General features: G+C 66.3%; 112 protein-coding genes, 1 tRNA gene and 4 pseudogenes (2 of these 117 cut by a window edge). 37 read left to right on the top strand and 80 right to left on the bottom strand.

What is annotated here, in order from left to right; all coding sequences use genetic code 11:
* Both SRAA_RS07810 and SRAA_RS07815 read left to right on the top strand, forming a co-directional pair.
* Nucleotides 1–204 carry the 3' portion of an ATP-binding protein gene (locus SRAA_RS07810; protein ID WP_144318737.1) on the top strand. Its footprint begins 1518 nt before the window's first position, so the window shows 204 of its 1722 coding nt (coding positions 1519–1722); its start codon lies beyond the left edge, outside the window; it ends in the stop codon at nucleotides 202–204.
* Nucleotides 205–231: 27 nt separating this feature from the next.
* Nucleotides 232–1842, top strand: coding sequence for a sigma-54-dependent transcriptional regulator (locus tag SRAA_RS07815; protein ID WP_045531917.1), 1611 nt, complete (start codon nucleotides 232–234; stop codon nucleotides 1840–1842).
* 36 nt (nucleotides 1843–1878) lie between these two features.
* Here SRAA_RS07815 and SRAA_RS07820 read toward each other — a convergent pair whose 3' ends face one another.
* From SRAA_RS07820 to SRAA_RS07880, 13 genes and pseudogenes are all read right to left on the bottom strand, one after another.
* Nucleotides 1879–2667: an energy transducer TonB gene (locus tag SRAA_RS07820; RefSeq protein WP_045531919.1), complete on the bottom strand. Its 789-nt coding sequence runs from the start codon at nucleotides 2665–2667 to the stop codon at nucleotides 1879–1881.
* A 38-nt stretch (nucleotides 2668–2705) separates the two neighbouring features.
* A complete protein-coding gene (locus SRAA_RS07825) occupies nucleotides 2706–3194 on the bottom strand; it encodes a biopolymer transporter ExbD (RefSeq protein WP_045531921.1) in 489 nt (162 codons plus the stop codon).
* A 22-nt stretch (nucleotides 3195–3216) separates the two neighbouring features.
* On the bottom strand, nucleotides 3217–3957 hold the full coding sequence (gene tolQ, locus SRAA_RS07830; RefSeq protein ID WP_045531923.1) for a protein TolQ: 741 nt from the start codon (nucleotides 3955–3957) through the stop codon (nucleotides 3217–3219).
* On the bottom strand, nucleotides 3954–4430 hold the full coding sequence (locus SRAA_RS07835) for a tol-pal system-associated acyl-CoA thioesterase (protein WP_045531925.1): 477 nt from the start codon (nucleotides 4428–4430) through the stop codon (nucleotides 3954–3956). Before SRAA_RS07835 ends, tolQ begins: the two co-directional genes overlap by 4 nt.
* Before the next feature lie 13 nt (nucleotides 4431–4443).
* Nucleotides 4444–4947, bottom strand: a pseudogene (gene nusB / locus SRAA_RS07840) (transcription antitermination factor NusB); the annotation flags it as partial.
* Nucleotides 4948–4988: 41 nt separating this feature from the next.
* Nucleotides 4989–5492 (bottom strand): 6,7-dimethyl-8-ribityllumazine synthase, encoded by a 504-nt coding sequence (gene ribH, locus SRAA_RS07845; protein WP_082039977.1) that lies wholly within the window; start codon nucleotides 5490–5492, stop codon nucleotides 4989–4991.
* Nucleotide 5493: 1 nt separating this feature from the next.
* Nucleotides 5494–6627 carry a bifunctional 3,4-dihydroxy-2-butanone-4-phosphate synthase/GTP cyclohydrolase II gene (ribBA, locus tag SRAA_RS07850; protein WP_045531929.1) on the bottom strand — a complete coding sequence of 378 codons (1134 nt, stop codon included), beginning with the start codon at nucleotides 6625–6627 and terminating at the stop codon, nucleotides 5494–5496.
* On the bottom strand, nucleotides 6624–7244 hold the full coding sequence (locus SRAA_RS07855; protein WP_045531931.1) for a riboflavin synthase: 621 nt from the start codon (nucleotides 7242–7244) through the stop codon (nucleotides 6624–6626). Before SRAA_RS07855 ends, ribBA begins: the two co-directional genes overlap by 4 nt.
* 6 nt (nucleotides 7245–7250) lie before the next feature.
* Nucleotides 7251–7700: a transcriptional regulator NrdR gene (gene nrdR, locus SRAA_RS07860; protein ID WP_045531933.1), complete on the bottom strand. Its 450-nt coding sequence runs from the start codon at nucleotides 7698–7700 to the stop codon at nucleotides 7251–7253.
* A gap of 57 nt (nucleotides 7701–7757) precedes the next feature.
* A complete protein-coding gene (gene glyA, locus SRAA_RS07865; protein ID WP_045533544.1) occupies nucleotides 7758–9002 on the bottom strand; it encodes a serine hydroxymethyltransferase in 1245 nt (414 codons plus the stop codon).
* 254 nt (nucleotides 9003–9256) lie between these two features.
* Entirely contained in the window at nucleotides 9257–10258 is a 1002-nt protein-coding gene (locus tag SRAA_RS07870; RefSeq protein ID WP_144318738.1) for a lytic transglycosylase domain-containing protein, read from the bottom strand.
* Between the two features lie 633 nt (nucleotides 10259–10891).
* Complete coding sequence (locus SRAA_RS07875) at nucleotides 10892–11326, bottom strand: DUF1841 family protein (RefSeq protein WP_045531935.1); 435 nt, start codon at nucleotides 11324–11326, stop codon at nucleotides 10892–10894.
* A gap of 43 nt (nucleotides 11327–11369) precedes the next feature.
* Nucleotides 11370–12008 (bottom strand): trimeric intracellular cation channel family protein, encoded by a 639-nt coding sequence (locus SRAA_RS07880; RefSeq protein ID WP_029462289.1) that lies wholly within the window; start codon nucleotides 12006–12008, stop codon nucleotides 11370–11372.
* Nucleotides 12009–12059: 51 nt separating this feature from the next.
* Here SRAA_RS07880 and SRAA_RS07885 point away from each other — a divergent pair, with 51 nt between their 5' ends.
* Entirely contained in the window at nucleotides 12060–12677 is a 618-nt protein-coding gene (locus tag SRAA_RS07885) for a ParA family protein (RefSeq protein WP_029462290.1), read from the top strand.
* 13 nt (nucleotides 12678–12690) lie between these two features.
* Here the strand turns inward: SRAA_RS07885 and SRAA_RS07890 are convergent, their stop codons facing one another.
* Genes SRAA_RS07890 through SRAA_RS07910 form a run of 5 tightly spaced genes read right to left on the bottom strand, consistent with a single transcriptional unit; the run spans nucleotide 12691 to nucleotide 17390 of the window.
* A complete protein-coding gene (locus SRAA_RS07890) occupies nucleotides 12691–13179 on the bottom strand; it encodes a tRNA (cytidine(34)-2'-O)-methyltransferase (protein ID WP_045533548.1) in 489 nt (162 codons plus the stop codon).
* Between the two features lie 35 nt (nucleotides 13180–13214).
* Nucleotides 13215–13967, bottom strand: coding sequence for a ComF family protein (locus SRAA_RS07895; RefSeq protein WP_045476274.1), 753 nt, complete (start codon nucleotides 13965–13967; stop codon nucleotides 13215–13217).
* A gap of 54 nt (nucleotides 13968–14021) precedes the next feature.
* The gene (ilvC, locus tag SRAA_RS07900; RefSeq protein WP_029462293.1) at nucleotides 14022–15038 is read right to left on the bottom strand and encodes a ketol-acid reductoisomerase; all 1017 of its coding nucleotides are present in this window, start codon (nucleotides 15036–15038) and stop codon (nucleotides 14022–14024) included.
* Between the two features lie 58 nt (nucleotides 15039–15096).
* Nucleotides 15097–15588, bottom strand: coding sequence for an acetolactate synthase small subunit (gene ilvN / locus SRAA_RS07905; RefSeq protein ID WP_029462294.1), 492 nt, complete (start codon nucleotides 15586–15588; stop codon nucleotides 15097–15099).
* A 23-nt stretch (nucleotides 15589–15611) separates the two neighbouring features.
* Nucleotides 15612–17390, bottom strand: coding sequence for an acetolactate synthase 3 catalytic subunit (locus tag SRAA_RS07910; protein ID WP_045531937.1), 1779 nt, complete (start codon nucleotides 17388–17390; stop codon nucleotides 15612–15614).
* Between the two features lie 243 nt (nucleotides 17391–17633).
* Between SRAA_RS07910 and SRAA_RS07915 the strand changes: the two genes are divergently transcribed.
* The 3 genes from SRAA_RS07915 (at nucleotide 17634) to SRAA_RS07925 (ending at nucleotide 19264) form a co-directional block, all read left to right on the top strand.
* The gene (locus tag SRAA_RS07915) at nucleotides 17634–18179 is read left to right on the top strand and encodes an RDD family protein (protein ID WP_045531939.1); all 546 of its coding nucleotides are present in this window, start codon (nucleotides 17634–17636) and stop codon (nucleotides 18177–18179) included.
* Nucleotides 18180–18182: 3 nt separating this feature from the next.
* Nucleotides 18183–18593 (top strand): diacylglycerol kinase, encoded by a 411-nt coding sequence (locus SRAA_RS07920; RefSeq protein WP_045531941.1) that lies wholly within the window; start codon nucleotides 18183–18185, stop codon nucleotides 18591–18593.
* Nucleotides 18594–18655: 62 nt separating this feature from the next.
* Nucleotides 18656–19264, top strand: a complete 609-nt coding sequence (locus tag SRAA_RS07925) for an LOG family protein (protein ID WP_045531943.1) — start codon at nucleotides 18656–18658, stop codon at nucleotides 19262–19264.
* Nucleotides 19265–19292: 28 nt separating this feature from the next.
* On the opposite strand, the gene SRAA_RS07930 is transcribed toward SRAA_RS07925, so the two are convergent.
* Nucleotides 19293–19631 (bottom strand): P-II family nitrogen regulator, encoded by a 339-nt coding sequence (locus tag SRAA_RS07930; RefSeq protein ID WP_034110509.1) that lies wholly within the window; start codon nucleotides 19629–19631, stop codon nucleotides 19293–19295.
* Nucleotides 19632–19681: 50 nt separating this feature from the next.
* Between SRAA_RS07930 and SRAA_RS07935 the strand changes: the two genes are divergently transcribed.
* From SRAA_RS07935 to SRAA_RS12860, 5 genes are all read left to right on the top strand, one after another.
* Nucleotides 19682–20398 (top strand): ABC transporter ATP-binding protein, encoded by a 717-nt coding sequence (locus tag SRAA_RS07935; RefSeq protein ID WP_045531945.1) that lies wholly within the window; start codon nucleotides 19682–19684, stop codon nucleotides 20396–20398.
* Nucleotides 20395–22749 (top strand): ABC transporter permease, encoded by a 2355-nt coding sequence (locus SRAA_RS07940; protein WP_045531947.1) that lies wholly within the window; start codon nucleotides 20395–20397, stop codon nucleotides 22747–22749. Before SRAA_RS07935 ends, SRAA_RS07940 begins: the two co-directional genes overlap by 4 nt.
* Nucleotides 22750–22751: 2 nt before the next feature.
* Nucleotides 22752–23993 (top strand): efflux RND transporter periplasmic adaptor subunit, encoded by a 1242-nt coding sequence (locus SRAA_RS07945; protein WP_045531949.1) that lies wholly within the window; start codon nucleotides 22752–22754, stop codon nucleotides 23991–23993.
* A gap of 248 nt (nucleotides 23994–24241) precedes the next feature.
* Nucleotides 24242–24469, top strand: a complete 228-nt coding sequence (locus SRAA_RS07950; RefSeq protein ID WP_045531951.1) for an addiction module protein — start codon at nucleotides 24242–24244, stop codon at nucleotides 24467–24469.
* Nucleotides 24466–24759, top strand: a complete 294-nt coding sequence (locus SRAA_RS12860; protein ID WP_082039979.1) for a type II toxin-antitoxin system RelE/ParE family toxin — start codon at nucleotides 24466–24468, stop codon at nucleotides 24757–24759. Before SRAA_RS07950 ends, SRAA_RS12860 begins: the two co-directional genes overlap by 4 nt.
* A gap of 20 nt (nucleotides 24760–24779) precedes the next feature.
* Here the strand turns inward: SRAA_RS12860 and SRAA_RS07955 are convergent, their stop codons facing one another.
* Together SRAA_RS07955 and ppa are read right to left on the bottom strand one after the other, a co-directional pair.
* The gene (locus SRAA_RS07955) at nucleotides 24780–26513 is read right to left on the bottom strand and encodes an NAD+ synthase (RefSeq protein ID WP_420834914.1); all 1734 of its coding nucleotides are present in this window, start codon (nucleotides 26511–26513) and stop codon (nucleotides 24780–24782) included.
* 39 nt (nucleotides 26514–26552) lie between these two features.
* Nucleotides 26553–27095 (bottom strand): inorganic diphosphatase, encoded by a 543-nt coding sequence (gene ppa / locus SRAA_RS07960; protein ID WP_045531953.1) that lies wholly within the window; start codon nucleotides 27093–27095, stop codon nucleotides 26553–26555.
* 157 nt (nucleotides 27096–27252) lie between these two features.
* Between ppa and moaA the strand changes: the two genes are divergently transcribed.
* Complete coding sequence (gene moaA / locus SRAA_RS07965) at nucleotides 27253–28410, top strand: GTP 3',8-cyclase MoaA (protein ID WP_045531955.1); 1158 nt, start codon at nucleotides 27253–27255, stop codon at nucleotides 28408–28410.
* A 95-nt stretch (nucleotides 28411–28505) separates the two neighbouring features.
* Here moaA and SRAA_RS07970 read toward each other — a convergent pair.
* Together SRAA_RS07970 and SRAA_RS07975 are read right to left on the bottom strand one after the other, a co-directional pair.
* Nucleotides 28506–28922 (bottom strand): annotated as a pseudogene (locus tag SRAA_RS07970) (PIN domain-containing protein); the annotation flags it as partial.
* Nucleotides 28919–29176: a FitA-like ribbon-helix-helix domain-containing protein gene (locus SRAA_RS07975; RefSeq protein WP_045531957.1), complete on the bottom strand. Its 258-nt coding sequence runs from the start codon at nucleotides 29174–29176 to the stop codon at nucleotides 28919–28921. The pseudogene SRAA_RS07970 and the gene SRAA_RS07975, both read right to left, overlap by 4 nt.
* 178 nt (nucleotides 29177–29354) lie before the next feature.
* On the opposite strand from SRAA_RS07975, the gene SRAA_RS07980 reads away from it, so the two are divergent.
* Complete coding sequence (locus SRAA_RS07980; protein WP_045531959.1) at nucleotides 29355–30506, top strand: iron-containing alcohol dehydrogenase; 1152 nt, start codon at nucleotides 29355–29357, stop codon at nucleotides 30504–30506.
* 9 nt (nucleotides 30507–30515) lie between these two features.
* Here the strand turns inward: SRAA_RS07980 and SRAA_RS07985 are convergent, their stop codons facing one another.
* The 7 genes from SRAA_RS07985 to SRAA_RS08015 form a co-directional block, all read right to left on the bottom strand.
* Nucleotides 30516–31586 (bottom strand): patatin-like phospholipase family protein, encoded by a 1071-nt coding sequence (locus tag SRAA_RS07985; protein WP_045533554.1) that lies wholly within the window; start codon nucleotides 31584–31586, stop codon nucleotides 30516–30518.
* Nucleotides 31587–31594: 8 nt separating this feature from the next.
* On the bottom strand, nucleotides 31595–32407 hold the full coding sequence (locus SRAA_RS07990; protein ID WP_045531961.1) for an HDOD domain-containing protein: 813 nt from the start codon (nucleotides 32405–32407) through the stop codon (nucleotides 31595–31597).
* Nucleotides 32408–32414: 7 nt separating this feature from the next.
* Nucleotides 32415–33242 (bottom strand): HDOD domain-containing protein, encoded by an 828-nt coding sequence (locus SRAA_RS07995; RefSeq protein ID WP_045531962.1) that lies wholly within the window; start codon nucleotides 33240–33242, stop codon nucleotides 32415–32417.
* 80 nt (nucleotides 33243–33322) lie between these two features.
* A complete protein-coding gene (locus SRAA_RS08000) occupies nucleotides 33323–34228 on the bottom strand; it encodes an SDR family oxidoreductase (RefSeq protein ID WP_045531964.1) in 906 nt (301 codons plus the stop codon).
* 19 nt (nucleotides 34229–34247) lie between these two features.
* Nucleotides 34248–35264: an NADP-dependent oxidoreductase gene (locus tag SRAA_RS08005; RefSeq protein WP_045531966.1), complete on the bottom strand. Its 1017-nt coding sequence runs from the start codon at nucleotides 35262–35264 to the stop codon at nucleotides 34248–34250.
* A 74-nt stretch (nucleotides 35265–35338) separates the two neighbouring features.
* Nucleotides 35339–36130, bottom strand: coding sequence for an SDR family oxidoreductase (locus SRAA_RS08010; protein ID WP_045531968.1), 792 nt, complete (start codon nucleotides 36128–36130; stop codon nucleotides 35339–35341).
* Nucleotides 36131–36178: 48 nt separating this feature from the next.
* On the bottom strand, nucleotides 36179–37504 hold the full coding sequence (locus tag SRAA_RS08015) for a hemolysin family protein (RefSeq protein WP_045531970.1): 1326 nt from the start codon (nucleotides 37502–37504) through the stop codon (nucleotides 36179–36181).
* Nucleotides 37505–37515: 11 nt separating this feature from the next.
* Between SRAA_RS08015 and SRAA_RS08020 the strand changes: the two genes are divergently transcribed.
* Nucleotides 37516–38355 carry a symmetrical bis(5'-nucleosyl)-tetraphosphatase gene (locus SRAA_RS08020; protein WP_045531973.1) on the top strand — a complete coding sequence of 280 codons (840 nt, stop codon included), beginning with the start codon at nucleotides 37516–37518 and terminating at the stop codon, nucleotides 38353–38355.
* Between the two features lie 12 nt (nucleotides 38356–38367).
* Here the strand turns inward: SRAA_RS08020 and SRAA_RS08025 are convergent, their stop codons facing one another.
* Nucleotides 38368–39849, bottom strand: coding sequence for a DEAD/DEAH box helicase (locus SRAA_RS08025; protein ID WP_045531975.1), 1482 nt, complete (start codon nucleotides 39847–39849; stop codon nucleotides 38368–38370).
* Nucleotides 39850–39948: 99 nt separating this feature from the next.
* On the bottom strand, nucleotides 39949–41106 hold the full coding sequence (locus SRAA_RS08030; RefSeq protein WP_082039981.1) for a fatty acid desaturase: 1158 nt from the start codon (nucleotides 41104–41106) through the stop codon (nucleotides 39949–39951).
* A 219-nt stretch (nucleotides 41107–41325) separates the two neighbouring features.
* Here SRAA_RS08030 and rpsT point away from each other — a divergent pair, with 219 nt between their 5' ends.
* The gene (gene rpsT / locus SRAA_RS08035) at nucleotides 41326–41628 is read left to right on the top strand and encodes a 30S ribosomal protein S20 (protein ID WP_045531977.1); all 303 of its coding nucleotides are present in this window, start codon (nucleotides 41326–41328) and stop codon (nucleotides 41626–41628) included.
* 157 nt (nucleotides 41629–41785) lie between these two features.
* Here rpsT and SRAA_RS08040 read toward each other — a convergent pair whose 3' ends face one another.
* Nucleotides 41786–42130 (bottom strand): DUF3579 domain-containing protein, encoded by a 345-nt coding sequence (locus tag SRAA_RS08040; RefSeq protein WP_045531979.1) that lies wholly within the window; start codon nucleotides 42128–42130, stop codon nucleotides 41786–41788.
* Nucleotides 42131–42388: 258 nt separating this feature from the next.
* Here SRAA_RS08040 and SRAA_RS08045 point away from each other — a divergent pair, with 258 nt between their 5' ends.
* The 4 genes from SRAA_RS08045 to grxD all read left to right on the top strand — a co-directional run bounded on the left by SRAA_RS08045 (nucleotide 42389) and on the right by grxD (nucleotide 46340).
* Complete coding sequence (locus SRAA_RS08045; RefSeq protein ID WP_045531981.1) at nucleotides 42389–43600, top strand: aspartate aminotransferase family protein; 1212 nt, start codon at nucleotides 42389–42391, stop codon at nucleotides 43598–43600.
* Between the two features lie 46 nt (nucleotides 43601–43646).
* Nucleotides 43647–44609, top strand: coding sequence for an ornithine carbamoyltransferase (gene argF / locus SRAA_RS08050; RefSeq protein ID WP_045531983.1), 963 nt, complete (start codon nucleotides 43647–43649; stop codon nucleotides 44607–44609).
* A 49-nt stretch (nucleotides 44610–44658) separates the two neighbouring features.
* On the top strand, nucleotides 44659–45906 hold the full coding sequence (locus SRAA_RS08055; RefSeq protein ID WP_045531985.1) for a BaiN/RdsA family NAD(P)/FAD-dependent oxidoreductase: 1248 nt from the start codon (nucleotides 44659–44661) through the stop codon (nucleotides 45904–45906).
* A 107-nt stretch (nucleotides 45907–46013) separates the two neighbouring features.
* Nucleotides 46014–46340 carry a Grx4 family monothiol glutaredoxin gene (grxD, locus tag SRAA_RS08060; protein ID WP_045531987.1) on the top strand — a complete coding sequence of 109 codons (327 nt, stop codon included), beginning with the start codon at nucleotides 46014–46016 and terminating at the stop codon, nucleotides 46338–46340.
* A 15-nt stretch (nucleotides 46341–46355) separates the two neighbouring features.
* Here the strand turns inward: grxD and SRAA_RS08065 are convergent, their stop codons facing one another.
* Both SRAA_RS08065 and SRAA_RS08070 read right to left on the bottom strand, forming a co-directional pair.
* The gene (locus SRAA_RS08065) at nucleotides 46356–46985 is read right to left on the bottom strand and encodes a lytic transglycosylase domain-containing protein (protein ID WP_171820232.1); all 630 of its coding nucleotides are present in this window, start codon (nucleotides 46983–46985) and stop codon (nucleotides 46356–46358) included.
* Nucleotides 46986–47000: 15 nt separating this feature from the next.
* Nucleotides 47001–48746, bottom strand: a complete 1746-nt coding sequence (locus SRAA_RS08070; RefSeq protein ID WP_045531989.1) for a proline--tRNA ligase — start codon at nucleotides 48744–48746, stop codon at nucleotides 47001–47003.
* Nucleotides 48747–48939: 193 nt separating this feature from the next.
* On the opposite strand from SRAA_RS08070, the gene SRAA_RS08075 reads away from it, so the two are divergent.
* Nucleotides 48940–49584, top strand: a complete 645-nt coding sequence (locus SRAA_RS08075; protein WP_045531991.1) for an RNA pyrophosphohydrolase — start codon at nucleotides 48940–48942, stop codon at nucleotides 49582–49584.
* Nucleotides 49585–49694: 110 nt separating this feature from the next.
* A complete protein-coding gene (locus SRAA_RS08080; RefSeq protein ID WP_171820233.1) occupies nucleotides 49695–50195 on the top strand; it encodes a CNP1-like family protein in 501 nt (166 codons plus the stop codon).
* Between the two features lie 18 nt (nucleotides 50196–50213).
* On the opposite strand, the gene proB is transcribed toward SRAA_RS08080, so the two are convergent.
* From proB to SRAA_RS08145, 13 genes are all read right to left on the bottom strand, one after another.
* Nucleotides 50214–51392: a glutamate 5-kinase gene (gene proB, locus SRAA_RS08085; RefSeq protein WP_045531993.1), complete on the bottom strand. Its 1179-nt coding sequence runs from the start codon at nucleotides 51390–51392 to the stop codon at nucleotides 50214–50216.
* A gap of 71 nt (nucleotides 51393–51463) precedes the next feature.
* Nucleotides 51464–52534 carry an Obg family GTPase CgtA gene (gene cgtA, locus SRAA_RS08090; protein WP_045531994.1) on the bottom strand — a complete coding sequence of 357 codons (1071 nt, stop codon included), beginning with the start codon at nucleotides 52532–52534 and terminating at the stop codon, nucleotides 51464–51466.
* Nucleotides 52535–52646: 112 nt separating this feature from the next.
* Nucleotides 52647–52922: a 50S ribosomal protein L27 gene (rpmA, locus tag SRAA_RS08095; RefSeq protein ID WP_045531996.1), complete on the bottom strand. Its 276-nt coding sequence runs from the start codon at nucleotides 52920–52922 to the stop codon at nucleotides 52647–52649.
* Between the two features lie 13 nt (nucleotides 52923–52935).
* On the bottom strand, nucleotides 52936–53247 hold the full coding sequence (rplU, locus tag SRAA_RS08100) for a 50S ribosomal protein L21 (protein ID WP_029462341.1): 312 nt from the start codon (nucleotides 53245–53247) through the stop codon (nucleotides 52936–52938).
* 72 nt (nucleotides 53248–53319) lie between these two features.
* Nucleotides 53320–53395: transfer RNA gene (locus SRAA_RS08105), tRNA-Thr, on the bottom strand.
* A 14-nt stretch (nucleotides 53396–53409) separates the two neighbouring features.
* On the bottom strand, nucleotides 53410–53901 hold the full coding sequence (locus SRAA_RS08110; RefSeq protein WP_045531998.1) for a ClpXP protease specificity-enhancing factor: 492 nt from the start codon (nucleotides 53899–53901) through the stop codon (nucleotides 53410–53412).
* Between the two features lie 13 nt (nucleotides 53902–53914).
* Complete coding sequence (locus SRAA_RS08115) at nucleotides 53915–54526, bottom strand: glutathione S-transferase N-terminal domain-containing protein (RefSeq protein WP_045532000.1); 612 nt, start codon at nucleotides 54524–54526, stop codon at nucleotides 53915–53917.
* Nucleotides 54527–54644: 118 nt separating this feature from the next.
* Nucleotides 54645–55397 carry a cytochrome c1 gene (locus SRAA_RS08120; protein WP_045532002.1) on the bottom strand — a complete coding sequence of 251 codons (753 nt, stop codon included), beginning with the start codon at nucleotides 55395–55397 and terminating at the stop codon, nucleotides 54645–54647.
* A 29-nt stretch (nucleotides 55398–55426) separates the two neighbouring features.
* Entirely contained in the window at nucleotides 55427–56851 is a 1425-nt protein-coding gene (locus SRAA_RS08125) for a cytochrome b (protein WP_045532004.1), read from the bottom strand.
* A 21-nt stretch (nucleotides 56852–56872) separates the two neighbouring features.
* Complete coding sequence (gene petA / locus SRAA_RS08130) at nucleotides 56873–57469, bottom strand: ubiquinol-cytochrome c reductase iron-sulfur subunit (RefSeq protein ID WP_045532005.1); 597 nt, start codon at nucleotides 57467–57469, stop codon at nucleotides 56873–56875.
* A gap of 134 nt (nucleotides 57470–57603) precedes the next feature.
* The gene (gene pdxA, locus SRAA_RS08135) at nucleotides 57604–58620 is read right to left on the bottom strand and encodes a 4-hydroxythreonine-4-phosphate dehydrogenase PdxA (RefSeq protein ID WP_045532008.1); all 1017 of its coding nucleotides are present in this window, start codon (nucleotides 58618–58620) and stop codon (nucleotides 57604–57606) included.
* Nucleotides 58621–58795: 175 nt separating this feature from the next.
* A complete protein-coding gene (locus tag SRAA_RS08140; RefSeq protein WP_045532010.1) occupies nucleotides 58796–59602 on the bottom strand; it encodes a Nif3-like dinuclear metal center hexameric protein in 807 nt (268 codons plus the stop codon).
* Nucleotides 59603–59689: 87 nt separating this feature from the next.
* Entirely contained in the window at nucleotides 59690–59887 is a 198-nt protein-coding gene (locus tag SRAA_RS08145; protein ID WP_045532012.1) for a DUF3149 domain-containing protein, read from the bottom strand.
* Nucleotides 59888–59995: 108 nt separating this feature from the next.
* On the opposite strand from SRAA_RS08145, the gene SRAA_RS08150 reads away from it, so the two are divergent.
* On the top strand, nucleotides 59996–61147 hold the full coding sequence (locus SRAA_RS08150; protein WP_045532014.1) for a S1C family serine protease: 1152 nt from the start codon (nucleotides 59996–59998) through the stop codon (nucleotides 61145–61147).
* Between the two features lie 37 nt (nucleotides 61148–61184).
* Here SRAA_RS08150 and tatC read toward each other — a convergent pair whose 3' ends face one another.
* The 7 genes and pseudogenes from tatC to hisI form a co-directional block, all read right to left on the bottom strand.
* On the bottom strand, nucleotides 61185–61976 hold the full coding sequence (gene tatC / locus SRAA_RS08155) for a twin-arginine translocase subunit TatC (protein WP_045532016.1): 792 nt from the start codon (nucleotides 61974–61976) through the stop codon (nucleotides 61185–61187).
* Between the two features lie 23 nt (nucleotides 61977–61999).
* Nucleotides 62000–62515, bottom strand: coding sequence for a Sec-independent protein translocase protein TatB (gene tatB, locus SRAA_RS08160; protein WP_045532018.1), 516 nt, complete (start codon nucleotides 62513–62515; stop codon nucleotides 62000–62002).
* A gap of 68 nt (nucleotides 62516–62583) precedes the next feature.
* Nucleotides 62584–62835: a Sec-independent protein translocase subunit TatA gene (gene tatA / locus SRAA_RS08165; protein WP_045532020.1), complete on the bottom strand. Its 252-nt coding sequence runs from the start codon at nucleotides 62833–62835 to the stop codon at nucleotides 62584–62586.
* A gap of 167 nt (nucleotides 62836–63002) precedes the next feature.
* Nucleotides 63003–63362, bottom strand: coding sequence for a histidine triad nucleotide-binding protein (locus SRAA_RS08170; RefSeq protein WP_045532022.1), 360 nt, complete (start codon nucleotides 63360–63362; stop codon nucleotides 63003–63005).
* A gap of 32 nt (nucleotides 63363–63394) precedes the next feature.
* Nucleotides 63395–63775, bottom strand: coding sequence for a DUF4870 family protein (locus SRAA_RS08175; RefSeq protein ID WP_231849275.1), 381 nt, complete (start codon nucleotides 63773–63775; stop codon nucleotides 63395–63397).
* Between the two features lie 68 nt (nucleotides 63776–63843).
* Nucleotides 63844–64263, bottom strand: a pseudogene (locus SRAA_RS08180) (phosphoribosyl-ATP diphosphatase); the annotation flags it as partial.
* Nucleotides 64264–64307: 44 nt separating this feature from the next.
* The gene (gene hisI, locus SRAA_RS08185) at nucleotides 64308–64739 is read right to left on the bottom strand and encodes a phosphoribosyl-AMP cyclohydrolase (RefSeq protein WP_045532024.1); all 432 of its coding nucleotides are present in this window, start codon (nucleotides 64737–64739) and stop codon (nucleotides 64308–64310) included.
* Between the two features lie 328 nt (nucleotides 64740–65067).
* Between hisI and SRAA_RS08190 the strand changes: the two genes are divergently transcribed.
* The 3 genes from SRAA_RS08190 to SRAA_RS08200 all read left to right on the top strand — a co-directional run bounded on the left by SRAA_RS08190 (nucleotide 65068) and on the right by SRAA_RS08200 (nucleotide 69797).
* A complete protein-coding gene (locus SRAA_RS08190) occupies nucleotides 65068–67959 on the top strand; it encodes a ribonucleoside-diphosphate reductase subunit alpha (RefSeq protein ID WP_082039985.1) in 2892 nt (963 codons plus the stop codon).
* 103 nt (nucleotides 67960–68062) lie between these two features.
* Nucleotides 68063–69199, top strand: a complete 1137-nt coding sequence (locus tag SRAA_RS08195) for a ribonucleotide-diphosphate reductase subunit beta (protein ID WP_045532025.1) — start codon at nucleotides 68063–68065, stop codon at nucleotides 69197–69199.
* Nucleotides 69200–69284: 85 nt separating this feature from the next.
* Nucleotides 69285–69797, top strand: a complete 513-nt coding sequence (locus SRAA_RS08200; RefSeq protein ID WP_045532027.1) for a hypothetical protein — start codon at nucleotides 69285–69287, stop codon at nucleotides 69795–69797.
* Nucleotides 69798–69817: 20 nt separating this feature from the next.
* On the opposite strand, the gene SRAA_RS08205 is transcribed toward SRAA_RS08200, so the two are convergent.
* From SRAA_RS08205 to accB, 5 genes are all read right to left on the bottom strand, one after another.
* Entirely contained in the window at nucleotides 69818–70705 is an 888-nt protein-coding gene (locus SRAA_RS08205) for a carbohydrate kinase family protein (protein ID WP_045532029.1), read from the bottom strand.
* 18 nt (nucleotides 70706–70723) lie between these two features.
* Nucleotides 70724–71713: a DUF3426 domain-containing protein gene (locus tag SRAA_RS08210; protein WP_045532031.1), complete on the bottom strand. Its 990-nt coding sequence runs from the start codon at nucleotides 71711–71713 to the stop codon at nucleotides 70724–70726.
* 25 nt (nucleotides 71714–71738) lie between these two features.
* On the bottom strand, nucleotides 71739–72623 hold the full coding sequence (gene prmA, locus SRAA_RS08215) for a 50S ribosomal protein L11 methyltransferase (RefSeq protein ID WP_045533565.1): 885 nt from the start codon (nucleotides 72621–72623) through the stop codon (nucleotides 71739–71741).
* Between the two features lie 112 nt (nucleotides 72624–72735).
* Nucleotides 72736–74085, bottom strand: coding sequence for an acetyl-CoA carboxylase biotin carboxylase subunit (gene accC, locus SRAA_RS08220; protein WP_045532033.1), 1350 nt, complete (start codon nucleotides 74083–74085; stop codon nucleotides 72736–72738).
* A gap of 13 nt (nucleotides 74086–74098) precedes the next feature.
* The gene (gene accB, locus SRAA_RS08225) at nucleotides 74099–74572 is read right to left on the bottom strand and encodes an acetyl-CoA carboxylase biotin carboxyl carrier protein (protein WP_045532034.1); all 474 of its coding nucleotides are present in this window, start codon (nucleotides 74570–74572) and stop codon (nucleotides 74099–74101) included.
* 155 nt (nucleotides 74573–74727) lie between these two features.
* On the opposite strand from accB, the gene pilB reads away from it, so the two are divergent.
* From pilB to SRAA_RS08265, 8 genes are all read left to right on the top strand, one after another.
* A complete protein-coding gene (gene pilB, locus SRAA_RS08230) occupies nucleotides 74728–76458 on the top strand; it encodes a type IV-A pilus assembly ATPase PilB (protein WP_045532035.1) in 1731 nt (576 codons plus the stop codon).
* Between the two features lie 41 nt (nucleotides 76459–76499).
* A complete protein-coding gene (locus tag SRAA_RS08235; protein WP_045533567.1) occupies nucleotides 76500–77717 on the top strand; it encodes a type II secretion system F family protein in 1218 nt (405 codons plus the stop codon).
* Nucleotides 77718–77883: 166 nt separating this feature from the next.
* On the top strand, nucleotides 77884–78066 hold the full coding sequence (gene hemP / locus SRAA_RS12310) for a hemin uptake protein HemP (RefSeq protein ID WP_144318741.1): 183 nt from the start codon (nucleotides 77884–77886) through the stop codon (nucleotides 78064–78066).
* Nucleotides 78067–78222: 156 nt separating this feature from the next.
* Nucleotides 78223–80532 (top strand): TonB-dependent hemoglobin/transferrin/lactoferrin family receptor, encoded by a 2310-nt coding sequence (locus SRAA_RS08245; RefSeq protein ID WP_045532040.1) that lies wholly within the window; start codon nucleotides 78223–78225, stop codon nucleotides 80530–80532.
* Between the two features lie 16 nt (nucleotides 80533–80548).
* A complete protein-coding gene (locus SRAA_RS08250) occupies nucleotides 80549–81628 on the top strand; it encodes a hemin-degrading factor (RefSeq protein ID WP_045533569.1) in 1080 nt (359 codons plus the stop codon).
* Entirely contained in the window at nucleotides 81625–82548 is a 924-nt protein-coding gene (locus tag SRAA_RS08255; protein WP_045532042.1) for a heme/hemin ABC transporter substrate-binding protein, read from the top strand. The genes SRAA_RS08250 and SRAA_RS08255 overlap by 4 nt, the downstream gene beginning before the upstream one ends.
* Nucleotides 82545–83624 (top strand): FecCD family ABC transporter permease, encoded by a 1080-nt coding sequence (locus tag SRAA_RS08260; RefSeq protein ID WP_045532043.1) that lies wholly within the window; start codon nucleotides 82545–82547, stop codon nucleotides 83622–83624. Before SRAA_RS08255 ends, SRAA_RS08260 begins: the two co-directional genes overlap by 4 nt.
* A complete protein-coding gene (locus tag SRAA_RS08265; protein ID WP_045532045.1) occupies nucleotides 83621–84421 on the top strand; it encodes a heme ABC transporter ATP-binding protein in 801 nt (266 codons plus the stop codon). The genes SRAA_RS08260 and SRAA_RS08265 overlap by 4 nt, the downstream gene beginning before the upstream one ends.
* Before the next feature lie 19 nt (nucleotides 84422–84440).
* On the opposite strand, the gene SRAA_RS08270 is transcribed toward SRAA_RS08265, so the two are convergent.
* From SRAA_RS08270 to SRAA_RS08290, 5 genes are all read right to left on the bottom strand, one after another.
* Nucleotides 84441–85784 carry a branched-chain amino acid ABC transporter permease gene (locus SRAA_RS08270; protein ID WP_045532047.1) on the bottom strand — a complete coding sequence of 448 codons (1344 nt, stop codon included), beginning with the start codon at nucleotides 85782–85784 and terminating at the stop codon, nucleotides 84441–84443.
* Nucleotides 85781–86794, bottom strand: a complete 1014-nt coding sequence (locus SRAA_RS08275) for a branched-chain amino acid ABC transporter permease (RefSeq protein WP_045532049.1) — start codon at nucleotides 86792–86794, stop codon at nucleotides 85781–85783. The genes SRAA_RS08270 and SRAA_RS08275 overlap by 4 nt, the downstream gene beginning before the upstream one ends.
* Nucleotides 86795–86800: 6 nt before the next feature.
* On the bottom strand, nucleotides 86801–87505 hold the full coding sequence (locus SRAA_RS08280) for an ABC transporter ATP-binding protein (RefSeq protein ID WP_029462375.1): 705 nt from the start codon (nucleotides 87503–87505) through the stop codon (nucleotides 86801–86803).
* Complete coding sequence (locus SRAA_RS08285) at nucleotides 87502–88284, bottom strand: ABC transporter ATP-binding protein (RefSeq protein ID WP_045532051.1); 783 nt, start codon at nucleotides 88282–88284, stop codon at nucleotides 87502–87504. Before SRAA_RS08285 ends, SRAA_RS08280 begins: the two co-directional genes overlap by 4 nt.
* Before the next feature lie 103 nt (nucleotides 88285–88387).
* Nucleotides 88388–89497: an ABC transporter substrate-binding protein gene (locus tag SRAA_RS08290; protein WP_082039986.1), complete on the bottom strand. Its 1110-nt coding sequence runs from the start codon at nucleotides 89495–89497 to the stop codon at nucleotides 88388–88390.
* A 366-nt stretch (nucleotides 89498–89863) separates the two neighbouring features.
* Between SRAA_RS08290 and SRAA_RS08295 the strand changes: the two genes are divergently transcribed.
* Entirely contained in the window at nucleotides 89864–91552 is a 1689-nt protein-coding gene (locus SRAA_RS08295; RefSeq protein ID WP_045476296.1) for a response regulator, read from the top strand.
* A 32-nt stretch (nucleotides 91553–91584) separates the two neighbouring features.
* Here SRAA_RS08295 and SRAA_RS08300 read toward each other — a convergent pair whose 3' ends face one another.
* Genes SRAA_RS08300 through SRAA_RS08325 form a run of 6 tightly spaced genes read right to left on the bottom strand, consistent with a single transcriptional unit; the run spans nucleotide 91585 to nucleotide 96483 of the window.
* Nucleotides 91585–92412 (bottom strand): lysophospholipid acyltransferase family protein, encoded by an 828-nt coding sequence (locus tag SRAA_RS08300; RefSeq protein WP_052369100.1) that lies wholly within the window; start codon nucleotides 92410–92412, stop codon nucleotides 91585–91587.
* Between the two features lie 22 nt (nucleotides 92413–92434).
* A complete protein-coding gene (locus SRAA_RS08305) occupies nucleotides 92435–93775 on the bottom strand; it encodes a dihydroorotase (RefSeq protein ID WP_045532053.1) in 1341 nt (446 codons plus the stop codon).
* Nucleotides 93776–93795: 20 nt separating this feature from the next.
* Nucleotides 93796–94749 carry an aspartate carbamoyltransferase catalytic subunit gene (locus SRAA_RS08310; protein ID WP_045532055.1) on the bottom strand — a complete coding sequence of 318 codons (954 nt, stop codon included), beginning with the start codon at nucleotides 94747–94749 and terminating at the stop codon, nucleotides 93796–93798.
* Nucleotides 94746–95318 (bottom strand): bifunctional pyr operon transcriptional regulator/uracil phosphoribosyltransferase PyrR, encoded by a 573-nt coding sequence (gene pyrR, locus SRAA_RS08315; RefSeq protein WP_082039987.1) that lies wholly within the window; start codon nucleotides 95316–95318, stop codon nucleotides 94746–94748. Before pyrR ends, SRAA_RS08310 begins: the two co-directional genes overlap by 4 nt.
* Nucleotides 95315–95758 carry a Holliday junction resolvase RuvX gene (ruvX, locus tag SRAA_RS08320; RefSeq protein ID WP_045532057.1) on the bottom strand — a complete coding sequence of 148 codons (444 nt, stop codon included), beginning with the start codon at nucleotides 95756–95758 and terminating at the stop codon, nucleotides 95315–95317. The genes pyrR and ruvX overlap by 4 nt, the downstream gene beginning before the upstream one ends.
* Nucleotides 95755–96483 carry a YqgE/AlgH family protein gene (locus SRAA_RS08325; RefSeq protein WP_029462384.1) on the bottom strand — a complete coding sequence of 243 codons (729 nt, stop codon included), beginning with the start codon at nucleotides 96481–96483 and terminating at the stop codon, nucleotides 95755–95757. Before SRAA_RS08325 ends, ruvX begins: the two co-directional genes overlap by 4 nt.
* Before the next feature lie 24 nt (nucleotides 96484–96507).
* Here SRAA_RS08325 and SRAA_RS08330 point away from each other — a divergent pair, with 24 nt between their 5' ends.
* Entirely contained in the window at nucleotides 96508–98019 is a 1512-nt protein-coding gene (locus SRAA_RS08330; RefSeq protein WP_045532059.1) for a cryptochrome/photolyase family protein, read from the top strand.
* Here the strand turns inward: SRAA_RS08330 and SRAA_RS12065 are convergent.
* The 6 genes and pseudogenes from SRAA_RS12065 to SRAA_RS08360 form a co-directional block, all read right to left on the bottom strand.
* Nucleotides 97980–103205 (bottom strand): hybrid sensor histidine kinase/response regulator, encoded by a 5226-nt coding sequence (locus SRAA_RS12065; RefSeq protein ID WP_052467528.1) that lies wholly within the window; start codon nucleotides 103203–103205, stop codon nucleotides 97980–97982. The genes SRAA_RS08330 and SRAA_RS12065 overlap by 40 nt on opposite strands.
* 14 nt (nucleotides 103206–103219) lie before the next feature.
* Nucleotides 103220–104248 (bottom strand): annotated as a pseudogene (locus tag SRAA_RS08340) (methyl-accepting chemotaxis protein); the annotation flags it as partial.
* A gap of 386 nt (nucleotides 104249–104634) precedes the next feature.
* A complete protein-coding gene (locus SRAA_RS08345) occupies nucleotides 104635–105216 on the bottom strand; it encodes a chemotaxis protein CheW (RefSeq protein WP_052467529.1) in 582 nt (193 codons plus the stop codon).
* 21 nt (nucleotides 105217–105237) lie between these two features.
* Nucleotides 105238–105600, bottom strand: coding sequence for a response regulator (locus SRAA_RS08350; RefSeq protein ID WP_045532061.1), 363 nt, complete (start codon nucleotides 105598–105600; stop codon nucleotides 105238–105240).
* 16 nt (nucleotides 105601–105616) lie between these two features.
* Entirely contained in the window at nucleotides 105617–106018 is a 402-nt protein-coding gene (locus tag SRAA_RS08355) for a response regulator (protein ID WP_045532063.1), read from the bottom strand.
* 59 nt (nucleotides 106019–106077) lie between these two features.
* Nucleotides 106078–106251 carry a rubredoxin gene (locus tag SRAA_RS08360; RefSeq protein WP_029462391.1) on the bottom strand — a complete coding sequence of 58 codons (174 nt, stop codon included), beginning with the start codon at nucleotides 106249–106251 and terminating at the stop codon, nucleotides 106078–106080.
* 91 nt (nucleotides 106252–106342) lie between these two features.
* On the opposite strand from SRAA_RS08360, the gene thiD reads away from it, so the two are divergent.
* Nucleotides 106343–107293: a bifunctional hydroxymethylpyrimidine kinase/phosphomethylpyrimidine kinase gene (thiD, locus tag SRAA_RS08365; protein ID WP_045532065.1), complete on the top strand. Its 951-nt coding sequence runs from the start codon at nucleotides 106343–106345 to the stop codon at nucleotides 107291–107293.
* An 18-nt stretch (nucleotides 107294–107311) separates the two neighbouring features.
* On the top strand, nucleotides 107312–108619 hold the full coding sequence (gene hemL / locus SRAA_RS08370) for a glutamate-1-semialdehyde 2,1-aminomutase (RefSeq protein ID WP_045532067.1): 1308 nt from the start codon (nucleotides 107312–107314) through the stop codon (nucleotides 108617–108619).
* Between the two features lie 39 nt (nucleotides 108620–108658).
* Here the strand turns inward: hemL and SRAA_RS08375 are convergent, their stop codons facing one another.
* The 3 genes from SRAA_RS08375 to trhP all read right to left on the bottom strand — a co-directional run.
* Complete coding sequence (locus SRAA_RS08375; RefSeq protein ID WP_045532069.1) at nucleotides 108659–108988, bottom strand: type II toxin-antitoxin system RelE family toxin; 330 nt, start codon at nucleotides 108986–108988, stop codon at nucleotides 108659–108661.
* Complete coding sequence (locus SRAA_RS08380; protein WP_029462395.1) at nucleotides 108975–109226, bottom strand: type II toxin-antitoxin system prevent-host-death family antitoxin; 252 nt, start codon at nucleotides 109224–109226, stop codon at nucleotides 108975–108977. Before SRAA_RS08380 ends, SRAA_RS08375 begins: the two co-directional genes overlap by 14 nt.
* Nucleotides 109227–109292: 66 nt before the next feature.
* Nucleotides 109293–110098: the 3' portion of a prephenate-dependent tRNA uridine(34) hydroxylase TrhP gene (trhP, locus tag SRAA_RS08385; protein ID WP_045532071.1), read on the bottom strand. Its footprint extends 574 nt past the window's final position; only the last 806 of its 1380 coding nucleotides appear in the window; its start codon lies off the right edge, out of view; its stop codon occupies nucleotides 109293–109295.

Here is a 110098-nt window from a genome sequence, read left to right on the forward strand (position 1 = left end):
TTTGAGCCCTTCAACTCATCCCACAGCCGCTCCAGCGGACTCGGTCTGTACCTCGCGCGTCAACTGTGCCAAGTCTATCGGGCGCAGCTCGACTACCAGCAGCAGACCCGGCAAGGCAGCAACGGCCACTGCTTCGTGCTGCGCTGGAACGTGCGCCAAAATCCCAACGAGGGACGGCTGCCCCAGCTCGACTTCACCTTGTAAGCGCCCGCCACAACCCGACCCCTTGCCATGTCCGCTGCTGCCCCCACCCCCTCGCGCCTGCTCGTGGTCGACGACGAACCCGATTTGCTCACGCTCTATGAGCTGACGCTGCGAAAAAGCGGGCATCAAGTGGCCGCCGCCAGCGATCTGGCGCAGGCGCGCGCCCTGCTGGCCACGCAGCGCTTCGACGCCCTGATCACCGACATGCGCCTGCCCGACGGTTTGGGGCTGGAGCTGGTGCGCGAACTGACCCAGGCTGGCCGGTCCGAAAAAACCATCGTGGTGACCGCCTACGGATCAGCCAACAACGCCGTCGAAGCCCTCAAAGCCGGCGCCTTTGACTACCTCACCAAACCCGTGGCCCCGGCGCAACTGCGCGCGGCAGTGGCCAATGCGCTGCAAGCCGCCCGGCCGCCTTGCAGCGCGGCGCAGACCAACCCGGTCAAACCCACAGCCGCGGGGGCCGGGCTGGACCGGGGTGAGGAATTGGAACGTGTGACTGACGAACCCCGGCGCAACACAGTCACGGCCCTAGGCCCGATGGCGGGGGCCGGGCTGGGCCGGGGTGAGGAATCGGAACGTGTGACTGACGAACCCCGGCCCAGCCCGGCCCCCGCCACCGCCACCGGCGCGCTGCAACAACTGGTGGGCCGCAGCCCCGCCATGTGCGCGCTGCGCGAGCGCGTGTTGCGGGTCGCGCGCAGCATGGCCCCGGTGCTGGTGCTGGGCGAATCAGGCACCGGCAAGGAACTGGTGGCGCGCGCCCTGCACCACTGCAGCCACCGCAGCGACGGCCCCTTTGTTGCCGTCAACTGCGGCGCCATCCCCGATACCCTGCTTGAAGCCGAGTTCTTTGGCGTGCGCAAAGGCGCTTACACCGGCGCCAGCGCGCACCGCGAAGGTTACTTTCAGGCCGCGCGTGGGGGTACCCTGTTTCTGGACGAGATCGGCGATTTGCCGCATCCGATGCAGGTCAAGCTGTTGCGGGCGGTGCAAGAGCGGCGCGTGCGCAGCCTCGGCGCCACCGACGACGAAGCAACCGATGTGCGGCTGATCAGCGCCACCCACATCGACCTCGAACGGGCGGTGGCTGCGGGGCGCTTTCGGCAAGATTTGTATTACCGCCTGAACGTGATCGACCTGCACCTGCCCCCCTTGCGCGAACGCCTCGAAGACCTGACTGAACTCGCGCAATCCTTGCTGCAACGTCTGAGCGAGCGCAACGGCAACCCCGAGCCACCCGTGCTCAGCCCCGCCGCGCTGGCCCGCTTGGCCCAGCATCCCTTCCCCGGCAATGTGCGCGAACTGGAAAACCTGCTCGAACGCGCGCTCGCCCTGCACCACGGCCCCGTGCTCGACGCCGAAGCGGTCTGGACGCCGCCGCCCGCAGCGCAGCGCGCCTTGCCCGAGGCCAGCAACGGCCATGCGGCGGATTTCAGCCCCACCCAGCCGCCTGCAGACGGCTGGCCTGCCCCAGCCCCCGATGAGCACGCCCCCACCCGGGAGCAACTGCTGGCTTGGCTCAACCTGCACCGCTGGAACCAGTCGCGTGCCGCACGCCAGCTCGGCTGGACGCTGGCCAAACTGCGCTACTGGATGCAGCGCCACGGCCTGACCGATGCGGCGGCCCACCACTGAAGCCGCGCCCCATGCCGACTTAAAAAGCGGCGCCGCTCAGTCTTGCGGCCTGAACCCTAGGATGAGGACGCTGGGAACCCGGCCGTCGGTGTCGCGCGGCAAGCGCCCGGTGCGCTCGATCGCCCGCAGCACCGCCGCATCCCAGCCGGCATGGCCGCTCGATTGCAGCAAGCGGGTGCTCAGGATCGTGCCATCGGGCAGCGCACGCAGCTCGACCTCGGCGCGCGGGTTGGCGCCCAACACCTCGGTAAACACGATGTTGGGCCGGATCGCAGCCGCCAAGCGACTGGCGTAGCCGGGAGATGGACTGGCAGCGGGCGCAGCGGCCACTGGGCTGGCCGCCGCAGTGGCCGCCGCGCGGCCCATGATGCGCTCGATGTTGCGCTGGTGCTCGGCCTCGCGCTGGGCCTCTTGCTCACGCCGTTCGCGTTCGGCCAGCTGAGCTTGGCGTTGCTCGATCCGTTCGCGCTCGCGCTGCTGCTCGATGGCGATGGTCGCAGCGGGAGCGGGCGTGGGCGTCTGAACTCGGGCCGCAGGCGGTGCAGGCGTGGGCGGGCGAACCACGGGCGGCGCTGGCGGAGGTGGCGCTGGCGGTGCAGGGGGCACAGGCGCCGGTACCGGTGTGGGTGCTGGGGGTGCCTGCGCGGCCTGCGGCAATTGCGCCCACAGCTCGGCCTGCACCACCTGCATGGCGGGCTCGCGCTGCCAGTTCACGCTGGCGCTCAAGGCCAGCACCAGCAGCGCGTGTATCCCCAGCGCCAGCGCCAAAGGCAGGCGCCAATGGCCCGGGGCGGGAGGGTTGAGGTCGGGTGGGGTTGGGTGCATCCCGCGCTGCCAGGCTGTGCTCAGGGGGGCGGTGGTGTTCAGGGCGTGGCTTCTTGCACCGCCAAGCCGATGCGCGCCACCCCGGCGCGCTGCAGCGCGTCCATGGCATCGATCACCGCTTCGTAGCGCACGCTGCGGTCGGCGCTGATGAGCACCGGCACGGCGCCAGGTGCGGGGGCCTCAAGGGCTGCGGCACCCGGAGCGGTACCTGGGGCTGCAGCGGGCGCAGCCGCTTGCAAGGCCAGCACCCGCGCCGGCAGTTGCTCCAGCGCAACGGGTTGCGCCGGGCCGGCGGCGGCGCTGTCGCGCAGCTCGATTTGGCCCTGGGCGTCGATCACGATGTGGATGAAGCGCTCGGGCTGGCGCGCCGCCTGGCCCACGCTGGGCAGCTCGATTTGGCCCGGCACGATCAGGGTGGCGGTGACCATGAAGATGATCAGCAGCACCAGCATCACGTCGATGAAGGGCACCATATTGATCTGGCTCATGGTGCGGCGGCCTCGGCCACGGGATGCGACGGCGGGCATGGCGCTCTGTGCTCCGTGCGCCTTAGCGCGGGCCTGCCGTGGCAGTGGACATCGATGCGCCGCTGGCACCCGGAGCGCCGGGCTGACCCAGTGCGGCCACGTTGCGCTGCAGGATATTGGAGAACTCGTCGATGAAGCTCTCCATGCGGTTGGCGGCGCGGTCGATGTCGTGCGCAAAGCGGTTGTAGGCCACCACGGCCGGGATAGCAGCAAACAGGCTGATGGCGGTGGCCACCAGCGCTTCGGCGATGCCGGGTGCCACCACCGCCAGCGTGACCTGCGCCATGGCGCCAATGCCGGTGAAGGCGTGCATGATGCCCCAAACCGTGCCGAACAGCCCAACGTAGGGCGCCACCGAGCCGACCGAGCCCAAGAAAGACATATTCGCTTCCAGCGCATCGACCTCGCGCTGCAGGCTGGCGCGCATGGCGCGCCGGGCCCCGTCGAGCAGCGCGTCGGGCTGGGTCACGCGGCGGTCGCGCAGCTTGTGGAATTCGCGCATGCCGCTGGCAAAAATGCGCTCGGTCGGGCTGGCCTCGGGGGCGCGCTGCAGCGCCGCTTGGTAGAGCTCGTTGAGCTGGCCACCAGACCAGAAATCGCGCTCGAATTCGTCGCTCAGGCGCTGCACGCGACGCAGCAGCAAGCCTTTGCGAAAAATCGCGGCCCAGCTCAGGATCGAGGCCAAGATGAGCAGCAGCACCACCGCCTGCACCACCCAAGTGGCTTCGAGCATGAGTTGGATGACGGAAAATTCCGGTTTCATGATTGATTCAGCAAATGAACGAGGGCCGGCGGCAGGCGCAGCGGGCGCAGGGTGGCGGCATCGACCCAGCCGATGCGGATGCTGGCATCGCACAGCAGCTCGGCGACGGCGGGCTCTAGGGCCTCCGCGGCACGGGCCGCTGCAGCGCCCGGGTCTGCTAGGCTGCTATGCGGCGGCAACAGGCGCGCCTTCTGTTGCAGTGTCATGGAAGCGCGCCCAAGTTCCGTGACGCGCGCGCTCACTTGCAACAAATCGTCGAGCCGCGCCGGGCGGTGGTAGCGCAGCGCAGTTTCGGTCACCACAAACAGGCCGCCGGTCTGCTCGCGCAGGCGCTGCTGCTCCAGCCCCAAGCTGCGCAGCCATTCGGTGCGCGCGCGCTCAAAGAACTTGAGGTAGTTGGCGTAAAAAACGATGCCACCGGCGTCGGTGTCTTCCCAATAGACGCGCACCGGCCAGCGAAAGGTTTGTGACATGGTGGCGGTCGATTCAAGGGTGCGGCGCTTCGGGTGCGCTGGCACTGGGAGCGTGGGCCGGGCGGGCCGGGCGGTTGGCGGCGTCGCGCTGCACCTCGGCGTTGCGCCACTGCGGGGCCAGTTGGTTGAGCACGCCGTTGACGTATTTGTGGCCGTCGGTGCCGCCAAACGATTTGGCCAGCTCGATGCACTCGTTGAGCACCACGCGCCAGGGCACGTCGAGGCAGTGCTGCAGCTCGTAGGCCCCGATCCACAGCACCGCGTGCTCGATCGGTGACAGCTCCACCAGCGGCCGGTCGAGCAGCGGGGCCAGCGCGGCATCCAGCTCTTGGGCACTGGCAATGCAGCCGTGCAGCAGCGCGTCGTAGTGGGCGCTGTCGGCCTTGTGAAAGCCGCTCAGTTCGCGCGTGAACAAGTCGATCTCGGCAGCGGCGTTGCGCCCGACCAAATGCTGGTAAAGCGCCTGCACGGCGAACTCGCGCGAGCGGGTGCGCGCCGATTTGTCGGCCGCCTTGCGCGGTTTCGGGACCAAGGCCGGGTTGGCTTGGGTGGGCTCGTTCATGCGCGCCCCTGGCTTTGCAACAGGCGCGCCATTTCCACCGCCACCCGCGCCGCATCGAGGCCTTTTTCGAGCTGGCGCGCTTGCGCCTGCTCTAGGTTTTCGGTGCTCAGCACGGCATTGGCCAGCGCGATGCGGCAATCGAGCATGACCCGGCTGATGCCGGCGGCCGATTCGTTGCAGACCAGCTCGAAGTGGTAGGTTTCGCCGCGGATCACGCAGCCCAGCGCCACCAGCGCATCGAAGCGCTTGCTGGCGGCCAGCGCCTGCAGCGCCAGCGGCAGCTCCAGCGCGCCGGGCACTTGCAGGTGCTCGATCTGCCCGGCCGCCACGCCCAGGCGCAGCAGCTCCGCGCGGCAGTGCTGCGCAAGCGCATCGGTCACGCCCTGGTTGAAACGCGCCTGCACCAGCGCCACGCGCAAGCCGCTGCCATCGAGCGCGGCCCCATACCCGGGCACACTTGCGGCCACATTCCCGGCCCAGCCCTTGTCGGCAGCTTGCATCTCAATGTCCTTTGTTCAAAAAACCCGTCACTTCCAGCCCGTAGCCGGTCATGCTCGGCATGCGCCGGGCGGTGCCCAGCAAGCGCATTTTGTGTACCCCGCAGTGACGCAAAATTTGCGCCCCGATGCCATAGGTGCGCAAATCCAGCCCGCTGCGGCCGCGTTCCGGGGCTTGGGCGGCGCGCGCCGTGCCCTCGAACTGCGCCAGCAACTGCTCGGCGCTCTCGCCGCAGTTGAGAAGCACCACCACGCCGCGCCCTTGTTGGTCCATGTGGCGCAGGCTGGCCTCCAGCGACCACGAGTGCATGGCGCGCCCGACTTCGAGCGCATCGAGCACACTCAGCGGCTCGTGCACGCGCACGCAAACTTCGTCTTCGGGTGCCCAAGTGCCCTTGACCAGCGCCAGGTGCAGCGCCGGGCTGGTCTGGTCGCGAAAGGCGTGCGCGGTGAATGCGCCGCTGGCGGTGAGCAGGCTGCGGCTGCCCAGGTGCTGCACCAGGCTTTCGGTGCGGCTGCGGTGCTCGATCAGGTCGGCGATGGTGCCGATCTTGAGCCCGTGTACGGCGGCAAAGCGCTGCAGATCGGGCAGGCGCGCCATGCTGCCGTCGTCGTTCATGATCTCGCAGATCACCGCCGCCGGGCTGCAGCCGGCCAGTGTGGCGAGGTCGCAACCGGCCTCGGTGTGGCCAGCGCGCAGCAGCACCCCGCCCTCGACCGCTTGCAGCGGAAAAATATGACCCGGCTGCACCAGATCGGCGGCGCGGGCCTCGGGGGCCACGGCGGCTTGCACGGTGCGGGCGCGGTCGGCGGCCGAAATGCCGGTGGTCACGCCCTCGGCGGCCTCGATCGAGACCGTAAACGCCGTTCCCATCTTGGTGCCGTTGCGCGCCACCATCGGCGGCAGTTGCAGCCGCTCGCAGCGCGCGCGCGTGAGCGTGAGGCAGATCAGGCCACGGCCAAAGCGCGCCATGAAGTTGATCGCTTCGGGCGTGACGTGGTCGGCGGCCAGCACCAGGTCGCCCTCGTTTTCGCGGTCTTCTTCATCGACCAAAATCACCATGCGGCCAGCGCGCAGTTCGGCAACGATTTCGGAGACGGGTGCAATGGCAACCGGTTCGGGGCAAGGTGTGTTCATGGGGCGGTGGGGAGCATGCGCTCTACGTAGCGCGCAATCAGGTCGATTTCGAGGTTGAGCGGCTGGCCCGCTTGCAACCGGCCCAGCGTGGTGTGCGTGAGGGTGTGCCCGATCAGGTTGATGCGGCATTCGCAGCCCTCGGGGCGATCACACACCGCGTTCACGGTCAGGCTCACGCCGTTGACGGTGATGGAGCCCTTGGTGGCCAAATACTTGCCCAGCGCCGCCGGGGCCAGCAGGTGCAGCGCCCAGCTCTCGCCCACTGGGGCAAAGTGCAACACGCGCCCGACTGCATCCACGTGCCCGGTGACGATGTGGCCGCCGAGCCGATCTTGGGCGCGCAAGGCTTGCTCCAAATTCACCTCGCCCAGGCCATCGAGCCCGGTGGTGTGCGCCAGCGATTCGGCCGAGACTTCGACCGTGAACTCGTTGGCCGCCAGATCGAGCGCCGTCACCGTCATGCAAGCGCCGTTGAGGGCGATGCTGTCGCCCAAGGCCACCCCGGCCAAGTAGCCCGGTGGGGTTTGGATGAGCAAGCGCTTGCCGTGCTGCGCCGAAGAGCCAAGCGGATGGACAGCGGTGATGCGCCCCACCCCGGTGATGATGCCGGTGAACATAGGCCGCTATTGTCGCACTTCATCGACCAGGGTTTTGAACTCGTCGATGTCCTGGAAGCTGCGATAGACGCTGGCAAAGCGGATGTAGGCCACGTGGTCGATTTTTTTCAGCTCGCGCATCACCATTTCGCCCAGCCGCTGCGAGGCCACCTCGCGCTGCCCGAGTTGCAGCAGCGCTTCTTCGATGCGCTCGATGGCGGCGTCGATCTGTTGCGTGCTCACCGGGCGCTTGCGCAGCGCCAGCGCAAAACTGGCGCGCAGCTTGGCGGCCTCGTAGTCGATGCGGCGCCCGTCTTTTTTCACCACCTGCGGCAGCGCCAGCTCGGGCCGCTCGTAGGTGGTGAAGCGCTTGTCGCAGGCCGGGCAGCGGCGGCGCCGGCGCACGTGCTGCCCGTCTTCGGCCACCCGGGTTTCGGCCACCTGGGTGTCCGGGTGGGCGCAAAAGGGGCACTTCATGGCGCGCAGGCGCCACAGCTTGCGCCGGGGCCGCAGGCAGGCGCAGCCGCAAGCCGCTCAACCATAGACCGGAAAACGTGTGGTCAGGGCGTGTACCTGGGCGCGCACCGCTTCGAGCCGGGCTTCGTCGCGCGGGTGATCGAGCACGTCGGCGACCAGGTTGGCGGTCAGGCGCGCTTCTTCGTCCTTGAAGCCGCGCGTGGTCAGGGCGGGGGTGCCGATGCGCACGCCGCTGGTGACCATGGGTTTTTCGGGGTCGTTGGGGATGGCGTTTTTGTTGATCGTCATGTGGGCCCGGCCCAGCACCGCCTCGGCCTCTTTGCCGGTGATGCCCTTGGCGCGCAGGTCCACCAGCATCACATGGCTCTCGGTGCGCCCGCTGACGATGCGCAGGCCGCGCTCGGTCAGGGTTTGCGCCATGATCTGGGCGTTGCGCAACACCTGCTGCTGATACAGCTTGAACTCGGGTTGCAGCGCCTCTTTGAAGGCCACCGCCTTGGCGGCGATCACGTGCATCAGCGGGCCGCCTTGCAGGCCAGGGAAGATGGCGCTGTTGATGGCTTTCTCAAACTCGGCCTTCATCAGGATGATGCCGCCGCGCGGGCCGCGCAGGCTCTTGTGGGTGGTGGAAGTGACCACATCGGCGTAGGGCACGGGGTTCGGATAGACCCCGGCGGCGATCAGCCCGGCGTAGTGCGCCATGTCCACCATGAAAATCGCGCCCACTTCTTTGGCGATGCGGGCAAAGCGCTCGAAGTCGATGCGCAGGCTGTAGGCTGAGGCGCCGGCGATGATCAGCTTGGGCCGGTGCGCGCGCGCCTTGGCCTCCATGGCCTCGTAGTCGATGGCTTCATCGGCATTCAGGCCGTAAGAGATGGCGTTGAACCACTTGCCGCTCATGTTGAGCGCCATGCCGTGCGTGAGGTGCCCGCCTTCGGCCAGACTCATGCCCAAAATGGTGTCGCCGGGCTTGAGGAAGGCCAGAAACACGGCCTCGTTGGCCGAAGCGCCGCAGTGCGGCTGCACGTTGGCGGCGTCGGCGCCAAAAAGCTGCTTGACGCGGTCGATGGCGAGCTGCTCGGCCACGTCCACGTGTTCGCAGCCGCCGTAGTAGCGCTTGCCCGGATAGCCTTCGGCGTATTTGTTGGTGAGCTGCGTGCCTTGGGCCGCCAGCACCGCGGGCGAGGCGTAGTTTTCGCTGGCAATGAGCTCGATGTGCTGCTCTTGGCGCGCGTGTTCGGCTTGGATGGCGGCCCAGATTTCAGGGTCGGATTGTTCGATCAGGTGGCGGCGGTCGTACATGCAGGCAGTCCTTGGGTTCGGTCGGTGGAGGCTAAGGAATCGGACCCTTGGCGGGCCAAGGGCTGCCCAGGCGAACGGCTGAGAACGGCCCTGGATGGGCCGCCGTGCGCTCCCCCGTGGTGAAAGTTTCCACGTCAGCCCCCCCATGGGGTGATGCGCGCTGACGCGAACGCCGCCCACCGGTGCAGGTGCGAAGCGGCTAAACACAGCCAGCGCAGCGGGCCTATCGCCAGTTGCGCACAGGCCGAATTTTATCAGGCGGCCGGGTAAGGGGTGCCCGGGTAGGGTGTATCCAGCCGCTGCACGGGCTCGGGGCTGGGGCTGACCGGAGGCGCCTTGGCGGCCTGCTCGGCGGCTGGAATCGGAGGGTGCTCCATGCTGGCCGGGGCCACCGCATCGGACTCCCGAGCGGGCGCTTGCATTTGCGCGGCTTCGCTGACGGCGGGCGGGTTGCTCGCGCTGGCCGTGCTCAAGCCGGTGCGGCGCTGTGGCGCGTTGAAGCCGACGTTCTGACCGGCGGCCACGCGGTGCAAGCGGTCGCGCTCCGAGAGCACGCGGTCGATGTACCAGCGCCCGTCGGTGCTCACCGCCCCCACGTAGAGGCGCAAGCCGCCTTCGATGGAGCCGGAGCGGCGGATGGTGTCGCGCAGAATCATGGCCCCCACGCGCAGGTTGGTGAGCGGGTCGAACACCGCCATGTTGCCGCCAAAATCTTCCAGCTTGGCGCTGTGCACGCGCGTCATGACCTGCATCAGGCCCTGCGCGCCCACCGGGCTGGCGGCAAAGGGGTTGAAGCGCGACTCCATCGCCATCACGGCCAAAATCAGCTTGGGGTCGAGGTCGAGCTGCTTGCCCACCACAAAGGCTTCGGCCACCAGCGCGCTCATGGGCTCTTTGGCGACGCGGTACTTGCGGCTGAGCCAATTGGCCACCCGCTCTTGCTCATCGGGCAGCGCCTGCGGGTCGGACACCGTCACGCGGTCGATGGCCTGTGGGTCGACGGCCACCCCGAAGGCCGACATTTGGCGCTCCAGCAACCAAGCCAAGGCGCGGCTCTCGATGCCATCGCGCAACTGCGGCTGGGTGGCCAGCGCGAATGCCGCCAAGGCCAGCAACAGGCCCAGCAGCACCAGGCTGCCACGCGTCAGGCGCAGCAAAGGCCGCGCCAGCGCAGCCGCCGCCCAAGGTGTCCAAACGGACCCAGCCGACACAGCAGCGCCAGAGCCCGGAACGGGAGAAAGAGAGATGGCGTTCATGGTTTTCCTCATGGGGGCACACCGGCGCAGACCCATCGTCATTGCCAGTTCAGCCCCGATGGTTGGGCCGAGGGCGGGCTGCACAGGCCAGCGCTCGGACGGATCTGGTGCGGTCGCCCGAAGCGACTCAAGGGAAAACACCAGGCTGAAGATGCGCGGATGGTAGGGGCCTCAAAATACCTTGTCAAGCCTTAAAAACCAATACTTCAAAATTTATAGCTATAAACAGAAGCCTGCCAAGGGGGCGGCACAGGCTTTGCGGGAGGAAACAGGCACCCGATGACATACAAAAAAATTCATCGACAAAATTTTCGTCATAGTTTTATTTTTCTAGCCACCCACCGCCAGAGCCGCTAAAGTGGGGCTGTCTGTTTCGGCGCTTTGATCTAACCAGCCGGAGCCGACCACTGCCCGCGCCGGGGTTTTCCTCGGCGCCCGGCATTTGAAACGCAAGCAATCCCTTGCTTGCGACGCGGTGTGACGACAACACTCCGCCGCGTCACCGGGCCCGAAGTCCCTTCGGCCCAACGGCCTCAGTGGGTGCAGCCCGCTGGGGCCGTTTCGTTTGCTGCTGCTGTGCCAACCCTGCCTAGGTCGGCTCTGGCGTGGGCCATGCCTTGCCCATCCACGCAATCAGTCGGCTGTGGCGCGGCGGCGCACCTGATCTAGGTAGGCGGCCCCGTCGGGCGGGGTGCCGCTGCGCTGGCTTTCCCAGATCATGCGCCCCAGGCACTCCATCACCTCATGCTGCGCCGCGTGCACGCTGCCCCGGCGCGCCGTCAGCAGCTCGACTGCCTGCCGGATGCCGGGCGGTTGGTCGATCGAGCACTGCTCGCTGATGCTCAGGTGCATCGAAAGGTGCAAAAAGGGGTTGTCGCGCTGCGGCTCTGGCACGCCCATGGCTTGCAGGGCCGCGTCCAGATCGGCCAGATCGGCGTGGTATTCGGGGTGGCGCTCGATCCACTGCCCGGCCAGCACCTCGATCGGTTCCATCGCGGCTGGCTGGCCCAGCTTGGCATAGACGCCACAGAAAAATCGGCGCACATCGGCTTGTGAGGGTTCAAACATGGCCCGATTGTGGCCTCTGCGCGCCTTGGACGCTGCGCCGCCCTCAGATTTTCCAGGCCGGCACCACCCAATTGCGCCACAGCGCCAGCGCGCGCAACCCAAAGGTAAGCACCACGCACAGCAGCATGGCCTGCTCGGACGAACCGCTCCAGTGCCACCAACCCACATAAGCCCAGCCGCCCACAAAGGCGCAGATGGCGTAGGGCTTGTGGTCGTTGAAGGCGCTCGGGATTTCGTTGCACACCACGTCGCGCAGCACGCCGCCAAACACGCCCGTCACCACCCCCATCAGCACCGCCACCAGCTCGGGCATGCCGACCGCCAGCGCCTTGCTCACGCCGATGGCGGCAAACAGCCCCAGCCCCAGCGCGTCGGGCCACTGCATGGCGCGCTCGGTGGGCTCAAAATGGCGCTGGCGCATGAACAGCACCGCCAGCAGGCACAGGGCGAGCAAAAACCACAGCCAGTGCTGATGTTCGACCCAAAAGAAGGGGCGCTGATCGAGCAGCAAATCGCGCAGGGTGCCGCCGCCAAAGGCGGTCAGAAACGCCACCGTGAACACCCCCACCAGATCGAGCCGCTTGTGCGCCGCCGCCAGCAAGCCCGACAAGGCGCCCGCCAGCACGGCCCCGGATTCGATCACGACGCTCAAGTGTTGAAACCAGTGCAGCAGTTCTTGCATAGGGGGCTAATGGTAGAGTGTCTGTCAAACGCGTTTTTCAGGAGCCACCACATGACCGTGATCGTTGTCGCCAACCCCAAGGGTGGCGTGGGCAAGTCCACCTTGTCCACCCAGGTGGCGGGCTACCTGGCCCGGCGCGGGCACACGGTGCTGCTGGGCGATTCGGATCGGCAGCAGTCGGCCAGCCGCTGGCTGGCGCTGCGACCCAAGCAGGCGCGGCCGATTGTGACATGGGATGCCAGCCACGGCGACAGCCTCAAGCCGCCCCCCGGCACCACCCACGTGGTGCTCGACACCCCAGCCGGCCTGCACGGGCGCGATCTCAAAGAGGTGCTCAAACGCGCCGACAAGCTGCTGATTCCGCTGCAGCCCAGCGTGTTCGACATCATGGCGACGCAAGACTTCGTGGCCGAGTTGCAAGAGCGCCGCCGCAGCGTCGGCTTGCCGATCGGGGTGGTGGGGATGCGGGTCGATGCTCGCACGCACTCGGCCGAGAAGCTGCGCAGCTTCGTCGAGGGCTTGGAGCTGCCGGTGCTGGCGTATTTGCGCGACACGCAAAACTACATTCACCTTGCAGGCCAAGGGCTGACGCTGTTTGATGTGGCGCCGGGGCGGGTGCAGCGCGACCTCGAACAGTGGCTGCCGATCTGCCGCTGGCTGGAGCACTGAAACCCGCCCGCGCTCACGCGCCGCCGGCGGCGGGCACGCCACCGGCAAACCCCTGCTGGCGCCAGGCCTCGAAGGCCACCACCGCCACCGCGTTGGACAGATTGAGGCTGCGCTGACCCGGCCGCATCGGCAAGCGCAGTTGCTGCGCCGGCCCGATTTTAGCCAGCAATTCGGGCGGTAGGCCGCGCGTCTCGCACCCAAAAACGAACCAGTCGCCGGGCGCGTAGCGCGGCTCATAGGCCGAGCGCTGGGCCAAGCTGCTGAAGGTGAACAGGCGCTGCGGATCGGGCCGCTCCTGTGCCATAAAGGCGGCCCAGTCGCGGTGCAAGCGCAGCGCGGCGTATTCGTGGTAATCGAGCCCGGCGCGGCGCAGCAGCTTGTCGTCCAGCGAAAAGCCCAGCGGCTCGATCAGGTGCAGGGTGCAGCCGGTGTTGGCGCTCAGGCGGATCGCGTTGCCGGTGTTGGGCGGGATTTCGGGGTGTACCAGGACGAGGTTGAACATGGGGGGCGCGGTGCTTTGTGGGTGCTGTGGCCGCATCAATCCAGGCGGTTGAGCAGGGTTTGGGCCTGGTCGGCGTCGATCACCGGTTGCGGGGCCGGGGTGCGCGCAAACACCAGCGCGCTCACGCGCACCGCCCCGGCGTCGAGCAGGTGGCGCGCAGCGGCCTGCAGGGTGGCCCCGGTGGTGAGCACGTCATCAACCAACACCCAGTGCTGGCCAGCCAAGGCGCTGCGCTGGCTGGGGTTGACGGCAAAGGCTTGCTGGGCGTGCGCCAAGCGCGCGGCGCGGCCGAGTTCGTGCTGCACCTGCCGGGTGTCGCGGTGCAACAGGGCCGCAGGCAGCGCCGGCAAGCCGCTGGCGCGCTGCAACGCATGCGCCAGCTCCCACGCCTGGTTGAAGCCGCGCTCGGCTTGCCGGGCTGGGCTGAGCGGAATCGGGATCAGGCCGTCGGCTTGGGTGAGCAGATCGTGCGCCTGCGGGTTTTGCAGCATCAGTTGCGCCAGCGCATGGCCCCAAGCCGGTTGCGAGCGAAACTTGAACTGCGCCACCAGATCGACCCACGGCCATTCGTAGCTGACTCGCGCCACGCACTGGGTCAGTGGGCCGGGTCCGGCTTCGGTGCAGCGTATGCACAGGGCCAGCCCGGGCGCCAGCGGCAAGGCGCACTGCGGGCAGCGTGGCAACAGGCGCGCATACTGGCCGCAGCAGTCTGGGCAGACGGCGCTGCGGCCCCACGTGCGGCAGACGGCGCACAGGGTGGGCAAGGGCAGGCGGTGCAGCCAGCGCATGGTCAGCCCGAGACAGGCGGAGGGGTGCGCGGCGGCGCCGCAGCGGCCAAGGCTTTAGTTGCGGCTCTGGTCCACCAGCTTGTTTTTGGCAATCCAGGGCATCATGGCGCGCAACTGGCCGCCCACCACCTCGATCGGGTGCTCGGCCGTGTTGCGCCGCCGCGCCGTCATGCTCGGGTAGTTCAGGCTGCCTTCTTGGATGAACATCTTGGCGTAGTCGCCATTCTGGATGCGCTTGAGGGCATTGCGCATGGCCTTGCGCGACTCTTCGTTGATGACTTCGGGGCCGGTCACGTACTCGCCAAACTCGGCGTTGTTCGAGATCGAGTAGTTCATGTTGGCGATGCCGCCTTCGTACATCAGGTCCACGATCAATTTCAGCTCGTGCAGGCACTCGAAGTAGGCCATTTCGGGCGCGTAGCCGGCTTCGGTCAGGGTTTCGAAGCCCATTTTCACCAGCTCGACCGCACCGCCGCACAGCACCGCTTGCTCGCCAAACAGGTCGGTTTCGGTTTCTTCCTTGAAGCTGGTCTGGATGATGCCGGCCTTGCCGCCGCCGTTGGCCATGGCGTAGGAAAGAGCCAGATCGCGCGCCTTGCCGGACTGGTCTTGGTGCACCGCCACCAAGTGCGGCACGCCGCCGCCTTGGGTGTAGGTGTTGCGCACCGTGTGGCCAGGGGCCTTGGGCGCGACCATCCAGACATCGAGGTCGGCGCGCGGCACCACCTGGTTGTAGTGGATGTTGAAGCCGTGCGCAAAGGCCAGCGAAGCGCCTTTCTTCATGTTCGGCTCGATGTTGTTTTTGTAGACGGCGCCGATCTGCTCATCGGGCAGCAGCACCATCACCACGTCGGCGGCGGCCACGGCCTCGTTGACTTCCAGCACCTTCAGGCCGGCCTTGCCGACCTTGTCCCACGAGGCGCCGCCCTTGCGCAGGCCCACCACCACCTTGACGCCGCTGTCGTTGAGGTTTTGCGCGTGCGCGTGGCCCTGGCTGCCGTAGCCGATGATGGCCACGGTCTTGCCCTTGATCAGGCTGAGGTCACAGTCTTTGTCGTAGAAAACTTTCATGCTCGAGGCTCCAAAAAAAGAAGGGGGGGGATGGGTGATGATACGGGTGCGCGGGCCTTCAGACCCGCAAGATGCGCTCGCCGCGCCCGATGCCGCTGGGGCCGGTGCGCACGGTTTCCAAGATAGCGCTGCGCTCGAGCGCCTGCAAAAAGGCGTCGTTCTTGGCTTGGTCGCCGGTGAGCTCGATGGTGTAGCTCTTGTCGGTCACGTCGATGATGCGGCCGCGAAAGATGTCGGCCATGCGCTTCATCTCCTCGCGCTCCTTGCCCACCGCGCGCACTTTGACCAGCATCAGCTCGCGCTCGGTGTAGGCGCCTTCGGTCAGGTCCACCACCTTGACCACCTCGATCAGGCGGTTGAGGTGCTTGGTGATCTGCTCGATCACCTCGTCAGAGCCCGTGGTCTGGATCGTCATGCGCGACAAGGAGGCGTCTTCGGTCGGGGCCACGGTGAGCGACTCGATGTTGTAGCCACGCGCCGAAAACAGCCCCACCACGCGCGACAGGGCACCGGCTTCGTTTTCCAGCAGGACAGAAATGATGTGTTTCATGGTTTGCACTCCAGAGCCTGGCCTTAAAGGTCTTCGCTGCCGAGCAGCATTTCGGTGATGCCCATGCCGGCTTTGACCATGGGGAAGACGTTTTCGGTCGGGTCGGTGCGAAAGTCCATGAACACGGTGCGGTCCTTGAGCGCACGCGCCTCGCGCAGCGCCGGCTCCACATCCTGCGGGCGCTCGATCAGCATGCCGACGTGGCCATAGGCCTCGGCGAGCTTGACGAAGTTGGGCAGCGCGTCCATGTAGCTGTGGCTGTAGCGGCCCGAGTATTCGATCTCCTGCCACTGGCGCACCATGCCGAGGTAGCGGTTGTTGAGCGAAATGATCTTGATCGGGGTTTCGTACTGCAGGCAGGTGGACAGCTCCTGGATGCACATCTGCACCGAGCCTTCGCCGGTGACGCAATAGACCTCGCTCTCGGGCCGCGCCAGCTTGATGCCCATGGCGTAGGGCAGGCCCACGCCCATGGTGCCCAAGCCGCCGGAGTTGATCCAGCGCCGTGGCCGGTCGAACTTGTAGAACTGCGCCGCCCACATCTGGTGCTGCCCGACGTCGGAGGTGACGTAGGCGTCGGCGTCGCGGGTCATGTTCCAGAGCGTTTCGATCACGTATTGGGGCTTGATCACGTCCGAATTGCCGCGCTCGTACTTGAGGCAGTCGCGGCTGCGCCAACCTTCGATGGTTTCCCACCAAGCCGCCAGCGCGCGCCCATCGGGCCGCACCGGGCTTTCTTGCAGCATGGCGAGCAGCTCGGTGAGCACCTCGCGCACATCGCCCACAATCGGCACATCGACCTTGACGCGCTTGGAAATGCTCGACGGGTCGATGTCGATGTGGATGATCTTGCGCTCGTTTTGGGCAAAGTGCTTGGGGTTGCCGATCACGCGGTCGTCAAAGCGCGCCCCGATGGCCAGCAACACGTCGCAGTTTTGCATCGCGTTGTTGGCCTCCAGCGTGCCGTGCATGCCCAGCATGCCGAGGAACTTGCGCTCGGTCGCCGGGTAGGCGCCCAGCCCCATCAGGGTGTTGGTGACCGGGAAGCCCAGCAGCTCGCACAGGGCGCGCAGCTCGGGCACGGCGTTGCTCAGCAGCACCCCGCCGCCGCTGTAGATGTAGGGCCGTTTGGCCGCCAGCAGCAGTTGCAGGGCCTTGCGGATTTGCCCGCCGTGGCCCTTGCGCACCGGGTTGTAGGAGCGCAGGCTGACCGACTCCGGGTAGCCGCTCCAGGCGGTTTTCTTGAAGGACACGTCTTTCGGGATGTCCACCACCACCGGGCCGGGGCGGCCGCTGCGCGCCAGGTAAAAGGCTTTTTTGAGCGTCAGCGCCAGGTCGCGCACGTCTTTGACCAAAAAGTTGTGCTTGACGATCGGGCGCGTAATGCCCACCGTGTCGCACTCCTGGAAGGCGTCGAGCCCGATCGCCGCCGTGGGCACCTGACCGGTGAGGATCACCATCGGGATGCTGTCCATGTAGGCGGTGGCGATGCCGGTGATGGCGTTGGTCACGCCGGGGCCGGAGGTGACCAGCGCCACCCCCACGTCGCCGGTGGCGCGGGCGTAGCCGTCGGCGGCGTGCACCGCGGCCTGCTCGTGGCGCACCAGCACGTGCTGGATGGTGTCTTGCTTGTAGAGCGCGTCGTAGATGTAGAGCACGGCGCCGCCGGGGTAGCCCCAGAGGTAGCGCACGTTTTCGGCCTGTAGGGCGCGCACGAGGATTTCGGCGCCCATCAGTTCTTCGGGGCTGCCGGGAGTGCCAGGGCTGGATGCCGGGGCGGATGCGGATTGTTTGATTTCCATTTGATGAACCTTTCGGGTATTTCTCTGACGAAAAACCTTGGGTGCCTCTGAGCCAGCCCTTGTGGGGCCGCTTTGAGACTTAAGGCCAAAGCCATGGCGGCATACAGCCGCGCAACCTTGACCCGTTTGCCGTTTGAATTGGGTAAGCGCGCATTATGGCACGTTCCAGCAGCCGCTCTGGCGCCGATCTGGTGCGTGCGGGGTGCGACAATCTGCGGCGATCCGATTCTCACCCTCGCGCTCATGAGCAAAAACCGCCCCGCCTCCCCTGCCCCAGCAGCCGATACCGCGCCCCCCGCCCTGACCGCCCCCTCGCTGCGCCGGCGCATGGCTTGCTGGCTGTACGAGGGCACGCTGATGTTTGGCGTGATCTTTATGGCGGCGCTGGCCTTTGGCGTGCTCACCGACAGCCGCGAGCCGATGCAAAACCGGCACGCGCTGCAAGGCTTTTTGTTCCTGATCGGCGGCCTGTATTTCGCTTACTTCTGGCACAAGGGCCAGACGCTGGCCATGAAAACCTGGCACATTCGCGTGCTGGACCACGCCGGGCGGCCGCTGCGGCTGGCGCACGCGCTCTGGCGCTACGTGTTGAGCTGGGTCTGGTTTGCCCCGCCCATGGTGCTGGGCGCGCTGCTCGGACTGGCAGCGTCATGGATTTTGTGGATGATGTTGGCTTGGGTGCCGATCTACGCCCTGCTGGCGCGGCTGCACCCGCAGCAACAGTTCTGGCACGACGCCTGGGCCGGCACCCGGCTGATCCATGCACCCCCATCCGAAACCGATGCCTGATCGATGAACGAACAATCACCCCTGCCGCACTTGGACCCGGTCACGCAGCAAAAACGGCGTGGCATTTTGCGCTTGTGGAACGCCATGGGCTACTCGCTCATGGGACTGCGCGCCGCCTGGGACGAATCGGCTTTTCGCCAAGAGGCGCTGGCGGCGTTCATCATGGTGCCCGCGGCGTTTTGGCTGGGGCGCAACTGGTTCGAGGTTGGGCTGCTGGTGGGCACCGTGCTGCTGGTGATGATCGTCGAGCTGCTCAACACCGGCATCGAAACCGCCATCGACCGCATCGGGCCGCAATGGCACCACCTGTCCAAACGCGCCAAAGACATGGGCAGCGCCGCCGTGCTGCTCAGCCTGCTGCTGTGCGGCGGGGTCTGGCTGGGGGCGCTGCACGCGCGCTTCTGGGGGGCGTAGCCAGCCACGGCAGGGCCATCCTTGGCTTGGCGCACAGCTTGGCCGCATGACACAATGGCATCATGTACACATCCCCTGCCCCTTTGGCCGCCCCGGCCTTCTCGCTCTGTGTTTTTTGCGGCTCGCGCAGCGGTGAGAATCCGCATTTCGCGCAGGCGGCGCAAGCGGTCGGGCAGTGGATCGGCCAGCACGGCGGCCAACTGGTCTATGGCGGCGGCAACAACGGGCTCATGGGCCTGCTGGCCGACGCCGCGCTCGACGCCGGGGCCTCGGTGGTGGGGGTGATTCCGCAAAGCCTGGAGATCAAGGAACACGCCAAGCGCGAGTGCACCGAGCTGCACGTGGTGCCCTCGATGCACCGGCGCAAGCAGCTCATGGCCGAACGCGCCGACGCCTTCCTGATCCTGCCCGGCGGCATCGGTACGCTGGAAGAGTGGTTCGAGGTCTGGAGCTGGCGCCAACTGGGGTACCACGACAAACCCATCGGCGTGCTCAACGTGGGCGGCTTTTACGACCCGATGCTGGCTGCGCTGGGGCAAAGCGCGCAGGCCGGCTTCATGGACACTTGGCAGCTCGACCTGATCCAGATTTCATCTAGCATCGAGGCGCTGCTGCCGGCGCTGGTGCAAAACGCCGGCTTTGCGGCGCCGGATCGGCTGGAGCAAATTTAAAGCCGCACCCCAGCGGCTGCCGCTGCACTCAAATCGCCGTTTCGTCCTGCTCGCCGGTGCGGATGCGCACCACGCGCTCGACCGGGGTGACGAAGATTTTGCCGTCGCCGATCTTGCCGGTGCGCGCGGCGCGGATGATGGCATCGACGCAGCGCTCCACGTCTTCGGACTTGAGCACCACGTCGATGCGCACCTTGGGCAGAAAATCGACCACGTACTCGGCCCCGCGGTAGAGCTCGGTGTGGCCTTTCTGGCGCCCAAAGCCCTTGACCTCGGTCACCGTCAGGCCGGTCACGCCCTGCTCGGCCAAGGCCTCGCGCACTTCTTCGAGCTTGAACGGTTTGATGACGGCGGTGATTTGTTTCATGCGCAAAGGCTCCAACGAAATATGACTGGCCTGACTTTATCATGCCTCCCATGACTGCAGCAGCCGAACCGGTATTTCGTGCGCGCGCCCTGCGCAAACACTACCCCATGGGCGAGGTGCAGGTGCAGGCGCTGCGCGGCATCGACCTCGACTTGTACCCGGGCGAGTTCGTGGTGCTGCTGGGGGCCTCGGGCAGCGGCAAATCGACCCTGCTCAACATCCTGGGCGGGCTGGACCGACCCAGCAGCGGTCAGGTGCAGTGTCAGGGCCACAACTTGGGCGCGGCCGAGGAAGCCGAGCTGACGCGCTTCCGACGCGCCTCGATCGGTTTCGTGTTCCAGTTCTATAACCTCATCCCCAGCCTGACGGCGCTGGAAAACGTGCAACTGGTGACCGACATCGCCACCGACCCGATGCCGGCCGCGCAAGCGCTGGAGTGGGTCGGGCTGAGTGAGCGCCAGCACCATTTTCCGGCCCAGCTCTCGGGCGGCGAGCAGCAGCGGGTGGCGATCGCGCGCGCCATTGCCAAGCGCCCGGCCGTGCTGCTGTGCGACGAACCCACCGGCGCGCTCGATTCGCGCACCGGCGTGCGGGTACTGGAAGCGCTGCGGCGCATCCACCAGCAGCTCGGTGCCCTGACGGTGGTGATCACGCACAACGCGGTGATTGCCGACATGGCGGACCGCGTGATCTACCTCAGCGACGGCCGAATCGAGCGCGAACAGCGCAACCCGGCCCCCAAAGCGCCGCAGGAGCTGCACTGGTGAAGGCGCTGCAGCGCAAACTGCTGCGCGACGCCTGGCAGTTGCGCGGCCAGGCGCTGGCGATTGCGCTGGTGGTCATCGGCGGCATCGCCACCCTGGTGATGGCGCTGAGCAACTACCAGTCGCTGCAGCAGACGCGCGAGCGCTTTTACGAGGAACACCGCTTTGCCGATTTGTTTGCCAGCCTGCAGCGCGCACCCCTGACCCTGCTGCCCGAGCTGGCCGACCTGCCCGGTGTGCAACAGGCCGAAGGGCGCGTGCAGGCGCTGGCGCAACTGGAACTGGCCGGCTTCGAGCGCCCGATTACCGGGCAACTGGTTTCGCTGCCCCAGCGCCCCGGGGGCCTGAACCAGTTGTACCTGCGCAGCGGCAACTGGCCCGCCCAGCCTTGGGAGGCGGTGCTGGGCGAAGCCTTCGCGCTGGCGCACGGCCTGCAGGCGGGCGATGCGCTGGTCGCGATCGTCAATGGCCGCCGCCAGGAACTGCGCATCAGCGGCATTGGCCTCTCGCCCGAGTTCACCTACCCGGTGCGGCCGGGCGACCTGTTCCCCGACTTTGTGCACTTCGCGGTGCTGTGGCTGCCGCACGACACGCTGGCCGGTGCGCTCGATCTGGAGGGGGCCTTCAACCAGTTGGCGCTGGAGCTGGCCCCCGAAGCCACCGAGGCCGACCTGATCGCCGCCGTGGACCGGCTGTTGCAGCCCTACGGGGGCCGTGGCAGCCACGGGCGCGACTTGCAGTTTTCGCACCGCTTGCTGGAAGAAGAGCTGCTGGCGCTGCGCACCCTGTCGCTCCTGTTTGGCCTGATCTTTCTGGGCGTGACGGCGTTTTTGCTGAGCGTGGTGAGCGCGCGCCTGATTCGCACCCAGCAGGAACAAATCGCGCTGCTCAAGGCCTTTGGCTACCGAAACCGGCAGATCGCAGCCCATTACGCCAGCCTGGTGCTGCTGCTGGTGAGCGTGGGCTTACTGCCCGGGCTGGCGCTGGGGGCTTGGCTGGGGCGCGGCATGGCCGAGCTCTACGCCGGCTTCTACCACTTCCCCTATCTGGACTGGAGCCTGCGGCCGGAGCTGGTGGTGCTGGCCTGCGCCTTTGCGCTCAGCGCCGCCGCCTTGGGCACCGCGGCCGGCCTGTGGCGCGCCTGGCGGCTGGCCCCGGCCGAGGCCATGCGCCCGCCGAGCCCGGCGCGCTTTGCCCACTCGCGCAGCGAAAGGCTGTTGCCCAGCCACTGGTTGCCGCCGTCGGCGCGCATGGTGGCGCGCCAGTTGGAGCGCCACCCCGGGCGCACGCTGCTGTCGGTGCTGGGCATCGCGCTGGCTGGCGGGATGCTGATCATGTCGCGGCTGCAAGCCGGTGCCATCGACGAAATCGTGCGGGTGCAGTTCGATCTGGTGCAGCGCGAGCACATCAGCTTGGTTTTTACCCACGCCACCCCGACCAGCGCCTTGGCTGAACTGGCCAGCCTGCCCGGGGTGCTGGCCGTCGAAGGGGTGCGGCACAGCCCGGTGCGGCTGCGCCACGGGCCGCGCAGCTTCGTCAGCGCGGTGCAAGGGCTGCCCGCGCAGAGCGAGCTGCGGCGCGTGCTCGATGCGAATCTGCAAGCGGTCGAGCTGCCGGTCCACGGCCTGCTGCTGACCGAGCACCTGGCGCAGATGCTGCACATCCGCCCCGGGCAGACGCTGCAAGTGGAGTTTCTGGACGGCCGCCGCGACACCCTGTGGCTGCCGGTGGCCGGCACGGTGCAGGAATACCTGGGCGTGGGCGTGTATGCGCGGCTGGACTGGCTCAACCCCCTGCTGCTCGAAGGCGAGCTGATCACCGGCGCGCTGCTGCGCATCGACCCGGCGCAGGAAGTGGCGCTGCTGCAGGCGCTGCGCCAGCGCCCCGGCGTGGCTACCGTGAGCGAGCAAGAGCGCGCCATCGCCGCCTTCATGGACACCATGGCCGAGGGCCTGCTGACCTTTGGCCTGATCATGACGCTGTTGGCCTCCAGCATCGCGGTCGGGGTGGTCTATAACGCGGCGCGCATCACGCTGGCCGAGCGCGCGCGCGACTTGGCCAGCCTGCGCGTGCTGGGCTACACCCCGCAAGAGGTGCGCGACCTGCTGCTGGGCGAGCTGGGCGCGCTGGTGCTGCTGGCGCTGCTGCCCGCCTTTGCCATCGGTTACGGCTTGAGTGCGCTGCTGGTGGCGGGGATGCAAAACGAGCTGTTTCGCATCCCGCTGGTCGTCACGCCGCAGGCTTTTGCCTTGGGCGGCTTGGTGATGCTGCTGGCCTCGGCCCTGGCGGCCTGGTGGGCCTTGCGCCGCCTGCGCCAACTGGACCTGGTGGCCGTGTTAAAAACCCGGGAGTGAAAATGACCCAGCCCCTGCCCGCTGCCCCGTGGCTGCGCTACCTGATCGCCGCCGCCGTGTTGGCGGCCTTGCTGGCGCTGGCGCTGTGGCCAGCGCGCCACTTGGTGGACCACGCCACGGTGCGGCAAGGCACGGTGCGCGAGAGCTTCGAGGCCGAAGGCCGCGCCCGCATGCAACAGCGCTTTGTGCTGAGCGCGCCGGTGGCCGGCGTGGTGGAACGGCTGGAGTGGGAGCCCGGCGAGCACGTGCAGGCCGGACAGGTGCTGGTGCGCTTGCGCCCACTGGCCAGCCCGGCGCTGGATGCGCGCAGCCGCGCCCAGGCGCAGGCCCAAGCCGCGGCGGCGCAAGCCAGCTACGCAGCGGCCCAAGCCGAAGCCGCTGCGGCCGCGCAAACGGCCCAGTTGGCCGCCAGCGCCGCCGATCGCGCCCAAGCGCTGGCGGCGCAAGGCATGGTGTCGGCGGCGGCGCTGCAACAGGCGCAGACGCAGCGCGAAACCAGCGCCCAGCGTGCCCAAAGCGCGCAATGGAGTCAGGGCAGCGCCCGCTACCAGCGCGACGCCGCCCGTGCCGCCTTGCTGGCGCACGACCCGGCGCGCCCGGGTGCGGCCGCGCTGCTGCTGCGCGCCCCCATCGACGGCGTGCTGCTGCGGCGCCACTTGCAAAGCGAGCGCGCGGTGCCGCTGGGCGAGCCGATCCTGGAGTTGGGCAACCCGCAGGCGCTCGAAGTCGAGGCCGATGTGCTGTCGGCCGATGCGGTGCGGCTGCGCCCGGGCATGGCGGTCGAGCTGCTGCGTTGGGGCGGCCCGGCCACGCTCAAGGCCGAGGTGCGCCGCATCGAGCCGGCCGCTTTCACCCAGGTGTCGGCGCTCGGGGTGCAGGAGCAGCGGGTGCGGGTGTGGCTGGCGCTGCGCGACGAGCCCGCCGCCTGGGCTGGCTTGGGTGAGGCCTACCGGGTGCAGGCGCGCTTCGTGCTGCGCTCGGTGCCCGAGGCCCTCTACCTGCCCAGCGCCGCCGTCTTCCGCCACCGCAGCGCGAATGGCGCTGGCGGCGCTGGGGGCACCCGCACCGAACCCGGCTGGGCGGTGTATCGCATCGACGGGCAGCGCGCCCGGCTGCAAGCGGTGCAACTGGGCCTGCAGGGCGAAGGCCGGGTGCAGATACTCGCCGGTCTGCAAGCCGGCGACCAGGTGGTGCTGCACCCACCGCGCCAGCTCAGCGATGGCGCGTGGCTGCGGCTGCGCTGAGCGCAGTCCACGCTCCTTTTAGAGATCCGGGAGTTCATCGCAGGTGTTATGAGGCCTCGCTCTGGCTTCTGCCTCTCCACCTCCATGCGCTCCGGCGGCGCTGTCCAGTTGCATGCCGGCTGCTTGGCCTTCTGAGCGCTGCTCTGACACACCGCGCTTGCTTTCCTGCAAGGCCCCGGCCATAATCTCGGGCAGCGCCGCAGCCGCCAACGGCCCCAGCATCAGTCCAACAGCGCCGAAGATCCATCATGAGCACCACCCTGGAAATCTTGCAAGCTCAAGCCCTCGAGCTGCTCCCGGCGGATCGCTCCCTCCTGCTTGAGCGACTCATTGCAAGCTTGGATTCAGACCCTGAGATCGAACAAGCGTGGGAACGCGAAGTCGATCATAGGGAGGCCGAATTGGAATCAGGGCGCGTGATCGAAGTCCCAGGGCACGAAGCCATTTCCCGCCTTCGAGCAAGACTGGATCGGTGACGTATTCGCTTCATCCTGGTGCCGAAGATGACATCGCCGACGCCTTGGATTTCTACACGGAGCAAGCCGGCGTACTCGTAGCGTATCGGTTTCTGCGTGAGTTCGAGCGGGTCGTCCAGTTGTTAGCTCAACACCCAAGCATTGGCACACCCGGCACAAAGGGTCGCCGCGTGTTTCCAATGCGGATCTTTCCCTATTCGCTCGTGTACAGAAGTCACGAAACCAGCATTCGAGTCCTTGTCGTCAGACATCAGCGCAAGAAACCTCGCTACGGCGAGACACGTGCATAGGTGACACGTATGCGGCCTATTCAGCCCCGGTAGCGGTTGGTGTTGGGGTAGCGCCAGTCTTTGCCGAAGCTGCGCGGCGTCACGCGGGTGCCCAGCGGGCCTTGGCGGCGCTTGTATTCGCTCAGGCGCAGCAGCCGCAGCACCTGCTCCACGGCGGCCTGCGGGTAGCCGGCGGCGATGATCTCTGCCGCGCTCTGCTCTTGCTCCACGTAGCGCTCGACAATGGCATCGAGCAGCTCGTAGGGTGGCAGGCTGTCCTGGTCGGTCTGGTTCGGGCGCAGCTCGGCGCTCGGCGGCCGGGTGATGATGCGCTCGGGGATTGGGTTCGCGCCACCCCCGCAGGGGTCGTGGGCGTTGCGCCAGCGCGCCAGCTCGAAAACCCGGGTTTTGGGCACATCCTTGAGCACGGCAAAGCCGCCCGCCATGTCGCCATAGAGGGTGCAATAGCCGGTGGCGAGCTCGCTCTTGTTGCCGGTGGTGAGCACGATGGCGCCAAACTTGTTGGACAGCGCCATCAGCAGCACGCCACGGATGCGCGCTTGCAGGTTTTCTTCGGTGAGGTCGGGCGCACGGCCCTCGAACAGGGGCTCGAGCGTGTGCAGCAGCGCCTCGAACACGGGCTGGATCGACACCTCCTCGTGGCGCACGCCCAAGCGCGCAGCCATCTCGCGCGCGTCGATGAGCGAAATCTCGGCGCTGTAGGGCGAGGGCAGCATGAGCGTGCGCACGCGCGCCGGCCCCAAGGCATCGACCGCCAGCGCCAGCACCAGCGCCGAATCGATGCCGCCCGACAGACCCAGCAGCGCCCCCGGAAAACCGTTTTTCTCCACATAGTCGCGCAAGCCCAGCACCAGCGCCTGCCACAGCTCGGCCAGCGGCTCGGGCACCGGGGCTATAGGGCCGCTGAGCTGCCACGGGCTGCGCGGCAAAGCAATGGCCTCGAGGCGCAACAACTCGGGCACAAAACTGGCGGCGCGCGCGGCCAAGCGGCCGTCGGCATCAAGGGCGAAGCTGCGCCCCTCGAACACCACCTCGTCTTGCGCCCCCACCAGGTGCGCATAGACCAGCGGCAAGCCGGTCTCGGCCACGCGCTGGCGCATCACCTGCTCGCGCTGCGCGCCCTTGCCCCAGTGGTAGGGCGAGGCGTTGAGCACCAGCAGCAGCTCGGCCCCGGCGGCCTTGGATTGGGCGGCAGGCTCGGGGTACCAGGCGTCTTCACAAATCAAGAGCCCAATGCGCAGCCGCTGTCCGTGCCCGGCGGGCAGATCGAACACGCCCACGCCTTGGCCCGGCACAAAGGTGCGCTGCTCGTCGAACACCTGGTAGTTCGGCAGTTCGCGCTTGGCGTAGCGCAGCCGCACCTGCCCGTCGGCCAGCACCGAGGCGGCATTGAGGCAGCGCGTGCGGCCGTGGCCCCCGGCGGGCTCGTCGGCGGGGTGGGATGGCGCCAGCGCCGCCGGGTGCCCCAGCACCAGGTGCAGCCCCGGCCACTCGGCGCTCAGGCGCGCCAGTTCTTGCAGCGCCGCCTCGCAGTCGGCCACGAAGGCCGGCCGCAGCAGCAGGTCTTCGGCCGGGTAGCCGCACAGCGCCAGCTCGGGCGTGAGCAGCAGCCGTGCGCCTTGGGCGTGGGCCGCGCGCGCTGCCGCCGCGATCTGCTGCACGTTACCGGCTAGGTCGCCGACGACGGGGTTGAGCTGCGCCACGCAGATGGGCAGCGTGGCAGCGGCCGGGTCAGTGCTCAGGTCGGCAGACAATTCTGGTGCCACAGCAGCGCGTTCGTGTTCGCCTGCGCCTCAACCCTGCTGTTGCTCTTTCTCGTAGGCCGCGATGCCGTCGCGGATTTCTTGGTGCGCCGCCTCCAGCCCTTCCCAGCCCTGTACCTTGACCCACTTGCCGGGGTCGAGGTCTTTGTAGTGCTCGAAAAAGTGCTCGATCGCCTTCAGGCTGATCGGGTTCAGGTCCGACAGGCTCTGCCACTGCGAGTACAGCGGCAGGATTTTTTCGGTCGGCACCGCCAGCACCTTGCCATCCACGCCGCCTTCGTCCTCCATTTTCAGGATGCCCAGCGCGCGGCACGGCACCACCACCCCGGGCGGCAGCGGCACCGGCGTGATCACCAGCACGTCCACCGGGTCGCCATCGCCCGAAATGGTCTTGGGCACGTAGCCGTAGTTGGTCGGGTAGTGCATCGCCGTGTTCATGAAGCGATCGACGAAGATGCAGCCCGAGGCCTTGTCCACCTCGTACTTGATCGGGTCGCCGTTCATCGAGATTTCGATGATGACATTGAAGATGGCGGGCGCTTTGTTGCCAGGGGTGACGTGGTCGAGTGACATGGGTGAAACGGCCTGTGATGAAGAAAGGAATGGGGAAAGCAAACAAAACGGCCGCGCGACACACGGCCAGCCGACAGCGCCTGCTGCCACGCAACATTGGAGCCGATTTTACCGTCGCCAAACTGACTCGCTGCCACTTGGTATAAGCTAGCGACTTATGTCCGAGCGCATCATCCCCTTGGTCAACGCCTACCACCCCGGCCTGTTGGTGCCGGCGTGGTCAGTGGGCGCGCCCGCTGTGGCACCCAGCGGCGAGCTGCTCGATGCGCTTGGGCGGCCGCTGCGCGATTTGCGCATCAGCGTCACCGACCGCTGCAACTTTCGCTGCAGCTACTGCATGCCGCGCGAGGTATTTGACAACCAGCACCGTTTTTTGCCGCATGCCGATTTGCTCAGCTTCGAGGAAATCACGCGGCTGGCGCGGATTTTTGTGGCGCACGGGGTGCGCAAGCTGCGCCTGACCGGCGGCGAGCCGCTGCTGCGCAAAAACATCGAATCCCTGATCGAGCAACTGGCGCAACTGCGCACGCCCGACGGCCAGCCGCTCGACCTCACCCTCACCACCAACGCCAGCCTGCTGCAGCGCAAGGCGCGCAGCCTCAAAGCCGCCGGGCTGAAACGCATCACCATCAGCCTCGACGCGCTCGACGACGCGGTGTTCAAGCGCATGAACGACGCCGATTTCCCGGTCGCCGACGTGCTGGCCGGCATCGACGCCGCCGAGGCCGCCGGGCTGGGGCCGATCAAGATCAACACCGTGGTCAAGCGCGGCAGCAACGAGCACCAGATCGTGCCGCTGGTGCGCCACTTTCGCGGCCGCCCCGTGGCGCTGCGCTTCATCGAGTACATGGACGTGGGCTGCAGCAACGGCTGGCGCATGGACGAGGTGCTGCCCAGCGCGGCGGCGCGCCAGTTGATCGAAGCCGAATTGCCGCTGCTGCCCCTGCCCGCCAGCGCCACCGGCGAAACCGCCGAGCGCTGGGGCCATGCCGGGCCCGATGGGCGCCACGACCCGGCGCTGGGCGAGGTGGGCTTCATCAGCAGCGTCACCCAAGCCTTCTGCCGCGACTGCAACCGCGCCCGCCTCTCGACCGAGGGCAAGGTGTATTTGTGCCTGTTCGCCACCCAGGGCTACGATTTGCGCGCCCTGCTGCGCGGCGGGGTCAGCGAGGCCGATCTGGCCGCGGCAATCGCCGCCATCTGGCAGCCCCGGAGCGAGCGCTACTCGGAGCTGCGCGCCAGCTTGGCGGCGCAGGCCCGATCGGCCGATGCCAAGTCCGGCCAGCGCATCGAGATGAGCTATATCGGCGGCTAAACCGCCACAGAGCCTCCCACAGAGCCACCCACAGGCCCGCCACTACCGCGCGGCACGCCGGGCTGCGGTGCATCGGTCGGGCTGGGGTTCTGCGCCGCCTGCCACGGGTTGACGACGCTCAGGCCGGCGGCCTCAAACGGGCTGGTGTCGCGTGTGGCCACCATGAAGCCGTGAGCGGCGGCCGTGCCAGCAATGTATCCATCGGTCATACCTATGGCCTTGCCTGCGGCTCGCGCCCGCGCCATCAAGTCGGCATAGGCCAGCGCGGCGTGCAAGTCAAAAGCCAGCACACGCCCGGCAAAGGCCGCCAGCACCTCTTGCTGCAAGCGATCCAGATAGACCGCGCGCCGTTTGCCGGCCGGCATCGACATCAGGCCAAAACGCAGTTCGGCCACGGTAACGGCGCTCAGGTAGAGGGTTTCGATGGCTTGGGCGTCGAGCCAAGCCTGCACCTGCGCATCGGGTGCGGGCTTCCACAATTCGGAAATCACGTTGGTGTCGATGAGGATCATTCGAAGCTCATGGGTTGGGCCGGGGTCTGGTCGCGCAGTTGGCTGAAATGCTGCGCCTCGGCCGCGCTCAAGGGCCCCGCCTCGCGGGCGATGGAGGCCAACAAAGAACCCAGTTTGATGCGCTCTGTCGGTCGGGCAACCGCCTCCAGAATCGCGCGAATTTCGGCCTCGGTGCTGCGGCCATGCTGGGCCGCGCGTACGCGCAGCGCACGGTGCACCTCGTTGGGCAGGTTGCGAATGGTGACGACGGCCATGACGGCATCTCCTGTTTTTGCAGTCAATGGCAGCACTTTACACTAAATGAATTTATTCGTCTGGGCGATGCGCCAGCGCCGGGTTGCGGCACGCTGGTCCTCTGTCACCTCGGCATCTGACGGCAGCAGCATTGCGCCTTATAGTTGACGGGCCAGCACGCCCCACGGAGACCGCCCCATGGCCCAGATTTTTTACCTGACCCAAATCCAGATCGAGCTCGGTGCCCTGCGCCTGTTGGCCAGCGAGTGCGAGCGCGTCGGCATCGAGCGGCCCTTGATCGTCACCGACGCCGGGGTGCGCGCCGCCGGGCTGCTGCAGCGCGCCGTGGCGGCGCTGGGCCTAGGGGGCGCCGCCCTGCCCCATGCGGTGTTCGACGCCACCCCCAGCAACCCGACCGAGGCCGCCGTGCGCGCCGCCGCGGCGGTCTATAGCCAAGCGCGCTGCGACGGCCTGATCGCGCTCGGCGGCGGCAGCGCCATCGACTGCGCCAAGGGCGTGGCGATTGCCGTGGCGCACCCGGGGCCGCTCAAAACCTACGCCACCATCGAAGGCGGCTCGGCCAAAATCAGCGCCCAGGTGCCGCCCTTGATCGCTGTGCCCACCACCGCCGGCACCGGCAGCGAGGTGGCGCGCGGAGCGATTTTGATCGTCGATGACGGGCGCAAGCTCGGCTTTCACAGTTGGCATTTGCTGCCCAAGGCGGCCATCCTCGACCCCGAGCTCACGCTCGGGCTGCCGCCGCTGCTCACCGCCGCCACCGGCATGGACGCGATCGCGCACTGCATGGAAACCTTCATGGCCAGCGCCTTCAACCCACCGGCCGACGGCATTGCGCTCGACGGACTGGAGCGCGGTTGGGCGCACATCGAACGCGCCACCCGCGATGGGCAAGACCGCCAGGCGCGGTTGCAGATGATGAGCGCCAGCATGCAGGGCGCAATGGCGTTTCAGAAAGGGCTGGGCTGCGTGCACTCGCTCAGCCACAGCCTGGGCGGCGTGCTGCCACGGCTGCACCACGGCACCCTGAACGCGGTGTTTTTGCCCGCCGTGCTGGCCTTCAACGCCAGCGCCGCAGCGGTGCAGCAAGAGCGCCGCCTGGAGCGCATGGCGCAGGCCATGGGCTTGGGCACCGACGCGCAAGCCCTAGGCCCGGCCATCCGCGCCCTGAACCAGCGCCTGGGCTTGCCCAGTGGGCTGGTGGCCATGGGCGTGGGGCGCGAGCTGTTTGAGCGCGTGATCGAAGGCGCCTTGGCCGACCACTGCCACAAAAGCAACCCGCGCCTGGCCAGCGCCGACGACTACCGCGCCTTGCTCGAAGCCTCGATGTAACGCTGGTTGCTACAACAGCCGCACCTGCGACGGGTCGGGCTGCTGCAACCAGGCGTCGAATTCATCCGCCAACTGCTGGCTGGCCGAGGCCGCCCAGCTCCAGGCCTGCACCCGCGCCCCCAGATCGCTGCCGTAGCGCTCGAAATCGCTGCGATCGGGCAGCTTGCCGTGCGGCAGCGTGCGCAGCCAGTCCGGGTTGGGGGCCAGCACCAGCGTGTGGTCCAGAAACGCGGTGCTGCGATGGCGCCACTTGAGCGCCTTGTCGAGCCAGCCCGGCACCAGGTGGCGCTGAAAGTGCGGGTACAGCACCAGCCCACTCTCGCGCCGCCAATTCAGGTGCAAGTGGTAGTCGGTGATGCCGCCGTCCCAGTAGGCACCCTTGGGTGCGCCGGGAATGTCTGGCACCGCCTGCATGGCAAACGGCACCGAGCAACTGGCTTGCAGCGCTGGCAGCAGGTTGCGCTCGTCGAGCCAGGCTTGGCGCGTGCGCAGATCGGCGCTGCCAAAGGGCAAGGCCGCGCCCGGAGTGGAAAACACCACCCGCTCCAGCCACGCCCCCAGCGCTGGGCGGTGCAGCGCGTTGCTCAGCCAAGCCCCAAGGTAGCCCGCCGGGGTGAGCCAGCGCTGCTCGCGCCGCAGCAGGTGGCGGCCACGCGAGGTGAGCACATGCAGCCGATAGCGCGGGTGCGCCAGCACCTGCGGCAAGCGGCCAGCGTAGAAAGCCTGCAAGTTGTGCGCGAAGCGCTCACTCACGTGCGCCGCCGTGGGCCGTTTGCGCCCCGGCTCCAGCTCGAACTGCTGCCGGATGTAGCCGTGCTCGAAGCGCTCAAAGGCCTGGGCGCAATCGTCAAAACAGGCCGTGGCCATGCGCCAGGCCCCAACCGAAGCCCCCACCAGGTCGATGGTCTGCGTGCTCTGCGCCAGCCAATGGCCAAAGATGAATCGATCCAGCGGCCCCAGAATCAGCCCCTTGGGGCCACCGGCGGCCCCGGCCACAATGCCCACATCCTGCGCCTGCAAGCCCTGGGTTTGCAAATGGCGCAGCGCCGCCGGGCCGGCGTAGAGGCGCAGCGCCTGCAGCTTGGCCATCAAACCCCCGGCAATTGATCCAGCCCGGCCACATTGGGCGCGACCAGCAGGTCCGGGTCCAGCCCCAGCGCCTCGCCCACGTCGTCCGGGTAGTGGTCGATCAGCTCGTTGGGGTGGTTGCCCGCCAGCAGCAGGCGCGCGCGCCAGCTCGCCAGGTGCACCACCGCCGCCAGCGGCTCCTGTTCGGCCGCCGCCAGCGGCTCGGTGTGCTGCTCGATGGCCGTCACCAGCAGGCGCGGCAGGCGCCAGTGCTGGGCCAGCGCGGTGCCGGCTTCGGCGTAGCTGTAGCCCAGCGCCAGCCGCTCGGCGGCGGCGCGATCGAGCGCAAACACGCCCACGCGCTGGTTCAGGCTGGCCATGGTTTCGGGCAGCCCCATGTGCAGCACCAACTCGCCCACGCCGTGCAGCAGGGCCGCGGTGAAAGCCAGGTTGGCGTCGAGCCGGCGCGGGGTGCAGATCAAGCGGGCCACGGTGGCGGCGGCGAAGCTGAAGTGCCAAAATTTGTCGAGGTTGATGCCGCTCACGGCGTGAAAGCTGGCATTCAGGGCAGCGGCGATGACCAGCGCGCGCACCTTGTTGAGCCCCAGCACCGTGATCGCCTCGCGCGCCGTGCCGACCGGGCGCAGCAGGGCAAAAAAGGAGGAATTGGCCTGCCGCAGCAGGCGCGCCGTGAGCACCGGGTCGTGCTCGATGTCGCGTGCCAAGGCATCGAAATCGACCTCGTCGAGTTCGAAGGTCTGGATCAGCTTGGCCGCCAGCTCGGGCACCACCGGCAGGCTCTGGGGTTGGCGCAACAGCTCATCGAGGCGCATCGCAAACTCAACCCAGAAAGGCCGACAACTCGCCCGCCGAGGTCCAATCGCTCGGGTCTTTGTCGAGCACCATGTCAAGGTCCAGCCCGAGCAAAAGCGCCACCACCTCGGGGAAGGTGGCGGCCATGCCTGCCCGGTCGAGGTTGATTTCTTGGGCCCGTGCGCGCCACGCCGCCATGTGCACGATACCCGCCAGCGGTTCGTAAATATCGCCCTCGAAGGGCAGCAACTGGTGCTGCAGCGCACGCACGATCAGCTCGGGAAAATCCCACTTGGCGGCAAAGGCCGCACTTACGTCGGCGTAGGTGTAGCCCAGCACGGCGCGCTCGGCCTCGGCGCGCTTCATGTCAAAGGGTGAAACGCTCCAGTCGATGCGGCCGATTTCTTCGGGCAGGCCGATGTGCAGCACCAAGTCGCCCACCGCGTGCACCAGCCCCGCAGTGAAGGCAGCGCCCTCGTTTAGTCGCATGCTGCGCGCCAGCGTGCGGCAAATCTTGGCGCTGTTGAGGCTGTAGCGCCAGAACTGCTCGAGGTTGACGCCGGGCACGGCCTTGAAACTGCGCCCCAGCGCCACCGCCTGCACCGTGGTGCGCAACTGGTTGAAGCCCAAGATGTTGACGGCGTCTTGCACACTCAGAATTTCGCGCGACAGGCCAAAAAAAGCCGAATTGGCCAACTTGAGCAGCCGCGCGGTGAGGGCCGGGTCGGTGGCTATGGCTTCGCTGATGCGGCGCGCATCGGGCTCCTCTGTGTTGAGCTCGGCCGACACCTCCGACACCACGCGCGGAATGCTGGGCAGTGCCTTGGCTTGGGCCAAGAGTTCTTCGAGTTGCATGGGGGCGCTGGTAAGGGGAAACGTTGACCGGGCAGTATAGTGGAGCGCAAAGCCGGGGCCGCAAGGCGCTGGGGCCAAACTCAGCCCAGCCGCAAGGCCGCACGCAGCTGTTCACCCACCTGCGGCCGCTCGGCAAAGGGGTCGGGCGGGTTGTGGCCCTGCACGATCGCCTGCCAGCGCGCCTGCACATTGCCCAGCGCCTGCGGGTGGCTGTAGAGGTAAAAGCCGCCGCTGTCGAGCGCGGCCATCACCTGGGCCGCCACCTCGGCTGCCGACACCTTGCCGCTGCCCACGGCTTTGTCGCTCATGGCTTGCCCGATCAACTGGCTGCGCGTCGGGGCCTCGGCGGCCCATTGGGCGGGACGGTTGCGCTGGCTCTGGCTGATCCCGGTTGGCACGTAGTAGGGGCACAGGACGCTGGCGCGCACCTGCTGCGTCACCAGCGCCAAATCTTGGTACAGCGTCTCGCTCAGGGCCACCACGGCGTGCTTGCTCACGTTGTAAACCCCCATATTGGGCGGCGTGAGCAGGCCCGCCATGCTGGCGGTGTTGACGATATGGCCCCGGTAGGCCGGGTCGGCTGCGGCAGCGGCCAACATCAGCGGCGTGAACACGCGCACCCCGTGGATCACGCCCCAGAGGTTGACGCCCAGCACCCAGTTCCAGTCGGCCACGCTGTTTTCCCACACCAGCCCGCCCGCGCCCACCCCGGCGTTGTTGAACACAAAGTGCGGCGCGCCAAAGTGCTGCTGCACCGCTGCGCCCAATGCGTCCATGGCGGCGGCGTCCGACACATCGAGCACCTGCGCCAGCGTCTGCGCCCCCAACGCGTCGAGTTCAGCCACGGCGCGCTGCAAAGCCTCGGCCTGCACATCCACCAGCACCAGCTTCATGCCCTGCTGCGCCGCCAGCCGCGCCACCTCCAGCCCAAAGCCCGAAGCGGCCCCGGTGATCACAGCCACCCGGCCCTGCCATTGCGTGTTCATTGCTTGGCCCTCGGGTTGCTCAAACCAGCCGCACCAGTTGTTTGCCAAAGTTCTGGCCCTTGAGCAGGCCCAGAAAGGCCGTCGGGGCCGACTCGATGCCCTGCGCGATCGTCTCGCGTGGCCTGAAGCGCCCGCTGCCCACCAGTTGCCCGAGCTCGGCCAGCGCGGGCGGCCAGTCCTGCATCTGTTCGCTGACGATGAAGCCTTGCACGCGCAGGCGGTTGATCAAAATCAAGGCCGGATTGAGCAGCGGCAGCGGCTGCCCTTCGTAGCCCGCGATCATGCCGCAGATGGCGATGCGGGCAAAGGCGTTGCTGCGCAGCAGCACGGCATCCAGCACAGCCCCGCCGACGTTCTCGAAATGCCCGTCTATGCCCTGCGGGCAGGCGGCTTTGAGCGCCTTGGCCAGCGCCAGGTGGTCGGGGTGCAAGCGGTGGTCGATGCAGTCATCGAATCCCAGTTGCTCGCGCACGTAGGCGCATTTGTCCGGGCCGCCTGCAATGCCCACCACGCGGCAGCCACGCGCCTTGGCCAGCACCCCCACCGCGCTGCCCACCGCCCCGCTGGCGGCGCTCACGGTCACGGTCTGGCCCGGCTTGGGGTCGATGATGCGCACCAGCCCGTACCAAGCCGTCACGCCCGGCATACCCACCGCGCCCAGGTAGTGGCTCAGGGGCACGTGGGTGGGATCGACCCGGTGCAGCGCACCCACTGGGTTGGCATCGACCACGCTGTATTGCTGCCAGCCACCCATGCCGACCACCCAGTCGCCTAGGCTGTAGCGCGGATGCCGGCTCTCGATCACCTCGCCTGCGGTGCCGCCTATCATCACCTCGTCGAGCGGCTGCGGCGCGGCATAGCTCTTGCCCTCGTTCATGCGCCCGCGCATGTAGGGGTCCAGGCTCAGGTAGTGGTGGCGCACGCGCACCTGGCCGTCTTGCAAGGGCTCGAAGGGCACGGTTTCGAGCCGGAAGTGCTCCAGGCCGGCTTGGCCTTGCGGGCGGGCGGCGAGCACGATGCGGGTATTGGTGGTCATGGTTTAGCTCCTGGGGTGAGTGGAACGATAGGCGGCCACGCCGGGTGCGCGGCCATTGGTTCAGACCAGGGATTTCAGCCGCCGACGACGGCGCTCACGCCGCCATCCACCGCCAGCCACTGGCCCGTGATGTGCTTGCCGGCGGCCGAGGCCAGCAGCAGCGTCAGGCCCTTGAGGTCTTCGTCGTCGCCCAAGCGGCCCAGCGGCGCGTGCGCGGCCAGCCGCTCCTCGCCCAGCGCCTCCAGCGTGCCGCGCGTCATGCGGCTGGGGAAAAAGCCTGGGCAAATGGCGTTGACCCGTATGCCGTGCGGCCCCCACTCGGCCGCCAGCGCGCGGGTGAAGTTGAGCACCGCCCCCTTGGAGGTGTTGTAGGCGATGGTGTGCATGCCGCGCGGGTTGCCACCCAGGCCAGCAATCGAGGCCAAGTTGATGATGCTGCCGCGGCGGCGCCCGATCATGCAGTGTTTGGCCATGTATTGGCTGAGCAAAAAATAGCCGCGCACGTTGAGGTTCATGACCTTGTCCCAGGCTTCGATGGGGTGCTCCTCGGCCGGTGCGCCCCAGGCGGCCCCGGCGTTGTTGACCAGCACATCGACCGCGCCCAGGCGCTGCAAGGCCTCGGCCCCGAGCCGCTCCAGATCGGCCTGCTTGGCGCAGTCGGCCACGATCCACTGCGCCTCGATCCCTTGGCCCTTGAGCTGCTGCGCCGCGGCTTCGAGCTCATCGCTCTTGCGCGCCACCAGCAGCAGGCGCGCACCGGCCTCGCCCAGCGCCTGCGCCATTTGCAGCCCGAGGCCGCGCGAGCCCCCCGTCACCAGCGCCGTCTGGCCACTGAGGTCGAACAATTGTTGCACCGTGCGTGTCATGGGTTTGTGTCTCCGTGTGGATTGATCGAAGCCACGAACATAACCCAATCAGCCCTCGGGAGCTGACTCCTGCATGACACGTCGCACCAGCACCCCGTCGATGCGGCGCCCGTCGAGCCGTTGCACGGTGAAGCGCCAGCCCGCCACCTGCACCGACTCGCCCACCTCCAGCAGCTCGCCGGCCACGGTCTGCATCAGGCCGCCCACGGTGTTGTAGCGCTCTTTGTCCTCGTCGGGCAATTCGTCGATCTCCAGCCGCACCTTGAGCTCGTGCGCCGGCATGGCCCCATCGACCAGCCACGAGCCGTCTGGCTGCGGCCTGGCCCAGGCGTCGAGCGGCGTCTCGGGCGAGAGCTCGCCGGTGATGGCTTCGAGCAAGTCCAGCGGCGTCAGCACGCCCTGCACCTCGCCGTACTCATCGACCACGAACACCATGCGCGTGGCGCGGGCGCGAAACTGCTCCAGCAGCTCCATGCCGCTCAGGGTTTCGGGGACGAAAATGGGGGCCGCAATCTGGCGCGACCAGTGCTCGGCTTGGGCGGGCTGCTCCTGTGGCCCCTGCGCCCCCCACGCCAGCGCCACCAGCTGCGGCAAGTGGATCACGCCCAGCACCTCTTGCAGCCCGCCGCGGCAGACCGGGTACCACGAGTGCCCGCCCTGTTGCGCCCGCCGCAGCGCGGTGGCTATCGGGTCGGCGGCGTCCAGCCACAGCACGTCCGGGCGCGGCACCATGATTGAAGTCAGCGGCCGGTCGTCGAGCAAAAACACGTTGCGCACCATGCGGTGCTCTTGCGCCTCGATGATGCCCGCGCCCACGCCCTCTTGCAGGCTGGCGTCGATTTCGGCCTCGGTCACTTGCTGCACCGCCTGGTTGTCGATGCGCAGCAGCTTGAGCACCGCTTGCGTGGTGTGGGTGAGCAGCCAGACGAAGGGTTTGGTCGCCTGCGCCACGCCGGCCATGGGGCGCGCCATCCAGCGCGACACCGTCTCGGGGTAGATCTGCCCGATGCGCTTGGGCACCAGTTCGCCAAACACGATGGTGATGAAGGTGATCACCAGCACCACAATGGCCGTGGCGCTCAGGCTGGCGCTGCCATCCGACAAGCCCCAGCCCATCAGCACGGCGGCCAGATCGTCGCTGAAAGCCGCTTCGCCGATGATGCCGTTGAGCATGCCGATCGAGGTGATGCCCACTTGCACCGAGGACAAAAACTGGGTTGGGTTGTCCATCAGACCGAGCGCGGTCTGGGCCCCGCGGTCGCCGCTCTCGGCCATGGCCAGCAACCGCGCCTTGCGGCTGGACGCCAGCGCCAGCTCCGACATGGCAAAGGCGCCGTTGAGCAGCGTGAGGAACAAAATGAATAAGGCGTCCATAATTTCGCTCTATGCCTACCTACCTAATCGGCGACGTGCAGGGCTGCGACGCCGCGCTGCAGCGCCTGCTGCACAAAATCGATTTTTCGCCCAGCCGCGACACGCTCTACCTGCTGGGAGATATGGTCAACCGCGGCCCGGATTCGCTGGCGGTGCTGCGCCGCCTGCGCGCGCTCGAAGGCGCGGCGCAGTGCCTGCTGGGCAACCACGACCTGCACCTGCTGGCGGTCGCGCACGGGGTGCGGCCACCGAGCCGGCACGACACCCTGGGCGCGGTGCTGCAAGCCCACGACCGCTCCGACCTGCTGCTCTGGCTGCGCCAGCGCCCGCTGGCCATGCAGGTACAGGGCTGGCTTCTGGTGCACGCCGGTGTGCTGCCGCAGTGGACGGCGGCACAAACGCTGGCGCTGGCCGACGAGGTGTCGGCCGTGCTGGCCAGCTCGGAGGGCCCGCAGTGGCTGCAGCAGATGTATGGCAACCAGCCCGAGCGCTGGAGCGAAGGCTTGCAAGGGGCCGAGCGCTGGCGCGTGATCGTCAACGCACTCACCCGGCTGCGCTTTTGCACCCCCAAGGGCAGCATGGAATTCGCCAGCAAAGACGGCTCGGGCGCTGCCCCAGCCGGCTACTTGGCGTGGTTCGAGGTGCCGGGCCGCCAAACGGCAGGCACCCCCATCGCCTTCGGTCATTGGTCCACCTTGGGGCTGCAGCAGCGGCCCGATTTGCTCGCACTCGACACCGGCTGCGTTTGGGGCGGCTGCCTGAGCGCGGCCCGGCTGCCCGCCCCCGGTTCGTCGCAAGCGCCAAGCCTCATCGAAGTCGAGTGTGAGCAGGCGCAGCGGCCGGGACGCTGAACACCGGGTGTCTCAGGCGACCGGTTCGGGGTCGGGCTGGCGCTCGCATTCGGCGCCGGCAGCCACCGGGGTAGCCGCCTTGAACAAGGCCGCCACCTTGCGCTTGGTGCGGATGAAGGGCGAGACCGAGCGCGTGCCCGCTCCCGCCTTGGCGGACTGCTGCTCCCACTCGGGCTTGGCCTCGGGGGCCAGCTTGGGCTGATACGGCTGCTCAAAGAAGGGGTCGGCGGCCGGGCGGGCGGCACGCGGCGGCGGGCGCAAAGCACGCGCTTCGGCGCTGCCCCGCGGGTCGTGCCAGAGGCGCTGGCCGTCGTTGATACGACCCGGGTCGCCACCGAAGCGGCGCCGGTCGGATTCGAGCTCCAGTGGCTCCACCTCAACTTTTTTGCCCAGCAGTTTTTCGAGTTCGGCCAGCGACTTGGTATCGCGCCCGCAGACGAATGAAAAGGACAAACCCGAAGCCCCAGCACGGCCGGTGCGGCCGATGCGGTGCACGTAGTCTTCGGCGTTAAAGGGCAGGTCGAAGTTGAACACCGCGGGCACGTCTTTGATGTCGAGCCCACGCGCCGCCACGTCGGTGCAGACCAGCAGTTGCACCTCGCCCTTTTTGAAGGAATCGAGCGCCTTGAGGCGTTCGTCCTGGCTCTTGTCGCCGTGCAAGGCGGTGCTGTTGAGGCCATCGTGCTCCAGCGAGCGCGCCAGCCGCGCACAGCCGAGCTTGCTGTTGACGAACACAAAGGCCTGCCCGATCGTGCGCTCGCGCAGCACCTGCTTGAGCGCTTGGATCTTGTCGTTTTCTTCTACCCGGTAAAAGCGCTGCTCGATGGTGGCGGCGGTGGCGTTGGAGCGCGCCACCTCGATGGTCACCGGGTCTTGCAGGTAGCTCGAAGCCAGACGCTTGATTTCGGTCGAGAAAGTGGCCGAGAACAGCAGCGTGGTGCGTTGCTTGGGCAGGTAGGAGAGGATGCGCTGCAGATCGGGCAAAAAGCCGATGTCGAGCATGCGGTCGGCCTCGTCGAGCACCACGTACTCGACCTGGTTGAGCACGCAGTTTTTGGCTTCGATGTGGTCCAGCAAGCGCCCTGGGGTGGCCACCAGCACCTCGACGCCTCGCTTCAACTCGGCGGTTTGGGGCTTCATGTCCATGCCGCCAAACACCACCGTACTGCGCAGCTCGGTGTATTTGGCGTAGAGCTCGATTTGCTGCGCCACCTGCACCGCCAGCTCGCGCGTGGGCAGCAACACCAGTGCGCGCACCGGGTGCCGCGCTGGCGATGTGGAGGAGCTGGCGTGTTTGAGTAGGCGCTGCAGCAGCGGCAGCGAGAAGGCGGCGGTTTTGCCGGTGCCGGTCTGGGCTGCGCCCATCACGTCGCGGCCTTGCAGCACCACCGGAATCGCCTGCGCCTGGATAGGCGTCATGGAGGAAAAGCCGAGTTCGGCTACAGCACGAGCCAAGGGCTCGGCCAAGGAAAGTTCAGAAAAAGCAGGATTCATCTATAGCGGATTGTCGCACCACATCGTGACAAAGCAAACAAATCGAAGCGGGCGTGTTGTTGCACGCCCACAAGGCCAGCACACTGCGGCTCAGGCGGATCAACTGCGGGCAGCGTAAGACGGCGCCTGGGCGCTGGTCGGGTGGCCCTGGAAATCGGTCCAACAGCGCTGGGTGAAGTCGTACAGCTTGCACTTGCGCGCGGTATCAAAATACCAGCGCCAACTGAACTGCTGGATGATGATGCGCCCGGGCAGCATGTCTTCGAGTTTCTGTTGCGCTTCCTTGAGCTTATACAGCGGCACGCTCATATCGACGTGGTGAGCGGTGTGCTCCATGATGTGGTGCACCAGCGCCCCGATGCGGTAGGGGAACTGCAGGTGCACGGTGGTCGAGACGAAGGGCGCCGCCTTGGCCCACAGGTGCTTGTCGTCGTGCCACTGCACGCTGGTGTGGGTGTGGTGCACATACACCACGAAGCCGATCATGGCGTTCCAAAACAAAAATGGCACCACAAAACCCATGACGATCAGCAGCCAAACCGCCTGCCCGGTGGCCACGGCCGCCCACACCAAACCTGCGTTCCAGAGCAGCGCCACCGCCGAGACGAACACCCCGTCCCAAATGAACTCGGAGCGCTGCGTGCCCATATAGGTTTTGCGCGGGAAGAACATGCGCAGCCACCACATTTCGATCAGGTAGTACAGCGCCGGGCCCCAGCCGCTGCGGTAGATGCGCTCCAGGGCACGGCGGCCGGGCGAGAGGGCCTCGAACTCGGCCTTGCTTAGGGGGGCCCAGACAAAATCCACCCCCTTGAGGTTGGTGTAGCCGTGGTGCACCACGTTGTGGCCCACCTCCCACAGGCTGTAGGGCGTGAGCGATGGGATCATGGCGATGCGACCCAGCACCCGGTTCAGGCCGCGGTGCGGGGTGTAGCTCTGGTGGCAGGCATCGTGCCCAATGATGAACAAACGCCCGATCACAAAACCCGCCGCCAGCGCGCACAACAGCTTGGCCCACCAGGCTTGCAACAAAATGGTGCCAGCGATCAGGGCGGCAAAAATGGCCCAGTCCAGCACCAGCAGCGCCACCGCGATGGCGGTGCGGCGCTCGGCCAGCGGGCTGATCCAGCCGCGGATGACCTTGCGGTGTGGCAGCGGGGCTCCGGTTGGGACCGGACGATCGGAGGCAGCGGATGCTGCACCGGCTGCGGCTTGGAGCGGCTGCGCGCCGCTGAGGGGGTCTGGTGAAGTGTGCATCGATGAACGCAGGGGTTAAAAACGCCCGATCGGACGGCGCGCGGGACTCGCCTAGGCAACAACCATCTAGGCCTGTGCATTTTATTCCCTTATCCCCTACAGCAACTTGACAGACCGCAAAGACATCGAAACGCAGGCCAAACCCCACACAACAACCACCGGCCTAGCTATAATCTAGGGTTTTGCTGGCAACATCCACAAACAACTCAAGGAACCCACATGGCCACCAAGCCCAAGAAAAAGAACCCACGTCTGGCGTCCGGGCGCAAACGCGCACGGCAAGACGTCAAGCTCAACGCCGCCAACACCTCGTTGCGCTCCAAATACCGCACCGCCGTCAAGAAGGTCGAAAAGGCCGTTCTGGCAGGCGACAAAACCCAAGCCTCGGCACTCTTTGCCCAAATGCAAGGCGTGGTGGACTCGATTGCCGACAAGGGCATTTTCCACAAAAACAAGGCCGCTCGCGACAAGAGCCGCCTGTCGGCCAAGGTCAAAGCCCTGGCCAGCACTGCAGCGGCCTGAGCCAAGCTCAGACCGACCGCCCAGGCTTGGGGGCTGCTAGGCCCCCTGCACAGCCTGCCGTTTGAACCGGGTGCGCTGCCAGCAAATCCCGCTCGATCGCAAAAAACCGCCACCGGCCCCGCGCCTGTTGGCGGTTTTTTCTTGGGCGAGGCGCGCGCTATGGGGCCGGAGCCTGGGGTGCAGGGTGCCCTGGGGCGGGATCGGGCAACAGGCAGGCTTCGACCACTTGCAGATCGTTGTCGCGGGCAAAACCGAGCACGAAATCCCACGCCATGGGGTCGTAGTCGCGCAAAGCGGTGTGCAGCACCACGCACTTGACGCCGTTGATCACTTTGGGTATGCACCACGGCGAGTAGCCCAGATGCGCGCCCGGCACCCGACCCGCTGGGTGAAACGGGCTCATCACGCCAGACAGGCGCTCGGCCCAGTCGCTCGGGCGAAAGGGCTTGCCGCTGCTCGTCAGGCCTTGGATAAAGACTTCATTGGCGCTCGGAGAGACCATGGGGGTACTGGCCCAAAAAGGATGGCCCACCAACCGCCGCCGAGGATCGCTCGCCGCACAGAGTGAACCGGTTGAGACCGATGGGTTAACGCAAGTATTCTATCTTATATAAGACTTGGTGGTTGGGGACGCCCGCTGCTCGCGCAGCAGCGCCTACAATGAACCCCCGCTGCGCCCGGCCGCCCCTTGGCTGCGCGCCGGCACCGCCCCTGTAGGCACACGCCTTTACTTCAACCCCTTCCAACCAGGACCCGATCCATGCTCCCAGCCGCCCCGGTGCAAGCGCACGTCATGAACACCTACGGCCGGGTGCCGATCGAGCTCTCGCACGGCCAGGGTTGCCGGGTTTGGGATGTGCATGGCAAGGTCTATCTGGATGCGCTGGGCGGAATCGCCGTCAACACGCTCGGGCACGCGCACCCCAAGCTGGTGCCGGCGCTGCAAGCGCAGATCGGCCGCCTGATGCACATCAGCAACTACTACTACCACGCCGCCGCCGAGGAGCTGGCGCAGTTGCTGGTGCAGCGCTCGGGCCTGAGCAATGTGTTTTTCTGCTCCAGCGGGCTGGAGGCCAACGAGGCCGCGCTCAAGCTGGCGCGCAAGTTTGGGCACGACAAGGGCATTGCGCGGCCCGAGATCGTGGTCTATGAAAAGGCCTTTCACGGCCGCTCCATCGCCACCCTGAGCGCGACCGGCAACCCCAAGGTGCAGGCCGGGTTCGAGCCGCTGCTAGAGGGCTTCATCCGCGTGCCGCTCAACGACATCGAGGCAATCCGCCGCGCCACCGTGGGCAACCCGAACGTGGTGGCGGTGTTCCTAGAGGCCATCCAGGGCGAAGGCGGCGTCAACCCGGCCAGCGCCGACTACCTGCAGCAAGTGCGCGCGCTGTGCGACACCCACGACTGGCTGCTGATGATCGACGAGGTGCAGTGCGGCATGGGGCGCACCGGCAAGTGGTTTGCGCACCAGTGGGCCGGCATTTTGCCCGACGTGATGCCGCTGGCCAAGGGCTTGGGCTCCGGGGTGCCGATCGGGGCCGTGGTGGCCGGCCCCAAAGCGGCGCAGCTGTTCCAGCCCGGCAACCATGGCAGCACCTTTGGCGGCAACCCGCTGGCGCTGCGCGCGGGCATCGAAACCATCCGCATCATGGAAGAAGACGGGCTGCTGGAGCACGCCGCCCAAGTGGGTTTGCAGTTGCAGACGCTGCTGAGCACGCAGTTGCTGCGCGTGCCCGGCGTGCGCGAGGTGCGCGGCAAGGGGCTGATGATTGGCATCGAGCTCGACCGCCCCTGCGCCGCGCTGGTGAACCGCTGCGCCGAGGCCGGGCTGCTGATCAGCGTCACCGCCGACCGCGTGATCCGCTTGGTGCCGCCGCTCATCCTCACTGCGGCCGAGGCCGACGAGATCGTGGCCCTGCTGGTGCCGCAGATCAAGGCCTTTCTGGCTGAAACACCGGCTGCCGCGGCCTAAGCTGCCAACACCAAAACCACCCTTCACGCCCTTGGAGCCCGCGCCCATGACCCCCGCCGCCCCGCCGCTCAAGCACTACCTGCAATTCAAGGATTTCAGCGCCGCCGAGTACGCCTACCTGTTCGAGCGCACCTGGCTGATCAAGCGCAAGTTCAAAACCTACCAAAAGCACCACAGCCTGTGCGACCGCACGCTGGCCATGATTTTCGAGAAAGCCAGCACGCGCACCCGGGTCAGCTTTGAGGCCGGCATGTACCAGATGGGCGGCAGCGTGGTGCACCTGACCACCGGCGACAGCCAGCTCGGGCGCGCCGAGCCGATCGAAGACAGCGCGCGCGTGATCAGCCGCATGACCGATCTGGTGATGATCCGCACCTACGAGCAGAGCAAGATCGAGCGCTTTGCGGCGCACTCGCGCGTGCCGGTGATCAACGGCCTGACGAACGAATTTCACCCCTGCCAGATTTTGGCCGACCTGTTCACTTGGCTCGAACACCGGGCCGCCCGCGCCGATGGCGGGATCGACGTGGGCGCGCTGCGCGGCATCCGCGTGGCCTGGGTGGGCGACGGCAACAACATGGCCAACACCTGGGTGCAGGCGGCGCAGGTGCTGGGCTTCAAGGTGCACGTGAGCACGCCCAGCGGCTACGCCATCAAGCCCGAGGTGGCCGGTGTGAGCGCCGACGACGCCTGCTGGCAGGCCTTTGACAACCCGCTGCAAGCCTGCGCCGGGGCCGATCTGGTGACCACCGACGTCTGGACCAGCATGGGCTTCGAGGCCGAAAACGAGGCGCGGCGGCAGGCCTTCGCCGCCTGGTGCGTAACCCCGGCGCTCATGGCCCAAGCCCACCCCGAGGCGCTGTTCATGCACTGCCTGCCCGCGCACCGGGGCGAGGAAGTGGCGGCCGAGGTGATCGACGGGCCGCAGAGCGTGGTCTGGGACGAAGCCGAAAACCGCATGCACGTGCAAAAAGCCCTGATGGAATACCTGCTGCTGGGGCGGCAATAATCCCCATGCCCTTGCCCATGCCCGTGCCCGCACGTCGTCTTGGCCCTGCATGACCCCGGCTTTTGACGTGGCCATCGTCGGCGCGGGCGCGGCCGGCTTGTTTTGCGCCGGCATCGCGGGCCAGCGCGGGCTGCGCGTGCTGCTGCTCGATCACGCGCCCAAGATGGCCGAGAAAATCCGCATCTCGGGCGGCGGGCGCTGCAATTTCACCAACCGCGACCTCGACCCACACCAGCCGCAGCGCCACTTTTTAAGCCAGAACCCGGCCTTTTGCCGCTCGGCGCTGGCGCGCTACACCCCGGCCGATTTCATCGCGCTGCTGCAGCGCCACGGCGTGGCGTGGCAAGAAAAGCACAAGGGCCAGTTGTTTTGCACCCGCTCGGCGCAGGACCTGATCGACCTGCTGCTGCGCGAATGCGGCGCCGGCGGCGTGACGCACTGGCAGCCCTGCCGCGTGCTGCACGTGGCTTACAGCGACGCCACCCATGCCGAGGGTGCCGCCGCCCTGCCCTACACCCTGCAAACCGAGCGCGGCAGCGTGGTCTGCCGCTCGCTGGTGGTGGCCTCCGGCGGCTTGCCGGTGCCCAAAATCGGGGCCAGCGACTGGGGCTTGCGGCTGGCGCAGCAGTTTGGCCTGGGGCTGGTGGAACCCCGGCCGGCGCTGGTGCCGCTCACCTTCGAGCCCCAAAGCTGGGCCCCTTATGCGCACTTGGCCGGGCTGGCGCTGCCGGTGCGCATCAATACCGGCAGCAAAAAACAGGCCATGGCATTCGACGAAGACCTACTCTTTACCCACCGCGGCCTGAGCGGCCCGGCGGGGCTGCAAATATCGAGCTACTGGAACCCCGGCCAAGCCTTGCGCATCGACCTGCACCCCCAAGCCCGGCTCGACGCCGCGCTGCAAACGGCCAAGGCAGCAGGCGGGCGCAAGCTGCTGCCCAACGCGCTGGCGCAGCACCTGCCGCAGCGCCTGTGTGACATTTGGACGCAGCACCGGCCCGACTGGCAGCGCCCCTTGAGCGATTGCAGCGACAAGGCGCTGGCGCAACTGGCCGAGAGCCTGCACCACTGGGCCCCCAGCCCCAGCGGCGACGAAGGCTGGGCCAAGGCCGAAGTGATGCGCGGCGGCGTGGATACGCGCCAGCTATCCTCGCAAAGCTTGGAGTCCAGCCAGCCCGGGCTGTACTTCATCGGCGAAGTGGTGGACGTGACCGGCTGGCTCGGCGGCTACAACTTCCAATGGGCCTGGGCCAGCGCGCACGCCTGCGCGCTGGCTTTGCCACCCAGCCCGCACTGACACGGGCGTAGGGGAAACCAGGCCACGGCAGCGCACAAAAAGGCTCTGGGCGATAATCGGGCCCGTTTCCTATCCTCGACCCCCAATCCTTTGCACCGGCAACCCCCATGACTGACACCCAACAACGCATCGACAGCTTGGTCAAATCGCACGAAGTCGTGCTGTTCATGAAAGGCACCGCTTCCTTCCCCATGTGCGGCTTTTCGGGCCGCGCGCTGCAAATTCTCAAGGCCTGCGGCGTCGAATCCAGCGCCGTCAAGGCCGTCAACGTGCTCGACGACCCGGCCATCCGCCAAGGCATCAAGGACTACAGCAATTGGCCCACCATCCCGCAACTGTACGTGCGCGGCGAGTTCATCGGCGGCTCCGACATCATGGTGGAGATGTACGAGTCGGGCGAGCTGCAGCAGGTGCTGTCCGCCTCCAAGGTCTGAAGCAAAGCAGCGCGCTTAGCCCACCCGCCAGCGCTGCTGCGCCGCAAACACCGCGTTGGGGTAGGGGCTGCGGCCGCGGCTGCCGTTGTAGCGGCCCAGCGCCAGAAACAAATCTCCGCGCTCGCGGTCGAGGTAATGGCGCAAAATCACGCAGCCAAAGCGCAGATTGGTTTTAAGCTGAAACAGGCCGCCCACGTCGCCATCGCCGATCAAACGCGCCCAAAAGGGCATGATCTGCATAAACCCGCGCGCCCCCACGACCGAGATCGCAAACTGCCTGAAGCCGCTCTCGACCTGGATGAGGCCCAGCACCAGCGACTCGTCGAGCCCGGCGCGGCGGCTCTCGTACCAAACCGTCTGAAAAAAATCGACCCGCTGTTGCAGTTCGGGCATGCGCCGCGCCAGCCGTGGGCTGAGTTGCGTGAGCCAGCGCAAATAGGCCATGCGCGCTTCGCTGCTGGGGAACTCGGGCTCTAGCGGGTCGTTGAACTCCACCGCGGCGCGCAAGGCGTGGCGCACCGAATCGGCCAGCGGTTCCTCCAACTGGCTGGCCGCCACCGGGCGCAGCGGCCAAGCGGCCGTGGCTGCCGCAGCGCAGCCCAAGGCGGCGCTGGTCCAACGGCGGCGGCTCCAAGCTGCGGCCACATCAACCCCCTGGCTTCACAAGCCCAGACGCTGGCGCAGCCACGGCAGCGCCTCGTCCAGCGCCAGCTTGCTGGGCTGCGCCTCGCGCCGGTGCTGGTACTCGATCTGGCCCTCTTTGAGGCCCTTGTCGCCCACCGTCAGGCGGTGCGGCACGCCGATCAGCTCCCAGTCGGCAAACATGGCCCCGGGGCGCTCGCCGCGGTCGTCGAGCAGCACATCGACTCCCAGCGCCTTCAGTTCGCCATAGAGCCGCTCGGCCGCCTCGCGCACTGGCGCGCTGCGCTCCATCCCGATCGGGCAGATCACCAGCGTGAAGGGGGCAATCGCGTCGGGCCAGATGATGCCGCGCTCGTCGTGGTTTTGCTCGATCGCCGCCGCCGGCAAGCGCGTGATGCCAATGCCGTAGCAGCCCATCTCGAACGGTTTGGGCTTGCCGTCTTCGTCCAGAAAAGTGGCGTTCATGGCGCGGCTGTATTTGGTTCCGAGGTAGAACACATGCCCGACTTCGATGCCGCGCTCGATTTGCAGTTCCCCGGCCCCGTCGGGCGAGGGGTCGCCCGGCAGCACGTTGCGGATGTCGGCCACGCAATCGGGCTCGGGCAGGTCGCGGCCCCAGTTGACGCCGGTGAGGTGGTGATCGGCCTGGTTGGCACCGCAAACCCAGTCGGCCATCAGCGCCACTTCGCGGTCGGCAACCACTTGCACGGGCTGCTTGAGCCCGAGCGGCCCGAGGTAGCCGGGTTTGCTGCCAAAGTGGGCCACGATCTCGGCCTCGGTGGCAAAGCGGTAGCCCAGATTGAGCCCCGGCAACTTGCCCACCTTGACCTCGTTCATGTCGTGGTCGCCGCGCAGCAGCAGCAGCCAGATGCGGGTGGCGACGATTTCGTCGCGCTCATTGATCTCTTCGGTGGCCAGCACCAGCGACTTGACGGTGCGCGCCAGCGGCAGACCGAGCAGCGCAGCCACGTCGGCGCAGGTGCTTTTGCCCGGCGTCGGGGTGAGCGTGAGCAGCTGGCTCGGTGCCGGGCGCGGGCCGGCCGGGGCCAGCGCCTCGGCCTTTTCGAGGTTGGCGGCGTAGCCGCTGTGCGGGCAATAGACGATGGCGTCTTCGCCGGTGCTGGCAATGACCTGGAATTCTTCGCTCAGGTCGCCACCGATGGCCCCGCTGTCGGCCGCCACGGCGCGGTAGCGCAGCCCAAAGCGATCAAAAATGCGCCGGTACGCCGCCCCCATGGCCTGGTAGCTGGCCTGCGCCGCGTCGCGGTCGCGGTCGAAGCTGTAGGCGTCTTTCATGGTGAACTCGCGCCCGCGCATCAGGCCAAAGCGCGGACGCCGCTCGTCGCGGAACTTGGTCTGGATCTGGTAAAAATTTTTCGGCAACTGCTTGTAGCTGCGCAGCTCTTGGCGCGCAAGGTCGGTCACCACCTCTTCGCTGGTGGGCTGCACCACGTAGTCGCGCTGGTGCCGGTCTTGGATGCGCAGCAGCTCGGGGCCCATTTTTTCGAAGCGCCCGGTCTCTTGCCACAACTCGGCCGGTTGCACCACCGGCATGGTGAGCTCGATCGCTCCGGCGGCGTCCATTTCCTCGCGCACGATGCGCTCGACCTTGCGGATCACGCGCAAGCCCATGGGCAAGTAGGTGTAAATGCCAGCCCCGAGTTTTTTGATCAGGCCGGCGCGCAGCATCAGGCGGTGGCTGGCCACTTCGGCGTCGGCGGGGGCTTCTTTGAGGGTGGAGATGAAGAACTGGGAGGCTTTCATGGGGCGTTGTAGCTAAAGATTCGATGCAGCCCCGCAAGTCTGGGACGCAGTGGCACGCAGCAGCGCAACCGAATCAGCGCCGAATCGCAAGGATTCAGCCGGGCCCGGTTTTGGCCTGCGCCGACCTCGGAAATGCCACCTGCGCGTGCGCCAGCGGTGCATAATCGAGTCAGTTTAAAAATTGGGGTTGATTATGCTTGACAGAGACGGCTTTAGGCCGAACGTCGGCATCATTCTGCTCAACCAGAAGAACCAAGTGTTCTGGGGCAAACGCATCCGCACCCACTCTTGGCAATTTCCGCAAGGCGGCATCGACCGGGGCGAATCCCCCGAGCAGGCCATGTTCCGCGAGTTGCACGAAGAGGTCGGACTCAAGCCCGAGCATGTGAGCATCGTGGCCCGCACACGAGACTGGTTGCGCTACGAGGTGCCGGACCGCTACATCCGCCGCGAGGCGCGCGGTCACTACAAGGGCCAGAAACAGATCTGGTATTTGCTGCGTCTGCTCGGCGGCGACTGGCTGCTCAACTTGCGTGCCAGCAGCCACCCCGAGTTCGACGCCTGGCGCTGGCACGACTACTGGGTGCCGCTGGACGTGGTGGTGGAATTCAAACGCGGCGTCTATGAAATGGCGCTCACCGAGCTGGCGCGGCATTTGCCCGCGGACGGGCGCCCGCGCAGCGCTCGCTTCCCAACGCGCCCGCGCGGCAGCTTGGCGGCCAACGACTTGATGCCCCCGCACATGGAGCTCCCCCCCGGCGCCGTTTTCGACCCCATCCCCCAGTTTGAGGGCAGCATACAAACGCCCATTCACACCGATCGATCCTCCACCCCATGAGCAAGCTCCACCTATCCGCCCCCCTTGTGCCCAAGCGGGCTGTTGCTGCTGCCCGGCAAGCAGGCAGTGGGCGCCTGCGTTGGATGGCGGCTTGGGCACTGGGAGCCAGCTTGTTGGCGGCCTTGGCCCCCGCGCAGGCCCAATTTTTGACCGAAGGCGAGCAGTGGCAGGAAGAATCGGTTCCCCCGGCGCCCCCTTTTAGCACCCAAGGCTTGGTGCCCTTCGAGGTCGGTGTGGATTCGCCGCTGCGCTTTGGCTTGGTGCCCGATACGCTGCAACTCGGCGCCGACGGCGTGATTCGCTACGTGGTGGTGGCCCAAAGCACGAGCGGCGCGGTCAACGTGATGCATGAGGGTCTGCGCTGCCGCACCCAAGAGATGCGCACCTACGCGCGCTGGTCGCCCACGCAACTGCCACTGCCCGCCCCTTTTGCTTCCGAGGCCGGCCAGTGGCGCAGCGCCGGCGAGACCCGCTGGCAAGGCTGGCGCGACCACGCGGCAGGCCGTCCGGCTTGGGCGCTGGCGCGTGCGGGTCTGTGCGACGGCGCCGCCCCCAACGGCCGCCCGGCGCAGATGCTGCAAGCGCTGCGCCAAAACCCCCCGCTGCGCTGAGCGGCGCCTTCAGACCACTCAGCCGCTGCGGCTGGTGAGCACCAGGTTGTCGCGGTGGATCATCTCGGCTTCGGCGGCGTAGCCCAGCAGGCGCTCGAAATCCGCCGAAGCCTTGCGGCACAGCAGGCGCGCTTCGGCGGCGCTGTAGTTGGCTAGGCCGCGCGCCAGCTCGCTGCCATCGGGTGCGCGCAGCGCGATCACGTCGCCGCGCACAAAATCGCCCTCGACCGCCGTCATGCCGATCGGTAGCAGGCTCTTGCCCTCTTGCACGATCTTGGTGGCGGCCCCGGCATCCACCCGCACCGCCCCGCGCAGTTGCAAATGGTCCGCCATCCACTGCTTGCGCGCCTGCAGCTTGGGTGTATCGGACAACAGGCAGGTGCCGATCGGCTCGCCTTCGAGCAGGCGCAGCAGCGCGTCGGGATCGCGCCCCCAAGCGATCACGGTGCTGGCACCCGACCGCGCCGCGCGCTTGGCGGCCAAAATTTTGGTGATCATGCCGCCGGTGCCGATGCGTGAACCAGCCCCGCCGGCCATGGCTTCGAGCTCCGGGTCGCCGGCGCGCGCCGCCGCGATGAAGCGCGCATCCGCTTGTTTGCGCGGGTCGGCGCTGTAGAGCCCTTTTTGGTCGGTCAGGATCACCAACAGGTCGGCCTCGACCAAGTTGGCCACCAGCGCGCCCAAGGTGTCGTTGTCGCCGAACTTGATCTCGTCGGTGACCACGGTGTCGTTCTCGTTGATCACCGGCAGCACCCGGTGCGCCAGCAGCGTGAGCAGGGTCGAGCGCGCATTCAGGTAGCGCTCGCGGTCGGCCAGGTCGGCGTGCGTGAGCAGCACCTGCGCGCTGCGCAGCCCGAGCTGGCGCAGCTTGCTCTCGTACATCTGCACCAGCCCCATCTGGCCCACCGCCGCCGCAGCTTGCAGCTCGTTGAGGGCTTTGGGGCGCACCGCCCAGCCCAAGCGCTTCATGCCCTCGGCAATGGCGCCGCTGCTGACCATGATCAGCTCACGCCCTTGCCCCACCAGGGTGCTGAGCTGCACGCTCCACTGGCCGATGGCGGCTTCGTCGAGCCCGCGCCCCTCGTTGGTGACGAGGCTGGAGCCGACCTTGACCACGATGCGGCGCGCTGCGCGCAAGCGCTCGGCCACGGCGGCTTCGGTGACACGCCAATCGGGCGCTGGGCGGGCTGGATCCATGGAAGCAGGGAGGTGTGGAGGTTGTGAGGATGCAGGCAGCAGCGTCAAGGCGTGCTTAAGGGCTTGAGGGCTTAAGGGTTTGCCTGGGGCTCGAAACGCGGATCGACCTCGACCGGCGGGCGTTCGGCCTGCTGGCTGGCCGCAACATGCTGGAAAATTTGCTGCACCAAGCGCTCACAGCCCTCGCGCGTAAGCGCCGAAATCTCGAACACCGGCCCCTTGTGGCGGTAGCGGCGCACAAAATCGCGCACCCGCTGCGCACGCTGCTCGGCCGGCACCATGTCGAGCTTGTTGAGCACCAGCCAGCGCGGCTTGGCGTGCAAGGCCGGATCGTATTTTTTGAGCTCTTTAGCGATGGCGCGCGCCTGCAGCACCGGGTCTACCGCCTCGTCGAAGGGGGCCAGATCGACGATGTGCAGCAGCAACCGGGTGCGCTGCAAGTGGCGCAAAAACAGGTGTCCCAGCCCGGCGCCTTCGGCCGCCCCTTCGATCAGGCCCGGCAGGTCGGCGATCACAAAGCTCTTTTCCGGCCCCACCCGCACCACGCCGAGGTTGGGGTGCAAGGTGGTGAAGGGGTAATCGGCGATCTTGGGCCGGGCATTGGAAACGGCGGTGATGAAGGTCGATTTGCCGGCGTTGGGCATGCCCAGCAAGCCGACGTCGGCCAGCAGCTTGAGCTCCAGTTGCAGGTTGAAGCGCTGGCCCGGGTAGCCGGGGGTTTTTTGGCGTGGGGCGCGGTTGATCGCGCTCTTGAAGCGCAGGTTGCCAAAGCCGCCATCGCCGCCCTTGGCCAGCAGCACCAGTTGCCCGGGCTGCAACAACTCGTGCAGCAAGGCCCCGCTGTCGGCGTCGCGCACCAAGGTGCCGACCGGCATCTTGAGCACGATGTCTTCACCCTTGTGGCCAAACATGTCGGAGCCCTTGCCGTGCTCGCCGCGCTGGGCTTCGAACTTGCGCGTGTAGCGAAAATCCACCAGCGTGTTGAGGTTTTCGTCGGCCAGCGCATAGACATGGCCGCCACGGCCACCATCGCCGCCGTCGGGGCCGCCGAATTCCTTGTATTTTTCGTGCCTGAAAGAGGCGCAACCGCTGCCGCCATCGCCCGCTGCAACCTCGATCGTGGTTTCGTCAACAAACTTCATGGGGCTATTGTGGTGCAAATAAAACAGGCCCGCAAGCGGGCCCGTAGGGGGTATGGGTCTAAGCTTGCAGCGGTACCAAACCGCAAGAAAGCCCAGCCGTTACCGCAAGAACTCAGACCGACTCGGGCACTTTCGTCGCCTCGACGCTGATCACCTTGCGGTTCAGTGCGCCCTTGACAGCAAAACCCACCGTGCCATCGACGGTGGCAAAAATGGTGTGGTCTTTGCCGATGCCGGTGCCGGTGCCGGGGTGGAATTTGGTGCCACGCTGGCGCACGATGATCGCGCCGGCCGAGATAGCTTGGCCGCCAAAGACCTTGACGCCCAGCATCTTGGGTTGTGAGTCGCGGCCGTTACGGGTTGAGCCGCCGCCTTTTTTCTGTGCCATGGTGTGCCGCTCCTTAAGCTTGGATCGAGCCGATCTGCAGCTCGGTGAAGTTTTGCCGATGGCCTTGACGCTTCTGGTAGTGCTTGCGACGGCGCATCTTGAAGATGCGGATTTTGTCGCCACGACCGTGCGAGACCACAGTGGCTGTGACCGTTGCGCCGCTGACCAAGGGCGTGCCAACCTGGATGCTGTCGCCGCTGCCGACGGCCAACACCTGATCGATCACGATTTCTTGACCCACGTCCGCAGCAATCTGTTCTACTTTAAGTTTTTCGCCAACGGCAACGCGATACTGCTTGCCGCCGGTTTTTATGACCGCGTACATTGGAAACCTCAAATGGTGATTTCTTTGGGCTGATTCCCAAAGAATTGAGCATTATACCAAAAACGGGTGGGGTGGTGCCGCCTGTCGGATTCGAACTGACGACCTACCGCTTACAAGGCGGTTGCTCTACCAACTGAGCTAAGGCGGCGATAGGTGCGTATTCTACTTCACGCGCCGCAGGGCTGGCCGGCCGGTGGGGCTGCCACCAGGCTTGGGGGGATCCGATGGTGCCTCGGAGTCGCCCGACTCCGGGATTTGCTCAGACCCAGTGGCGTCGGCCTCGACCACTTTTAAACCCACGCGGGTGCCCTCGTCCTCGCTCTGCTGCAGCGGCGCGGGCGCTTCGAACGCCATCCCGTGTCCATTTTCATGGGCAAAAATGGCCAGCACATGGTCAATTGGCACTTGCACATCGCGCGGCACCCCGCCAAAGCGGGCCTTGAACTCGATCGTCTCGTTGCCCAATTGCAGGTTGCTGGTGGCCTCGTAGCTAGAGTTGAGAACGATTTTTCCGTCCTGAACGAACTCTCGTGGCACGCGCACGGTGGCATCGACCGCCACCACCAAATGGGGCGTAAAGCCGTTGTCGCTGCACCACTCGTGCAGGGCGCGAATCAGGTACGGCCGGGTGGAGGGGAGTGGGTCCTGACTCATGGCGGCACAGCCCTTATTTGCGCATCACTTTTTCGGACGGCGTGAGCGCCTCGATGTAGGCCGGGCGCGAGAAAATGCGCTCGGCATACTTGAGCAGCGGTGCCGCGTTCTTGCTCAGTTCGATGCCATAGTGATCGAGGCGCCACAGCAGCGGCGCAATCGACACGTCGAGCATCGAGAAGTTGTCGCCCAACATGAATTTGTTTTTCAGGAACACCGGGGCCAACTGGGTCAGGCGGTCCCGGATGTGGCTGCGGGCTTTGTCGATCGACTTGTCGCCGCTTTTGAGGCTGCGGTTTTCCAGCACCGAAACGTGGACGAACAGCTCTTTTTCAAAGTTGAGCAAAAACAAGCGCACCCGGGCCCGCTCGACCGGGTCACCCGGCATCAGCTGCGGGTGCGGGAAGCGCTCGTCGATGTACTCGTTGATGATGTTGGACTCGTACAGGATCAGGTCGCGCTCGACCAGAATCGGCACCTGCGCGTACGGGTTCATGAGCGCGATGTCTTCTGGCTTGTTGTACAAATCGACGTCGCGGATTTCAAAGTCCATGCCTTTTTCAAACAGCACGAAACGGCAGCGATGCGAGAACGGGCAGGTGGTGCCTGAATACAAAACCATCATGAGCTAAAGCCCCTCGATACAAAAAACAAACAGTGGTGCGCCCCCATACAGCCCAAAACGGGGCGGGGCAGACCACTGTCTAAAGCAGGCCCAACCGCAAGCGGAAAGCCCGTGGAAATTACTTGATGTCTTTCCAGTATTCCTTGTTCAGGCGCCAAGCCAAGACGGTGAAACCCGCCAAGAACAGCAGCACGAAAATACCCAAGGTCTGGCGTTGATCTTTGGCGGGTTCAGCCAACCAGTCAAGGAAAGCCACCAACTCAGCCACCGAGCGGTCAAATTCTTCGGGGCTTTGGGTGCCGGGTGTGACTTGCTCCCAGCCGGCAAACACTTCGCTGCTGCTGCCGTCCGGGTTGGACACGGTCTGCATCACGGGGCGGCGCTCGCCTTGCAAATACCACAAGGGGTTGGGCATGGCGATGGCTGGGAAGGCCTTGTTGTTCCAGCCGTGCGCGACGGTGTCGTCGCGGTAGTAGGAACGCAGCAGGGTGTAGATGTAATCGGTCCCACCCGAGCCCGCGCGTGAGCGCGTGATCATGGTCAGGTCGGGTGCGGCCTTGCCCCAGAACACCTTGGCATCGGCCGGGCTGATGGCGGCTTGCATGAGGTCGCCCACGCGCTCGCCGGTGAACATGAGGTTATCCCGAATCTGGCGCTCGGTCAGGCCCAACTCTTTGAAGCGCTTGTAGCGCTCGAAAGAGGCCGAGTGGCAACTCAGGCAGTAGTTGACGAACAGGTGGGCACCGCGTTGCAGCGCTTCCAAATCGTTGCTCAAATCAGGGGCCTGATCGTTGGGAAAACTGGTAGGCGCGGCGGTAGCCCCGCTAACCAATCCGAGTGCCAACAGGGCAGCCACAATCCATTTTTTCATTTTTGAAGACTCCAGCAAATGGCCGCAGCTCAGTGAGGGGTAAACGTTACGCGGCTGGGCACCGGCTTGAAATCGCCCCAGCGGCTCCACCACGGCATCAGCAGGAAAAACCCGAGGTAGAACAAGGTTCCAAACTGCGAAAAACGGGTGCTAATGTTTGAGGGAGGCAACACCCCAAAGTAAGTCAAAATGAAGAAATTGATCACGAACGCGCCGTAGAGGTATTTGTTCCACGTCGGACGGTAGCGGATCGAAGCCACGGGCGAGCGGTCCAGCCAAGGCAAAAAGCACAAGATCACAACGGCCGCACCCATGATGACCACGCCCCAGAACATGGCGTCCAGGCCCAGCATCATGAGCGACCCCACGACGGCGCCACCCAGCACCAGCGCTTTGCCTTGGGTGCCAAAGCCGGCGCGGAAGATGCCATGAAAGGCCGCCAGCCAGACGGCTGCCGTCAACACGTACATGAATTCGGTGGTGACGGCGCGCAACATGGAGTAGTAGGCCGCAAAGTACCAGACCGGGGCGATGTGCGCTGGCGTGACCAGCGGATCGGCCGGAATCAGGTTGGTGTATTTGAGGAAGAAGCCGCCACCGGAAGGCGCAAAGAACACCACCGCCGAGAAGATCATCAGGAACACACCCACACCCATCAGGTCGTGCACCGAGTAGTAGGGGTGGAAGGGAATGCCATCGACCGGCTTGCCAGAGGCGTCTTTGAGCTTCTTGATCTCGATGCCGTCGGGGTTGTTGGAGCCCACTTCGTGCAGCGCGATGATGTGCGCCACCACCAACCCCAGCAGCACCAGCGGCAGGGCGATCACGTGCAGGCTGAAGAAGCGGTTCAGGGTGGCGTCGCCGACCACGAAGTCGCCGCGGATGAGCAGCGCCAGATCGGGGCCGATGATGGGAATGGCCGCGAACAGGTTGACGATCACCGCCGCACCCCAGAACGACATCTGACCCCAAGGCAGCAGGTAGCCGGTGAAGGCAATCGCCATCATCACCAGCAGAATGCCGCAACCAAACAGCCAAATCAGCTCGCGCGGGCGCCGATAGGAACCGTAGATCAAGCCACGGAACATGTGCATATAGACCACGATGAAGAAGAACGAGGCCCCGGTGGAGTGGATGTAGCGAATCAGCCAGCCCCACTCGACTTCGCGCATGATGTACTCGACCGAGGCAAAAGCCACCGGCACCCCGGCGGCGTTGAGCGTGGCGTCGGGCTTATAGTGCATCACCAGGAAGATGCCGGAAATGATCTGGATCACCAGCACCAGCAGCGCCAGCGAGCCGAAAAAGTACCAGAAATTGAGGTTCTTGGGGGCGTAGTATTCAGACAAATGCTCTTTGTAGAGCTTGCTCAGGGGGAAGCGGTTGTCGATCCAGTTGAGCAGTTGCTCACCTGCTGGGGCGCTGGGGGAGATTTCCTTGTATTCGGCTGCCATGATCTTCCTCTAAACACCGCTTCAGGCTTGTTGGTCTTCACCCACCAACAGCATGGTGTCGGTCAGGTATTGATGGGGAGGGATTTCGAGGTTGTCGGGGGCAGGCATGTTGGCAAACACGCGCCCCGAGAGATCGAAAGCCGAACCGTGGCAAGGGCAGAAAAAGCCGCCCGGCCAATCGTTGGGCAGACCCGGCTGGTCGCCCGGAGTGAAGCGGGAAGTGGGTGAACAACCGAAGTGGGTGCATACGCCCACCGCCACCAAATATTGGGGCTTGATCGAGCGGTGCCGGTTGAGCGCGTACTCGGGCGTGGGAAACACGCGGCGCTCGGATTGCGGGTCGGCCAGTCGCGGCTCGACCACCTCCAGCGAGGCGATCATCTCGGGCGTGCGGTACAAAACCCAGACCGGGCGGCCGCGCCACTCAACCACCATTTTCTCGCCTGGTTGAAGACGGGAAATATCGACCTCGACCGAGGCACCGGCGGCGCGGGCGCGCGCCGAGGGCTGGAAGGAACTGACGAATGGAACGGCGACCGCTGCTGCCCCCACGCCGCCCATGGCGCAGGTGGAAATCAGCCAAACACGGCGACCGTTGTCAACGGTGGCTTCGCTCATGGGAATCTTTCTGTGACTTGAGAACTCGGCTACCCGCACGACACCCGCTTGATAAGGATCAAATGGCGCATCGGGGCATGTTTGATTGTAAGGGATTGTCACCACGGCATGGGGTGCATGGCCCTATGCTGCACTCAGGTGGAGACCGCCTTCAGCGCCGCCTCGAGCGCGGCCAAGAAGCTAGACGGGTCGGCACGGCCGCTGCCCGCCAAATCGAAGGCGGTGCCGTGGTCTGGGCTGGTGCGCACGAAAGGCAAGCCCAAGGTGGTGTTGACGCCCTGCTCCAGCCCTAGGTACTTAACCGGGATCAGGCCTTGGTCGTGGTACATGGCCAGCACCACATCGAACTCGCCCCGGCGCGCGCGCATGAAAACCGTGTCGGGCGCAAAGGGGCCGTGGGCGTCGATGCCCGCCGCCCGCGCCGCTTTGATGGCAGGCGCGATGTGCTCGATTTCTTCGCGCCCAAACAGCCCGCCCTCGCCGGCATGGGGGTTCAGTCCCGCCACCGCGATGCGGCAATGGAGTCGGCCCAATACCTCGGAAAAATGCCGATGCGTCAGGTGCAGGGTTTGCAGCACCTGCGCTTGGGTAACGCACTCGATGGCGGCGCGCAAGGGCACGTGGATGCTGACCAGCACCGTGTGCAACTCGGCGTTGGAGAGCATCATGCGCACCGGCACTTGCTCGCTGCGCAGGCCTAGGTGCGCCGCGGTGAGCGCCTGCAGCAGCTCGGTGTGGCCGGGGTAAGCCACGCCGGCGGCGTGCCACGCCCCTTTGTGAATGGGGGCCGTGACCAGCGCGGCGGCTTCACCCTGCAAAACCGCTTGGGTGGCCCGCTCGATGGCCGCATGGGCCGCGCGCCCGGCCACGGCGCTGACTTGGCCCAGCGGCGGCAACTCGGCCATAGGCGGCAAGGCCAGCAGCGGCAGGCAGCGCGGTGGCAACCCGGCGGCCTGCTGCCAGTGCTCGAGCGGCGCCAGCGCCAGCAGGCCGCCGGTCAGGGCCGTGGCGCGGCGCATCACGGCCAAGTCGGCCACCACCACGCAGCGGCTGGACCAATCGGGCCGCAAGCGAAACACCTGCGCAATCAGCTCCGGCCCGACGCCGGCCGGGTCGCCCATAGAAATGGCGATCGGGCGTGAACCGATCATCCCAGATTGTCCATTGGGGTTTGGAGGGCAGGCGGATGCAGGGGCGAGGCAGTTTTGCCCTGACTGAGGCGTCCATAGCCAGTGCTATGGACAACGAAGAAGGGCGAAAATGGGCGCCCCTGCGCCGCTTGCACCCAAACAGCACCAGTAGGTGCGCCCAATGGACAATCTGGGATCATGCGGGGCTGTCGACGTCAATGAACTGGTGCGTCAGGCCCAACTCGGCCGCCACCGCCGCCCCCAGTGCGGGCGCGCCGTAGCGCTCGGTGGCGTGGTGGCCACAGGCCAAGTAGGCCACGCCGCATTCGCGCGCCAGATGGGTTTGGGGCTCCGAGAGTTCACCGGTGATGAAGGCATCGACCCCAGCGGCGATGGCGGCCTCGAAATAATCTTGCGCGCCGCCGCTGCACCAGCCTATGCGCCGCAAGGGCCGCTCGGGGGCGTCGATGAGCGTCACCGCACGCCCCAAGCGCTGTTGCACATGCATCGCCAGCGTGCGGGCGTCGGGGCAATCGGTGTGGCCCACGAAACCCAAATCTTGCTCGCCAAAACGGCCCCAGCCATCGGCCAATGGGGTAAAGCCCAAGCGCTGCGCCAATTGGGCGTTGTTGCCTAGGCTGGGGTGGGCATCGAGCGGCAGGTGGTAGGCCAGCAGATTCACGTCGTGCGCCAGCAACAGCGCCAGGCGCTGCTTCATCCAGCCGGTGACGCAGGCGCTCTGGCCGCGCCAGAACAGGCCGTGATGCACCAAAATGGCATCGGCCCCGGCCTCGATGGCGCGCTCGATCAACTCGCGGCTGGCGGTGACACCGCTGACCAGATGCCGCACCCGCGCCCGACCCTCGACCTGGAGGCCGTTGGGGCCGTAGTCTTTGAAGCGCTCGGGTTGCAGCGTGGCATCGAGGTGGCGCAGCAGCACGCGGGTTTCGACCGCTGGCGAAGCGGGGGGGGATGCAGGGGATGCGGCAATAGAAGTTGGCATGGCGCAGACTCACCGGACACTAAACGTGTCCGATTGTCGCACTCCCCGCAGCGCGGCAATGAACCGCAGCAACGGGCTCAAGCGGACTCAGGCTTGGCCCGAGGGGCGACCTTGGGGACTTTGTTTCTGACCCAGCTTTTGGCGCTGTTTTTCTTCGCGATCCGACTCGTCTATCTTGGTGAGAAAATAACGCAAGAACCAAGCCATTAAGACGATCACGCTGAGGATCGTGACGATGCTCAGCACACCGTAGGTGGTGGAAAACAATTCAATCCAAGCGTCCATGACCTCTCCAATCGTGTGTATATTATCTGTGTGTCGCATTAAACACCAGTTTTGTGGCAAGCATTTTGACGCAGGTCAAATGGCCTGCGCATCGGGCGGCGCACAACCATGAAGCGCTACTGGCTGCTGTTCTCTCAGACCGTGACGGTGCTGCTGGCGGCATGGTTCGTGGTGGCCACCTTGCAGCCGCAGTGGCTGCAGCGCCCGGTGCTGATTCGCACCGTGCCGCTGATCGAGGCCCCCGCTGCCGCACGCAGCGAGGCAGTGGCCGCTGCCAGCTTGAGCATGGCCGCGCAGGCGGCTGCCCCGGCGGTGGTGAGCATCAGCGCGCGCCAAGCCCCGCGGGAGCACCCGCATGCCAACGACCCGTGGTTTCGCTTTGGCGACCAGGTTCCGCGCACGCCACAAACCGGGCTCGGCTCCGGGGTGATCATCAGCAGCGCCGGCCACGTGCTGACCAACCACCACGTGATCGAGGGCGCCGAGGAAATCGAGGTTCAACTCAGCGACGGCCGCCAAGCGCTGGCGCGGGTGGTGGGAACCGACCCGGACACCGACCTGGCGGTGCTGCAAATCGATCTGCCCCATCTGCCGGTGGCGGTGCTGGGCGACTCCGATGCGCTGCGCGTGGGCGATGCGGTGCTGGCCATCGGCAACCCCTTCGGCGTCGGCCAGACCGTCACCGGGGGCATCGTCAGCGCCCTGGGGCGCACGCAACTGGGCATCAACATTTTCGAGAACTTCATCCAGACCGACGCCGCCATCAACCCCGGCAACTCGGGTGGCGCGCTGGTGGATGTGCAAGGGCATTTGATCGGCATCAACACCGCCATCTTTACGCGCTCGGGTGGCTTCATGGGCATCGGTTTTGCCATTCCCACTTCCACGGCGCGCCAGGTGCTGGAGGCGATCGTGCGCGATGGCGCCGTGACGCGCGGCTGGATCGGGGTCGAGCCGCAAGCGCTCACGCCCGAACTGGCGCAGCATTTTGGCCTGCGGCGCGATCGTGGCGTGATCATCATCGGGGTGCTGCGCAACGCCCCGGCGGCACAGGCCGGGATACGGCCGGGCGATGTGGTGGTGAGCGTGGCTGGGCAGCCGGTAGCCGATGTGGCGACCTTGCTGGCGACGGTGGCGGCTTTGCCGCCGGGGCAGGCCACGCAGATGCAAATCGAGCGCCAAGGCGAGCGGTTCACGCTGCAAGTCACGCCGGGGCGGCGCCCTCCTCCGCCGCCGACAGCCGGGGCCAACGGGCGCTGAACGCGGGCAGCGGCGCCCGTGGCGTTCAGGGCGCCGGTCAGGTTTTGTCGGCGGCTTCGGGTTCCTCGGGGGTGCGGCTGAACTTGTTAAACCAGCGCGAGCCCCAGATGCCCACTTGGTACAGCAAGCACATCGGAATGGCCAGCGCCAGTTGCGAGATCACGTCCGGCGGCGTGACGATGGCGGCGATGACGAAGGCCAGCACGATGAAGTAGCCGCGAAAATCCTTCAACTGCTGGATCGTCGCCAACTTGAAGCGCACCAGCAGCATCACCACCACCGGCACCTGAAAAGCCAGCCCAAAGGCCAAGTAGAGCGACAAGATCGCCTGCACGTAGGAGGCGATGTCGGGCGTGGCGGCCACACTGTCCGGGGTGAAGCCCTGGATGAAAAAGAACATCTGATCGAGCACGAAAAACTGCACGAAAGCGATGCCGATGTAGGCCAGTAGGCTGCCGATGAAGATCAGCGGCAGGGCAAAACGCTTTTCATGGCTGTACAGCCCGGGTGCCACGAAGGCCCACATTTGGTACATCAGCCAAGGCAGGGCCGCGATCATGGCCGACATCAGCAGAACCTTGAGCGGCACGAAAAAGGGCGAAAAGACACCGACCGCGATCAGCTTGGCATCGGGCGGCATGTGGTTGCGGATGGGAATGGCGATGAAGTCGATCAGCCCCCCCGGCCCGGGCCAGATCGCCAGCCCAATGGCGCACAGCACCACCCCGGCCAAGCTGTAGAGGATGCGGTCGCGCAACTCGACCAAGTGCTGCACGAAAGGCAGTTCGGTGCCGGCGAGTTCATCCGCTTTGGGTTTGGGGTCAGCCATGGGTGCTTGGGTTTGCGTAAGGGTCAGAGCGGACGCGCCATCGAACTGGCACCGGGATAAGGCTTGGGCCGGTGCCGCGCCACCCGCGCCGCGCCCGATTGCACAAAGGCGCGCTGGCCGGTGCGCGCCTTGTACCACTTGGGCACCGACTGCTGCTTGAGCCTGAAGCTCTTTTTCGGGCGCTGAAAAGGCGGATAGACCGAGTGCCCGAGCGAATAGGCGGCGCTGTGATCGACGCGCGGCGTCTCGCCGGGCTCGCTGCCCTCTAGGCCGGCCGTGGCATCCATCCAGTCTTTCTCAAAGCTGCCGACGCCCGACTGCACCTCGCGCGCCGCGCCCTCGACCGTCTCTTTCATCCGCTTGAGCTCGTCGAGGTCCATGGAGCGGTTCACCTCGGCCTTGACGTCGGCCACGTAGCGCTGCGCCTTGCCCAGCAAGGCGCCGACGGTGCGTGCCACGCGGGGCAACTTCTCGGGCCCGATCACCACCAGCGCCACCACCGCGATCAGGGCGAGCTCGGAAATTCCTAAATCCAACATGCAAGGCTTTCAGTGCCCCGGAGGCCTGCGCAAAGGCAGGCGCACGGGCAAGTCATAAGGCAAGGGCCTCAGACCTTGGTCTTGGCTTCGACGTCAATGGTGGTTTTATCGGCCGCAGCCGGGGCTTGGCCAACCTGAGCGGCTGCGGTGGTGCTGTGGTTGGGGTCGGACTCCGTCGTCTCGGCTTGCTTCATCCCGTCCTTGAAGCCCTTGACGGCTCCGCCCAGGTCGGAACCGATGTTCTTGAGTTTCTTGGTGCCAAACACCAACACGACCACCAGCAAAACGATCAGCCAGTGCCAAATTGACAAACTTCCCATGACAAACTCCTGCGTCGGGGCTGAAAAAAGCCCCGGGTTAAGTGGATTCCCAGCTGGGCCAATGGTTCACCGCTGGCCGAAGCGGCTATTGTCACCGATATGGGTGACCAAGCTCGCATTGCAAGCCCACTGCGGGTAAACCCTCGTGCGACGGTGCTGCAGTGGGCTCAGCCCTTGTGCCAGGGCCGCGGCCCGCCCATCACGTGCACGTGCAAATGCTGCACCTCTTGCCCGCCTTCGGCACCGTTGTTGCAGACGATGCGAAAGCCGCCCTCGGGCCAGGGGCGGCAGCCCTGCTCCAGCGCCAGCTTAGGTGCCAGGCACATGAGCTTGCCCATTAGCCGCTCGTGCTCGGGCCCGAGCTGCGCCATCGAGGGCAGGTGCAGCTTGGGCACCAGCAGGAAATGCACTGGGGCCCAAGGGTGGATGTCGTGGAAGGCGTACAGATCGTCGTCTTCGTAGACCTTGCGGCTGGGAATCTGGCCGGCGATGATTTTGCAAAAAATGCAGTTGGGATCGTGGCTCATGGGGCTTGCAGGAAGGGGGCTTGAATGGGGCTTCAGAGCGGCAGCGGCTTGCGCTCGTTCCAGTATAAAAAACCTTTCACCAACCGGTAGATGACCCAGACCGTGGCGACGAAGAAAATGGCAAAACCGACCATAAAGACCATCGTCAAAGCCCCCAGCACGAACCAGAACAGGCCCCACCAGAAGGTGCGGATCTGCCAACGGAAGTGGCTCTCGTAAATCGTGCCAGCGGTGTCTTCGCGCTTGACGTAGTTGATAACGACGGCGATGATCGCCGTCACCCCGGCCAACCACGACAGGGCGTAGAGCGCGTAGATGATGAGCGTGAGCTGGCGCAGGCTGGCGAGCTCGGTGGGCGTTTTGCCGCTGGGGTCTGGGCTGGCGCCAGGGCGGAAATCGATGGGGTCGTTCATGGGGTGTCTGGTTGCTGCGGGGAGGGCCCCGACTGGTGCTGATGGTGCGGGTGCTGCTCTTGCGGGTTCTGCTCTTGCTGGCGCTGTTGCAGCTTGCGCAGCGCCTTTTCTTCTAGGCCGCTGAGGCCCTCGCGGCGCGCCAGCTCGGCGGTGACCTCGGCCGGCGAGAGGCCGAAATGCGCCAGCGCGATCAGGCTATGAAACCACAGGTCGGCCATTTCGCCCACCAGCGCCTGCGCGCTGCCGTGGCCATGCTGCAAGTCTTTGGCCGCCATGAGGGCTTCGCCCGCTTCTTCGGCGATTTTTTTCAGGATCGCGTCCGGCCCCTGGTGCAACAGGCGCGCCACGTAGCTGCGCGCCGGGTCGCCGCCGTGCGCGGGTTTGCGCGTCTCGATCAGGGCGGCTAGGCGCAGCAGGGTGTCGTCCACGCTGGGGGCGGGGGCAGCTTGGGCCCCGGCCACAGCGCTAGGGGCGGCTTCGGGAGCCATCGTGGGGGTGCTCATGGGGTCGTAAATAGCGGGGCGCATGGGGTTTAGCGGTAGATCGATTCGGGGTCTTTGAGCACCGGCTCCACGCTCAGCCAGCGCCCCTCGGCTGGGCCGGTGGTGGCGGGCTGCGCGCCGCTCTCGGGCTGCCAGCGCAGGTAAAAACAACTGTGGCGCCCGGTGTGGCAGGCGATGCCGGGCTGGTGCCCGAGCTGGGTGACCTTGAGCAGCAGCACGTCGGCGTCGCAGTCGAGCCGGATTTCGTGCACCTGCTGCACGTGGCCGGATTCTTCGCCTTTGTACCAGAGCCTGGCGCGCGAGCGGCTGTAATAAACCGCGCGCCCCAAGGCGGCGGTTTGCGCCAGCGCTTCGCGGTTCATCCAGGCCATCATCAGCACGTCGCCGCTGCTGGCCTCTTGGGCAATCACCGGCACCAGCCCTTGGGCGTCCCAGCGCACGGCGTCAAGCCAGTCTGTCATATGTTTGCACGTTCTCGGTTTGAGGGCCAGAAATCCGGCATGCTGCCAGTTCTTGCCCATTGTGGCACAGCCCAGGGACGCGCTGCCTAGGGGGTCTTGCTGGCGGCGCCTTGGGCTGGGGCCGCCGAGCCGGCGCATCGGTGTTTTCCCTGGCTCTCCAAGGGCAAGTGCTGCAACATTTCTGGCCTGGCCAGAATCGGCACCGAATTTCACCGCTACACTAGCGCTAGTGTTTTTATTTGGCCAAAGCCACTACGGGTAGTGGCTTTGTCATGTCAACGGCCCCGATCCTGCGGCTTCATCGACCGTCCCTTTACGAGGAACCCCCATGTCCATTGCCCCCACGGCACCCACTGCCGAACGCCCTATTTTTGCAGCCCCCAGCCCCGAAGCCGCCCGTGCCAGCCTCGGCACCAACCTGCCCCACTATCAGATCATCCGCCGCAATGGCTCGGTGGTGCCGTTCGAGCCGGGCAAGATCGCGGTCGCGCTCATGAAAGCCTTTCTGGCCGTGCGCGGGGCCCACGGGGCCGCCTCGGCCAGCGTGCGCGAGGACGTGGAGCAACTCACCCAGGCCGTGGTGCGCGCCCTGCTGCGCTCGCGCCCGGCCGGCGGCACCTTTCATATCGAAGACGTGCAAGACCAGGTCGAGCTCGGCCTGATGCGCGGCGGCCACCACGAAGTGGCGCGCGCCTACGTGCTGTACCGCGAGCGCCGTGCCCAGGAGCGCGCCGCCAAACAAGCCAGCGCCAGCGCCGCACGCGCCACCCCGGTGCTGCACGTGCTCGAAGCCGGCCAGCGCCTGCCGCTGGACCTGGGGCGCTTGCAAGCCCTGATCGGCAGCGCCTGCGCCGGGCTGGGCGAGGCGGTGCGGCCCGAGCCCATCGTGGCCGAAACGCTGCGCAACCTCTACGATGGCGTGCCGCTGGCCGAGGTCTATAAGGCCGCCATTTTGGCGGCGCGCACCCGCATCGAGCTCGACCCCGACCACACCTTTGCCACCGCCCGGCTGCTGCTGCACACCATCGCGCAAGAGGTGTTGGGCCAGGATTTGACGCAGCCCGAGCTGGCCAGCCGCTACCCCGAGGCCTTCCCGGCCTGCATCAAGCGCGGGGTCGAGGCCGAGCTGCTCAACCCCGATCTGCTGCAATTCGACCTGCCCCGGCTGGCGGCGGCACTCAGGCCCGAGCGCGATTTGCAGTTCGACTACCTGGGCTTGCAAACCCTGTACGACCGCTACTTTCTGCACCAGCACAAGCGCCGCATCGAGCTGCCGCAGGGCTTTTTCATGCGCGTGGCGATGGGGCTGGCGCTGGGCGAGATCGAGCGCGAGGCGCGTGCGATCGAGTTCTACGAGGTGCTGTCGCGCTTCGATTTCATGAGCAGCACCCCAACCTTGTTCAACAGCGGCACCCGGCGCTCGCAACTGTCGAGCTGCTACCTCAGCACCGTGCCCGACGAGCTCGACGGCATCTACGAGGCGATCAAGGAAAACGCGCTGCTGTCCAAGTTCGCCGGCGGGCTGGGCAACGACTGGACCCGCGTGCGTGCGCTGGGTGCCCACATCAAAGGCACCAACGGCGAATCGCAGGGCGTGGTGCCGTTCCTGAAAGTGGTCAACGACACCGCCGTGGCGGTCAACCAAGGCGGCAAGCGCAAAGGCGCGGTCTGCTGCTACCTGGAAACCTGGCACCTGGACATCGAGGAATTTCTGGAGCTGCGCAAAAACACCGGCGACGACCGGCGCCGCACGCACGACATGAACACCGCCCACTGGATTCCGGACCTGTTCATGAAGCGGGTGCTGGAAAAGGGCGACTGGAGCCTGTTTTCACCCCACAGCGTGCCCGATCTGCACGAGCTGGTGGGCCCGGCCTTCGAGCGCGCCTACGTGGCCTACGAGGAAAAAGCCGCCCGGGGCGAGATCACGCCCTACCGCAAGCTGCCCGCCTCCGACCTGTGGCGCAAGATGCTCACCATGCTGTTCGAGACCGGCCACCCCTGGATCACTTTCAAAGACCCCTGCAACCTGCGCAGCCCGCAGCAGCACGTGGGCGTGGTGCATTCCTCCAACCTGTGCACCGAAATCACGCTCAACACCAGCGACAGCGAAATCGCGGTCTGCAACCTCGGCTCGGTCAACCTGGCGCAGCACCTCACCGACAGCCCCAGCGGCTCCGGTGCCAAGGTGCTGGACCACGACAAGCTGCGCCGCACCGTGGCCACCGCCATGCGCATGCTCGACAACGTGATCGACATCAACTACTACGCGGTCAAGAAAGCGCGCGACTCCAACCTGCGGCACCGCCCGGTGGGGCTGGGGATCATGGGCTTCCAGGACGCGCTGTACCAAATGCACACCCCCTACGCCAGCGCGGCGGCGCTGGACTTTGCCGACCGAAGCATGGAAGCCGTGTGCTACCACGCCTACTGGGCCAGCAGCGACCTGGCCGCCGAGCGCGGGCGCTATTCGAGCTACACCGGCTCGCTGTGGCAGCGCGGCGTGCTGCCGCTGGACTCGCTGGAGCTGCTGGCGCAGGCGCGCGGCGGGCACCTGGAAGTCGATCGCAGCCAGACGCTGGACTGGGACGCGCTGCGCGCCAAAATTGCCCGCGACGGCATGCGCAACGCCAACTGCGTGGCCATCGCGCCCACGGCGACGATCTCCAACATCGTCGGCGTCGATGCCTCGATCGAGCCCTGCTTTGGCAACCTGTCGGTCAAGAGCAACCTGTCGGGCGAGTTCACCATCGTCAACAGCTACCTGGTGCGCGACCTCAAGCGCCTCGGGCTCTGGGACGAGGTGATGCTGCTGGACCTGAAACACTTCGACGGCTCGCTGCTGCCGATCGACCGGGTGCCGGCCGAGCTCAAAGACCTCTACCGCACCGCCTTCGAGATCGAGCCGGCGTGGTTGGTGGAAGCCGCCGCGCGGCGGCAGAAGTGGATCGACCAGGCGCAAAGCCTGAACCTCTACATGGCCGGGGCCTCGGGCAAAAAGCTGGACGAGACCTACAAACTGGCCTGGCTGCGTGGGCTCAAGACCACCTACTACCTGCGCACCACCAGCGCCACCCAGGCCGAGAAATCGACTGGCCGCGTGGGCCAGTTGAACGCGGTGTCCATGGGGGCGACGGCCAGCAGCCTAGAGGCGCCCAGCCCGGCCACCGACGTCAAGTTTTGCGCCATCGACGACCCCGGCTGCGAAGCCTGCCAGTGAAGCGGCTTTGATGCACAGACACCACACGACGGCGTGCAAAAGCCGTTGCGGGTGCTTGCATTTTTAGCCAAATCTTTCATAATGCAACCTATAGGATAACCCCATGCTAAACTGGGACGATCACCCCGAACCGGCCCTGCAACTGGTGCCACACACACCCGCCCAGCCTGCCACCGCTGTGGCGGCGCACCCGACAGCGGCGCCTGTCTCCGCCCCCACGCACCAGCGCATCAACGCCGCCGACAAGCGCATCATCAACGGCCAGACCGACGTGAATCAACTGGTGCCCTTCAAATACAAATGGGCCTGGGAGAAGTACCTCGCCTCCTGCGCCAACCACTGGATGCCGCAAGAAGTGAATATGAGCCGCGACATCGCGCTCTGGAAAGACCCGAACGGCCTGACCGAAGACGAGCGCCGCATCATCAAGCGCAACCTAGGCTTTTTCGTCACCGCCGACTCGCTGGCGGCCAACAACATCGTGCTGGGCACCTACCGCCACATCACCGCGCCCGAGTGCCGCCAGTTTTTGCTGCGCCAGGCCTTCGAAGAGGCCATCCACACCCACGCCTACCAGTACATCGTCGAGAGCCTGGGGCTGGACGAAGGCGAGATCTTCAACGCCTACCACGAGATCCCCTCAATCCGCGCCAAAGACGAGTTCCTGCTGCCCTACATCGACACCATCATGGACCCGGCCTTTGTCACCGGCACGCCCGAGGCGGACCAGAGGCTACTGAAAAGCCTGATCGTCTTTGCCTGCCTAATGGAGGGGCTGTTTTTCTACGTCGGCTTTGCGCAAATCCTCTCCATGGGGCGGCAAAACAAGATGACCGGCGCCGCCGAGCAGTACCAGTACATCCTGCGCGACGAATCGATGCACTGCAACTTTGGCATCGACCTCATCAACCAGCTCAAGCTGGAAAACCCGCACCTCTGGACCCCCGCCTTCAAGGCCGAGATCAAGGCGCTGTTCGAGCAGGCGGTCGAGCTCGAGTACCGCTACGCCGAAGACACCATGCCGCGCGGGGTGCTGGGGCTGAACGCCTCCATGTTCAAGGGCTATTTGCGCTACATCGCCAACCGGCGCGCGACCCAGATCGGGCTCGAAGCGCTGTACCCGAACGAGGAAAACCCCTTTCCGTGGATGAGCGAAATGATAGACTTGAAGAAGGAGCGCAATTTCTTCGAGACGCGCGTGATCGAGTACCAGACGGGCGGCGCCCTGTCGTGGGATTGATCCCGCCACCACTCGCTGGCTGCGGAGTTCGCCGCGGACGCAGCGCCATTGTCAAAAAACGAAACGACTGAACAAGGAGAAAAAAATGGCACCTGCAAAAAAGGCCGCAGCAGCGGCACCCGAGGCAAGCCCAGCCCCTGTGGCGGCCCCACCCCCCCGTGCCGCGCGCAAATCCGTCAAGCCCGCTGAGGCAGCCGCACCCGCGGCGGCGGCTGTGCCCGCGGCGGCCACCCCAGCAAAAAAACCGGTAGCCAAAAAACCGGCTGCCACCGCCGTTGCCGCAACCGCAAAGGCGCCAGCCCAAGCCCGGGTAGCCAAAGCCCCAGCCGCTGCAAGCGCAGCGGCGCCTGTTGCGGCCCAGCCCGCCGCGGCGCTCAAGCCCCAGGTGCAAGCAGAGCAGGCAGAAAAAGCGGAAAAGCCGGCCAAGGCCACCAAAGCGCCCAAAGCGCCCAAAGCAGACAAAACCGAAAAACCCCCCAAGCTGGAAAAAGCGGCGAAGCCGGTGAAAGCCGACAAACCCGCCAAAGCGGCGGCGCCGGCTCAGCCCCCGCTCAACCCCAAAGCGGCCTGGCCTTTCCCGACCGGCAAAAAACCCTAAGCCCCCGGCGGGGGTGGAGATCAGAGCTTGAAGCGGTAGTTCTGACCACCCCTGGAGGCGATTTTTTCGGCCCCCATGCGGTTGCCCAGTTCCGCGCTGCGCTGCACATCCCAGCCCTGTGCCAAGCCATACAGCAAACCGGCGCGCAGCGCGTCGCCACAGCCGGTCGGGTCTTGCACCTCGCGTGCTGCCACCCCGGGCACGCGGCTGCATAGGCCTTGTTGCCACACATCGCAGCCCTGCTCGGCCAGCGTGACCACCAGCCCGCGCAGCCGCTGCGACAACTCGGCGTAACCGAGGCCAGTGCGCTCGCTCAACATGCGCGCTTCGTAGTCGTTAAGGGCGGCCCAGTCGGCCAGCTCGATGAAGCGCAGCAGTTCGGGGCCGTCGAACATCGGCAGCCCTTGACCAGGGTCGAACACAAAGGGCACCCCGAGCGCGTGCAACTGCTCGGCGTGCTCGATCATCGCTTGGCGCCCGTCGGGCGAGACGATGGCAATGCGCGCCTCTGGTGCCGCTGCGATCGGGTTCTGGTGTGCCAGCGCCATCGCGCCGGGGTGAAAGGCGGTGATTTGGTTGTTGTCGCCGTCGGTCATGATCATGGCCTGCGCGGTGTAGTGCTGGCTCACCCATTGCACCGCGCTGGTGTCGATGCCCAGCTCCTGCATCCGCTCCAAGTAATCTTGCCCGTCGTTGCCCAACGCCGCCACCGGGCGCACCTGCACCCCCAACTGGCGCAAACCGTAGGCGATGTTGCCGGCGCAGCCGCCGTACTCGCGCCGCAGGGCCGGCACCAGAAAGGAGACGTTGAGGATGTGCAACTGCTCGGGCAGAATTTGCTCGGCAAAGCGGCCCTCGAAAGTCATGATGGTGTCAAAGGCCAGCGAGCCGCAAACGAGGATGGTCATGATGCAAGTTGTAGTGATTCAGGGGTAAAACAAGATGGCGCGGTAGCCGGTCATGACGCGCCCTTCGATGCCCTCAAAGGCGAGCTCGAATTGCAGCGACCACTCGGCGCCGGCGGGCAAGGTGGCGGTGGGGCGCGGCCATTCGTGCGGCAGCAGCACCCGGCGCACCAGCACCTGGTCGTGAATGTCGGTCAGGGTGAGTTCAATCGCCGGGCTGGCCACTTCCAGCGCCGACTGGTTGCGCAGCACCAGTTGAAAACCGTACAGGCCGGGGCCTAGGCGCAATAGCACCGAGCTGTCGATCACCACGTCGTTGGGGCTGGCAGGCAAGGTCTGCTGGCATTCAAAGGTCTGGCACAGGGCCTCGAGCACCGGCTTGACTGCGGGAACCTCGCGCGCCAGCGGCGCCCGCCACTGGTGGGCCGCTTGCAGGCCCAGCAACAGCGCCAGCACCGTCACCGTGGCAACCAGCAGCAGCCGAGCGGCAGGGCGCCGCCAGAAGGCTTGGCGTTGCGCCTTGCGCACAAAGGAGGGCAGCGGTGGCAAAGCGCGGTCAGGCTCATCCAAGACGGGGCTCGGTTCGGGTTCGGGTTCGGGTTCGGGTTCGGGCTCGGGCTCGGGCTCGGGCAACAGCGACGCTAGCGGGGATTCGGGCCGTGCTGGCACCGGCGGCTCTGCGACCTTCGGCTCTGGAACCGAAGGCTCAGGCACCGGCGGCTCGGGCAGGGCATCGGGCTGCAGCGCTGCCAGGGGCTGCGGCTTTGCAGCAGCGTGCCCCGCCGCAGGCTCGGTGTGCGCCGCCTGCTGATCGGGTTGGGCTTCTTGCTGAGCTGCAGAACGCTTGGCAGCGACCTGATCGAGCCCGGGCACCCAAGGCTGCAAATCGAGGTGGGCATCAAAAATATGCCCGCACTGGCCACAACGCACCCAGCCGTCGGAAATTTTTAGCTGGTCGGACACCACCTTGAAGGTGGTCGCACAGGCTGGGCAACGGGTGATGAAGCTCATGCCTTGATTATTGCAGTGCAACGCCTCAGGGCGCGCGCGCCGTCAACAGAACCCAGCCGTCTTCGGCATCGGCAATCTGCAACGACAGCCACGGCGCGTAGGCGGCTTGCAACTCGCTGGCCTGGCGCTCCAAGATCCCCGACAGCACCAAGTGGCCGGCACGCCCAACCAAACCAGCCAACAGCGGCGCCATCAGCTTGAGGGGCGTGGCCAAGATGTTGGCCAACACCACGTCGTAGGGGCCTTGCGCCAGATCGGGCAAACCGGTTTGCAACTGCACCTGGTTGTGCACGGCGTTGAACTGTGCCGTTTGCACCGCCACCGGGTCGATGTCCACCGCATCCACAAGAGGGGCAGCAAACTTGGCCGCCGCAATAGCCAAAATGCCCGAACCGCAGCCGTAATCGAGCACCCGCAGGCCCGCCAGCGGTTGCTGCGCGATCCAGCGCAGGCACATGCGGGTGGTCGGGTGGGTGCCGGTGCCAAAGGCCTGCCCCGGATCGAGCCGGATCACCTGCAGCGCGGCCGCGGGCACCTCGTGCCAACTGGGCACGATCCAGAAGCTGGGCGTGATGGGCACCGGCTCGAATTGGGTTTGCGTCAGACGCACCCAGTCGGTATCAGCCACTGGGCGCAGCGCACACACCTCGCAACCCTCGAAAAAATCTTGCGCCCGCAGCAACTGCTGCGCTTCGCAAGCCGCCGCTTCGCTGGCAAACAGCGCCTGCACCAGCGAGCGCTGCCAGCCGGCCTTGGGCGCCGGCAGACCCGGCTCGCCAAACAGCGCCTGCTCGACCGGGGTCTGGGCGTCGGCGTCGGTGACCGAGACGCTGAGCGCATCCAGCGCATCCAGCGCCTCGCTCAGCGCCTCGACCTGCGCCTCGGGGGCCTGCAACAGCAGCTCGAACAGCGTGGGCGCAGCGAGCGTGTGGGCTGGCTCCATCAGCGGCGCACGGCCGCCCGAAGCCGCTGATGCGCCCCCTCGGGGGGCAGCGAGCGCAGCGAGCGTGGGGGCACGTTTTTTAGCGCTCACGCTGTGCCAACCAGGCTTCGAGGTAGTGGATGTTGGTGCCGCCGGCCTCGAAATTGGCGTCCACCATGATCTCGCGGTGCAAGGCGATGTTGGTCTTGATGCCCTCGATCACGGTCTCGGAGAGGGCCGAGCGCATGCGCGCCAGCGCCTGCTCGCGCGTGTCGCCGTGCGCAATGATCTTGCCGATCATCGAATCGTAGTTGGGCGGCACCATGTAATGGGTGTAGATGTGCGAATCGACCCGCACCCCAGGCCCACCGGGCGCGTGCCAGGCGCTGATGCGCCCGGGCGAGGGGGTGAACTTGTAGGGGTCTTCGGCGTTGATGCGGCACTCGATGGCGTGCCCGCGCAGCTCGATCTGGCGCTGCGTAAAGGGCAGTTTCTCGCCCGCTGCAATGGCGATCTGCTGGCGCACGATGTCGATGCCGGTCACGGCCTCGGTGACGGGGTGCTCGACTTGCACCCGGGTATTCATCTCGATGAAGTAGAACTCGCCGTTCTCGTACAAAAACTCGAAGGTGCCGGCGCCGCGGTAGCCGATTTTCTTGCACGCCGCCGCGCAGCGGTCGCCGATGCGCTCGATCAGGCGCCGCGCGATGCCGGGTGCTGGGGCTTCTTCGATCACCTTTTGGTGCCGCCGCTGCATGGAGCAGTCGCGCTCGTGCAGATAGACCGCGTTGCGGTAGTTGTCGGCCAGCACCTGGATTTCGATGTGGCGCGGGTTTTGCAGGAATTTCTCCAGATAGACCTCGGGGTTGCCAAAGGCGGCCCCGGCTTCGGCCTTGGTGGTCTGAACGGCGTGCAGCAGCGCCGCTTCGGTGTGCACCACGCGCATGCCGCGCCCGCCGCCGCCGCCCGCTGCCTTGACGATGACCGGGTAGCCGATGGCGCGCGCAATGCGCTTGACCTCGGCCGCATCGTCGGGCAGCGCGCCTTCGGAGCCCGGCACGCAAGGCACACCGGCGCGGATCATGGCCTGCTTGGCGGCCACCTTGTCGCCCATGGTGCGGATCGCCTCCGGCGTGGGGCCGATGAAGACGAAGCCGCTTTTTTCCACCCGCTCGGCAAAGTCGGCGTTTTCGCTCAAGAAACCGTAGCCGGGATGGATGGCCTCGGCGTCGGTGACTTCGGCCGCCGAAATGATGGCGGGCATGTTCAGGTAGCTCAAAGCCGAAGGCGGCGGGCCGATGCACACCGCTTCGTCGGCCAGCTTGACGTATTTGGCGTCGCGGTCGGCCTCGGAATAGACCATCACCGCCTTGACGCCCAGTTCGCGGCAGGCGCGCTGGATGCGCAGGGCGATTTCGCCACGGTTGGCGACCAGGATTTTTTTGAACATAACGGCTTGGCCCTCACTCGAGCACGAACAAGGGCTGCCCGTATTCGACGGCCTGACCGTTTTCGGCCAAAATCTGGGTCACCGTGCCGGCATGCTCGGCTTCGATCTCATTGAGGATTTTCATGGCCTCCACGATGCACACCGCTTCGCCCACCTTGACCACCTGCCCGATTTCGACAAAGGGCTTGGCCCCTGGGCTGGCGGCCCGGTAAAACGTGCCGACCATGGGCGATTTCAGCACCACGCCCTGGGGCGCAGCCGGGACAGGCTGCGCCGGCATCTCGGCGCTGCTGCTGGGCGCGGCGGGCGCCACCGGGATGACCGCTGGGGCCAGCGCAGCCGTGGCAACGGGTGCCGGAACCGGCTGGGGTGCGACGGGCGGGCTCTTGACGATGCGCACCTTGCCCTCGGCCTCGGTGATCTCGAGTTCGGATACATTCGACTCGGAAACGAGGTCGATCAGGGTCTTGAGTTTGCGCAAATCCATGTCAGCTCCTAAATCAGTGCCAAAATGCGTCGAAATGAGTGCATCGAGGCGAAAGCAGGCGCGAATATACACGAACTTCCCTCAACTACGAGACCCTGGCGCACTCCGGCCGCGCCCCTTTCATTGACACCCGCCCGCAGCGACAGCCTCCACCGATGATCGACACCGAAGCCCCCGTCTCCTCTATGGCCTTGCCAGGGCTGGCGCGCGCCTTGGTGGCCGCCGGCACCCTGACCCAGCAAAGCGCCGAAGGTCTGTACGCCAAGGCCCAGGCCCACAAAAGCAGCTTCATTGCCGAACTGGTGGGCAGCGGCGCCTTGAGCGCCAGCGATTTGGCGCACACCATGTCGAGCACCTTTGCCGTGCCGCTGATCGACCTCGACGCCATCGACGTGCAGCGTCTGCCCAAAGGCGTGCTCGACCCCAAGTTTGCCAAGCAATACCGCATTGTGGTGTTGAGCCGCCGTGGCAACCGCATCTCAGTGGCCACGGCCGACCCCACCCACACCGAAGTGGCTGAAAAAATCAAGTTCACCACCCAGCTTTCGGTGGACTGGGTGATCGCCGAACTCGACAAACTGGGCAAATTGATCGACAGCACCAGCGCCAGCGCCAGCGAAGCGATCGAACACATCGTGGGCGGCGATTTTGAATTCGACGACGGCGCGATTGAATTGGCTACCGCCGAGAGCAGCGAGAAAGTCTCGGCCGAGGTCGAAGACGCGCCGGTGGTGCGTTTTTTGCACAAAATGCTGCTCGATGCCTACACGATGCGGGCATCCGACCTGCATTTCGAGCCCTATGAGCACTTTTACCGGGTGCGCTTTCGCATCGACGGTGAGCTGCGCGAAATCGCCTCCCCACCGGTGGCCCTAAAAGAAAAGCTGGCTTCGCGCATCAAAGTCATCTCAAAACTCGATATCGCAGAAAAACGCGTGCCGCAAGACGGGCGCATGAAACTCAAGGTCGGGCCCGATAAATCGATCGATTTTCGCGTCAGCACCCTGCCCACGCTGTTTGGCGAAAAGATCGTCATCCGCATTCTGGACCCGAGCAGCGCCCAAATGGGCATCGACGCGCTGGGCTACGAAGCTGACGAAAAGGCCCTGCTGCTGGAGGCCATCAGCCGCCCCTACGGCATGGTGCTGGTGACCGGCCCCACCGGATCGGGCAAAACGGTGTCGCTCTACACCTGCCTCAACATCCTGAATCAGCCCGGAGTCAACATCTCGACCGCCGAAGACCCCTCGGAGATCAACCTGCCCGGGGTGAATCAGGTCAACGTCAACGAGAAGGCGGGCCTCACATTCGCGGCGGCGCTCAAGTCGTTTTTGCGCCAAGACCCCGACATCATCATGGTCGGAGAAATCCGCGACCTCGAAACCGCCGACATCGCCATCAAGGCGGCCCAGACCGGCCACTTGGTGCTCTCGACCTTGCACACCAACGACGCCCCCGGCACCCTGACGCGCCTGATCAATATGGGTGTGCTGCCGTTCAACATCGCCTCCAGCGTGAACTTGGTCACGGCGCAGCGGCTGGCGCGGCGACTGTGCAAACAATGCAAGCAACCGCACGAAGATTTGCCCGAACTGGCGTTGCTGGAGGCCGGCTTCAAGCCCGAAGAGCTCGACGGCAGTTGGAAACCCTACCGTCCCGTGGGCTGCCCGGCCTGCCACAATGGCTACAAGGGGCGGCTTGGCATTTATCAGGTGATGCCGATCAGCGAAGCCATGCAGCACATTATTCTGCGCGGCGGTAGTGCGCTCGAGATTCAAGCCCAAGCGCGCCGCGAAGGCATTCGCACTTTGCGCGAATCGGGGCTGCGCAAGGTTAAACTGGGCCTTACTTCCCTCGAGGAAGTGTTGGGCTGCACCAACGATTGAATGCGCAGACGCGCACCTGCACCAGACTTCAAGAGGGCATCATGGCAACGGCGACCACCAAGGGCATCAAAGAATTTGTATTTGAGTGGGAGGGCAAAGACCGCAATGGCAAACCCGTGCGGGGTGAGGTGCGCGCCGCCGGTGAAAACCAGGTGCAAGCCACGCTGCGCCGCCAGGGCGTGCTGGTGCAAAAGGTTAAAAAACGCCGCACCGCCTCGACCAAGCGCATAAAACCCAAAGACATCGCCATTTTTACGCGCCAACTGGCCACCATGATGAAAGCCGGCGTGCCGCTGCTGCAATCCTTTGACATCGTCGGGCGCGGCAACCCCAACCCGAGTGTGAACAAGCTGCTCAACCAGATTCGCACCGATGTGGAAACCGGCACCTCGCTCAGCGCCGCCTTTCGCAAGCATCCGATGTACTTCAACGCGCTCTACTGCAACTTGGTGGAAGCGGGCGAGGCGGCCGGCATTCTGGAAGATCTGCTGGACCGGCTGGCCAGCTACATGGAAAAAACCGAGGCCATCAAGAGCAAGGTCAAGTCGGCCCTGATGTACCCTACGGCGGTGGTCGTGGTCGCCTTCATCGTGGTGGTGGTGATCATGATCTTTGTCATCCCGGCCTTCGAGGAGGTGTTCTCATCCTTTGGCGCTGATCTGCCGGCACCGACCATGCTGGTGATCGCCATCAGCGATTTTTTCGTGGCTTACTGGTGGATTGTTTTTGGCGCTCTGGGCGGCGGGGGTTACTTTTTCATGCAAGCCTGGAAGCGCAACGTCAAAGTGCAGCGGGTGATGGACCGGCTGCTGCTGAAAATGCCGGTTTTTGGCACGCTGGTAGAAAAGTCCACCGTGGCGCGCTGGACCCGCACCCTGTCCACCATGTTCGCCGCCGGGGTGCCGCTGGTGGAGGCGCTCGATTCCGTCGGCGGGGCTTCGGGCAACAGCCTGTATGCCGACGCTACCACGCAAATCCAGCGCGAAATCTCCACTGGCACCAGCCTGACCATGGCCATGAACAATGCCCGCATCTTCCCCTCCATGGTGCTGCAGATGACCGCCATTGGCGAAGAATCGGGCGCACTCGACCACATGCTGGGCAAGGCGGCCGACTTTTATGAGCAGGAAGTCGATGACATGGTGGCCGGCCTCTCGAGCCTGATGGAGCCCATCATCATCGTGGTGCTGGGGGTGATCATCGGCGGCATCGTGGTCTCGATGTACCTGCCGATCTTCCAACTCGGGCAGGTGGTCTGAGCGGGGATGCCACCGACCGGGTACTCACCGCGGGTCGCGGCGGGGGGTCGGCAGAGTGCCGGCCCAGCACCGACTTGGTGCCTGCGGGGGATCATAGGGTTTGCTTGTATCTGATTTTCACTCAATGCACTTGCGAATCGTTCGCATTTGTGCTTATAATCAAGTCATGCACTCCGCTCCCTGCCCTTCTCTTGCCAGCCCAGCGGCGCTTCGCCACAACGCCGCACCCGTGCGCCGCCTGTCCTTTGCACAGTTGAGCGCCGGCGCGCGCGAGGTTCTGATCGAACACGCCGGACAGGTTTACCGCCTGAGCCTGACGGCGCAAAACAAACTGATTTTGACCAAGTAAAGCCTGCCGTCCTAGGCTCCACCAGCCAAGCGTCCCACGCCAGCCCAGCAACTGCCCACAGACCAGCACCCAAGTCACCCCCCAGCCAGCCAGCGACCCCCGCCATGCGGTGTCTCGAGCCAGCCAGTTTTTTGACCTCCCAACTGGAACCGCCTCGTGAAACGCCAAGCCCGAAACCCAACCCGCGCCCCTGCCGCCGGCCGCCCACCCGCCCCTTCGTCCCTTTTGTTGCAGCCGGTGGCGCTGGCCTGCCTGCTCGCCGGCGCCCCGCTGTGGGCCCAAGCCCAAACGGGCGCTGCAGCGGCCACCGGCAGCTCCTTGTCCACCAGTGCCACCGCCCTCGATGCGGTGGTGGTCACTGGTGCCCGCGCCGAGCGCGAAGTGGGGGATGTGCCGCAGCGCATCGACGTGATCGAAGGCGCGGCGCTAGACGCTACGCAGGCGCAAGACATCCGCGAACTGGTGCGCGACTTGCCCAACGTGGAGGTGCGCCGGGCCCCGCAGCGCTTCGGCGCCGTGCTGGGTGCCACCGGACGCGATGGCAACGCCGGTTTCAACATCCGTGGCATGCAGGGTAACCGGGTCTTGCTCACCATCGATGGCATGCGCGTGCCGCGCGAGCTGGTCGGCGGCGTGCTGGGTTCGGCCGCCTTTGGCCGCGATTACTACGACCTGGGGCTGATTTCGCGCGTGGAAGTGGTGCGCGGCGCCACCTCGGCCCTGTATGGCTCCGACGGCATAGGCGGCATGGTGGCGATGTTCACCCTGCAGCCCGAGCAACTGCTGCAACCCGGCCAATCATTCGGCGGCCGCCTGAGCCTGCGCGCCGACACCGAGGACGATAGCCAAGGCGTGGGCCTGACGCTGGCCGGAGTGGCCAGCCCACAGTGGCAGTGGCTGGGCAGTGTGCAGACCGGGCGCGCCGGCGCGCTCGACAACCAGGGCGCGAACGAGGCTGCCAACAGCACCCGCACCGCCCCCAACCCGCAGCGCGACCGCAACCATTCGCTGCTGGGCAAGCTGGTGTTCACGCCCGGCGGCGGGCAGCGCCACACCTTAACCGCCGAGCACATAGACAAATCCACCGACGTCGATGCCCTGAGCGCGCGCGGCGTGAACCCAGCCACCCCCGGAGCCACCCGCGACCTGCAAGGCGAAATGGATTCGAGCCGCACCCGCCTGAGCTGGGACGGCCAGTTCCCGCTGCGCTCGGCGTGGGCCGACCAGCTGCGCGCCAGCGTGGGCGTGCAGCAGTCCGAAAAGCGCGAAGTGGCCACCGAACAACGCACCCCCACCGCTGTCAACCGCGCGACCTTCCGCGTGCGCGGCGTCACTTACTGGGAAGACATTTTGCAGCTCTCGTTGCAGGCCGAGCGCAACCGCGACCTGGGCCACGGCTGGGCCCACAAACTGGTCTATGGCACCGAGCTGACACGCACCGAGATGGAAAACCTAACCACCGGCGTGGCCCCTCCGGCCGGCGACACCTTCCCCCTGCAGCGCTTCCCGACCACGCGCGAAACCACCGCGGCGCTGTTTGTACAAAGCGAATTCATCAGCGAACGCTGGAGCCTTATCCCAGCGCTGCGCTACGACCGCTTCGACATCGACGCCCAAGAAAACCCCCTCTTCCGGCGCGCGCTGGCCGACCTCTCGGGCGATGCGCTCTCGCCCAAGCTGGGAATCATCTTCCGGCCGCAGCCGCATTGGCAGATCTTTGGCAACGTGGCGGCGGGTTTCCGCGCCCCCAGCCCGCTGCAACTCAACAACTTCTTTGAAAACCTGGTCGGGGTGGCACCCTACCGCACCATCCCGAACCCGAACCTGCGGCCCGAGCGCAGCCAAACCGTTGAACTCGGTGCGCGCGGCCAGCACGGCGCGCTGCAGTGGCTGGCCACCGCCTTCACAGGGCGCTACCGCGACTTCATCGAAGACCAAGTGGCCGTGGGCGGTAGGGGAACAGTCGCCGACCCGCTCACCTTCCAGTCGGTCAACCGGGGCCGGGTGCGCCTGCACGGCTTCGAGCTCGAAGGGCGCTGGGCCCTGAGCCCGGCCACCTCCCTGCGCGCCAGCTACGGACAAACCGAGGGCCGTGACACGGCGCTCAATCAGCCGCTGAACTCGGTCAACCCCGAGCGGCTGGTGCTGGGGCTGGAGCACCGCCTGCAGCAGTGGACGCTGGGCGCGCGCCTGACGCACACCGCCGCCAAAGACCACGCCGACATCCACAACACCCTCACCGGCGGCGCGGTGCAATTTGCTACGCCCAGTTGGACCACGCTGGACCTGCACAGCAGTTGGCAAATCACGCGCCAGACGCGCCTGAGCGCCGCGCTCAACAACCTCACTGACCGCAAATACTGGCACTGGGGCAATGTGCAGGGGCAGCCGGGCAATTCGGCGTTGCTTGATGCCTTCACCTCCCCCGGGCGCAGCCTCTCGCTGTCCTTGGTCAGCAGTTTTTAACCGGAGCCACACCATGATGCAAGCAGAACCGATCCGCCAAGCCTACCAAGCCGCCCGCGCCAAGGGCCTGCGCGCCCGCGACGCCGCCGAACACATCGGCCTAAGCGAGGGGGCTGCGCTGGCGGCGCACCTCGGCCGCCACGAGCAGCCCACGCGCAGCGTGGCATTGCGCCCCGACTGGCTGGCACTGCTCAAAGCGCTGCAAGCCTGCGGCCCCTTGCTGGCGCTGACGCGCAACCGCAGCGTGGTGCATGAAAAAACCGGGGTCTATGAAAAACTGTCGGCGCACAACGAGGTCGGGCTGGCGCTGGGCAAAGAGATCGACCTGCGGCTGTTCTTCAAGCAGTGGCACGCCGGCCTGGCTGTTACCGAGCTCAATGCCGACGCCGACAAACCGGCCAGCTCCAGCCTGCAGTTCTTCGACCGCTACGGGGTGGCGGTGCACAAGATTTTTCTGCGCGACAGCAGCGACCGCGCCGCCTGGAATGCGGTGCTGGAGCAGTGGCAAGACAGGCAGGCAGCGGCGCCGGTGTTTGAGCCGCCGGCTGCAATTGAGCCCAAGGGCGCCGAGCCCACCGTCGATGCCGCCGCCTTTGCCCAAGCTTGGTCCGAGATGAGCGATGTGCACCAGTTTTTCCCGCTGCTGCGCGAGCATGGGGTGGAACGCCAGCACGGCTTGCGGCTGGTCGAGGGCCGCTTTACGCGCCGCGTCGCCCACGCCTCGGTGCGCCAGACGCTGATGGAGGCCGCCTTTGACAACACCCCGATCATGGCTTTTGTGGGCAGCAGCGGCTGCATCCAAATCCACAGCGGGCCGATCAAGCGCGTCGAGCCGCTGGAGATGCGTGGCCAGCTTTGGCTCAACGTGCTCGACCCGGGCTTCAATTTGCACTTGCGCGAAGACCACATCGGCGCCGTCTGGGTGGTGGAGAAGCCCAGCAGCGACGGCACCATCACTTCGCTGGAAGTGTTCGACCAGCACGGCGAGCTGATGGCGCTGTTTTTTGGTGCCCGCAAGCCGGGACAACCCGAATTGACCGCTTGGCGCCATCTGTTGGAGCACCTGACGGGGGTGGAAGAAGGATCGCTGTCATGAATGCGTTGGCAACTGCCACACCGGCCGGGTTGCGGCGGCGCGGCTGGCTGGCGGGCGGCGGCGCGGGGGTGGCAGCCTTGGCTACCTCGGGCTTGGGCTGGCCACTGGGCGCACTGGCAAGCCCTGGCACACGGCCAGCGCGCCTGATCACCGTCGGTGGCAGCCTGACCGAGGCGGTGTTTGCGCTGGGGGCCCAGGCGCACCTGGTGGGCACCGACACCACCAGCCTGTACCCGGCGGCGGCGCAGGCCACGCCCAAGGTCGGCTACATGCGCCAGCTCTCGGCCGAAGGGCTGCTGGCGCTGCGCCCAGACGTGGTGCTGGCCTTGGCCGGCTCCGGCCCGCCGCTGGTGCTGACGCAACTGCGTTCGGCCCGGGTGCAGGTGGAATTGGTCGAGCGCCGCCACGAATGGGACGATGTGCGCCGCACGGTGCAGGCGGCCGGGCGTGCCACCGGACGGGAGGCCGCTGCGCTGGAGTTGCAGCGCCAGCTCGACCAGCGTTGGGCCACGGTGCGCGCGCGCATCCAAGCCCACACGGGCGCACGGCCACGGGTGCTGTTCATTATGGCGCACGGCGGCAGCCCGCTGGTGGCTGGGCGCCAAACCGCCGCCCACGCCATGCTGACGCTGGCCGGGGCCGACAACGTCATCAGCGGTTTCAACGGCTTTAGGCCCCTGACGGCCGAATCGATGGCCGCTGCCGCCCCAGACGCCATCGTCACCACCACCCAGAGCCTGCAAGCCATAGGGGGCGAATCCGCCTTTTGGCAGCGCCCCGAGTTGAGCCTCACCCCGGCCTGGCGACACCGCCACCGTGGCGCCGCGCTGCTGCACCAAGACGCGCTGGCGCTGCTGGGCTTTGGGCCCCGGCTGCCGCAGGTGCTGGAACAACTGCACCAGGGCTTGCTGCGGGTATGAACACGCTGGCCCTGAAACGCAGCGGCGCGGCCTGGCTCAGCCAGCGCCCGAGCGGCCCCTTCGTGCTGGCGGGCCTCACACTGGCGCTGCTGCTGAGCCTGCTGTGGGCCAGCGGCCAAGGCGCCTTTGGCTTGCCACTGCGCGAACTGCCGGCCGTGCTGGCGGCGGCGCTGTGGCCGACTGGCGAGCGCAGCGCCGCCGAACTGGTTTTCTTCAACATCCGCCTGCCGCGGCTGGTGCTGGCCGTAGCCGCCGGGGCCGGGCTCGGGCTGGCCGGGGCACTGATGCAGGGCCTGTTTCGCAACCCGCTGGCGGACCCGGGGCTGATCGGCGTCAGCAGCGGGGCCGCGCTGGCAGCCGCCTTTGCCATCGTGCTGGGCAGCCTGTGGTGGCCCGAGCTGCCGCTGGCGCTGGGCACCTGGCCGCTGATGCTGATGGCCTTCTTGGGCGGCGTGGTGGTCACGGCCCTGATCTACGCGCTCGCGCTCGGCGAAGGCGGCACCCGCGTGGGCATCATGCTGCTGGCCGGCATTGCCATCAACGCACTGGCCGGGGCCGGCATCGGGCTGCTGAGCTACCTAGCCACCGACGAGCAGTTGCGCAACCTGCAGTTCTGGATGCTGGGCAGCCTGGGTGGCGCGCGCTGGGAAGCGGTGTGGGTGGTGGCTTTGATCGCGCTGCTGAGCGCGCTGCTGGCGCTGCGGCTGGCGCGCCCGCTCAACGCGCTGGCGCTGGGCGAGGCGCAGGCCACCATGCTCGGGGTGCCGGTGGAGCGCCTCAAGCTGCTGTGCGTGCTGCTCACCGCGCTGGTGGTGGGGGCCATCACCGCCACCACCGGCATCATCGGCTTCATCGGGCTGGTGGCGCCGCACATCGTGCGCCTGCTGGCCGGGCCCGATCACCGCTGGGTGCTGCCGGGTTCGGCGCTGCTCGGGGCCACCCTGGTCTTGTTGGCCGACGCGTGGGCACGCACCGTGATCGCGCCGGCCGAACTGCCGCTGGGCATCATCACCGCCTTGGTCGGGGTGCCGTTCTTTTTGCTGCTGCTGCGCAGCGCCCACGCCCGCACCCTATGAATACGCCACCGCACGGGCTGCAAGCCCAAGACATAGGCGTACGCCTGCACGGTCGCATCCTGCTCCAGGATATAGCCCTGCACCTGGCGCCGGGCCAAGTGGGGGTGATTCTGGGCCCCAACGGGGCCGGCAAATCGACCCTGCTCAACGTGCTCGGCGGCCTGCTGCGCCCGCAAGCCGGCGCGGTCTGGCTCGACGGCGAGCGCCTGGGCCGGGGCAACGCCGCCGCGCTGGCGCGCCGCCGCGCCTACCTGCCGCAAGAGCTGGTGCCGGCCTTTGATTTCACGGCGCAGGAAGTGGTGGAACTCGGGCGCTACCCGCACCGCCTGCAGCCCGCCGCCGACGAGGCCGACATCGTGCGCGCTGCGCTGCAGCACTGCTCGGTGGCGCACCTGGCGCAGCGCAGCATCCGCCAACTCAGCGGTGGCGAGCGCGCCCGGGTGCAACTGGCGCGCACGCTGGCCCAAGTCTGGCACCCCTGCCCCAGCGGGTGCAGCAACTGGCTGCTGCTCGACGAACCCACCGCCGCGCTCGATTTGCAGCACCAGCACGCCACCTTGGCCACTTTGCGCCAGTGGAGCCGCAGCCGCGGCGCCGGCGTGCTGCTGGTGCTGCACGACCTCAACCTGGCGCTGCGCTACGCCGACTGCTGCTGGGTGCTGCAAGACGGCCGCCTGAAAGGCCACGGCGACCCCACCACGGTGCTGCAACCCGCGCTGGTGCAAGCGGTCTGGCAAGTGCGCACCCACGCCGTGAACGACCCGGCGGGCGTGGCGCAACTGCTGCTGGCGGCCTGAGGGCTAGGGGGCTAGAGGGCTAGCGCCGCAGCGAATGCGGCCGCTCGCTGCGCTCCGGTATCAGCCCGTGCGGCCTGAAGCGCAGCACCAGCAGCAAGATCATGCCCATCACCATGAGCCGGATGTGCGCCGCGCCTTCGAGCAGGTGCGCGCGCAGCCAGCTCTCGGCCGGCAGGGTGCCGGTGATGATGTCCATCAGCCACAGCCCGATCGGCTCGGCCTGGACCCAGAAGAACCAGATCAGGAAGCCGCCCAAAATGGCGCCCATGTTGTTGCCCGAGCCGCCCACGATCACCATGACCCAGATCAGGAAGGTGAAGCGCAGCGGGTTGTAGGCGTTCGGGGTGAACTGGCCGTCTATGGTCACCAGCATGGCGCCGGCCACGCCGACGATGGCCGAACCGAGCACGAACACCTGCAGATGGCGGCCGGTCACGTCTTTGCCCATGGCTTCGGCGGCGGTTTCGTTGTCGCGGATGGCGCGCATCATGCGGCCCCAGGGCGAGTGGATGGCCGTCTGCGCCAGCCAAAACAGCAGCAGCAGCACGCCCAGCGCCAGCCCCAGATAGCCCAGCTTGACGATGTACGAGGCCAAGTCCGGCACCTCGATGCTCAGGCGCAGCGCCCATTCCTGCAGCCAGGCGGTTTGCTGCAGGTCGATCTCTTGCGGCAGCGGGCGCGGCAGGCCGTTGACGTTGTTCACGCCTCGGGTGAGCCACTCTTCGAAGCGCAGCAGCGAGAGGATGATCTCGGCGATGCCCAGCGTGGCAATGGCCAGGTAGTCGGAACGCAGGCCGAGCGTGATCTTACCGATCATCCACGCCGCCCCGGCCGCGAACAGGCCACCCACCACCCACGAGAGCATGATCGGCAGCCCAAGGCCGCCGAGGTAGCCGGTGGCGGCCGGGTTGACAGCTTCGATCAGCTCCACCGCCGGGTCGAAAAAGTGCCGGGTGATGAAGTAGCCGCCGAGCAAAATCACCGCCATGGCCCACATGCGCGCGCGCCCGCGCTTCATGCGCTTATAGACCAGCAGCGCCACCAGCAGCGTGGCCAGCGAGAGCAACACCGAGGTGATGATGCCCGAGCCACCGGCCTGCCAGGCCTCGGGGGTGGGCGGCATGGAGACCAGCACCGCAGCGATGCCGCCGAGCGCGGCAAAACCCATCAGGCCGACGTTGAACAGCCCGGCGTAGCCCCACTGCACGTTCAGCCCAAGCGCCATGATGGCGCCGATGACGCAGTAGATCATGATGGTCAGCGCCAGCGACCAGCTTTGCATGACACCCACCAGCACCAGCGCCAGCCCCATCAGGCCAAACAAGATCGGCGCATTGGCCTTGTGATTGATCCAGGCATTCATACCGATTTACCTCCGAACAGGCCGGTTGGCCGGATCAGCAGCACCAGCACCAAAATCACGAACGAAACCGCAAACTTGTAGTCGGTTGAGAGCAGTTGCATCAGGCCCTCGGGCTCCCAGCCCTCGGGGCCGAGGTACATGAACACGCGCCGCCAGGCGTAGGTGAGCAGCACCTCGGAGAAAGCGACGATGAAGCCGCCCGCAATCGCCCCCAGCGGGCTGCCCAGCCCGCCGACGATTGCCGCGGCAAAAATCGGCAGCAGCAACTGGAAGTAGGTGAAGGGCCTAAAGCCCTTGTCGAGCCCGTACAGCACGCCAGCCACGGTGGCCAGCGCAGCGGCCAGCACCCAGGTGATGAGCACCACCCGCTCCGGGTTGATGCCCGACAAGAGCGCCAGGTTTTCGTTGTCGGAGTAGGCGCGCATCGACTTGCCGGTGCGGCTGCGCTCCAAAAACCAGAACAGCGCCAGCACGATCAGCACCGCCGTGACCAGCGTCAGCGCCTGGCTGGTGCGCAAGGCAATGCCCTGCTCCAGCCCGGTGAAGTCGCGAAACTGCGCCACGGTGAAGATGAAGCGCTCGCCGTCGGTGAAGTGCTGCTCGCCCGGCCCGATGATGAAGCGCACGATGCCATTGAGCAGGAACATCACGCCCACGGAGCAGATCAGGAACACCACCGCCGGGGCTTTCTTGACCCGGTGGTAGCGATAAACCCAGCGGTCCGAGAGCAGCACAAAGCCTATGGTGACCAGCACCGCCACCGGTATCGCCAGCAGCGCCGTGGGCAAAAAGCCCAGGCTCACGCCCTGCGATTGCAGCCACCAGGTGAACAAAATGGCGATCATGGTGCCAAAAGCCATGGTGTCGCCGTGGGCGAAGTTGGAAAAACGCAAGATGCCATAGACCAGCGTCACGCCCAGCGCACCCAGCGCGAGCTGGCTGCCGTAGGCGGCTGCGGGCAGCAGCACGAAGTTGGTGAACATCGCCAAGGCGTTGAAAATATCTTCCATGGCTGCTCAGCCTCCGAGGAAAGAGCGACGGACTTCGGGGTTGGCCATCAGGGCCGCGCCGCTGTCGGTGAAGCGGTTGCTGCCCTGCACCAGCACGTAGCCTTTGTCGGCAATGTTCAGGGCCTGGCGGGCGTTTTGCTCGACCATCAAAATGGCGATGCCGGTGCGCGCGATTTCGATGATGCGGTCAAACAACTCGTCCATCACGATCGGCGACACGCCCGCAGTGGGCTCGTCGAGCATCAGCACCTGCGGCTGCGTCATCAGAGCGCGCCCGACCGCCACCTGCTGGCGCTGGCCGCCCGAGAGCTGGCCGGCGGGCTGGCGGCGCTTTTCCTTGAGCACCGGAAACAGCGCATAGACCTGCTCCAGCGAGGCGCGGATGTCGTCGCGCCGGATGAAGGCCCCCATTTCCAAGTTTTCTTCCACGCTCATGGAGGTGAACACATTGTGCGTCTGCGGCACAAAACCCATGCCCGCCAGCACGCGCTGCTGCGGGCTGAGCGCCGTGATGTCGGCGCCCTTGAAGCGCACCTGGCCGTGGCGCAAGTTGAGCATGCCAAAAATGGCCTTCATGGCGGTCGATTTGCCGGCCCCGTTGGGCCCGACGATGACGGCAATCTCACCCTGTTCGACCGCGATGGTGCAGCCGTTGAGGATGTCGCTGCCGCCGTATCCGCCGGTCATGTTTTCGCCGATGAGAAAGCTCATTGGGCTGCCCCCGGTTTGTTTTTCAGGCCACGGCCCAGGTAGGCTTCGATCACCTGCTCGTTGGCGATGACTTCGGCGGCGCTGCCACGCGCCAGCACCCGGCCTTCGGCCATCACGATCACCGGGTCGCACAGGCGGCCGATGAAGTCCATGTCGTGCTCGATCATGCAAAAGGTGTAGCCGCGCTCGCGATTCAGGCGCACGATCGCGTCGCCCAAGGTGTTGAGCAGGGTGCGATTCACGCCGGCCCCGACTTCATCCAGAAAGACGATTTTGGCCTCGGTCATCATGGTGCGGCCGAGTTCGAGCAGTTTTTTCTGCCCGCCCGAGAGGTTGCCGGCCAGTTCGTCGGCCACGGCCTCGATCTGCAGAAAGGCGATCACCTCGTCGGCCTTGGCGCGCACCGCTTCTTCCTCTTGGCGCACCTGGCTCGGGCGCAGCCAGGTGCCCAACAGGGTTTCGCCGCTCTGGCGCGGCGGCACCATCATCAGGTTTTCGCGCACCGTGAGCGTGGCAAACTCGTGCGCGATCTGGAAGGTGCGCAGCAGGCCACGGGCAAACAGCTCGTGCGGCGGCAAGCCGGTGATGTCCTGCCCGTCGAGCAGCACCTGGCCCGCGGTGGGCTGGTAGTGGCCGGCAATGACGTTGAACAGCGTCGTTTTGCCGGCACCGTTGGGCCCGATCAGCCCGGTGATGCGGCCGGCTTCGATGGTGAGCGACACGTCATCGACGGCGCGGATGCCACCGAACTGCATCCGTAGGTTTTTGACTTCTATCATGGCAACAAAACAAACGGCCCGCACCGGGTGGGCGGACCGTTTTTTAGGCGTTGAAGGGTCAGCCAGCGCCCCGGTGCCGGGGCGGCTGGCTGTGGCGTAGGGATCAGCGGAAACCAGTGGTTTCCATGCGGCCGTTGCGCACTTCGATGAGCCTAAAGCCACCAGCCGATTCGCCCGGGGCAATCAGGCGCACCGCCGAAGCGCCTTCGTAGTTGATGCGCCCGCCTGCGGCCAGAATGCGCAGACCGCGTGCCAGATCGCCGGCGTTGATGGTCTCGCCGGGGCCGTTGGCAATCGCCATGATCTGCTCTTTGACGCGTGCGCTGTCGGTCGAGTTGGCGGCCTGCATGGCCAGCAAAATCAAAGCGGCGGCGTCGTAGGACTGGTGCGTGAAGGGGCCGATGTTGATGTTGGCAGCGCGTGCCAGTTGCTCGAAGCGCGTGCCACCGGGGCTTTCGGAGCCGGGTTTGGTGCCAAAGGAGCCGTTGAGCCCCGCACCGATGGCCGGTGCCAAGCTGTCGCCGATCATGCCGTCGGGCAGGAAGAAGCGGTTGAAGGCGCCGCTGTCGAGCGCCGAGCGGATGATGCCGCGCCCGCCTTGGTCCACATAACCGGCCACGATCAGGATCTCGCCCCCGGCTGCGGCCAGCGCCGCCACTTCGGCGGTGTAGTCGCCCTTGCCGTCTTCGTGCGCGGCGGCAATGGTGATGCGGCCACCCAGGCGCTCAAAGTTGCTGCGGATGTGGCTGGACAAGCCGCGGCCGTAGTCGTTGTTGGTGAAGGTCAGGGCGGCGCGGGAAATGCCGCGCTCGCGCAGCAGCTCGGCGATCAATTCACCCTGGCGCGCATCCGACGGGGCGGTGCGGAAGAACAGGTCGTTGTCGCGCACCGTGGTCAGGGCGGGCGAGGTCGAGGATGGCGAAACCATCAGCACGCCACGCGGCACGGCAACGTTTTGCAGCACGGCGGTGGTGGCGCCCGAGCAGTCGGCCCCGACGATGGCGCTGACGCGCTCGGCGGTGATCAGGCGCTGCGCGGCGGCGCTGGCGGCGGCGGCATCGACGCAGGTTGAATCGGCGCGCACGGCTTCGACGCGGGTGCCGCGCAGGAACAAGCCACTGGCGTTGACTTCACGAATGGCCAGCTCGGCGCTGGCGGCCATGCCGGGCGTGAGCGATTCGATCGGGCCGGTAAAGCCGAGCAAAATCCCCAAACGAACCGGGTTGGCGGCGGCGCCAGCAGCAGCAGGCGCCGGGGTTTGGGCCTAGGCCGCAAAGGCCAAGGAGGCCGCTAGGGCGGCGACGGTGAGGATCTTTTTCAAGAATGGCTCCTGGTAAGGAAATAAATGCCGGGCAGGCCGCCCGTGGGCACATCTAAGGTGTGAATCTTAGCAGCAGTTAAGCCAGCATTCATGAAACTGACACGTCAGCAAGGGTAAACCACGGACCCTCGACCCTTGCTCACATCCGGCTTTGCGCTGGTGCTGCAGCGCCTGCAAGCAAACCGCAACGCAGGAGCGCCCAACGGGCAATCCGGGTTAAAGTCACACATACCCTCCGCTGCGGCCACCCACGCACCCATGAACAGCCCCTCTGCCCTGCCAGCGCTTGCCCTCGCGCCAAGCCAACCGAAGGAACTGCACCAGTCGGCAGCCTTGGTGGTCGATGGCAACCCAAACACGCGCATGACGCTGGCGGGCCAGTTGCGCACCATGGGGCTGCAATCGGTGAGCCAGACCAGCCGCATCAGCGAAGCGCGGCGCGAGTTGGAGCGCAACCCCTTCGATGTGGTGATTTGCGGTGACCAGTTCCCCAAGGATGGCAGCAACGGCCAAGACCTGCTCGACGATTTGCGCCGCAGCGGCCTGCTGCCCTACGCCACCGTCTTCATTTTGTTGACCGATGAAGCCACCTACCTAAAGGTGAGCGAAGCGGCCGAATCGTCGGTGGACAGCTACATCGTGCGCCCCTACTCGGCCGGCAGCCTGGGCGACCGGATCGCGCAAGCCCGCCTGCGCAAATCCGCGTTGCAGCCGATCTACGCCGCGCTGGAGGCCCGGCAAACCGATCTGGCGGTGCAACTGGCGCGCACCCGGTTGGCCGAGCGCGGGCCGCAGTGGCAGCAAGCTGGCCGCCTAGGGGCCGAGGTGTTGCTGCGCCTGAGCCGCTTCGAGGAAGCGCAAGCGCTGTTCGCGGCCTTGTGGCAGGCCGACCCAAAGCCGTGGGCCTTGTTGGGCGTGGCGCGCACGCAACTCGACGCCGGCTCACCCAACGCCGCCTTGACCACGCTGCAGGAGTTGCTCGAACTCGAACCCAACTACCCAGAAGCCTACGATGTGCAGGGCCGGGTGCAAATGGAGCTGGGCCAGTTTCAGGCCGCCCTTGCCAGCCTGCAAACGGCCTTGTCCTTCACCCCACTGGCCATCGGGCGCCAGCAGCGTCTGGGGATGTTGGCTTTTTTTGCGGGCAACCGGGCCCAATCGGTCAATTTGCTGGAGCGCTCGACCCAGCTTGGGCTGGACTCCAAGATGTTTGACAGCGAGTCGCTGGTGTTGCTGGCGCTGGCGGCCTTTGCCAACCAGCAGCCGGCGCAACTGGAGCGCCACTTGGCCGAGTTGCGCAAGCGCTTGCGCGCCCAATCCGATGACTTGCGCCTGCAGCGCTTTACCGACCTGGTGGCCGCCTTGTCGTTTTTTCAGCAAGGCCAGCCCGAAAAAGCGCGCAACCTGGTTTCCGTAGCCTGCAACCGGGTCATGGAGCCCAGCTTTGACATGGAGGCAGCACTCAACCTGTTGTGCGCGCTGAGCGGGCTGGAGCGGCGCCAAGCCGGCTGGCTGGACGAAACGGGCGTGATCGACCGCATCGGGCGCCGCTTTGCTACCAGCAAGGCCATGGGCGACCTGCTGAGCAGCGCAGCCAGCGCCCATCCACCCTTTGCCGAGCGCCTGCAGCAGGCCCAAGACGACATGGTGCAACTGATCGAGCGCGCTCTCAAGACGGCCAACAACGGCTCGCCACAAAGCGCCCTAGAAGACCTCTTGCGCACGGCCGAGGCCACGCACAATGCGCGCGCCGTCGAATCGGCTTGGCTGGTGCTGCAGCGCTACGGCTCCAGCTTGGCCGGGGCCGACGAGCTGCGCCAGCGCATTGGGCAACTGCGCACCGACTACGGCACGGCGCGCAACAAACCGGCCTTGGGCGACCCCCGGCTGCGCCCGACGGGTGGGGTCAATCTGGGCGCACTGGACCGCCCAGCAGCGCCTGCCTGAGGGCCCCGCAGCCACCGGCTGCACCCCGGCACTCATGTCGCTTTTTGAGGTGTTTTTTCTGGTGTTTTTTTCCAGCGCGGCGGCTCGCCCGTGCGCGGCAACAAGGGCTGATTGGCCAAACGCCCAATTTCGACCCGCAGCGACTCGGCCCAGGCGCGGCGGTCGCGCCCTTGTGCGGTGTCGGGCTCGCCCCAGTGCACCACGGCCTGCAAATCGCTGGCGCTGACGATGCGCCAGACCGAAGTGAGCAAATTCGCTTTCCCAATATAGACTGCCGCATCGTGGCGTGGCGCCTCGCCCAGCAGGGCATGGCCGTCGCCTCGAAGATAAACCAGCCCGACCGGCAGGATGGGGCAGTCGGCCTCGAGCGCAGACTGCAGCAGCGACGCATGAAAGGGCATGATGCCTTGGCCGTCGCCGGTGGTGCCCTCTGGGAACAAGGCAATCAAATCGCCATCGCGCAATGCGGCGGCCGTCTGCTGCGCCACCCGCAACGCGTCGCTGCGCTTTTGGCGCTCGATGAACAAGGTGCCCGCCCCAATCGCCAAAAGGCCAATCACAGGCCAATGCCGCACCTCGGATTTGGAGATGAAACGGCACGGCTGGCTGGCGTTGATAAGCAAAATGTCAAGCCACGAAATGTGGTTGGCCAGCACCAACAGCGGCCCTGCGGCCGGTGGCTCGCACAGCACCTGCAGCCGCACCCCCATGATGCGCAGCGCCTGGCGCGTCCAGTCGCGCGCTGTCACTTGGCGCGCGGTTGCGGACAAACCGGGAAAGCGCCAACGCACAAGGTACAAGCCCACTGCGATATGCAGCAGCAGCCGCAGCAAGCGCCAGACAGCGCGCACAAACCTCATGGGTCGTCGCTCCACCGGCGTGTCAAGCCTGCCCGGGCAGGGCGGCCGCTTCAAACACCACCTGCCCGCCCACCAGCGTGGCGCGCACACTGGCCGGCAGCTCGCGGCCCTCGAACGGGGTGATTCGGCCTTGGCTGCGCAGCCCAGCCCCGGCCACCGTCCAGGCGCGCTGCGGGTCGATCAGGCACAGGTCGGCCACCCCGCCTTCGCTGACGCGCCCCAAACTGGCCTGCAAAGTGCCCAAGCTCGCCCCCAGCACCCGCGCCGGCCCGGCCGTGAGCACTTCGAGGGTGCGCAGCAGCGGCACTTTCTCCTCGGCCGCCCACTGCAAGGCCAGGCCCAGCAGCAGCTCGACCGCGGTCGCGCCCGGCTCGGCCTCGGCAAAGGGCTGCACCTTGGCGTCGGCCGCCACCGGGTTGTGATCCGACACCAGCGCGTCGATGCTGCCATCGGCCAGCGCGGCGCGCAAGGCGGCGCGGTCGCTGGGCTGGCGCAGCGGCGGCTGCAGGCGCGCGCGGGTGTCGTAGTGGCCGATGTCGGCGTCGCACAGGTGCAGGTTGTGTGCGCTCACATCGCACGTGAGTGGCAGGCCGTCGGCCTTGGCCTGGCGCACCAGCGCCACCGCCGCCGCCGAACTGAGCCGGCACAGGTGCAGGCGCACGCCCGGCCCGGAGCTGGAGGCGCTGGCCTGCACGCCGCGCAGCAGCTCCAGCGCGGTGTGCACCGCCAGCACCTCGGCCGCCACCGGTATGCCGCTCAGGCCCATGCGCGTAGCCAGCGGGCCACTGGCCACCACCCCTTGGCCGAGCCAAAAGTCTTGCGGCCGCAGCCAGACGCTGTAGCCAAAGGTGGCGGCGTACTGCAGGGCGCGCTGCAACACCTGGGTGTTGACGATGGGCACCTCGGCCTGCCCAAAACCCACGCAGCCGGCCTGGCTGAGTTGCACCATCTCGGTTAAGGCCTCGCCCTTCAAGCCGCGCGTGAGGGCACCGAGCGGAAACACCCGCGCCTGGCGCAGCTTTTGCGCGCGCGCTTTCAGCATGTCCACCAGGCCGGGTTCATCCAGCACCGGGTCGGTGTCGGGCGGGCAGACCAGGCTGGTGACGCCGCCAGCCAGCGCCGCCCCGAGCTCGGTTTCCAACATGCCGGCGTGCTCCTGCCCCGGCTCGCGCAGGCGCAGGCACAGGTCCACCAAGCCAGGCACGACCCAGCAGCCGCGGGCGTCGAGCACGCGCTCGGGCGCAAAGTCGGGCCGCACCGGGCCGATGCCGATGATGCGCCCGGCGGCAATGGCCACGTCGGCCACCCGGTCGGTCTGGCTGGCCGGATCGATCAGGCGTCCGCCCTGTATCAGTATCTTCATGTTTGCTGCTCCACAGGCGGTTAGGCTTCGTTGGCGGCGACGATGCCCATCACCGCCATGCGCACCGCGATGCCGAAAGTCACCTGCTCCAGCACCACGCTCTGCGCGCCATCGACCACGCTGGAGGCGATCTCGACACCGCGGTTGACCGGCCCCGGATGCATCACGATGGCATCGGGCTTGGCCCAGCGCAGGCGCTCGGGCGTAAGGCCAAAGCGCTGGAAATACTCTTGGCTCGACGGCAGCAGGGCCCCGTTCATGCGCTCGTTTTGCAGCCGCAGCGTGATCACCACGTCGCAGCCGCGGATGCCTTCTTCGAGCTCGTGGCAGACGCGCACCCCCATGGCGGCCAGATCGGGCGGCACCAGCGTGCGCGGCCCGACCACCCGCACATCGGGGCAACCCAGCGTGCGCAGGGCGTGGATGTCGGAGCGCGCCACGCGCGAATGCAGCACGTCGCCCACAATGGCCACAGACAACTGGCTGAAATCGCCCTTGTGGTGGCGGATGGTGTACATGTCGAGCAGCCCCTGCGTGGGGTGGGCGTGGCGCCCGTCGCCGGCGTTGATCACGTGCACGTGCGGGGCCACGTGCTGCGCGATCAGATACGGTGCGCCCGATTCGCTGTGGCGCACCACGAAGATGTCGGCCGCCATGGCGCTCAGGTTGGCGATGGTGTCGAGCAGCGATTCGCCCTTGGCGGCCGAGCTGCGCGCAATGTCGAGGTTGATCACGTCGGCCGATAGGCGCGTGGCGGCGATTTCGAAGGTGGTGCGGGTGCGCGTGCTGTTTTCGAAAAACAGGTTGAACACGCTTTTGCCGCGCAGCAGCGGCAGTTTTTTGACTTCGCGCTGGTGCACGCCGACGAAATTGGCCGCCGTGTCGAGGATGTGCGTCAAAATTTCGCGCGGCAGCCCTTCGGTCGAGAGCAGGTGGATGAGCTCGCCGTGGCGGTTGAGTTGTGGGTTGTTCATGCCGCGCCCTCCTGCGCCTTGCTGCCGGGTGTGGGGCCGGTGGCTGCGGTTTTGGATGCGGTTTCGGCAGCCAGCTCGAAGTCGAAGCCGCCCTCGGGGCGGCGCACCAGCTCGAAGCGCAGCGCCGCATCCAGCGGCAGCCGCACGGCGGCAAAGTCGGGCGCCAGCGGCAGCTCGCGCCCGCCGCGGTCCACCAGCACCGCCAGCCGCACGCAGGCCGGGCGGCCGTGGTCGTAGAGCTCGTTGATGACGGCTCGCAGCGTGCGCCCGGTGTAGATCACGTCGTCGATCAGCAGCACCTGGGCAGCGTTGACCTCGAACGGCAGGCTGGTTTGCGAGCCGTGCGCGCGCAGGCCGCGCTGGGCGTAGTCGTCGCGGTGCAGCGTGGAAGAAATGATGCCCGCTGGCCCCGGCAGGCCCAACTCGCTTTGCAGGCGCTCGGCCAGCCAGGCACCCCCGGTGGCCACCCCGACCAGGTGCGGGCAGGCGGCGCTGCCCGCGAGCAGGGCTTGCACGCCGCGCTTGAGCTCGGCATACAGCAGCTCGGCATCGAGTGGCAAATGGCTCAAGGCAGACTCCTCAAAAATTGCTCCAAAATGATGCAGGCGGCGGCGGCATCGGCGTCGCGCGCGCCCAGGCTGTGCGCCTCGGTGCTGCTGTAGCGCTCATCGACTTCGTACACCGGCAGCCCAAAGCGGCCACGCAACTGGCGCGCAAACTTTAAGGCCAAGGCGGTGTTTTCGTGCGGCGCGCCGTCGGGGTGGGTGGGGATGCCGACCACCAGCGCGTCGGGTTGCCACTCGCGCAGGCGCGCTTCGATCAGGGGCCAGCGCGCCGCCCCTTCGGCGCGCAGCGTGGACTGGGCGGTGGCGCTGCGGGTGAGCCGATTGCCGGTGGCGACCCCGGTGCGCTTGCGCCCCCAGTCAAAGGCCAAAAACAGGCGCTGACTGTCTGGCACGACCGCAGCCGGTGCGGCGCTTGGCAACGCGGCAAGACCGGCCGCGCTCATGCATGCCCCGCGCCCGGGGCCAGCATCCACGGCTGCAGACCCAGCAGGGCCATGGCCTTTTCATAACGCTGCGCCAGCGGGGTATCAAAAATCAGGGCCGGATCGGCGTCCACTGTCAGCCAACTGTTCTCACCGATCTCGGATTCGAGCTGCCCCTCGCCCCACGAGGCATAGCCCAAGGTGAGCAGCATCTTGGCTGGCCCGGCGCCGCAGGACAGGGCTTCGAGCACATCGCGCGAGCTGGTCATCTCCAGCCCACTGCCCGCAATTTTGAGGCTTGCCGCATAGGCGCTGGGCAGCGCGGGCACCGCCTTGTGCTGTGCCTCATCGGGTGCGGGCGCACCGCGCTCGGATTCGGGATCGGACTCGAGCCCGGCCAGCGCCTCGCGCAGGGCACGCGCCACCGCCGGCGGCGTTTCGTCGCTGCCCACCGCCTGCACCGCGCCCATGGCCGGGTGCAGCACAAAGCCGCGGTCGGTTTGCAACGGCCCGCCGAGCAGCACCTGCTGCTCCGCCAGTTCGCTGCGGCGCAGGGGCAAGTCCACCTTGTCAAACAACTCGCCCACCGTGAGTTCACTGGCTTTGTTGATGATCAGGCCCATCGCCCCGCGCGGCGTGTGCTCGCACAAAAACACCACGCTGTTGCCAAAAAGCTCGTCTTTTAGGCCCGGCATGGCGATCAGAAAGTGGTGGGTCAGGTTGGTGGGTGCAAAATCCGCAGTCATGCCACGCATTCTAAGCGCCCACCCATGACCCTCACTCCCAAACCCTACCCCAGCGGACTGGTCTGGCTGCGGCGCGACCTGCGCGCCCACGACCACGCCGCGCTCACCCAAGCGCTGCGCCAGTGCCAGCGCGTTTGGTGCGCCTTTGTGTTCGACACCGACATCTTGCAGCCGCTGCTCGATCGGGGCTTGCGGGCCGATCGGCGCGTCGAGTTCATCCACGAGTCGCTGATCGACCTTGACGAACAACTGCGTGCACTCGGGCGCAGCAACGGCACCGAAGGCGTGGGGCTGCTGGTGCGCCACGGCCGCGCCAGCGAGGAAATCCCGCGCCTGGCCACGCAACTGGGCGTGCAGGCGGTGTACGCCAACCTCGACCACGAGCCCGCCGCGCTGGCGCGCGATGCCCAGGTGCGCGGCGCGCTGGCTCATGCGGGCGTGCTGCTGCACATGGGCAAGGACCAGGTGGTGCGCGAACACCATGAAGTCTTGAACCAAGGCGGTCGGCCCTTTACTGTGTTCACGCCTTACAAAAAAGCCTGGCTGCAAACGCTCAGCCCCTCGGATTTGCAGCCCCACCCCGTGGAGCGCTATGCCGACGCGCTGGCGCCCTGCCCGCCTGCTTTGAGCGCCGGGGTGCCAACACTGGAGGCGATTGGTTTTGTGCCCAGCAACCTGCGCGAGCTCAAGATCCGCACCGGCAGCCGTGGCGCGCTGGCGCTGCTGGAAGATTTTTTGGCGCGCATCGAGCACTATGGCCAGGCGCGCGACTACCCGGCCCTCAAAGGCCCGAGCTACCTGAGCGTGCACCTGCGCTTTGGCACCCTGAGCATCCGCCAGGTGGCGCGGCTGGCCCACGAGCTGCACCAACAAGGCGTGGCCGGCGCCAGCACCTGGCTAAGCGAACTGATCTGGCGCGAGTTTTACCAGCAGATTCTGGCCCACTTCCCGCACGTGGTCGAGCGCGCCTTCAAGCCCGCCTACGACCGCATCCGCTGGGAGCACGGCAAGGCCGCGCAAGCGCACTTTGCCGCCTGGTGCGCGGGGCAGACCGGCTACCCGCTGGTGGACGCAGCCATGCACCAGCTCAATCAGACCGGCTACATGCACAACCGCTTGCGCATGGTGGCGGCCAGCTTTTTGTGCAAAGACTTGGGGCTGGACTGGCGCTGGGGCGAGCGCTATTTTGCCGAGCACCTGATCGACTTCGACCTGGCCTCCAACAACGGCGGCTGGCAGTGGTGCGCCTCCAGCGGCTGCGACGCCCAACCCTACTTTCGCATTTTCAACCCGGTGCTGCAGAGCGAAAAGTTCGACCCCCAAGGCAAGTTCATCCGGCGCTACCTGCCGCAACTGGCGCGTCTGCCCGAGCCGCGGCTGCACGCACCATGGCGCGCCCCGGCAGCCGAACTTGAAGCGGCTGGCGTGGCGCTGGGGCGCAACTACCCCAGCCCACTGGTGGACCATTTCGAGGCGCGCCAGCTCACGCTGGAGCGCTACGCGGTGGTGCGCGCCGAGTCCGAACCCGCGGGCTGAGACCGGTGGGCCCGCACGCAGGCCGCATGCACCAGCGCCAGCAGTTCGGGCTCGGCATAGGGCTTGCCCAGGTAGTGCTTGACCCCCAGCGCGTAGGCATGCTGACGGTGCTTGTCGGCCAGGCGCGAGGTGATCATGATGACTGGCAACTCGGCCCAACGCGGTTCTTGGCGCATTTGTTGCAGCAGCTCGAACCCGTCCATGCGCGGCATTTCGATGTCGCACAGCAACAGCGCCGGGATCTCTTGGGCCAGCCGCTGCAGCGCTTGCACCCCGTCGGCCGCCAGCGCCACCCGGTAGCCCTCCCGCTGCAGCAGGCGTTGCGTGACGCGGCGCACCGTGATGGAATCGTCCACCACCAGCACCAGCGGCGCCGCCGCGGCTCCAGTGGGTGCGGCCTGTGCAACCGCAGCCTGCGCCAAAGTCGCTTGGCTGCGTTGCTGCTGCACCCAGTGGCGCGCCGCGTCGGCACACAAAGCGGTCAAGGCAACCGGGTTGTAGATCAGGCACACCGCCCCCGAGGTCAGGACGGTGGCCCCGGCCAAGCCTGGCAGACCGGCCAAAGGGGGGCCCAAGGGTTTGAGCACCACCTCTTGCTGACCCAGCACCTCATCGACGTGCCAAGCCACCCGCTGGCCAGCGCTGTAGCACTCCAGCACCGACCACTGCCGCGCCAATTGCGACGGCTCGTCGGTGCTTTCGGCCGACAAGGCCAACAAGGCGCCGGCCCAATGAAAAGGCATCGGCCCGGTGTCGGCCGACCAGCGCGCGCTGGCATAGGCCGCCGTGAGGGCGTCGGCCTGCACCCGGTGCACCTGGTGCACCCAGTCGGCCGGCACACCAAAGACAAACTCACCGACCCGCACCATCAGCACCTGGCTAAAGCTGCTGCTGCGCGCCAACCAGAGCCGAAACGCGCAACCGCCTTCGGGGGGTGCCAGGCAGTCGATGCGCCCGCCCAATGCCAGCACCTCGTTGCGCACCGCGTCCAGCCCAATGCCGCGCCCGGCCACCTCGGTGACTGCGCTGGCGGTGCTCAGGCCCACGGCAAAAATCAGCTGCTGGGCAGCTTCGAGGCTCCACGGCTGCGCCTGCGCATGCAGACCCAAGGCGAGGGCGCGTTGGCGTATGCGCTCGCTGTCGAGCCCGGCGCCGTCGTCGCTGACCGTGATCGAGAGGTCGTTGTCGTGCGCTTGCAGCGCAATCACGATCCGACCCGGCATCGATTTGCCCAACTGGTGGCGCTGCACATCGGTTTCCAAGCCATGCACCACGGCGTTGCGCAACAGGTGTTCGAGCACGGGCGCCAAGCGCTCGAGCAGGCCGCGCTCCACTTCGATCTCGCCCTGCTGGATCTGCAGCTCGACTGTCTTGTCACAGTCTTCGGCCGCCAAGCGCACCGTGCGCTGCAGGCGCTCGGTCAGCGAGTCAAAAGCCACCAGCCGGCTGCGCAGCAAATCGCGTTGCAGCTCGCGGGTCTGACGCGTTTGTGCGGCCAAATTGCCCTCGGCCGACTGCATGGCGCGTTGCAACTGGTGTTGCACCGTGGCCACGTCGTTGACGGCCTCCGCCATCAAACGCGTGAGCTCTTGGGGCCGGGTGTAGCGGTCGAGTTCGAGCGGGTCGAAACCCGTTTCGGTGGCAGCGCTGGGCACGCCCGTGGGCGACAAAGGGGTCTCGGTCTGCAGCTCGAGCTCGCGCAACTGGCTGCGCAATCGGGCCACGTTGGAGGCCATGTCTTGGAACGAACGGCGCACGAGCAAGAGGTCTGCCTCGAGCCGGGTGCGGCTGTGGCTGACGTCGGCCGCATGCAAAACGAGGCGATCGAGCCAGTCGGCGCGCACCCGCAGGGTATGGCTTGTCGTGGACGGCTGGGCCGCTTCGGACCAAAACCCAGTGCTCTGGTGGCTGCTTGGGCGCTGCACTGGCTCGGCACTGACTTTGACGCTGCTGCGGCGCAATTGCGTCAAATCAGATGCAATTTTGTCAAATTCTGGCTGCAAGGCGCGCAGGGCCTCGGATTGCGGCACCTCGGGCAGCGCCAGCAACTCGCTTTCGAGCCGGTGCAGCCGCTCGCCCAGTTGCAAGGCCCCTGCCAGCCGGGCACTGCCCTTGAAGGTGTGCAAAAGGCGCAACAACTCGCTGCGCGCTGTGTTGTGCTGCGGACGGGCCGACCACTGGCGCAGCGCCGAATGCAGCTGCGGCAACAGCAACTGGGCCTCGTCCTCGAAAACCGCGAACAAATCGGGGTCGAGCGCGAAAGCGGCCGGGGATTCGATCAGCGTTCGCAGGGCGCTTGCAGACCCGCGTTCGGTCTGACCCAAGGACTGCGACCCGGCAGGCAGCGCCACGCTGGCCAGCCCGGCCAAGATTTCGGCGGAAGGGTCGCGCAAAATACCGGCTGCGAATTGGTGCAAGATGCCTTGCACTTGCTGCACCGCCTCAGTCAGGAGCGCATGCGCCGCGAGCACTGGGTGGGTGGATGAAGCATGGATTTTTCCTGCATCAGGCCGCGCCGCCAAGCGTTCAAGCGCCTGCTCGATCGCACGCGCCAGCTGCGCCAATCCTTCGTGGCCCACCGTGGCCGCCCCCCCTGCCAGCGCATGGGCCAGTTGCGACAGCAGCTCCCATTGGCTTGGTTCGGCCTCGACCGAGCTTGCGCCGGGCCGCAGCGCCGCCAAGCCTTGCAGCAGCCGCTGCAACCAGTTGTCGGCCTCGGTCAAAAAAACGTTGAATAGATCGAGATCGATGCGCAGCGTCCCGACCAGCTTGACCGGCTGATCGAGCACCGGCGGCATGGTCAAGGCTTCGCGCAACACCGGCACCTGCTCGGGCTTTGGTGGCAAACGAGGCGGCAAGGTGGTCGTCGCGTCCAGCGGCACGGCAGGCGGCGCTGGTGGGGCCGGTGGAGCGGGTGGGGCAGAAAGCGGCTCGTCGGTGGCCAGCGGCGACTCAAGGCCCAGTGCCAACCGAATCTGCTGCAGCGCGGCACCGCACTGCAGCAACACATCCGGACTGGCCGGCAGGCGATCGGCCAGCCGCACATTGAGCACCTGCTCCATAGTCCAAGCCAACTGCCCCACCGCGGTTTGCCCGACCATGCGGGCGCTGCCCTTGAGGGTGTGAAAGGCACGGCGCACGGCCAGCAGCTCGGGCGCACTGCTGGGCTGGCTGTGCAACTGGGCCATGCCCTGCTCGATCTGCTCACACAGGGCTTGTGCCTCGGCCACAAAAACCCCAAGCATGTCGTCGTCGCTGTCGTCGCCGCTGTCAGCGGTGGCTGGCGCTTGCACTGCCTGCGCGGGCGGTGGCGCATGGGGCTGCAGCTCGGGGGGCAAAGCCGCACTCGCGGGGGGCGTTTCGGCACCGTTCTGTGGCAGCGCTGTGGCTGCCGAGGCCGTGGGCATCAGCGCCTGCAGGCGTTCAGTGGCCGGGTCGAATGCAAAAGCAGCGGCCGCCTTGCGCCCGGCTTGCTGCGCCAAGGCCTCCAGCATCAGCCCCAAGGCCGAAAAATTGTGCGCCAGCCACTGCGTGGACTCGGGCTCGGGCGGTGGCGATTCGGCTGCGGAATCCAGCGCCCAAAGTCGGCGCCGCATGGCGCCAAGGGTTGCCACCACCGGCTCCAAATCCAGCCATTCGGCCACTTTTTGCAGGGCGTCGATGCGCGACCAGATGCCGTCCGGCATGTCCATCGGGGCGCTTTGCGTGTTCGAGAGCCAATCATCCAGTGCCCGCTCGACCTCGATCAAATCGCCCCGCATCTGCAACAGCAGGGCCGCTTGGCTTTGGCGCTCGCTAAAACCCCGGTAGCGCTCGACCATCCACAGCGGGGTGTGCGCCAAGGGCAAGCCCAAGGCGCAGTTGTGCAAGCGCTCCATCAGGTCTTGCTGGCGCGTGCGCCATGCGCCGTCGTGGGCATCGAAGTCGTCGAGCTCGGCCCCCAAACACAGCAGGCTGCTGCAAACCTCCAAGGCCAAGCCAGACGGCCAAGTGGCTGGGTCGTGCTTGAGTTGCTCAGCCAACTCGGACCATGTGCGGCTCCAGGAGCGGTCGGCTGGGGCCGGCTCGGATGAAAACGGGGACAAGGCGTCGAGGCAAGTGCCCAAGCGCTGCAAAGCGAGCCCGGCCGCTGCGCTGCTGTCTCCTGCGCTCCAGCGCTCCCACGCCTGCTGGGCCGCATTGAGCGCAGCAAGTGCTTGGTGCAGACTAAGCGCATCCCTCTGCCCCAACGGCTCCTGCTCTGGCAGCGCACCAGCGGCTGGCCGCTGCCAAGCATAAGTCTGCCAAATTGCGCTGAAATACGCCCAGTCTGGCCGCTGCCGATCAAGCGGCACGCGAGCGATCAGATACAAGAGTTCATGGGTGGGCCGCGCCCATTGCTCGACACGGCCCGATTCCATGGCCTTGTACTGTGACAGGACGCCGGCCACAGCCCGCTTGAGGTAGACGCTGTCGGTCAGGCCCTCACCGCTCAGGGCTTCGAAACAGGCCGCAGCGGCGAGCCAGTATTGCTGCGCCTCGGCTCCAGTGGCTGCGCGCGCCAAGCCCCCGGCCAGCGGCACCAAAGCGGCTGCGGCAAGCGGGTCTCGGTTTTTGACCACCGCCAACACATGGCGCTCGATCCGGGTGCGCAGCGCCGGCTCTGGGTTCAGTGGGGCTGGCGCTTGGTCGGGCACGGGTGCATGGCGCGGCTCGCAGTCCCATAAATCGGCCGGATGGATGCGCACCGCACCGGCCAACTGCTGCCAAGCCAGGTAGGTGGGAAACAGGGCATCGGACGAGACCGGGCGCTGGCGCAACTCCCGCCAGAGGCAGTCTCGCAATACCCGACAGCCGGCGCTTACGGCTGCCGCCGCCTCGGCAGTGGCCAGCGCGGGCTTTAGTGTCAGTTGCCTGACCGCCGACTCGAGGGCACGCAAGGTTCGCGCCGCAGCGCTCAGCTCCACCAATTCAAGCGCACCCACCGCCTGGTGCAACTGTTGGCCCAGCAGGCGCAGCTCGCTGCTGTCGACCTCGGCCAAATCGCCGCCCCGTGCCGCAGCGTTGTCGGACACAAAGCGCTGCAGCGTGGCGTCGGCGGCTTCAAGGCACTGGTGCAGTTCCTCAAAGACCCAACTCAAAGGGCCGCTGTCGCTCGCGGGAACAGGGGCGAAGGCTGGCGGCGCAGCACCGTTGGGGGCGTTCATGGCGGGTATCACGCCTAGGCAATCGTAAAGCGGGCCACCGACATGCGCAGCTCGTTGGCCAACTGAGTCAACTCGCGCAATTGCTGCACCGTGGCACGGGTGCCTTCACCGGTTTGCTCGGTGACGACAAAAATGCGCTGAATCTGGTTCGCCGTTTGCCCTGCCAGCTCGGCCTCATGGGTCGCCGAGGTGGCGATTTGCACAATCAAGTCGGCCACCTGGAACGACAAGCGGTCGATTTCTGCCAGCGCCGCACCGGCGTTGTCAGAGCGCCGCGTGCCTTCGACCACCTCGCGGGTGGAGCGCTCCATGGCCAGCACGGTGTCTTGGGTGTCGGTCTGAATGGCGCGCACCCGGGCCGTGATCTGGCGCGTCGCTTCGGCGCTGCGCTCGGCCAGCCGTTGCACCTCTTCGGCCACCACCGAAAAGCCGCGCCCGGCCTCGCCCGCTGCGGCGGCTTGGATGGTGGCGTTGAGCGCCAGCACCTGCGTTTGTTCGGCCAGGTCATCGATGAACTCGGTGATTTCGCCAATCTCTTGCGAGGACTCGCCCAGGCGCTTGATGCGTTTGGCCGTCTCTTGCATCTGGTGGCGAATGCGGTTCATGCCCTCGATGGCCTCATGCACCGCACGCGACCCGGTTTCGGCCGCCACGCGGGATTGGCGCGCCGCGCTGGCCGCACCCTGGGCCTGTTGCGACACGTGGCTGATGCGGGCAGCAATGTCGAGCACCGATTGCGAGGTTTGTCGAATCTCGTGCAGCTGCTCGGTCGAAGCGGCCAGCAGCTTGATGGAGGTGTCTTCAGCCCGCTCGGTGGTTTCGCCCACCCGCAGGGTGGTGATTTGCACCTGCTGCACCAAACTGCGCAGCTCTTCGACGGTGTAGTTGACCGAATCGGCAATGGCCCCGGTCACGTCTTCGCTCACCGTGGCTTGCTGCGTCAGATCGCCCTCGGCCACCAGCTGCAGTTCGTTCATCAGTCGCAGAATGGCGGCTTGTGCCGCATCGTTGATGCGCCGCGCTTCCAGCTCTTGGGCGCGCGCCAGCGCCTCGGATTGCACCAAGGCCTGCTGTTGCGCCACGGCAGCCCGTTGCAGCTGAGCCAGCATGACCAGTGCGCACAGCACCGCCGCGAAACCAAAGCCAGCCGCCACCACGCCCCAAGCCCCTATGGGCAAATTGTGCGGCACCGCCCACTCGGGATTGAACCAGCCCTGCATCGCCGCCAGCACCATCAGCATCAGGGACAGCAACAAACTGACCCACCAGTGACTCGCGCCCCACCAAGACAGGTCCTCCGTCGCGATTCCCTCTGCAGGTTCCTCGCCGGGCTTTACATCGTGCACAACGACAGCAGCCGCCGCCTCGGCCGGCGTGCTGTCGACCTTGGCAGGGAATAAACGACGCAACACAGCAAACATGGGCGACCTCAGGTGAGCAGCGGCACAGCAGGCACGGCAGGCACAGAACGGGAAAATCCGGGCATAAGCAAATTTTGGAACACCGCTGACGCGCAAAGCGCATGCAAATCCAGCTCCAGCCACTGCTCGCCTTGGGCATCGCGAGCAAGGCGACTGATCCCAGACAAGTAGCGGCCCTGGGCGGACTCGAACTCCAAATCATTTTCGTGGCGCAAACCGTACAGCCGATCGACGCACAGCGCCGCATGGACGCCCATGGCAGGGTTGAAGCCCACCCAATAGGCGCCTGCCTGCTCAAAGGGCGTGGGTGCTTGGGGGGCGCAATCGAGCAGCCGCACCCAATCAAAAATCAGGCACATGGTGCCACGCATATCGGCCACGCCAACCACCCAAGGCTGGCAGTGCGGCAGCCGCTGCAACGGCGTCGGAGCAAAAATTTCACCCGCTTGTGAAAGCGGCAACAAAGCGCGCACACCCTGAAAAGCCAGCGCCAGCCACCCCGCCTGCTGGGGCCGTTGAGCAGACTCGGCCAGCTTGCGGGCCAGCTCGGCCTCGAAAGACTGCAGCGAGGGGCGCTTGGAAGGATTCATGGGAAGGATCTGGCTGCGCCTTTAGGCCAGCGACTGGATGCGGGCCAACAGCAACTGGGTATCAACCGGCTTGGTGAAATAGTCGAGCGCGCCTTGGCGCAAGCCCCATGCCCGGTCCGACTCCAGGTTTTTGCTGGAACAGATAAACACCGGAACCTTGCCGTACTGCGGGTGGCGTGCCAAGTTGCGCGTGAGGGAAAAGCCGTTGGTGCCGGGCATCACCACGTCCATCAAAATCAGGTCCGGCAAGAGCTTGCCCAGCTCTTGCATCGCTTCATCGGCATTTTGCGCCGTGCGCACCCGGTAGCCACTGCGCCAAAGGAATTTGCACATATGGAGCAATTCGGTGCGCGAATCGTCAATCAGAAGGATGTTTCGAACCATGGCACAGACAAGAAGGTCAGGAAGCGGTTGGCAAAAACGCCGCATGTTGCTGCACGGCCTGCAGCAACTGCTTGCGGTCAAAGGGTTTGCCCAAGTGGTCGTGGGCACCCGCCAAGCGACCGCGGGCCAAGTCAAAGACACCGTCTTTGGATGACAGCATCAGCACCGGTACGTGGGCAAAGCGGGGATTGCGCCGAATGATGGCGCAAGTTTGATAACCGTCGAGGCGCGGCATCAGGATGTCGCAAAACACCAGGTCGGGCATGAAATCGTGCAACAAGGCCAGCGCCTGGTAGCCGTCTTCGGCCAGCAACACCTCGTGGCCGCCTTCGCGCAAAAACCGTTCGGCGCAGTGGCGCACAGTTTGGCTGTCATCGACCACCAGCACTTTGCAAGATCTTTTGAAGGTTTCCAGCATGACACGTCTTGGTGGTTCGGCCTAGGCACCCAACTGGCTCAAGAGCGGCCGCACAGCCATCACAAAGCCACCATTTCAAAGTCGTCCTTGCGCCCGCCACACTCGGGGCAGGTCCAGTTCATGGGCACATCTTCCCAGCGCGTGCCGGGGGCCAAGCCGTGCTCGGGCGCACCCGCCGCCTCGTCGTAAACCCAGCCGCAGATCAGGCACATCCAAGTTTTGTGAGCGCTCATGATTTAAAAGTGCTTGACATAGAATGCACTCATTGTATCCAGCCCCACCGGCTTTTCTAGGTCTAGGCCGCCAGCGACCCAGCCGCCTTGCATGAGTTCCGTTTTGTCCTCCTCCTCGCCCTCTTCCCCGCCCGCCGAGGCCGCTGCCGAATCCAGCCCGCCTTGCGTGCTCACGTTCAACGCCAACGACCCCAGCGGCGCCGGTGGCTTGTCGGCTGACATCACCGCCATGTCCAGCGCCTCCTGCCACGTGCTGGCGGTGGCCACCGGCTGCTACGTGCGCGACACCCGCACCATCCACCAGCACGTGGCGCTCGACGACGAGCTGATCGACGACCAGGCCCGCTGCGTGCTCGAAGACATCACGCCGCTAGCAATCAAGGTCGGCTTTGTGGGCAACGCCGACAACCTGGCCACAGTGGCTGGCCTGCTGAGCGATTACGCCCACATTCCGGTGGTGTGCTACCTGCCCGACCTCACCTGGCTCGACGAGGTGGAGCGCGAGAACTACCTCGATGCGCTGGCCGAACTGGTGCTGCCGCAAACCAGCGTGCTGGTGGGCAACCACCACACCCTGAGCCGCTGGCTGCTGCCCGACTGGTCTGATGACCGAGGCCCGAATGCGCGCGAGATCGCCGCCGCCGCGGCCGAGCACGGCGTGCCCTTTACCTTGGCCACCGGCTTCAACACCCCCGACCAGCACCTCGAAAGCCACTTGGCCTCTCCCGAGACGCTGCTGGCCAGCGCCCGCTTCGAGCGCTTCGAAGCCACCTTCAGCGGCGCGGGCGACACCCTGTCGGCGGTGCTGTGCGCCCTGCTGGCAAGCGAGACCGACCTGCAAGCCGCCTGCGCCGAGGCCTTGGGCTACCTCGACCAGTGCCTGGCAGCCGGTTTTCAGCCTGGCATGGGCCACGCCGTGCCGAACCGACTGTTTTGGGCTCTAGATGAAGATGCGCCCCCCGACAACGAAGCCGACCCCGACGATTCGACCCCTCCGGCGCAACAGCTCGAAGGCTTTCCCACCCCATCCCGCACCCACTAATCCAGCCCTGCCCCGACCATGACCGACCGCAACCTCGCCCTGCTGCAACGCGCCCGCCAGCTCATCCCTGGCGGCGTCAACTCGCCCGTGCGCGCTTTCAAGGCCGTGGGCGGCACGCCGCGCTTTGTGCAACGCGCCCAAGGCGCCTACTTTTGGGACGCCAACGGCCAGCGCTACATCGACTACATCGGCTCCTGGGGCCCCATGATCTTGGGCCACGGGCACCCGGCGGTGCTGGAAGCGGTGCAGCGCGCCGCCCTCGACGGCTTTAGCTTTGGCGCCCCGACCGAGCGCGAAATCGAGCTGGCCGAAGAAATCGTCAAGCTGCTGCCCAGCATCGAGATGCTGCGGCTGGTGAGCTCGGGCACCGAAGCCGGCATGAGCACCATCCGGCTGGCGCGCGGGGCAACCGGGCGCAGCAAGATCATCAAGTTTGAAGGCTGCTACCACGGCCACGCCGACGCGCTGCTGGTCAAGGCCGGCTCGGGCCTAGCCACCTTTGGCCACCCCACCAGCGCCGGGGTGCCGCCCGAGGTGGTGCAGCACACGCTGGTGCTCGAATACAACAATGTGCCCCAGCTCGAAGCCGCTTTTGCCGAACACGGCCCCGCCATCGCCTGCCTGATGATCGAGCCCATTGCTGGCAACATGAACTTCGTGCGCGCCAGCGTGCCCTTCATGCGCCGCTGTCGCGAGCTGTGCAGCCAGCACGGCGCGCTGCTGGCCTTCGATGAGGTGATGAGCGGCTTTCGCGTTGCGCTCGGCGGCGCGCAGAGCCTGTATGCGCAGCACATCCCCGGCTTCGAGCCCGACCTCACGGTGCTGGGCAAGGTGATCGGTGGCGGCATGCCGCTGGCCGCTTTCGGCGGCAAACGCGCCGTGATGGAGCAACTGGCCCCGCTGGGCGCGGTCTATCAGGCCGGCACCCTGAGCGGCAACCCCGTGGCCACCGCCTGCGGCTTGGCTACGCTCAAAGAGCTCCAGCGCCCCGGCTTTTTCGAGGCCCTGGGGGCGCGCACGCGCAGCCTGGTGCAGGGCCTGAGCGCAGCCGCCAACGCGGCCGGCGTGCCCTTTTGCACCGACAGCGAAGGCGGCATGTTTGGCTTCTTTTTGCTCGACCAGTTGCCGCAAAACTACGCCACCGTGCTGCGCACCGACAGCGCAAGCTTTAACCACTTCTTTCACGCCATGCTCGATCGCGGCGTCTATTTCGCCCCGGCGCTGTACGAAGCCGGCTTCGTCAGCGCCGCCCACACCGAGGCCGATGTGCAGGCCACGGTGGACGCGGCGCGGGCGGTGTGGGCGGGCGCGCACACGCCTTCGTAAAGCCCTTGCAGCCAGAACTGCGCTCGAATTTTTCGGGTGCTATGGCTGCGCAATCAAGCGCTCGATGGCCGCGCGGTAAGCGGACCCATCTGCGCGCTTGGCCACGGCCAGCACGAGCAAGACCAAGACCTCATCCTCAACCCGATAGACCAGTCGGTAGCCCTGCTTGAGGAGTTTGATCTTGTAGCAGTTGCGCAAATCGCGATGCAGCTCGGCACCCGGCACATGGGGCTGCTCCAGGCGCTTGGCCAGCAGTTTTTTGAGGACGGTTTTGACACTGCCGTCCAGCGCATTCCATTCTTCCAGAGCGGCCGGCAGGAATTTGAGCCGGTATCTTCTTTGCTTGGCTACAGCCTCAGAGCTGCTCAAGATCGACCTCGACCGCGCTGTCGATCAGCGTCAGGCGCTGGCGGGCCAGACTCACCAACTCACGCTCGCCCAGCTCTTCGACCAGTGCCTCAAAGAGCTTGGGGGTGATCATGTAGAAAGCCGGGCGGTTGTGGTTGAGCACGGCCACGGGCTTCTCACCAGCCGTGCGCAGCACCTGTGCCGGGTTGCGTTTGAACTCCGACATGCTGATGGAATGGTCGGCGTAGATCGAATCCATGATCCGCTCCTCTAATGAATGGCTACAAATATAGCACCCAATTCAGCGCCGCTTTAAGCGCTCCCCTCACCCCAACAAACGCGCCAGCAGCGCCCCCTCAGTTGGCTGCCCAATCCCCAGCGGCACGTACACGTGCAGCGGGTTGCCGGGGGCCATTTGCAGCGGCGTGCCGTCCAGGCCCTGCATGGCCTCCAGGGTGATGATGCGGTTGCCGCCGGGGTGGATGACTTCGATCTGGTCGCCCACGGCGAAGCGGTTTTTGGTCTCGACTTCGGCCCAGCCGTCGGCGCGCAGGCCGCGCACCTCGCCCACGTAGTGGCTGCGTTGCAGTTGCGAGTGGCCGCTGAGGTAGTTTTGGTAGTCCTGCGCCGGGCGGCGCTCCAGCAGGCCGCCGGTGTAGCCGCGGTTGGCCAGCCCTTCGAGTTCGAGCAGCAGTTGCGGGTCAAACGGCCGGCCGGCCAGCGCGTCGTCGATGGCGCGCCGATACACCTGCGCCGTGCGCGCCACGTAGTACAGGCTCTTGGTGCGGCCCTCGATCTTGAGCGAATCGACACCGATGCGGCACAGCCGCTCGATGTGCTCGACGGCGCGCAAGTCTTTGCTGTTCATAATGTAGGTGCCGTGCTCGTCTTCCATGATCGGCATCAGCTCGCCGGGGCGGGCCTTTTCTTCGAGCAGATAAACGCGCTCGGCGGCCGGGTGGCGCGCGCCGCTGCCGCAGGTGGAGAAGGCGCCCTCGGCCTCGGTGCGGGCTTGGGCAAAGTCGAAATCGGCCTCCAGCCGCTGCACCGGCACCGCTTCGCCGGTGACCGGATCGACCTCGGCGGCCTGGGTGCCGTACTCCCAGCGGCAGGCGTTGGTGCAGGTGCCCT

This window comes from Serpentinimonas raichei (genome assembly GCF_000828895.1).
Taxonomy (GTDB): Bacteria; Pseudomonadota; Gammaproteobacteria; order Burkholderiales; family Burkholderiaceae_C; genus Serpentinimonas; species Serpentinimonas raichei.

Coding starts and splice junctions, on each gene's coding strand:
- SRAA_RS07945 (WP_045531949.1), top strand. CDS start 22,752: ATGACCCAGCCCCTGCCCGCTGCCCCGTGGCTGCGCTACCTGATCGCC.
- SRAA_RS08025 (WP_045531975.1), bottom strand. CDS start 39,849: ATGAATCCTGCTTTTTCTGAACTTTCCTTGGCCGAGCCCTTGGCTCGT.
- rpsT (WP_045531977.1), top strand. CDS start 41,326: ATGGCCACCAAGCCCAAGAAAAAGAACCCACGTCTGGCGTCCGGGCGC.
- SRAA_RS07980 (WP_045531959.1), top strand. CDS start 29,355: ATGGCCCAGATTTTTTACCTGACCCAAATCCAGATCGAGCTCGGTGCC.
- SRAA_RS08305 (WP_045532053.1), bottom strand. CDS start 93,775: ATGAAGATACTGATACAGGGCGGACGCCTGATCGATCCGGCCAGCCAG.
- SRAA_RS08345 (WP_052467529.1), bottom strand. CDS start 105,216: ATGAATCCTTCCAAGCGCCCCTCGCTGCAGTCTTTCGAGGCCGAGCTG.
- SRAA_RS08360 (WP_029462391.1), bottom strand. CDS start 106,251: ATGAGCGCTCACAAAACTTGGATGTGCCTGATCTGCGGCTGGGTTTAC.
- SRAA_RS07995 (WP_045531962.1), bottom strand. CDS start 33,242: ATGCAACTCGAAGAACTCTTGGCCCAAGCCAAGGCACTGCCCAGCATT.
- accB (WP_045532034.1), bottom strand. CDS start 74,572: ATGGATTTGCGCAAACTCAAGACCCTGATCGACCTCGTTTCCGAGTCG.
- tatC (WP_045532016.1), bottom strand. CDS start 61,976: ATGGCTGACCCCAAACCCAAAGCGGATGAACTCGCCGGCACCGAACTG.
- SRAA_RS07910 (WP_045531937.1), bottom strand. CDS start 17,390: ATGGAAATCAAACAATCCGCATCCGCCCCGGCATCCAGCCCTGGCACT.
- tatB (WP_045532018.1), bottom strand. CDS start 62,515: ATGTTGGATTTAGGAATTTCCGAGCTCGCCCTGATCGCGGTGGTGGCG.
- SRAA_RS08005 (WP_045531966.1), bottom strand. CDS start 35,264: ATGACCACCAATACCCGCATCGTGCTCGCCGCCCGCCCGCAAGGCCAA.
- SRAA_RS08205 (WP_045532029.1), bottom strand. CDS start 70,705: ATGACCATCCTCGTTTGCGGCTCGCTGGCCTTTGACACCATCATGACT.
- SRAA_RS08110 (WP_045531998.1), bottom strand. CDS start 53,901: ATGAGTCAGGACCCACTCCCCTCCACCCGGCCGTACCTGATTCGCGCC.
- SRAA_RS08210 (WP_045532031.1), bottom strand. CDS start 71,713: ATGAGCTTCATCACCCGTTGCCCAGCCTGTGCGACCACCTTCAAGGTG.
- SRAA_RS08040 (WP_045531979.1), bottom strand. CDS start 42,130: ATGGTCTCTCCGAGCGCCAATGAAGTCTTTATCCAAGGCCTGACGAGC.
- rpmA (WP_045531996.1), bottom strand. CDS start 52,922: ATGGCACAGAAAAAAGGCGGCGGCTCAACCCGTAACGGCCGCGACTCA.
- cgtA (WP_045531994.1), bottom strand. CDS start 52,534: ATGAAGTTTGTTGACGAAACCACGATCGAGGTTGCAGCGGGCGATGGC.
- SRAA_RS08275 (WP_045532049.1), bottom strand. CDS start 86,794: ATGGAAGATATTTTCAACGCCTTGGCGATGTTCACCAACTTCGTGCTG.
- SRAA_RS07815 (WP_045531917.1), top strand. CDS start 232: ATGTCCGCTGCTGCCCCCACCCCCTCGCGCCTGCTCGTGGTCGACGAC.
- SRAA_RS08325 (WP_029462384.1), bottom strand. CDS start 96,483: ATGACTGCGGATTTTGCACCCACCAACCTGACCCACCACTTTCTGATC.
- SRAA_RS08140 (WP_045532010.1), bottom strand. CDS start 59,602: ATGCCAACTTCTATTGCCGCATCCCCTGCATCCCCCCCCGCTTCGCCA.
- SRAA_RS08115 (WP_045532000.1), bottom strand. CDS start 54,526: ATGATGGTTTTGTATTCAGGCACCACCTGCCCGTTCTCGCATCGCTGC.
- SRAA_RS07930 (WP_034110509.1), bottom strand. CDS start 19,631: ATGAAACAAATCACCGCCGTCATCAAACCGTTCAAGCTCGAAGAAGTG.
- SRAA_RS07825 (WP_045531921.1), bottom strand. CDS start 3,194: ATGCCCGCCGTCGCATCCCGTGGCCGAGGCCGCCGCACCATGAGCCAG.
- SRAA_RS08200 (WP_045532027.1), top strand. CDS start 69,285: ATGGCACCTGCAAAAAAGGCCGCAGCAGCGGCACCCGAGGCAAGCCCA.
- SRAA_RS08355 (WP_045532063.1), bottom strand. CDS start 106,018: ATGCTGGAAACCTTCAAAAGATCTTGCAAAGTGCTGGTGGTCGATGAC.
- SRAA_RS07915 (WP_045531939.1), top strand. CDS start 17,634: ATGAGCAAAAACCGCCCCGCCTCCCCTGCCCCAGCAGCCGATACCGCG.
- SRAA_RS08235 (WP_045533567.1), top strand. CDS start 76,500: ATGGCAACGGCGACCACCAAGGGCATCAAAGAATTTGTATTTGAGTGG.
- petA (WP_045532005.1), bottom strand. CDS start 57,469: ATGAGCGAAGCCACCGTTGACAACGGTCGCCGTGTTTGGCTGATTTCC.
- ilvC (WP_029462293.1), bottom strand. CDS start 15,038: ATGAAAGTTTTCTACGACAAAGACTGTGACCTCAGCCTGATCAAGGGC.
- SRAA_RS08300 (WP_052369100.1), bottom strand. CDS start 92,412: ATGAGGTTTGTGCGCGCTGTCTGGCGCTTGCTGCGGCTGCTGCTGCAT.
- SRAA_RS07885 (WP_029462290.1), top strand. CDS start 12,060: ATGACCGTGATCGTTGTCGCCAACCCCAAGGGTGGCGTGGGCAAGTCC.
- rplU (WP_029462341.1), bottom strand. CDS start 53,247: ATGTACGCGGTCATAAAAACCGGCGGCAAGCAGTATCGCGTTGCCGTT.
- SRAA_RS07950 (WP_045531951.1), top strand. CDS start 24,242: ATGAGCACCACCCTGGAAATCTTGCAAGCTCAAGCCCTCGAGCTGCTC.
- SRAA_RS08255 (WP_045532042.1), top strand. CDS start 81,625: ATGAATGCGTTGGCAACTGCCACACCGGCCGGGTTGCGGCGGCGCGGC.
- glyA (WP_045533544.1), bottom strand. CDS start 9,002: ATGTACGACCGCCGCCACCTGATCGAACAATCCGACCCTGAAATCTGG.
- SRAA_RS08280 (WP_029462375.1), bottom strand. CDS start 87,505: ATGAGCTTTCTCATCGGCGAAAACATGACCGGCGGATACGGCGGCAGC.
- SRAA_RS08045 (WP_045531981.1), top strand. CDS start 42,389: ATGCTCCCAGCCGCCCCGGTGCAAGCGCACGTCATGAACACCTACGGC.
- SRAA_RS07925 (WP_045531943.1), top strand. CDS start 18,656: ATGTACACATCCCCTGCCCCTTTGGCCGCCCCGGCCTTCTCGCTCTGT.
- SRAA_RS08310 (WP_045532055.1), bottom strand. CDS start 94,749: ATGAACAACCCACAACTCAACCGCCACGGCGAGCTCATCCACCTGCTC.
- SRAA_RS08150 (WP_045532014.1), top strand. CDS start 59,996: ATGAAGCGCTACTGGCTGCTGTTCTCTCAGACCGTGACGGTGCTGCTG.
- proB (WP_045531993.1), bottom strand. CDS start 51,392: ATGGATCCAGCCCGCCCAGCGCCCGATTGGCGTGTCACCGAAGCCGCC.
- SRAA_RS08010 (WP_045531968.1), bottom strand. CDS start 36,130: ATGACACGCACGGTGCAACAATTGTTCGACCTCAGTGGCCAGACGGCG.
- SRAA_RS07895 (WP_045476274.1), bottom strand. CDS start 13,967: ATGCGCTGGCTGCACCGCCTGCCCTTGCCCACCCTGTGCGCCGTCTGC.
- SRAA_RS07880 (WP_029462289.1), bottom strand. CDS start 12,008: ATGCAAGAACTGCTGCACTGGTTTCAACACTTGAGCGTCGTGATCGAA.
- SRAA_RS08055 (WP_045531985.1), top strand. CDS start 44,659: ATGACCCCGGCTTTTGACGTGGCCATCGTCGGCGCGGGCGCGGCCGGC.
- SRAA_RS08075 (WP_045531991.1), top strand. CDS start 48,940: ATGCTTGACAGAGACGGCTTTAGGCCGAACGTCGGCATCATTCTGCTC.
- ruvX (WP_045532057.1), bottom strand. CDS start 95,758: ATGAGCGCGGCCGGTCTTGCCGCGTTGCCAAGCGCCGCACCGGCTGCG.
- nrdR (WP_045531933.1), bottom strand. CDS start 7,700: ATGAAGTGCCCCTTTTGCGCCCACCCGGACACCCAGGTGGCCGAAACC.
- tatA (WP_045532020.1), bottom strand. CDS start 62,835: ATGGGAAGTTTGTCAATTTGGCACTGGCTGATCGTTTTGCTGGTGGTC.
- SRAA_RS08175 (WP_231849275.1), bottom strand. CDS start 63,775: ATGAACGACCCCATCGATTTCCGCCCTGGCGCCAGCCCAGACCCCAGC.
- SRAA_RS12065 (WP_052467528.1), bottom strand. CDS start 103,205: ATGAACGCCCCCAACGGTGCTGCGCCGCCAGCCTTCGCCCCTGTTCCC.
- SRAA_RS08120 (WP_045532002.1), bottom strand. CDS start 55,397: ATGAAAAAATGGATTGTGGCTGCCCTGTTGGCACTCGGATTGGTTAGC.
- SRAA_RS08250 (WP_045533569.1), top strand. CDS start 80,549: ATGCAAGCAGAACCGATCCGCCAAGCCTACCAAGCCGCCCGCGCCAAG.
- ribBA (WP_045531929.1), bottom strand. CDS start 6,627: ATGAACACACCTTGCCCCGAACCGGTTGCCATTGCACCCGTCTCCGAA.
- accC (WP_045532033.1), bottom strand. CDS start 74,085: ATGTTCAAAAAAATCCTGGTCGCCAACCGTGGCGAAATCGCCCTGCGC.
- SRAA_RS07935 (WP_045531945.1), top strand. CDS start 19,682: ATGACTGCAGCAGCCGAACCGGTATTTCGTGCGCGCGCCCTGCGCAAA.
- SRAA_RS08330 (WP_045532059.1), top strand. CDS start 96,508: ATGACCCTCACTCCCAAACCCTACCCCAGCGGACTGGTCTGGCTGCGG.
- SRAA_RS08350 (WP_045532061.1), bottom strand. CDS start 105,600: ATGGTTCGAAACATCCTTCTGATTGACGATTCGCGCACCGAATTGCTC.
- SRAA_RS08270 (WP_045532047.1), bottom strand. CDS start 85,784: ATGAATGCCTGGATCAATCACAAGGCCAATGCGCCGATCTTGTTTGGC.
- pdxA (WP_045532008.1), bottom strand. CDS start 58,620: ATGATCGGTTCACGCCCGATCGCCATTTCTATGGGCGACCCGGCCGGC.
- SRAA_RS08145 (WP_045532012.1), bottom strand. CDS start 59,887: ATGGACGCTTGGATTGAATTGTTTTCCACCACCTACGGTGTGCTGAGC.
- SRAA_RS08295 (WP_045476296.1), top strand. CDS start 89,864: ATGAACAGCCCCTCTGCCCTGCCAGCGCTTGCCCTCGCGCCAAGCCAA.
- SRAA_RS08125 (WP_045532004.1), bottom strand. CDS start 56,851: ATGGCAGCCGAATACAAGGAAATCTCCCCCAGCGCCCCAGCAGGTGAG.
- SRAA_RS07990 (WP_045531961.1), bottom strand. CDS start 32,407: ATGCGCCTCGATGAGCTGTTGCGCCAACCCCAGAGCCTGCCGGTGGTG.
- hemL (WP_045532067.1), top strand. CDS start 107,312: ATGACCGACCGCAACCTCGCCCTGCTGCAACGCGCCCGCCAGCTCATC.
- SRAA_RS07820 (WP_045531919.1), bottom strand. CDS start 2,667: ATGCACCCAACCCCACCCGACCTCAACCCTCCCGCCCCGGGCCATTGG.
- argF (WP_045531983.1), top strand. CDS start 43,647: ATGACCCCCGCCGCCCCGCCGCTCAAGCACTACCTGCAATTCAAGGAT.
- SRAA_RS07975 (WP_045531957.1), bottom strand. CDS start 29,176: ATGGCCGTCGTCACCATTCGCAACCTGCCCAACGAGGTGCACCGTGCG.
- SRAA_RS07835 (WP_045531925.1), bottom strand. CDS start 4,430: ATGTCACAAACCTTTCGCTGGCCGGTGCGCGTCTATTGGGAAGACACC.
- pilB (WP_045532035.1), top strand. CDS start 74,728: ATGATCGACACCGAAGCCCCCGTCTCCTCTATGGCCTTGCCAGGGCTG.
- SRAA_RS07875 (WP_045531935.1), bottom strand. CDS start 11,326: ATGTTTGAACCCTCACAAGCCGATGTGCGCCGATTTTTCTGTGGCGTC.
- tolQ (WP_045531923.1), bottom strand. CDS start 3,957: ATGAAACCGGAATTTTCCGTCATCCAACTCATGCTCGAAGCCACTTGG.
- SRAA_RS08195 (WP_045532025.1), top strand. CDS start 68,063: ATGCTAAACTGGGACGATCACCCCGAACCGGCCCTGCAACTGGTGCCA.
- SRAA_RS08070 (WP_045531989.1), bottom strand. CDS start 48,746: ATGAAAGCCTCCCAGTTCTTCATCTCCACCCTCAAAGAAGCCCCCGCC.
- SRAA_RS08030 (WP_082039981.1), bottom strand. CDS start 41,106: ATGCACACTTCACCAGACCCCCTCAGCGGCGCGCAGCCGCTCCAAGCC.
- SRAA_RS08170 (WP_045532022.1), bottom strand. CDS start 63,362: ATGAGCCACGATCCCAACTGCATTTTTTGCAAAATCATCGCCGGCCAG.
- hemP (WP_144318741.1), top strand. CDS start 77,884: ATGCACTCCGCTCCCTGCCCTTCTCTTGCCAGCCCAGCGGCGCTTCGC.
- SRAA_RS07920 (WP_045531941.1), top strand. CDS start 18,183: ATGAACGAACAATCACCCCTGCCGCACTTGGACCCGGTCACGCAGCAA.
- SRAA_RS08190 (WP_082039985.1), top strand. CDS start 65,068: ATGTCCATTGCCCCCACGGCACCCACTGCCGAACGCCCTATTTTTGCA.
- SRAA_RS08000 (WP_045531964.1), bottom strand. CDS start 34,228: ATGAACACGCAATGGCAGGGCCGGGTGGCTGTGATCACCGGGGCCGCT.
- SRAA_RS08020 (WP_045531973.1), top strand. CDS start 37,516: ATGCCTACCTACCTAATCGGCGACGTGCAGGGCTGCGACGCCGCGCTG.
- SRAA_RS07870 (WP_144318738.1), bottom strand. CDS start 10,258: ATGAACGCCATCTCTCTTTCTCCCGTTCCGGGCTCTGGCGCTGCTGTG.
- ilvN (WP_029462294.1), bottom strand. CDS start 15,588: ATGAAACACATCATTTCTGTCCTGCTGGAAAACGAAGCCGGTGCCCTG.
- SRAA_RS08015 (WP_045531970.1), bottom strand. CDS start 37,504: ATGGACGCCTTATTCATTTTGTTCCTCACGCTGCTCAACGGCGCCTTT.
- SRAA_RS08380 (WP_029462395.1), bottom strand. CDS start 109,226: ATGGATTCGATCTACGCCGACCATTCCATCAGCATGTCGGAGTTCAAA.
- SRAA_RS08260 (WP_045532043.1), top strand. CDS start 82,545: ATGAACACGCTGGCCCTGAAACGCAGCGGCGCGGCCTGGCTCAGCCAG.
- ribH (WP_082039977.1), bottom strand. CDS start 5,492: ATGCAAGCTGCCGACAAGGGCTGGGCCGGGAATGTGGCCGCAAGTGTG.
- ppa (WP_045531953.1), bottom strand. CDS start 27,095: ATGTCACTCGACCACGTCACCCCTGGCAACAAAGCGCCCGCCATCTTC.
- grxD (WP_045531987.1), top strand. CDS start 46,014: ATGACTGACACCCAACAACGCATCGACAGCTTGGTCAAATCGCACGAA.
- SRAA_RS07855 (WP_045531931.1), bottom strand. CDS start 7,244: ATGTTCACCGGCATCATCACCGGGGTGGGGCGCATCACCGCTGTCCAT.
- SRAA_RS07890 (WP_045533548.1), bottom strand. CDS start 13,179: ATGTTCAACCTCGTCCTGGTACACCCCGAAATCCCGCCCAACACCGGC.
- SRAA_RS08285 (WP_045532051.1), bottom strand. CDS start 88,284: ATGATAGAAGTCAAAAACCTACGGATGCAGTTCGGTGGCATCCGCGCC.
- moaA (WP_045531955.1), top strand. CDS start 27,253: ATGTCCGAGCGCATCATCCCCTTGGTCAACGCCTACCACCCCGGCCTG.
- SRAA_RS08265 (WP_045532045.1), top strand. CDS start 83,621: ATGAATACGCCACCGCACGGGCTGCAAGCCCAAGACATAGGCGTACGC.
- thiD (WP_045532065.1), top strand. CDS start 106,343: ATGAGTTCCGTTTTGTCCTCCTCCTCGCCCTCTTCCCCGCCCGCCGAG.
- hisI (WP_045532024.1), bottom strand. CDS start 64,739: ATGACAGACTGGCTTGACGCCGTGCGCTGGGACGCCCAAGGGCTGGTG.